The following is a 115343-nucleotide window of genomic DNA, read 5'->3' as shown; positions in this document are numbered from 1 at the left end:
GAATGGGGTTTTGATGATATCTTAAGTTTTCGTCTTCCAGCACAAATCCAACAACAGTTGCAACAAGAAAAAGTTGGGTTGTTAGCTTGGGTTAACGAAAATTTGGAAGAAACTTACAATCAGTAGTTGTTAAAGGAGCGTTTTAAACTTTTGAATAAAATAATCGGAGCAGGAGCGGTTTTGGTCGTAGCTGCTGCCACTTTCTTTGTTTTTTTTAATCACTATCAACAAAATGATACAAATCCTACGGTGGAACCCACAGCTACAGCTGTTTCCACTAAAGAAGAAACCACGACATCTTCTGTCACACGACCAAAAGAGTTACCAGAAATTAAAAGTGATGACTGGAAGCTCGTATTGGTCAGTCCAGATCATAAAATTGCAACAGAAGTATCAGAAAATCAATTGACAACTTTACCAGACGGACATATTGTGGATAAACGTATTGTGAAAAGTTATGAAGAATTAACTGCTGCAGCAAAAGCGGCTAAAATTAATCTCCACTTGGTGTCGGCATTTCGTTCTGTATCCTATCAAGAACAAGTTTTTAATGAACGTGTTAGCCTATTGGAAAGTCAAGATCAACTTACCAAAGAAGCTGCAACAGAAAAAGCTAAATTAACCATGACTGAACCCGGATACAGCGAACATCATACCGGTCTCGCTGTGGACGTCGTAGATGAAAATTGGTTGGCCTCAAATCCTAATATGGTATTGGATGAAAGCTATAGTAAGCAACCTGGTGCACAATGGTTACAAAAAAATGCTCGTCGGTTCGGTTTTATTGTTCGTTATCCAGAAGGTAAAGAAGCTATCACGAAAATAACATATGAACCTTGGCACTTGCGTTACGTTGGAGTTGAAAGTGCCGAATATATTTCCAAGCACAATTTGACACTAGAAGAATATCTTGACCAGTTAGAAAAGTGGGAGGGTTATGAGCATTAAAAGAAAGTATAGTAGACGTAAAAAAGCCAGCTTTCCTGCAATTTTAGCTGGGTTTTTACTTATTTTGGCAGCTTTTGTGTTCTCCATTCGACAGTTAAGCCAACCAGTGGAAACGACACAAGTCGCAGGCGTGACAAATGAGGAATTAAATCGCAAAGAATTTATTGAAAAATTAGTTCCACACGCCAAAGAACTTCAAAAAGGTTATGGTGTTTTACCAAGTATCATTTTAGGACAAGCGGCTTTAGAGTCGAATTTTGGCCAAAGTCAGTTAGCCAGTGAATATAAAAACTTATTTGGGATTAAAGCTTATGGGAACGTCCCTAAAGTTGCGTTAGATACGCAAGAATTTGTAAATGAACAATATATTACGATCAAAGGTGAGTTTAAAGTTTATGATTCGTGGGAGGCGTCAATGGATGATCATACGATGTTATTTGTAAATGGCGTCAATTGGGACCCGCAAAAGTATGAGCCGGTTTTATTAGCTAAAAATTATAAAGTAGCAGCAAACGCCCTGCAAGAGGCGGGATATGCGACAGATCCACAATATGCTGATAAAATTATAAGTATGATAGAAGAATATAATTTAATGCAATATGATTAAATTATCCCACTAAAAGGAGGCGTGTTTTCATGGAACAAAAGATGCCAAAAATTTCGACTGAATTACGTAAAGATATTGTGCGGGTACCAAAAATTATTCGAGAAGCAACCGGGATACAAATTTTTGGGCGTAGAATACGTTCTATTATCTTTACCACGGATATTGCTATTATTCGCAATACGGATGCAGATGCAGTAATTGCTGTCTATCCTTTTACCCCACACCCAGCAATTACTAAATCTATTATTGAAGCTGCGGATATTCCCGTTTTCTCTGGTGTTGGTGGAGGCTTAACACAAGGAGAGCGCTCAACTTATATGTCCATGTTTGCTGAGGCACAAGGTTCAATCGGTGTTGTTTTAAATGCACCAACTTCGGTGGATACAGTTCAAATGGTTTGTCGTGTGGTGGATATTCCAGTGGTGAGTACGGTAACCTCTAAATTGACACCAATTGACGAAAAATTGGCCGTAGGTGTTAAAATTATTAATATTAGTGCCGGTAAAGATACAGCAAAAACTGTTCGTTATTTCCGTGAAAACTATCCTGACTTACCCATTATTGCTACTGGTGGTCCGACTGAAGAAAGTATTTTAGAAACAATTGAAGCAGGCGCAAATGCGATTACCCATACACCGCCTTCTAACGGAGAATTGTTTAGTAGGAAAATGGAGCATTACCGTCAAATGGAAATTGATAAAAAAGACTAAGTAATTGGTGTATGTCTTATAAAATATTCAAAAAAAGCCAGTTAAAGCTTAAAAGTTACCAAGTTTTTGCTGGCTTTTTTTGATTTATCCAGCTATTCATTAACTAGTCGTGCTTTTTTAGGATATATCAATTCATTTGAATCATGGAGCTTTACAAAATAATTTTTGCTTCTTTTTCTTTTATTCCGTAAATTTTTTGTTTGTCGTTATCTTGCCAATAATAAAGTTCACGACTTTTATTTGTCATTAATGCAATAAGCAAATCTTTGATTGGTAGCGGGGCTTTATTTTTTTCGGCAATAAAAACAAAATCTCCTGCTTGATCCACTTTTAAAGTTGTGACAGCGGCCTCATTTATGTAAAGACCTTGATAAACTTCTTTTTTTGGCATAGTTGCCAAAATGGTCACAAATTCTTTTGCTTGCATGTTGTTCCCCCACGAATAAATTATTAAAAATACTATAACACAATTTTATAGTAAAGTTTCTAGCTTAGAATGGCAAAGGTGTAATCAAAATATTTCTGTGTTTGTTATTTAGAAGCTGCGGAGAGACAATGAAAAAATCTGATAAAATTTATCATTCTTTCAAGAAAATTTGTTGCCAGTTTTCAATGAAGGTGTTATACTCCATTACATAATTTATTGCGCTTAGCGCAGTAAGATACATACCTGCTTATATATCGTCGTAATCTGGTCGACAGTCTCTACCCAGTACCGTAAATACTGGACTATAAGCAAAAAACGTGCGTAAGGCGCTTTTTTTGCTTAGACTGGCAAAAAGCGTCTTTTTTTGTTAGTTTGGCAGTAAAGATGAAAAATTAAGAAGGAGCAGTGTAATTATGAAAGAATTAGTAGCAAGAATCAAAGAGGACGGACGTGTATTAGGTGACGGAGTTTTAAAGGTGGACAGTTTTGTAACCCACCAAGTTGATCCCGTTTTAATGGAGGCTATTGGCAAAGTTTTTGCTGATGTCTTTAGAGCAGCCAATATCACCAAAGTCGTTACGATTGAAGCTTCAGGCATCGCTCCAGCGCTTTATACGGCACAAAAATTAGGGGTTCCTTTAGTTTTTGCCCGTAAGTCTAAAAGTTTAACGATGAATGAAGAACTTTTGACAGCGCAAGTTTATTCCTTTACCAAACAAGTCACGAGTACTGTTTCGATTTCAAAAAAATTCTTGACTGAAGACGACAATGTATTGTTAATCGATGACTTTTTAGCAAATGGGCAGGCAGCGAAAGGCTTGATTGAACTTTGTCAACAAGCTGGTGCTCATGTTGAAGGAATCGGCATCGTGATTGAAAAATCATTTCAAGATGGCCGCGAACTTTTAGAAAATATGGGAATCAAAGTTGTCTCCTTAGCGCGAATTGCGTCATTAAAAGCAGGTGAAGTTGAATTTATCGAGGAGGATGCTTAATTGGATAAGCAGACACAAAACGGAAAAGCAGCTATATTAGGGTTGCAGCACTTACTTGCAATGTATGCCGGTGCCGTGGCGGTGCCACTTTTAATCGGAACAGGATTAGGTTTTAACGAAACACAAATGACGTATTTAATTTCAATTGATATTTTCATGTGTGGAATTGCGACGCTTTTGCAGTTAACTGTCACAAAATTTTTTGGCATTGGTTTGCCTGTAGTTTTAGGTTGTGCTATTCAGGCTGTGGCGCCATTGATTTTAATTGGGAGTAAATCAGGTGTAGGCGCTATTTATGGTTCTATTATTGCCTCAGGAATTTTTGTAGTTTTAGTGGCGGGATTCTTTTCAAAAATCAAAAAATTATTTCCGTCTCTTGTGACGGGAACCGTTATTACCGTAATTGGTTTAACTTTAATCCCAGTTGCGATTACAAAAATGGGTGGCGGCGATACTGCTGCGCCGAATTTTGGGAATCTTAATCAATTGATTTTAGCTTTTGTGACTATTTTATTAATTATTGGTGTTCAAGTTTTCGCTAAAGGATTCTTGCGCTCCATTTCAGTTTTGGTTGGTCTTGTGGGCGGAACATTACTAGCGTATGTGATGGGATTAGTTGATTTTGCAGCTATTGGTCATGCTCCAGTATTTCATATACCCCAACCTTTTTATTTTGGCAAACCAACGTTTGATATTTGGTCTATTTTACTCATGATTATTATCTCAATTGTGAGTATGGTAGAATCAACAGGAGTTTATTTTGCTCTAGGGGATATTACAGGCCAAGCAATCACAGAAGATGATCTAAAACGTGGTTATCGCGCAGAAGGTTTGGCAGTTATTTTAGGTGGTATTTTTAACACTTTTCCTTATACCGGTTTTTCACAAAATGTCGGCTTGGTACAATTATCTGGTATTAAAACGAAAAAGCCAATTTATTTTTCAGCTATTTTCTTAATTATTTTAGGGTTATTTCCTAAAATTGGCGCTATTGCTCAAATTATTCCCGAACCAGTTTTAGGTGGGGGGATGTTAGTCATGTTCGGCATGGTTGCTGTGCAAGGAATGAAGATGTTGGCGAAAGTTGATTTTAATAATGACAAGAATTTATTGATTATCGCGGTTTCACTTAGCTTTGGCTTAGGGTTTAACTTAATGCCGCAACTTTTTAGTCAATTACCTGAAACTATCCAAATGTTTACGGGTAATGGAATTGTCATGAGTAGTTTAACTGCAATTATTTTGAATCTGGTATTTAATGGTTTAAAAGATCATCAAGAAGTTAGTTTTACGGAGATTGTGCGTGAAACAAAATAAATTTTGTGCAAATGACAGAAATTTATGTCATTTGCATTTTTTTATTTCGATAAAAAACGAACGAAAATATATAAAATGATTTTAATATTCGAGTAATCATTTACACGTGCAAGTTTCCTTGTTACAATAAAGCAAAGTTTACGATAAAGGAGCAAATCATGAAACCAGAAGTTGCAATAATTATGGGAAGCATATCTGATTGGGATACTATGAAGTACGCGGTTAAACAACTAGATGAATTGGAAATACGCTATACAAAGCAAGTTATCTCAGCTCACAGAACCCCAGATGTAATGTTTGATTTTGCAGAAAATGCACGGGATAATGGCATAAAAGTAATAATTGCAGGTGCAGGTGGGGCAGCCCATTTACCTGGAATGGTGGCGGCCAAAACAACTTTACCAGTAATCGGTGTTCCCGTTAAATCACGAACATTAAACGGATTAGATTCTTTACTTTCAATAGTACAAATGCCCGCAGGAGTACCTGTGGCAACTACTGCTATTGGACAAGCTGGGGCAACGAACGCTGGACTACTTGCAGCACAGATGCTTTCCATGTATGATTTAGACATAGCGCAAAAATTAGCTGATAAGCGAGAAAAAATGCGTGAGATTGTGATGGAAAGTAGTGATCAACTTGGTTAAGCCTTTATTACCAGGATCTGTAATTGGTATCGTTGGTGGGGGACAATTGGGACGCATGATGACTCTTAGTGCTAAAAAAATGGGTTTTCGCGTCGGTGTCTTAGATCCTTCAGAAGATTGTCCGACTGCCCAAGTGGCTGATTGGCATATTGTAGCGGCTTATGACGATGTTTTTGCTTTAGAAGAAATGGCGCGGCGGTGTGATGTAATTACCTATGAGTTTGAAAATGTGAGTGTAGATGCTTTAAATACTATTATTTTTAGTGCAAATGTCCCGCAAGGAACAGATCTTTTAGCAATTACGCAAGACCGTTTAATGGAAAAGGCATTCTTGGAGGAAAATAACATTGTTATCGCTCCCTATGAGACGATTATTAGTCCCACCGATATTCAAGATGCTATTGATAGTATTGGTTACCCTTGCGTATTGAAAACGACGCGAGGAGGATATGATGGGAAAGGTCAATACGTTTTGTATAGTACGGCAGATTTAGCGCCCTCCATGAACTTATTGCGTTCAGGTACTTGTGAATTGGAAGCATGGATTCCTTTTGAAAAAGAGATTTCAGTGATGGTTGCAGGAAATGGCAGCGGCGAATTTATGGTGTTTCCAGTAGTAGAAAATATTCATCGCAATAATATTTTACATGAAACGATTGCACCGGCACGGGTTGCACCAGAAGTTTCACAAGAAGCACAAAGAATTGCAAAAGTAATAGCAAAAGCATTAGATTTACATGGTGTTTTAGCGATTGAAATGTTTTTAACAAAAACGGGTAGTATCTATGTGAATGAATTAGCACCTCGTCCCCATAATTCTGGGCATTATTCCATTGAAGCATGTAGCCAAAGCCAATTTGATGCCCATATAAGAGGAATTTGTGGTTGGCCACTAGGAGAAGTAAGTTTATTAAGTGATGCTGTGATGGTCAATATCTTAGGTGACGAGTTATTGGAAACATATGATTTGATTGCCAGAAAACCAAATTGGCAATTTCATTATTATGGAAAAGCACAAGCGAAATCCGGGCGTAAAATGGGACATATTACGATTACAACAAAAGATATTTATGGAACATTAGAGGAGATCTACCAAACCAATATTTGGGATTGAACTTCAAGTGCCTTTATAATTTTATAAAAATATAAATAAGCGAGGAGCTATGGCATGTTAGAACGTTATACACGCCCAGAGATGGGTGCAATTTGGACAGATGAAAATCGTTATAAAGCTTGGTTAGAAGTTGAAATTTTGGCTGACGAGGCTTGGGCTGAATTAGGTGAAATTCCAAAGGCAGATGTTAAAAAAATTCGGGAACGTGCAACATTTGATATTCCCCGAATTTTAGAAATTGAAGAACAAACACGCCACGATGTCGTTGCCTTTACTCGGGCAGTCTCAGAAAGTCTGGGTGAAGAACGTAAGTGGGTTCATTATGGCTTAACTAGCACGGATGTAGTAGACACAGCTTACGGTTACCTATTAAAACAGGCAAATGATATTTTGCGTAAAGACTTACAAAATTTTTTAGAAATTATTGGCAAGAAGGCCCTAGAGCATAAAAATACTGTCTGTATGGGTCGGACACACGGGGTACACGCTGAGCCAACTACTTTTGGCTTAAAACTGGCTACATGGTATTCGGAAATGAAGCGCAATATTGAACGCTTTGAACATGCCGCTAAAGCGGTTGAAGCGGGAAAAATTTCCGGTGCAGTAGGGACATTTGCTAATATTCCACCTTTTATTGAAGAATATGTCTGTGAACATTTGGGAATTCGCCCTCAAGAAATCTCTACACAAGTATTACCTCGTGATTTGCATGCGGAGTACTTTGCAGCGATGGGATTAATTGCAACGAGCATCGAGCGATTTGCCACTGAAATTCGTGGTTTGCAAAAATCCGAAACGAGAGAAGTGGAAGAGTTTTTTGCTAAAGGTCAAAAAGGTTCGTCTGCTATGCCCCATAAGCGTAACCCGATTGGTTCAGAAAATATGTGTGGCTTAGCCCGTGTAATTCGGGGTCATATGTTAACTGCTTATGAAAATGTCCCGTTGTGGCATGAACGAGATATTTCTCACTCTTCAGCAGAGCGAATTATTGTACCTGATACGACTATTTTATTGAACTACATGCTCAATCGTTTTGGCAATATCGTTAAAAATTTGACTGTCTTTCCGGAAAATATGAAACGAAACATGGATGCTACTTTTGGGTTAATCTTTAGTCAACGGGTAATGTTGCAATTAATCGATAAAGGAATGACCCGCGAGGAAGCTTATGATTTAGTGCAACCAAAAACAGCCTTTGCTTGGGATCATCAAACGGCTTTTAGACCATTATTGGAAGAAGATAGCAAAATTACTTCTATTTTGAGTAAAGAAGACTTGGATGACGCATTTGACTATCATTATCATCTTAAAAATGTAGATGTAATATTTAAACGTGTAGGTTTAGAATAAAAAAATGACGAACTCACTATCAGTGAGTTCGTCATTTTTTTATTTAAAAGATCTTGAAAATTCGTCAGTTCTTTAGCCAAACGCTACTTTAGGCTGAGTATAATGACGCAGTCTTTCATCACGCAAAACAGTAAGTATGTTTTCAATAAGTGAAAAATTGTGCTCCTCTAAATTGAAAAATACTTTAAATGTATAGTGGTTTTTAAAAAAACGTTGCTCATGAATCTGTTCAATAATTAATTCTTCATTATGACTGTTTTGATAACGAAAAATTCGTTTGCGGCAGTCAACATGACGTTTTGATGCTTGTTTTACTTTACGAAAAGTGTAAAACGAAGTATTTTTATTAATTTGATAAACTTCTTCCACTGCCAATAAGTCGTTAAACAATCGACGTTTTTCCTCAGGTGCAAGAGAATCCAAAAAGTTCACAACCAGTTGACTTTCTTCCATGCATAGGCCCCCCAAAATATTCCGATCAATAAGTCTAAAAGTACTATAACACTTTTTTTATTAACTGTAAACGCTTCATTAGAGTTCACATTGAAAGGACGTTACTAATAGAGAATAGTTGTCATTGGCACAACAAATAATAATTTCAAAACAAATAAACACGAACAATATATAAACTTTTAGCAGTTATTATCAATATAAATATTGACCCACGTTTTCGTAGTTGTTAAAATAAGCACAAGTTAAACACGAACATTCTAAGCGGTAACCAATTTAATATCAATAAAACGAGGTGCGAAATGCAAAAGAAAGATTTATGCTATGCCGGAAAAGCAAAAAAGCTTTATACAACAGATAATCCAACCGTTTTTTGGGTAGAATATCTTGATCAAGCAACCGCTCTAAATGGAGCAAAAAAAGATCAAGTAGTTGGCAAAGGTGCTTTAAATAATCAAATTACTAGCTTAATTTTTCAACAACTAAAAAGCGAAGGAATTCCTTCGCATTTTATTAGTAAAATATCAAAAACCGAACAATTAGTAGAGTGTGTAGAGATAATTCCATTGGAAGTCGTTGTTCGGAACGTTGCCGCAGGTAGTTTTTCAAAACGATTACAAGTTACAGAAGGAACTCCTCTTTGTTTTCCGGTAGTTGAATTTTATTACAAAGAAGATAAACTAGATGATCCTTTCATTAATGATGATCATGTAAAGTTGTTAAAACTAGCTACTGGTAAAGAAATTAACGATATTAAATATTTAGCCCGGGAAATAAACGTGGCGTTACAACGAATTTTTACCCAAATTGGTATTAAATTAATTGATTTTAAAATTGAAATTGGGCGTACCAAGTCTGGTCAGCTCCTCTTGGCAGACGAGATTTCACCAGATACTTGTCGACTTTGGGATTTGGCAACCGATAAACATTTAGATAAAGATATCTACCGACGTGATTTAGGAGATTTAGTTCCTGTGTATGAAGAAGTTTTAAATCGTTTAGAAAATCAATTTTTAGTGGAGGCGCAATAACATGTATTTCGTAAAAGTTTATGTAACGTATAAAGAATCGGTTTTAGATCCTCAAGGAGAAGCGGTTAAAGGCGCTGTTCACAGAATGGGTTATGAAGAAATTGAAGAAATTCGTATTGGAAAATATTTTGAAATTAAAATCGCTGAAAATGAGCGTCCAGTTGAAGAAATGATTGAAAATATTTGTGATAAGTTACTTGCTAATGTGAATATGGAAACCTATCATTATGAAATTACTGCAATGGAGGAAGTGTAATATGAAATTCGCCGTAATTGTATTTCCCGGCTCTAACTGCGATATGGATCTGCTTTGGGCGATTAAAGATGTGATGGGTGCACAGGCTGAATATGTTCGTCATGATGTAACTTCTTTAGTAGGTTTTGATGGTGTATTATTACCGGGGGGATTTTCATACGGTGATTATCTGCGTTGTGGTGCGATTGCTCGTTTTTCACCAATTATGGCAGAAGTAAAACGTTTTGCTGAAGCAGGAAAACCAGTATTTGGTACTTGTAATGGCTTTCAAGTTTTAACAGAGGCTGGTTTGTTACCTGGGGCTCTAATCCGTAACAAATCGTTACACTTTATTTGTAAAACGACACCATTGAAAGTAGTCAATAATCAAACAAAATTTACTTCTGAATACGAAAATGAAGAAGTGATTCAAATTCCTGTGGCGCATGGCGAAGGAAATTATATCTGTGATGAAAAAACATTAGCGCAATTAAAAGCGAATAATCAAATTGTCTTTACGTATGAAGAAGATATCAATGGCAGTGTGGGAAATATCGCTGGTATTTGCAATGAAGCAGGCAATGTGCTAGGAATGATGCCTCATCCAGAACGTGCAATGGAAGAGATATTAGGTTCCACTGATGGTCGGCGTTTTTTTGCTTCAATTTTGAAAAATTTCGGAAAGGTGTCAGTTAAATAATGATGAAAATAAGTGAACCAACACCACAAGAAATCAAAGAGCGTAAAATTTATGCACAGTGGGGCTTAACCGATGAAGAATATCGGTTAATTTCGGAAGATATTTTAGGACGATTACCAAATTATACCGAAACTGGTCTTTTTTCTGTAATGTGGAGTGAACATTGCTCTTATAAAAACTCAAAACCTGTTTTACGTAAATTTCCCACCAGCGGGCCGCAAGTTTTGCAAGGTCCTGGTGAAGGGGCTGGGATTGTTGATATTGGCGATGGACAAGCGGTTGTATTTAAAGCAGAAAGTCACAATCATCCTTCTGCAGTTGAACCTTATGAAGGAGCGGCTACGGGAGTCGGTGGAATTATTCGCGATATTTTTAGTATGGGTGCGCGTCCAATTGCGGTTTTAGATTCCTTACGCTTTGGAGAGTTGGATAACCCACGCACTAAGTATTTATTAGAAGAAGTTGTAGCTGGAATTTCAGGTTATGGTAATTGTATTGGTATTCCCACCGTTGGCGGTGAAGTCGCTTTTGATCCTTGTTATGAAGGGAATCCTTTGGTGAATGCCATGTGTGTTGGATTAATTGAGCACAAAGATATTCAAAAAGGTCAAGCAAAAGGCGTAGGAAATACCATTATGTATGTCGGGGCCAAAACGGGGCGTGACGGAATTCACGGGGCAACATTTGCCTCTGAAGAATTTGTTGAAGGTGAAGAACAACAACGTTCAGCAGTTCAAGTAGGCGATCCATTTATGGAAAAACTATTGTTAGAGGCGTGCTTGGAGCTGATTTTAGAACATCAAGATATTTTAATTGGAATTCAAGATATGGGTGCGGCTGGCTTAGTGTCTTCTAGTTCAGAAATGGCTTCAAAAGCCGGTTCAGGTTTAAAACTATACTTAGATGACGTGCCACAACGGGAAACTGGCATGACTCCTTATGAAATGATGTTGTCTGAATCTCAAGAAAGAATGTTGATTTGTGTGCAACAAGGCTGTGAAAAAGAAGTTGAAGAACTTTTTGCGAAATACGAGTTAGATGCAGTCACTATTGGTGAAGTAACAGATGACGGTTTGTATCGTTTGTATCACCGAGGTGTTGAAGTAGCAAATTTACCGGTCGATGCGTTAGCAGAAGATGCACCCACCTATCACAAAGCTTATACAGAGCCTGCAAGAATACAAGAATTTGCAAAAATGTCAGATTTTGTACCAGAAGTAAAAGACGCTACTGCTACTCTTTTACAACTTTTACAACAACCAACAATAGCTTCTAAAAAAATGATATACGAAACTTATGATTCATTGGTTCGTACGAATACCGTAGTAGCTCCAGGCAGTGATGCAGCAGTTTTACGTGTACGAGGAACAAGAAAAGCTTTGGCAATGACGACAGATTGTAATGCTCGCTATCTGTATTTGAATCCAGAAATTGGTGGTCAAATTGCTGTTGCAGAAGCAGCCCGAAATATTGTAGCCAGTGGTGGAAAACCACTAGCGGTTACTGATTGCTTGAATTATGGTTCACCAGATAAACCTGAAGGCTTCTGGGAATTGTGGACTTCTGCTGACGGTATTAGTGAAGCGTGTCGCACATTAGATACACCAGTTATTTCTGGTAATGTTTCCTTATACAACGAAACCAACGGCAAAGCCATTTACCCAACACCCATGATTGGAATGGTGGGTCTAATTTCTGATATTAAAAATATTACTACGCAAGATTTTAAGGCGGCTGGTGACTTAATTTATCTTATCGGTGAGACTTTTGCTGATTTCAACGGCTCAGAAATTCAGAAAATGCAAAAAGGGTTAATCGAAGGTAAACTTATGAACTTTGATCTCGCAACTGAAAAAGCAAATCAAGATTTAGTGTTAAATGCTATTCAAGCAAATCTTGTTGCGAGTGCTCATGATTGCGCGGAAGGTGGGTTAGCTGTTGCTATAGCTGAATGTGCATTCAAAAACGATTTGGGTATTTCAGTGGATGTTTCACTGCCTAAAGAAAACCTATTTTCTGAAACTCAATCTCGCTTTGTTTTATCTGTGAAAAGAACAGCACAAAAAGATTTCGAAATGCTAGCAAGAGATAGAGCTCTTTTGATTGGTGAAGTTACAGATGATGGTCAAATTAGAATGAATGCAAATGACGGCACCATTGCAGTTGCAACGCACACTGCCAAAGAACTTTGGGAGGAAGCAATTCCATGTCTTATGAAGTAAAAAGTTTAAATGAAGAATGTGGCATTTTTGGCGTCTGGGGTCACCCAGACGCTGCGCGTGTCACTTATTTTGGTCTCCATAGTTTACAACATCGCGGCCAAGAAGGAGCGGGAATTGTTTCAAACGATGGAGGAAAATTATATGGTTACCGTGAATTAGGCTTGTTATCTGAAGTTTTTAAAGATGACAGGCAATTGGCGCAATTAAAAGGTAACGCAGCAATCGGGCATGTGAGATATGCAACTGCTGGTAATGGTAGTGTGGATAATATCCAACCTTTCTTATTTAAGTTTTACGACTGTTCTGTCGGTCTCGCTCATAACGGTAATTTAACCAATGCATGCAGTTTACGTACACAACTAGAACGTGAGGGCGCTATTTTTCATTCCAATTCTGATACGGAAATTCTAATGCATTTGATTCGAAAGAGCAAAAAAGACACGTGGTTAAATCAATTAAAAGATGCTTTAAATCAGGTTAAAGGTGGTTTCGCTTATATTTTAATGCGAGAAGACTGCATGATTGCAGCGCTTGATGCAAATGGTTTTCGCCCTTTAGCAATTGGAAAGATGAAAAATGGCGCCTATGTTGTGGCTTCTGAAACTTGTGCGCTAGAAGTAAGTGGTGCAGCGTTTGTTCGTGACGTGCAACCAGGTGAAATTATCATCATTAATGATGAAGGGATTACAATTGAACATTTTACTAAAGAAACCCAACATGCAATTTGTTCGATGGAATATGTTTATTTTGCTCGACCAGACTCCAATATCGCAGGGGTGAATGTCCATACTGCGCGAAAAAATATGGGAAGAATTTTAGCTACAGAGGCACCAGTCAACGCAGACATGGTTATCGGAGTGCCCAATTCCTCACTTTCTGCTGCAAGTGGATATGCAGAAGCTTCTGGTATTCCTTATGAATTAGGTTTGGTAAAAAATCAATACGTAGCTCGCACTTTTATTCAACCAACCCAAGAATTAAGAGAACAAGGTGTGCGGATGAAATTATCGGCAGTGCGCGGAGTAGTAGCGGGTAAAAAGGTAATTATGGTAGACGACTCCATTGTAAGAGGGACTACCAGTCGGCGGATTGTGGACTTATTGAAAGAGGCAGGTGCTAAAGAAGTTCACGTTAGAATTGCGTCTCCCCCTTTAAAATATCCTTGTTTTTATGGCATCGATATTCAAACGCGCAAAGAACTAATTGCGGCAAATCATTCAGTAGAAGAAATTCGCCAAGTTATTGGGGCTGATTCATTGAGTTATTTAAGTGAAGAAGGGTTGATTGATGCTATCGGACTAGATTTTGATGCCCCTTATGGTGGATTATGTATGGCGTATTTCAATGGGGATTATCCTACACCATTATACGATTACGAAGAAAAATATCAGGCTTCATTAAAAGAACAAACTTCATTTTTCTAAATAAAAGGAGCGAAAAAAGTGGCCAATGCATATGCAAAAGCCGGTGTGGATGTCAATGCCGGATATGAGGTAGTAGAGCGAATTAAAAAACATGTGAAGAAAACGGAACGATTAGGTGTGATGGGAGCGTTAGGTGGTTTTGGCGGTTGCTTTGATTTAAGCGGCCTAAATATAAAAGAACCTGTTTTAATTTCTGGAACTGATGGTGTTGGTACCAAATTAATGGTGGCTTTTAAAGAAAATAAACATGACACAATTGGGATTGACTGTGTGGCAATGTGTGTTAATGATATTGTTGCACAAGGGGCCGAGCCATTGTACTTTTTAGATTACTTAGCGACAGGTAAAAACGATCCTGAACGCTTAGAACAAGTAGTCGCAGGCGTTGCAGCGGGATGTTTGCAAGCTGGTGCTGCTTTGATTGGCGGTGAAACAGCTGAAATGCCAGGAATGTATGCCGCAGATGAATATGACTTAGCAGGCTTTGCTGTCGGCGTGGCCGAGAAAAGTCAATTGATAACCGGAGAAAATATTAAGGTTGGAGATATTTTAATCGGTTTACCCGCATCAGGGATTCATTCAAACGGCTTTTCCTTAGTTCGAAAAATTTTCTTTACAGAGCAAAAATTAAGTGGATCAGAAAAAATTCCTATGTTAGGTGATAAAACGTTAGGAGAGTCTCTTTTAACGCCAACAAAAATTTATGTAAATGCTTTACTACCACTAATAAAAGAAAATTTGGTTAATGGTATTGCACATATTACTGGTGGTGGTTTTGTGGAAAATATTCCGCGTATGCTACCGATGAATGTTGCTGCTGAAATTACAGAAGGTACTTGGCCAGTTTTACCAATTTTTGATGTTATGCAAGAGTATGGTCAAATCGATCATGATGAAATGTTTGAAATTTTTAATATGGGAATTGGGATGGTTTTGGCGCTAAGTCCTGACAAAGTGGCGCAGGTTAAAGCAATTTTAGCTGAATTAGATGAACCTTGTTACGAAATTGGCCAAGTTGTTGTCGCTAAGCCAGATGCACCTTTAATTACAATAAGTAATGAGGGGGAAAAATGAGAATCGCAGTATTAGCCTCTGGTAATGGAAGCAATTTTGCTGCTATAGTTGATTTTTTTCAAAAAGAAAAATTATCAGTGGAAATTGCTTTGGTTTTTAGTGACAAAAAAAATGCCTTTGTTTTGGAACGAGCCAAAAAAGTTGGCGTTGCAACATATCAGTTTAGCCCGCAAGATTTTTCTGATAAGAAAATGTATGAAAAATCTTTGTTAGAATTACTCCAGCAAGAAAAGATCGACTTAGTGGTTTTAGCTGGTTATATGCGCATTATCGGTCCGCAATTGCTTGCCGCTTTTCCCAAAAAAATTATTAATATCCATCCGTCCTTGCTGCCTGCTTTTCCTGGCCTCCATGGAATTAAAGATGCTTATGACTATGGTGTAAAAGTAACTGGCGTAACGGTTCATTACATTGATGATGGAGTAGATACTGGCCCAATAATTGCTCAAGTTCCTGTTTTAATCACAACAGATGATGATTTGACCAGTTTGGAAACTAAAATTCATCAAGCTGAACATCAATTGTATCCAGCTGTCTTAAAGGAAATTGTGCTGGAAAAACAAGACAGACACTGAAATGCGGAATGTCTTAATAATGTGAATGTAACAAAAAACAAATCAGAGGAGTTTATGAAATGAAAAGAGCTTTAATCAGCGTTTCAGATAAAACTGGTGTCGTAGAATTAGCAAAAGGTTTGTATAAAGCTGGCTGGGAAATCATTTCAACTGGCGGTACCCAAAAAGTTCTTACTGAAGCTGGAATTGTGACAGTTGGAATTGAAGAAGTGACGCACTTTCCCGAAATGATGGATGGACGAGTTAAAACACTCCATCCGCTTATTCACGGAGGGCTGTTGAGTCGTCGTGATAACACCGAGCATCTCAAAGCGATGACAGCACATGATATTCAGCCAATTGATTTGGTTGTAGTCAATTTATACCCATTCAAAGAAACTATTTTAAAAAAGGATGTCACGACAAAAGAGGCAATTGAAAATATTGATATTGGCGGACCGAGCATGTTACGCTCGGCGGCTAAAAATCATGAGTTTGTAACTGTGGTAGTAGATCCTCTCGACTATGCAGCGATTTTAGCTGAAATTAATGAAAATGGCCAAACGACTGTTTCAATACGGCAAAAATTAGCAGCGAAAGCCTTTCGTCATACAGCAGCTTATGATGCATTAATTGCCGATTTCATGACAACGTTAGTGGGCGAACAGGAGCCAGAAAAATTAACGTTAACTTATGACTTAAAGCAAGACTTGCGGTATGGTGAAAATGCCCATCAAGAAGCCTCTTTTTATGCCGATGCGTTACCAGTAAGCTATTCCATTGCACAAGCCAAACAACTTCATGGAAAAGAGCTGTCTTATAACAATATCAAAGACGCCGATGCAGCGATTCGGATTGCAAGAGAATTTACTGAGCCGACAGTTGTGGCACTAAAACATATGAATCCTTGTGGAATAGGTTCAGCCACTACAATTTCAAAAGCTTATGACTTTGCCTACGATGCAGATCCTGTTTCAATCTTTGGCGGTATTATTGTCTTAAATCGGGAAGTAGATTTGTCAACAGCAGAAAAAATGCACAAATTATTCTTAGAAATCATCATCGCTCCAAGTTTTACTGCCGAAGCTTTAACTTTGTTAAGCAGTAAGAAAAATATCCGGCTATTAACTTTAAACTTCAGTGCTACAAATAAAGCTGAATTACCAGAAAAAGTTTCCGTTTTGGGTGGCTTACTGTTACAAGATCAAGATGTGATAAAAGAAGACGTTACGGATTGGAAGGTAGTGACAAAGCGGCAACCGACAACACAAGAGTTGAATGCCTTAGCTTTTGCTTGGAAAGCTGTCAAGCATGTAAAATCAAATGCAATAGTTTTAGCTAATGAACACCAAACGGTTGGGATTGGCGCAGGCCAGATGAATCGCGTTGGTTCAGTTAAAATTGCAATTGCACAAGCGGAAAACGCAGGGAAAATGGATGGGGCAGTTCTAGCCAGTGATGCGTATTTTCCAATGGGAGACTCCGTAGAATTTGCAGCGCAGCATAATATTCAAGCCATTGTGCAACCTGGTGGAAGTATTCGCGATCAAGAATCAATAGATATGGCAGATAAATACGGTATGACAATGATCTTTACTGGTGTTCGTCATTTCCGTCACTAAGAGAGGGTAGTAAAATGAGATTATTTATAATTGGTGGTGGTGGTCGTGAACATGCCATTGCTAAAAAATTATTAGCAGATGAAAAAGTTGAAACGGTTTTTTGTGCGCCGGGGAATCCTGGCATGAAACAAGACGGGATAATGACCGTTCCAATTGCAGAAGAAGATCACGAAAACTTGATCGCATTTGCTAAAAAGGAAAATATTACGTGGACTTTTGTTGGTCCTGAAGCACCGCTACAAAGAGGGATTGTTGATGACTTTCAAAAAGCAGGATTATTAATTTTTGGCCCAAATCAAAAAGCAGCGCAAATTGAAAGCTCTAAAGATTTTGCTAAACAAATTATGGTGAATAATCACATTCCGACGGCAGATTATAAAACTTTTTCTGATTATAAAGAAGCCGCAGCTTACGTTGAAGCTAAGGGAGTACCAATTGTGATTAAAGCAGACGGTTTAGCTGCAGGAAAAGGGGTAGTGGTCGCTGAAACAATGGCAGAAGCTTTAGGCGCTCTGGAAGATATGTTAGAAGAAAATCGTTTTGGTCCCAGTGGTGCTAAAGTGGTTGTTGAAGAATTTTTAGCAGGAGAAGAATTTTCGCTACTGGCATTTGTAAAAGATGAGGAAGTTTATCCGATGGTCATTGCCCAAGATCACAAACGCGCCTATGATGGGGATACAGGTCCTAATACTGGTGGCATGGGGGCATATTCGCCAGTGCCACAAATTAGTGATGAAGTGGTGCAAAAGGCAGTGAAAGAAATTTTAGAACCAGCGGCTAGTGGCATGGTAAAAAATGGTACGCCTTTTACTGGAATCTTATATGCTGGTTTAATTGCCACAAAAAATGGGGTAAAAGTGATTGAATTTAATGCGCGCTTTGGTGATCCTGAAACACAAGTTGTTTTGCCTCGCCTAAAATCCAGTTTAGCCGATATTGTGACAAATATTTTAGCAGGCAAAAAACCTGCGGTAACGTGGCATGACAATGCAGCGTTTGGGGTTGTCGTTGCAGCACAGGGGTACCCAAAAGAGTATCAAAAAGACATGTTATTGCCACAAACAACTACAAAAAATACAGTATTGTATTTTGCTGGAGCAACAGAAAAAGCGGGGAAATTGGTTGCGAATGGTGGTAGAATTTTTTTAGTAGCAGCAGAAGCTGAAAATTTGAAAACTGCACGTGATGAGGTGTACCAAGCTTTAGGTGAAATGGATTTACCGCAGATGTTTTATCGTAAAGATATTGGAGCCAAAGCACTGAATTAATTTTTTCCTTCCTAAAAAACAATCTTTCAAGATTGTTTTTTTTAAAAAGAAATTGTTAGCGTTTACGCTGTGCTATGTTAAAATTTAGTGGGAAACATTTTTTGGAATTATTTTTTAAAAATATGGAGGTTACAAGATGAAACAAGTTAATTTTGGACCAAATGAGTTGGGCGTCTCTAGTGTTGTCTTGGGTTGTATGCGAATTACAGAAGCAAAAGATCCAGTAGCGGTAATTCAAGCAGCCGTGGAAAATGGTATCAACTTTTTTGATCATGCAGATATTTACGGGCAAGGCAAATGTGAAGAAATTTTTGCAGAAGCATTTGCTAAAACGGACTATAAAAGAGAAGATATGTTTATTCAAAGTAAGTGTGGCATTGTTCCAGGTAAGATGTTTGATTTTTCGAAAGAACATATTATCACTTGCGTGGAAAAAAGTTTGAAACGATTAAATGTCGACTATTTAGATGCTCTTTTATTGCATCGTCCAGACACGTTGATGGAGCCAGAAGAAGTGGCAGCGGCTTTTGATCAATTAGAATCAGAAGGAAAAGTAAAATATTTTGGCGTTAGCAATCAGTATTCTCGGCAGATTGAATTACTTCAAAAATATGTACGCCAACCTTTAGTAGCCAATCAATTACAATTTGGGATTATGCACACAGGAATGATAGATTTTGGTCTTCACGTAAATATGACGGATTCTCGCAGTGTAGATCATGACGATGGTATTTTGGAATTCTCACGTTTGAATGACATGACAATTCAAGCATGGTCGCCTTATCAATACGGCTTTTTTGAAGGAGTCTTTATTGGAAATGAGAAATTTCCTGAATTGAACAAAAAATTAGAAGAAATGGCAGAAAAGTATCATACTACACCAACGGGCATTGCTTCAGCGTGGATTTTACGGCATCCAGCTAATATGCAGGTGATTATTGGTACGATGAATGTACAGCGAATTGAAGAAATTGCTAAAGCTAGTGATGTGGTGTTGTCCAAAGAAGATTGGTATAGCATTTATTTAGCCGCAGGGAATGATTTACCTTAAATTTATTATAGTTTCTGATAATAATTAGTGGAAAAATAATGATCGTTCGGAATTTCCGAACGATTTTTGTGTTTTAAGAAAATATTTACGATTTTTTTATTGCATTTCTAAATGAGATAGGCTAAATTACATAGGGCGCAAAAAATATGACCTAAATAAACAAATGGAGGCTATTCCTTATGTTTGATATGAAAGTTTTTGATTATGAAGATGTTCAACTGATTCCAAATAAATGTATCGTAAGTTCACGCTCAGAGTGTGATACAACGGTAACTTTAGGAAAGCATTCTTTTAAAATGCCGGTAGTTCCTGCCAATATGCAGACGATTATCGATGAAAATATTGCTGAATTTTTAGCTGAAAATGGCTATTTTTATATTATGCATCGTTTTAATGAGGATGCGCGGATTCCTTTTATTAAAAAAATGCAAAGTCGCAACTTAATTACCTCGATTAGTGTGGGTGTAAAACCACATGAATACACTTTTGTGGAAGAATTGGCGGCAGAAAATTTAGTCCCAGATTACATTACCATTGATATTGCTCATGGGCATGCGAATGCTGTAATTGAGATGATTCAACACATTAAACGTTTGTTACCAGAAACATTTGTCATTGCAGGGAATGTTGGGACTCCTGAAGCGGTTCGAGAGTTGGAAAACGCTGGAGCGGATGCAACAAAAGTCGGCATTGGTCCTGGGAAAGTGTGTATCACAAAAATCAAAACAGGTTTTGGTACTGGGGGATGGCAATTAGCTGCAGTACGCTGGTGTGCCAAAGCTGCGCGTAAACCAATTATTGCTGACGGCGGTATTCGAACTCATGGTGATATTGCCAAATCAGTTCGTTTTGGTGCAACTATGGTTATGATCGGTTCATTATTTGCCGGTCACGAAGAATCACCAGGGGAAACAAAAGTACAAGATGGTGTTGTTTTAAAAGAATACTTTGGTAGTGCTTCAGAGTTTCAAAAAGGTGAAAAGAAAAATGTTGAAGGCAAGAAAATCTGGATTCCTTATAAAGGCAAACTTTCTGATACTTTAATTGAAATGCAACAAGATTTGCAGTCTTCAATTTCTTATGCCGGTGGTAAAGATTTAGAGGCTATACGTAAAGTTGACTATGTTATTGTAAAAAATTCTATTTTTAATGGTGATACAATTTAATTTGTTTTGTAAACCACGACTGGTTTCAGTCGTGGTTTTTTCATCTTATTAGTGAATATGCTAGAATGGATGAAAGATAGTAGTTGTTTTTTATTGTCAGAAAGACTATTTTGAAAAGAGGGGATAAAGATGGCAATTAGAGTCATGTCAATTTTTGGTACACGACCTGAGGCGATTAAAATGGCACCACTTATTAAAGCTTTAGAAAATGATGAACGTTTTGAATCAATTGTAACAGTGACAGCGCAACATCGTGAAATGTTAGATCAGGTGATGCAAATTTTTGCACTAAAAGCTGATTTTGATTTGGATATCATGAGTCAAGGGCAAACATTGACTGATATTACAACTAAAGTGCTCTTGGAATTACAGCCAGTGTTAAAACAAACACAACCAGATATTGTACTCGTTCATGGAGATACTACGACGACTTTTGCTGCGGCAACAGCTGCTTTTTATCAACAAATTCCTATTGGTCACGTTGAAGCGGGGTTGCGTACTTACAATAAATATTCTCCCTATCCAGAAGAAGCCAACCGCCAGTTGACAGATGTCTTAAGCGACCTTTATTTTGCGCCTACCAAAACAAGTGCTGCTAACCTACAACAAGAGCATCATCCTTCTGATCGTATCTATGTAACGGGGAATACAGCAATTGATGCTATGAAATATACAGTACAACAAGAGTATGAGCATCCAGCACTTTCGGAGTCTAAAAAACAAATCTTAGTTACAATGCACCGTCGAGAAAATCTGGGGGAACCGATGGAATCGGTATTTCATGCGTTACGCCGCTTAGCTAAAGATTTTCCAGAAGTTTCAATTGTATTTCCGATGCATAAAAATCCATTGGTACGGGAAAATGCACAAAAACATTTAGGAGATTTGACTAATGTAGCGCTGATTGAACCGTTAGATGTTATAGATTTTCATAATCTAGCTGCTAGAAGTTACTTGATTATGACAGATTCTGGTGGTGTACAAGAAGAAGCCCCTTCACTGGGTGTGCCAGTTTTGGTTTTGCGCGATACGACAGAGCGACCTGAAGGAATTAATGCAGGAACGCTGCAGTTAGTCGGTACGGATCAAGAGGCAGTTTATGCGGCAGCTAAAAATCTTTTAACCAACCCACAGGATTATGAAAAAATGGCACAAGCGAAAAATCCTTATGGTGATGGTAAAGCCAGTGAAAGAATTTTGGCTATTATTGCTGCTTATTTCTCGAAAAAATAAATTGCAGATTTAAAGAAGTTTAGCCCAAAGACGAGGGTAATTTTTGAACTAGATTACGCTATTTTTAGGAAATATTTTTGATAAAAAAACTGACGTAAAAGCTAATATGATTTTTACGTCAGTTTTTTTATCGGATTTCGTTTAAATAGTGAGATTGTTGAGGATTTACATATAATTTATTTGACAAATCGTTACATTGTCTGTCTCATTGTCGTGATTTGTTGCAATGCTGTTTCGATTTTAAGAAAGTCGTGAAAATCAGGTATTGGTTTAATCGTTACAATAGGAAGGTGGCTAAACATTTCTTGAGGGGAAAAAGTCGAGACAATTAAATCATAAACCTCGAACTGCTCATGAATCTCATGTAGCTGTGTATTAATATTTTCTACTAATTCAAATTGCGTTTGACTGACAAAATGTTGGCACAATTTTTTGTGTAAATAATGAGGATGTGTTAAAGAAACATCCGATAAAATTAATGTTCGTGTTTTAAATTGCCAGTATTTTAAAACCTCTGGTAATAACGTGATGATTAGAAACAGTTGATGATACGTATGGTCAGGTGTAATTTGAATTTTGTTTTTTCTTCCGTAGTTGCTGATAAATTGCTTGAGTCCCGCCACGACCTGCGGAAATTTTTTTTCATAATTTAATACAAAGTCGCGTCTAGAATTGGATAGAATTGTGATGAAATCACAGTTTTCAAGGTAAATATAATTTTCATTGCAAAATTGCCAAACCAATTTTTCTTTTTTTTCAATTGATAGGACGGTTTTTGTTAAGTTTAGCAAATCGTCGAGGTAATTGCTGGTTAATTCGCTAAGTTCGAAGATACGTGGATTCGTTTGTTTTGCCTGTCTAAAATGCGCCTCAGATAGCAGCAAATAATCATAACTAAGTAGCCAAAAAGTTTCATCAAAATCAAAGTGCCAATTCATGTTTAAAAGGGCCTTTTCTAAGGTGTTTTTTGCATTTTTTAAATTCAAATTGGTTGGTTGTATAAAATCACTTTTATAATTTTTAGGCAATAACCGATTATGGCGCTGGCGCCACAAAGAAACAGCTCCTGCAAAGTAGAGTTGTTCATGTTGCCGATAGTTTTGTGTTAAGTGATGTTCCTTTAAAATGACGCTAACTAAATTGCTTAAGGCGTTATCGCTTTGTCTATCGGGAAAAAGATAAGCTGCAGCGTAACGTTTTTCGGAAAAATAGAGGATATATAGTATTCGAATAAATATTTCGTTGCCTTCGATGCGTACTGGGCGGTTTGTTATTGTAACGTCAAAAGTGGCTAAAATCTTAGCGAAATTGCGACGTAAACGGTGAAAACTTGCGTTACTCAGATAAAGAGCGTTGGCACAGTCAGAAAAAGTGAAACAGTCCTCAAAAAGCAAATGTTCTAAAAAACGCATTTCACTTGTTTCTTGCATTAAGTAATCGTAAAAACGATCTAATCCAAAATCTGCAGAGGCACGCCAATAGTAATGATTTTGGTGATAATCAATCTCAAAATCTTTGAAATAACTTTGTATCTCGGTGATAGTATTCCGAATGGTCTTGATTGAAAAAGGACATAATTTCAGTAATTCTTCTAAAGAAATGCCATTTGGATGCTGATAAAGTGCCTCGATAACGCTAAGCTGGCGCATTTCCTGGCGAGCTAAAAAAGCGCGTAAATTCATAAAATTCTCCTATCTTTTGCATGATAATGATTAAAAAGTAATAATTATGCTTTTATACTCAATGATACGGGGGAGCGTACAATTCTGCAACGAAAATTATATTTTTTTGAAACTTTCAAAAAAAGTATAAAAGCAGTATCTTTTTTTAGAAAATCTTCGTTAGTGTTGACAAACGGTCTGAGAGTCTTTAGGATAATAGGTGAAAAGAGATTGAAATTTTCATAATTAAATATTTGTTAGGTGAGGCTCCTATATGGACACAAGCTGCTGCCGCGAAAGAATCGAGAGACTCTTAGTTGGTAGAACAGGAATGATCGTGAAGGTTATTCATAACGCAGCTGATAGTATAAGCTATCTACGCCCTATAGTGCTAAAGCTCAACATGAACATATGCTTATTAAACGCGTGCTCATTGTTGAGTGCGCGTTTTTTCTTTTTCTAACAAATACTTGAAATAAAATTTAGAAAGGTTGATTAGCATGGAACACCCCAGTCCCTCGCGACAGAAACTAAATAAAAACAGCTAGGGAAGAGGGAATCTTTCCTAGTGGCAAGGAGAGAGAACATGTTATTTACAAAAAACACAAAAGAACAAGAATTGAAAAAACTAGCTTTTTTATCAGAACGAGAATTATTTATGGAACTTAGAACTTCTATTAACGGATTGTCATCTGAGGATGCCAAAGAACGGCTAGAAGAATATGGTGAAAATCGGGTAGATGCCCAAAAACCAACACCGGCTTGGCTATTATTTTTAGCGGCTTTTAAAGATCCTTTTGTATTGGTTTTAGCAGCCTTGGCCGTGGTGTCATTTGTCACTAGCGATTACGAAGCAGCTATTGTAATGTTGGTTATGATTTTGGCAAGTGTGGTCATAACTTTTGTACAAGAATACCGCTCCCAAAAAGCGAGTTTAGAATTAAAAGAGTTAATCGAAAATACTTGTGCTGTTACACGAGATGGTCGTACTAAAGAGATTCCTATGGATGAAGTTGTTCCAGGAGATATTGTAACGCTAGCTACAGGCGATATGATACCAGCTGATGCTGTTTTGATTTGGACAAAAGATCTATTTGTCAATCAATCCTCTCTAACAGGCGAATCAATGCCCGTAGAAAAATTTGTTGAAGCGGGTGTAAAAAAAGAGGCGGATATTTCTGCGTTGGATTTAGATGACTTGGTGTTCATGGGGACAGATGTGTTAAGCGGACAAGGAAAAGCTATTATTTTAAAAACAGGCCAACAAACTTTCTTTGGTGATATTGCTAAAAATGCGACAAGTAAACGTGGAAAAACAGCTTTTGATATTGGTTTAACCAGAGTGAGCAAGTTGCTGTTAAGAATGGTGATGATTTTATTTCCAATTGTTTTTTTGATTAATGGTTTGACAAAAGGGGATTGGACATCTGCTTTCTTTTTTGCCATCGCTGTAGCGGTTGGTCTGACACCAGAAATGTTGCCGATGATTGTCACAAGTAATCTGGCTAAAGGAGCGCTAGCTTTATCCAAACAAAAAGTAATCGTAAAAGAATTACCTTCTATTCAAAATTTGGGCAGTATGGATGTATTGTGTACGGATAAAACAGGGACAATTACCGAAGATCGTGTTGTGTTAGTGCAACATTTAAATCCAATGGGGAAAGAAAATCAAAATGTTCTCACAATGACCTATCTAAACTCTCATTATCAAACCGGTTGGAAAAATTTGATGGATATTGCAGTTTTAAATTATTTTGAAGCAAAAAATTTAACTCTACCTTTTAAAGATGTGGTTAAGATTGATGAGATTCCTTTTGATTTTTCTCGCCGCCGTTTAACTGTTGTAGTAAAAGCAGACAACCATCAAATTATGGTGACAAAAGGTGCTGTAGAAGAGATGGAAAAAGTTTGTAAATATGCCGAAATTGACGGCGAAGTTGTGCCGATGGATGCAGCTCTAAGAGAAAAAATGCGCAACGTAAATATGAAAATGAACGAACAAGGGATGCGTGTTTTAACTGTTGCAGTAAAAAAAGATGCACACACTACGGCAAATTACACCGTAGCTGATGAAAAAGATATGACATTGATTGGCTTTATGGGCTTTTTGGATCCGGCTAAAGAGTCAGCTACCTCGGCTATTAAATCATTACATGACCATGGTGTTGCGGTAAAAGTTTTAACGGGAGATAATGCGATTGTAGCCAAAAAAGTCTGTCAAGATGTTGGAATTCGCGTTACCAATATTTTGTTGGGGACAGATATTGAAGCTTTATCAGATGAAGAGTTGATGGCACAAGTGGACGAAACAAATTTGTTTGCTAAATTAAACCCAATGCAAAAATCTCGTTTAATTGAAGTTATTCAACGAAAAGGTCATACTGTTGGCTTTATGGGCGATGGAATTAATGATGCACCGGCATTGCGTAAAGCCGATGTCGGTATTTCAGTTGATACAGCAGCGGATATTACGAAAGACGCAAGCTCTATTATTTTGTTAGAAAAAAGTTTGAATGTATTGGAAACTGGAGTTATTGAAGGGCGTCGCGTTTTTTCTAATATGATGAAATATATTAAGTTTACAATCAGTTCAAATTTTGGGAATGTCTTTTCCATTTTAGTAGCGAGTGCTTTTCTACCTTTTCTACCGATGCTTTCTATGCAATTACTAGTACAAAATCTGATTTATGACATGGCACAATTGACAATTCCTTGGGATAATGTAGACGAAGAAGAATTGGTAAAACCTGTCCGTTGGGAAATTAGCGACTTATTCAAATTTACTGTCTCAATTGGGCCTGTTTCTAGTATCTTCGATATTTTAACATTTTTAGTAATGTGGTTTGTTTTAGGCGCTAATGCTGTAGGGGAGCAAAGTCTTTTTCAAACGGGGTGGTTTTTAGTTGGCTTAACAACGCAAACACTGGTAGTCCACATGGTTCGAACCAGAAAAGTCCCCTTTATTCAAAGTCGTGCTTCACTATCAGTCATTTTGACAAGTATTTTAGCAATTGTAACAGGTTTTGTTCTAGTTTTATCTCCTTTACGAAGTGTTTTTGATTTCGTGATGCTACCAACAGAGTATTGGGGGTGGTTTATTTTAATTATTAGTGGGTACTTGATTGTGATTGAAATTGCCAAACGACTATATATTAAATTTACTTCCGAATGGGTATGAAAGTAAAGAAATGCGACAGCTATACAGGTAGCTGTCGCATTTTTATTAGTTTGCTGTACTAACAATTATTCGAGATTTTGTCAACTAAAATCCAAATTTTTAAAAGCGCTTTATAAATGTGATGAATTTCACAAAAATAATCGGCTATCAAGCTGTTTTAACGAATTTTTATTTCGTGATTTAGTGAGCGTCTTAGTTGTATTTCTTTCGGATAAATGATAGCTTAGTGATGTAAGTTTTACGAATTACCTAATACAGAATATTATGCTGTTATACTTAGGGTCATTTATTTAGGAGAGGAATGGATAATAAAATGGCAAAGAATGTAATCGATTTCCAAAAGATTTTGGATGAGATCAATGCTGATTTTCCAACGTATCAGGCATTAGATAAGAACGGCAAGGTGGTTAATAAAGATTTAATCCCTGACTTAAGTGATGATGAATTAGTTGAATTAATGACACAAATGGTGTGGTCACGTGTTTTAGATCAACGTTCAACTGCATTAAACCGTCAAGGTCGTCTAGGATTTTACGCACCAACTGCAGGACAAGAAGCAAGTCAGTTAGCAAGTCATTTTGCTTTTGAAAAAGAAGATCGCTTGTTTCCTGGTTATCGTGACGTACCACAACTTGTTCAACATGGCTTACCATTAAAAGAAGCCTTTTTGTGGTCTCGTGGACACGTTGCAGGGAACTTATATCCAGAAGACTTACACGCAATGCCACCGCAAATTATTATTGGTGCACAATATGTGCAAGCTGCAGGTGTAGCACTAGGTCTGAAAAAACGCAACAGTAAAAATGTTACGTTTGTTTATACTGGCGATGGTGGTTCATCACAAGGGGATTTTTATGAAGCGATTAACTTTGCGGGTGCATACCACGCGAATGCGGTTTTCTATATTCAAAATAATGGGTTTGCTATTTCCACACCACGGGAAAAACAAACTGCAGCTAAAACATTGGCACAAAAAGCAGCGGCGGCTGGTATTCCAGGCATTCAAGTAGATGGTATGGACGCTCTTGCAGTATATACGGTTTCTAAAGCAGCTAGAGAATGGGCTGCTGCTGGAAACGGTCCTGTTTTAATTGAAACTTTAACGTATCGCTACGGTCCACATACACTTTCTGGTGATGACCCAACCCGTTACCGTTCAAAAGATTTAGACAACGAATGGCAACAACAAGATCCATTAATTCGCATGCGTACCTACTTAACTGAAAAAGGACTTTGGTCAGAGGCAAAAGAAGAAGAGGTCATCGAAAAGACAAAAGAAGAAATCAAAGCAGCCATTGCGGAAGCTGATCGTGTACCAAAACAAAAAGTTTCTGATTTCTTGAAGAGTATGTATGAAGTACAACCACAGAGTATTAAAGAACAAATTGCATTTTATGAAGCGAAGGAGTCGAAATAGTCATGGCGCAAAAAACAATGATCCAAGCGATCACCGACGCATTGAGTTTGGAATTAGGTGCTGACGAAAATGTCTTAGTATTTGGTGAAGATGTAGGTAAAAATGGTGGGGTATTCCGCGCAACAGAAGGTTTGCAAGAAAAATATGGTGAAGACCGCGTGTTTGACACACCATTAGCAGAATCGGGTATTGGTGGTTTAGCTTTTGGTTTAGCACTTGAAGGTTTCCGTCCAGTTCCTGAAATCCAATTCTTTGGTTTTGTTTTTGAAGTAATGGACGAAATCGTTGGTCAAATGGCACGGACACGTTACCGCATGGGCGGTACACGTAATTTACCAATTACAATTCGTTCACCATTTGGTGGTGGCGTGCATACACCAGAACTTCACTCAGATAACTTAGAAGGACTAATGGCACAATCTCCTGGTTTACGGGTAGTTATTCCTTCAAATCCTTATGATGCTAAAGGTTTATTGATTGCATCAATTCGTAGTAACGACCCGGTTGTCTTTTTGGAACATATGAAACTTTATCGTTCATTCCGTGACGAAGTGCCAGATGAAGCTTATGAAGTACCCTTGGATAAAGCTGCTGTAACCCGTGAAGGTAAAGATGTTTCAATTATCACTTACGGTGCTATGGTTCGTGAAGCGATTAAAGCTGCAGATAATTTAGCTAAAGAAAACATTGATGCTGAAATTATTGACCTTCGCACAGTTGCGCCATTAGATATCGAAACAATTATCGCATCTGTTGAAAAAACTGGTCGTGTTGTTGTTGTACAAGAAGCACAAAAACAAGCTGGTGTAGGCGCTCAAGTTGTTTCTGAAATTTCTGAACGAGCTGTTTTATCTCTTGAAGCTCCTGTTGGCCGTGTTTCAGCACCAGACACAGTCTTCCCGTTTGGTCAAGCTGAAAATATTTGGTTGCCAAATGCTGCTGATATTGAAGCAAAAGTAAAAGAAATCGTCAACTTTTAATTAGACGTAAGTTTATGGATTCTATTTTCAGGAAGGAAAGATTATAAATGGCTTTTCAATTTAAATTACCGGACATCGGCGAAGGTATTGCAGAAGGCGAAATCGTAAAATGGTTTGTCAAACCAGGCGATACAATCAACGAAGATGATACGTTATTAGAAGTACAAAATGATAAATCAGTCGAAGAAATTCCATCACCTGTTACAGGTACAGTGAAAAATATTATTGTTTCAGAAGGAACAGTAGCCAACGTAGGTGACGTGTTGGTGGAAATTGATGCTCCTGGGTATGAAGATAATGAAGGTGATAGTGGTGTAGCTGCGACTGAGCAAACACCAGCGCAACCAGCTGCAACACCTACTGAACAAGCTGCTGCTAGTGGTGGCATTTATCAATTTAAACTACCGGACATTGGCGAAGGTATTGCAGAAGGCGAAATCGTAAAATGGTTTGTCAAACCAGGCGATACAATCAACGAAGATGATACGTTATTAGAAGTACAAAATGATAAATCAGTCGAAGAAATTCCATCACCTGTTACAGGTACGGTTAAAAATATTGTTGTTCCAGAAGGGACAGTAGCCAATGTAGGCGATGTATTGGTTGAAATTGATGCACCAGGTCATAATGATGCATCAGCACAATCAGCCCCCGTAAGTGAAGAAAAAGTAGTGTCTGCTGCACCTGCTACAAGTGAAGTAGTTGAAGTGGCAAATCCTAATAAGCGTGTTTTGGCGATGCCTTCAGTTCGTCAATATGCGCGTGAAAAAGATGTTGACATCTCGCAAATAACAGCTACAGGTAAAGGTGGTCGTGTTATTAAAGAAGATATTGATAGCTTCTTAAATGGCGGCGGTGTAGTTGCAAAAGATTCAGCAACGCCTTCACAATCTGTAGATGTACAACCAAGTCAACCAGCAGCTAAAGCAGCACCAGCGCCAAAAGCCTTTACTTCAACTATGAGCGATATGGAAGAACGTGTTGCTTTAACGCCAACACGAAAAGCAATTGCCAAAGCAATGGTGACTAGCAAACAAACTGCTCCTCATGTAACGTTACATGATGAAGTTGAAGTTTCTGCTCTTTGGGATCATCGCAAAAAATTCAAAGAAGTTGCTGCTGAAAATGGCACGAAATTGACCTTCTTACCATATGTTGTCAAAGCATTAACAGCTACGGTGAAGAAATTCCCAGTTTTAAATGCTTCTATTGACGATGTGAAACAAGAAATTGTTTATAAACATTACTATAATGTAGGGATCGCCACAGATACTGACCATGGTCTATACGTACCAAATGTCAAAAATGCGGATCAAAAAGGTATGTTTGCGATTGCTGATGAAATTAATGATAAAGCACAACTAGCTCATGACGGTAAACTTGCTGCAGATGATATGCGTAATGGAACAATCACAATCAGCAATATTGGCTCAGTTGGCGGTGGATTCTTTACTCCTGTTATCAATTACCCTGAAGTTGCTATTTTAGGTGTGGGTACCATTTCACAACAACCAGTCGTTAATGCTGAAGGTGAAATCGTAGTGGGCCGCGTGATGAAGCTTTCATTAAGTTTTGATCACCGTATCGTTGATGGCGCCACTGCTCAAAAAGCAATGAATAATATTAAACGCTTGTTAGCTAACCCAGAGCTAATGTTAATGGAAGGATGATAGACTCATGGTAGTTGGAGATTTCGCTATCGAATTAGATACAGTTGTAATCGGAGCTGGACCTGGTGGCTATGTTGCTGCCATCCGTGCTGCTGAAATGGGACAAAAAGTTGCCATTGTAGAAAAAGAGTATATTGGTGGAGTTTGCTTAAATGTTGGATGTATTCCATCAAAAGCTTTAATTTCTGCTGGGCATCATTACCAAGAATCGCTTGATTCAAAATTATTTGGTGTTTCAAGTGAAAATGTAAAATTAGATTTCACTGCAACCCAAGAATGGAAACAAAATGGCGTTGTTAATAAACTAACTAGTGGCGTTGGTTTTTTACTAAAAAAACACAAAGTTGAAGTTTTAGAAGGTGAAGCCTATTTTGTTGATGATCATACTTTACGTGTGATTCATCCAGATTCTGCCCAAACTTATTCCTTCAATAATGCAATTGTTGCGACTGGTTCTCGTCCAATTGAAATTCCTGGTTTCAAATTTGGTGGACGCGTCCTAGATTCTACTGGTGGTTTAGCATTAAAAGAAGTACCTAAAAACTTTGTCATCATCGGTGGTGGGGTGATTGGTGCTGAATTAGGTGGAGCTTATGCTAACCTTGGCGCTAATGTAACTATTCTAGAAGGTTCACCACAAATCTTACCGACTTATGAAAAAGATATGGTTAAGATCGTTGAAGATGAATTTAAGAAAAAAGGCATGACGGTGATAACCAATGCTATGGCTAAAGAAGCTGTTGATAATGGTGATAGTGTTACAATCAAATATGCTGTGGATGGTAAAGAAGAAAGCATCACGGCAGATTATGTGATGGTAACAGTTGGTCGTCGTCCAAATACTGATGAATTAGGTTTGGAACAAACAGGTGTTGAAATTGGCGAACGTGGTTTAATCACCGTTGATAAACAAGGACGTACAAATGTTTCAAATATTTTTGCAATTGGTGATATTGTTCCAGGAGCAGCTTTAGCTCATAAAGCGAGCTATGAAGCAAAAATTGCTGCTGAAGCAATTAGTGGCAAAAAAGTTGCTGTTGATTACAAAGCGATGCCGGCTGTTGCATTTACTGATCCTGAACTTGCTTCAGTGGGGATGACAATTGCTGAAGCAAAAGAAGCTGGTCTAGAAGCAAAAGCTTTTAAATTCCCGTTCTCTGGTAATGGTCGGGCGTTATCATTAGGTAAAACAGAAGGCTTCATTCGATTAGTGACAACAGTTGAAGACAATGTTTTAATCGGCGCACAACTTGCAGGTGTTGGTGCTAGTGATATGGTTTCTGAACTTGCCTTGGCGATTGAATCTGGCATGAATGCAGAAGATATTGCTTTGACGATTCATCCACATCCATCACTTGGCGAAATTGTTATGGATGCGTCTGAACTTGCTTTGGGTATGCCAATCCATATTTAAAAAGCTAAAATACCTAAATTGGAGCTGTGCCATGTCTGGTGCAGCTTCTTTCTTTGGCTTGTCTCCTATGCTAAACTAACCTAGAGGTGAATTATATGCGAGAATATCAATATCCTCTTGATTTGTCTTGGTCAACAGAGGAAATGGTGATTGTCATGAAAATGTGGGAAACGCTAGAAACTGTATATGAAAAGGGCGTTGCAACAGAAAAATTTCTAGAAGTTTATCAGCAATTTAAAAAAGTTGTTCCAAGTATTGGAGAAGAACGCCGTTTGGGTAAAGAATTTGAAGTTTTATCAGGATATTCGTTATACCATGCGTTAAAAATTGCCAAAGAAAATCCAATGGGAAAGTTGAAGGTGACAAATTAAGTATGGAAGTAATGGTAAATGAAATAAAAAGCTGGATTTATGACGCGGGTGAAGTCATCAAAAAAAGTTTTCAAACAGACGACTTGGTAATTGACACCAAAAGTGGGCGGACAGATTTAGTTACTAACCTTGACAAAGCGACGCAGAAATTTTTGACACAGCGGATTATGGCTTTTGATCCTGATGCAAAAATTTTAGGAGAAGAAGACGGAAAGGATCGTTTGGAAGCTTTTAGCGGTCGTGTATTTATCATAGATCCAATTGACGGGACAATGAATTTTGTCTTAGAGCAAGAAAATTTTTGCATTATGGTAGCCGTTTACGAAGACGGTATTGGAAAATTAGGTTTTGTATATAATGTCATGAAAAATGAATTTTTGTGGGGCGGACGCGGTATCGGCGTGTATTGTAATGATGAAAAAATTGAACCGCCAAAAGATATCTCACTGTCAGAAGGTCTAATTGGTTTGAATCATGTAATGTATCAAAAAGATAGCTGGCATGTGCAAAAGATGGGAGAGATGGCTTTAGGTGTGCGTATGACAGGATGCGCAGGTTATGAGCTAATTGGTCTTTTAATGGGAAGACGAGCAGCTTACGTCTCACGCCTAGCCCCTTGGGACTATGCTCCAGGTGGGGTCTTAATTGAGGAGTTAGGACTCCGTATGTCTAATATAGAAGGTCACAAGCTTAATTTAGTTGATCGTGAGCTTTTTGTTGCTGCGACACCTAAAGCTTATGAAAATATTATGGAAATTAAAGGATAATAATCCCGGAAACTCGGCTTTTTTTAGCAGATTTAAAAAAGTTGTAGATAAGATTGCGTCTTTTTGAAAGTTTTCACTATATTTCAGAAAGATAATCTGTTATAATGAGCCGTCAGATTATACACAAGATTAAAGGAGCAAGATAAATTGAAATTAAGAAATGATATTCGCAATGTGGCCATTATCGCCCACGTTGACCATGGTAAAACGACCCTCGTAGATGAATTATTAAAACAATCCGATACCCTAGACAGCCACACACACTTAGAAGAGCGCGCCATGGACTCCAATGCCTTGGAAAAAGAACGTGGTATTACGATTTTGGCAAAGAATACTGCCGTCGAATATCAAGGTACTAAAATTAACATTATGGACACACCGGGACACGCGGACTTCGGTGGTGAAGTAGAGCGAATCATGAAAATGGTTGACGGTGTTGTTTTAGTTGTTGATGCATACGAAGGTACCATGCCCCAAACACGTTTTGTGTTGAAAAAAGCTTTAGAGCAACACTTGACACCAATTGTAGTTGTGAACAAAATTGATAAAGATTCTGCTCGTCCGGCAGAGGTTGTTGATGAAGTCTTAGAATTATTTATTGAATTAGGTGCGGATGAAGACCAATTAGAGTTTCCAGTAATCTATGCTTCTGCTGTAAATGGAACTTCTAGTTTATCTGATGATCCGAGCCAGCAAGAACATACAATGTCACCAATTTTTGACACCATTATTGAACACATTCCAGCTCCAATTGATAACAGTGATGAACCATTACAGTTCCAAGTATCGTTACTTGATTATAACGACTACGTTGGTCGTATCGGAATCGGTCGTGTCTTCCGCGGTAAAATTGCTGTAGGTGACCAAGTATCTTTAATTAAATTAGATGGTACAATTAAAAACTTCCGTGTTACCAAATTATTTGGTTTCTTCGGTTTAAAACGGTTGGAAATTAAAGAAGCAAAAGCTGGCGATTTAATTGCAGTTTCTGGTATGGAAGATATCTTCGTTGGTGAAACAGTAACACCTGTTGAACACCAAGATGCGCTACCAATCTTGCATATTGATGAACCAACTTTACAAATGACTTTCTTAGTGAATAATTCACCATTTGCTGGTCGCGAAGGAAAATGGGTAACAGCTCGTAAAATTGAAGAGCGTTTAATGTCTCAATTACAAACGGACGTTTCTTTACGGGTAGATCCAATTGCACCAGATGCTTGGACTGTTTCTGGTCGTGGGGAATTGCATTTGTCTATTTTGATAGAAAATATGCGTCGTGAAGGTTATGAGTTGCAAGTATCTCGTCCGGAAGTTATTGAACGAATTGTTGATGGAGTAAAATGTGAACCGTTTGAACGCGTACAAATTGATACGCCAGAAGAATACATGGGTTCTGTGATTGAAGCATTGGGTCAACGAAAAGCAGAAATGCAAGACATGATTCATGTCGGTAATGGTCAAATTCGTTTAGTCTTTTTAGCTCCAGCACGTGGATTGATTGGTTTTACAACGGAATTCTTGTCCATGACTCGCGGATATGGGATTATGAACCATACGTTTGATCAATATTTGCCAATGATTCAAGGGACAATCGGTGGTCGTCATCACGGTGCATTAGTTTCAATGGAAAATGGGAAAGCTACAACTTACTCTATTATGTCAGTTGAAGAACGCGGGACTGTTTTTGTTGAACCTGGTACGGAAGTATACGAAGGAATGATTGTTGGCGAAAATTCCCGAGATAATGATTTAGCGGTTAATATCGTTAAAGCAAAACAAATGACAAATGTTCGTTCTGCTACTAAAGATCAGACTTCTGTTATCAAAAAACCACGTATTTTAACATTAGAAGAGTCTTTAGAGTTTCTAAATGATGATGAATATTGTGAAGTAACCCCAGAAAGCATTCGTTTGCGTAAACAGATTTTAAATAAAAACGAACGTGAAAAAGCAGCGAAAAAGAAAAAAACTGCAGATAAATAATTTTTTTGGCCAAACCTTTTTATAAGGTTTGGTTTTTTTGTGGAAAAGTTTTTTTAACTAAAAGCTAATCTAACAATATTTTTGCGTATATTATTTTATTATCAGTTTCATTATCCTGTTTTTTGTTTCACAAGTCGCCCGTGTTTCACGGTATGTGGTTGTATAAACGGTAAAAGGTAATTTTTAATAAAATGTTCGGGTTTATTCTGACTTTCTTGAAAGTTTTACGAAGCTTTCCAGTATTTTGTCCCAATCAATAGGCGATTATGCTATAATAATGAAACTAAGAAAGAAAGGTTGGATTAGAGATGGATTCAATTTCTCATGAATTTGCTTTGGAATTATTGATGCAAGATGCCGACCGCATTAAAAAATTAATTCGCAATCAAAAAAATAGTTTATGTATTTCTCAATGTAAGGCTTTTGAGGAAGTTGTTGATACACAAATGTACGGCTTGTCTCGTCAGGTAACCTTTGCAGTGCGTCTAGGCATCATAAAAAATGATGAAGGACATCAATTGTTAAGCGATTTGGAAAGAGAATTAAACCGCTTATATTCTGAGGTTTATGAAGATCAAAAGACGAACAAGGAGGCGTAAGCCTTGCCACAAAAGATAAAAAAAAGACACCTTTTGGATTATAGTATTCTAATTCCTTATTTAATTTTATGTGTATTAGGATTGGTGATGGTATTTAGTTCAACTTCCTATCTTTTAGTTGAACAAGGTCAGAATTTTATGAGTTCAGTCATTAACCAAGCTGTTTTTTGGCTTTTAAGTTTGGTGGCTATCAGTTTTATTTATAAGATGAAAACTGATGTTATTCGCAATAAGGCTTTTGCCTCTATGGCGATGATTATTGTTATTGTATTACTTTTAGTCGTTTTGGTAATTGGTCAAGAAGTTAATGGTGCTAAAGGTTGGTTATCTTTTGGTCCGGTTAATATTCAACCTGCGGAATTTTTTAAGATTACGACGATTTGGTTTTTAGCTTTGAAACTTTCAACCCGCCAAAAAACCATACAAGGCAAACCTTTTTTTAATACGGTTTTTCGACCGTTAGTTTATGTCATCTTTGGTTTACTTTTAATTGCCTTATTGCCTGACTTTGGGAATGCGGCTGTCATTACCTTGATTGCTTTTTCTGTCATTATGGCTAGCGGAATTAACTATTTATACACGTTAGTTTTAGGGATTGCAGGTGTAGTAGGCTCTTTTGGGGTTATTCAGTTAATCAATCTGACAAAAGGGAGTTTAATTCCGGCCCATGTGTATAGTCGTTTTGCAATTTATCAAAATCCCTTTAAAGATGAGTTCAATTTGGGGCATCAAATGGTGAATGGTTATTACGCAATCTATAATGGCGGTCTTTTTGGTCGCGGTTTAGGCAATAGCATTCAGAAAAAAGGCTTTTTGAAGTTCGCCCATACCGATTACATTTTTGCAATTGTAATTGAAGAATTAGGTTTGATTGTAGCATTATTGGTTTTAGCATTATTGTTTTATATGATTGCTCGAATTTTTCTTGTGGGAATTCGCTCAACAGATGCTTTTAACTCCATGATGTGTATTGGAATTGGGTCACTATTTTTGATTCAAGTATTTGTTAATTTGGGTGGGATTACTGGAATCATTCCTTTGACTGGTATTACGTTCCCATTTTTAAGTCAAGGGGGCTCCTCGCTTTTAATGCTTTCGATTTGTATAGGTTTTGCTTTAAATATTAGCGCTGACGAAAAAAAGAAGCAGTATGGTATCTCAACAAATAATCGAACATCAAAAAGAAAGTCTATTCCAACCAAAAAATGAGTTCAGCTAATGTTTAGCTAACAATAGATTAAATCTCAAGGAGTGGTTTGATGAAAAAAATTCTCGTTGCTAACCGTGGTGAAATTGCTATTCGTGTTTTTCGTGCTTGTTCAGAGTTACAAATAGGGACGGTGGGTATTTATGCTGCCGAAGATGAATACTCTGTTCATCGATTTAAAGCTGATGAAGCTTATTTAGTTGGCAAGGGGAAAAAACCAATCGATGCGTATTTGGATATTGAGGATATTATTCGAATTGCAAAAGAATCCGGTGCGGAAGGAATTCACCCAGGTTATGGTTTTCTTTCTGAAAATTTGGCTTTTGCCAAACGTTGTGCTGAAGAAGGATTGGTGTTCATTGGGCCAAGTATTCACCATCTTGATATTTTTGGTGATAAAATTAAAGCCAAAGAAGCAGCCATTGCTGCAGGAATTCAATCAATCCCTGGGACGAATGGACCAGTAGCCACAATTAATGAAGTATTAGCCTTTGCAAATACCCATGGCTATCCGATTATGATTAAAGCCGCTTTGGGCGGTGGTGGTCGTGGTATGCGAGTAGCACATGACGAAAAAGAAGCAAAAGATGGTTATGAGCGGGCAAAGAGTGAGGCAAAAGCCGCTTTTGGCAGTGATGAAGTCTATGTAGAAAAATATATTGGTAATCCTAAACACATTGAGGTTCAAATTTTGGGTGACAGTCATGGCAATATAGTTCATTTATTTGAACGAGATTGTTCCGTTCAGCGCCGTCACCAAAAAGTAGTTGAAGTGGCCCCCTGTGTTTCTTTAAACGATGTGCAACGCAAAGAAATTTGTCAAGCAGCCGTGAAATTGATGAAACATGTTGGCTATATTAATGCTGGTACGGTGGAATTTTTGGTTGAGGAAGATCAATTTTATTTTATTGAAGTAAACCCTCGCGTTCAAGTAGAACATACAATTACGGAAATGATTACTGACATTGATATTGTTACGTCTCAGATTTTAATTGCTGAAGGTAAAGATTTGCATGCGGAAATCGGTATCCCAAAACAAGACGAAATTACTTATAAAGGTGCGGCAATCCAATGTCGAATTACTACAGAAGATCCTGTTAATAATTTTATGCCAGATACAGGTAAAATCGACACGTATCGTTCACCCGGTGGTTTTGGTGTGCGGTTGGATGTTGGAAATGCCTATGCAGGGGCTGTCGTTACTCCTTATTTTGACTCATTGTTAGTTAAAGTGTGTACTCATGCAAGTACTTTTGAACAAGCAATTCAAAAAATGCAACGTTGTCTGCGAGAATTTCGAATTCGTGGCGTGAAAACGAATATACCGTTTATGACTAATGTCATCAACCACCCTGAATTTCAAAGCGGGGATGCAAAAACAACATTCATTGACAATACTCCTACACTGTTTGTTTTCCCATCTACTAGAGATCGTGGAAATAAAACAATGAAGTATATTAGTGAAATTACCATTAATGGATTTCCCGGTATTGAGAAGAGTAAAAAGAAATATTATGGTGAAGCTAGATTACCCCATAAATTAATTGAATCTGAAAAAGACATTGTAACAGCTAAAAATATCTTAGATGATAAAGGTGCTGATGCAGTGGTAGCATGGGTTAAAGCACAAAACCAACTCTTACTAACAGATACAACATTTCGCGATGCTCACCAAAGTTTATTGGCAACACGTGTGAGAACGCATGATTTTGAAAAAATTGCTTTAAAAACCGAAAAGGCTTTGCCACAACTATTTTCTACAGAGATGTGGGGTGGCGCAACTTTTGATGTTGCTTACCGTTTCTTAAATGAAGACCCTTGGGTACGTCTACAAACGTTACGAAAATTAATGCCAAATACATTATTTCAAATGCTATTTAGAGGTTCAAACGCAGTTGGCTATTCTAACTATCCAGATAATGTTATTACAGAATTTATCAAAGAAGCTGCTACGCAAGGAATTGATATTTTTCGAATTTTTGATAGTTTAAATTGGTTACCACAAATGGAAAAAAGTATTCAAGCGGTCCGAGATAATGGAAAAATCGCTGAAGCTGCAATTTGTTACACTGGAGACTTAAATGATCCAAGTCGAGCAAAATATAACGTAGAATACTACAAAAATATGGCTAGAGAACTAGAGCAAGCTGGTGCTCATATTATTGCCATTAAAGATATGGCAGGCTTGTTGAAACCACGAGCAGCTTATCGTTTAATAAGTGAATTAAAAGATACTATTTCATTGCCTATTCATTTACACACACACGATACAAGTGGCAATGGAATTATTACGTATTCTGCTGCGACACAAGCAGGCGTTGATATCGTGGATGTTGCTACTAGCGCAATGAGCTCTTCAACTAGCCAACCAAGCATGAATAGCTTATATTTTGCTTTAGATCAAGATGAAAGACAGCCGAAAATTAATATTGATAATGCCCAACAATTAAATCATTATTGGGAAGATGTCCGTATGTTTTACAAACCTTTTGAAAATGGTCTAAACGCGCCTCAAACAGAAGTATATAAACATGAAATGCCAGGAGGACAATACTCTAACTTACAGCAACAGGCAAAAGCAGTTGGGTTGGAGGAACGTTGGGATGAAATTAAGGAAATGTATCAAACGGTTAATTTGATGTTTGGGGATATTGTCAAGGTGACGCCTTCTTCAAAAGTTGTGGGGGATATGGCCTTATTTATGGTTCAAAATAATTTAAGTGAACAAGATGTTTATGAAAAAGGCGACGAGTATAATTTTCCAGAGTCTGTAATTACTTTCTTCCAAGGAGAGCTTGGACAACCAGTTGGCGGTTTTCCAGCTGAATTACAAAAGATTATTTTAAAAGGTCGTCCCGCCTTTACAGTTCGTCCTGGATCATTAGCAGAACCAGTCAACTTTGAAAAAGTTAAACGTGAGTTAGCAGAAAAAGTTGGCTATGAACCAAAATTATCAGAAATATTGAGTTACTTAATGTATCCACAAGTTTTTCTTGATTATCGCACTGCCTATGAAAAGTTTGCTGACATTACAGTTTTAGACACACCAACTTTCTTCCAAGGTATGCGTCTTGGTGAAACAATCAATGTCGAAATTGAAAAGGGCAAAATTTTAATTATTCGACTAGATGAAATCGGGGAACCAGACATTGAAGGAAATCGTGTTTTATTCTTTAACTTAAATGGACAACGTCGTGAGGTAGTAGTAAAAGATACATCTATTATCAGTGCAGTGCAAACTAAACAAAAAGCAGAGCCGACTAACAAAGAGCAAATCGGCGCAACAATGCCAGGATCTGTCTTAGAAGTTCTCGTGGAAAAAGGCGAACAAGTTAAGCGGGGCGATACCTTATTAATTACTGAAGCCATGAAGATGGAAACAGCGATTGAGGCCAGGTTTGATGGCGTGGTTAAGCATATTTACGTGTCTAGTGGCGAATCCATCGCTCAAGATGATCTGCTAATTGAAATTACTGAAAGTTAGAAAGTAGGACTTGCTGTGAAACGTAGACTTATCTTTTTCTTGCTGCTTTTAGTGGCAATTTTTATAGTCTATCTGCAACCGGTCTTCTTTACACGTCAAGCCCCTGCCTATAATAATCAGACAAACAAAGATGTGAGTCAGACAAGTTTGAAATATGAGCCGATTAAAGTTTCCGGGTATGCGAATTTAATTGGTAAAAGTTCAAGCGAATTAACGAATATTTTAGGTAAGCCACTGGTTAGTTATGACAGTGGCTTTGGCTATCGTGTGAATACTTATGAGACTAAGAATAAGACCAGCTATGTTGCAGCTAATATCCGGGATGGTAAAATTGCGGCAGTGAAAGTTGCAGGTAACGATGACAAACACACGGTACCTTTTAAATCTGGAATGACCATGAACGATTTAACAAAGGTTACTATGCTATATCCCAATTTTTCATTGGATTACAATGGTGAAAAGATTCAATTTGAGTTAATGGAAGAAGATATGAACTATCGTCCGTTGGTAGCTTTTAATAACGATACGTTTGCAAGCCTTTTTTTCAATCAAAAAAAATCACAGTTAATGGGAATTACGTATCTTGATAAACAAATGTTATTGGAATTAGCACCTTATACTTCAATTGAAGGTCAACTACCAGAAGTTTATAAAACACAGTTAACAGATTGGGATAAAGTTAATCGTCTAAAGGAAACGTCGGCTTTTGAATTGTTGAATGTTTTGCGACAAATTGAAAATCGTGCGCCTTATACAACAAACTTTACACTACAAGGTCGAGCAGATGACATGATAGTGGATTTTTTAAAAGATCCACGAAAATATTTGAATGAGGAACGATTTAAGCAATTTGAACGAATGAAAGATGTTACAAATCCTCAACCTTTTTTAGTCGTCAGCGATGAATTCGAACAAGTATTAAAAAAAATGAAAATGCCAACTGTTACGGGGCTTTATTATCGTCCCGTGATGGACACCATGTTTCAAATTATGTCCTTTTACAGTGATCCCTACTTGCATACACGCTTTTTAAGTGAAGGACAACAAAAAGTTGGGGTTGGCATTGCCGAAGACAATATGGTAATCTTGTTAGAGGATACAGAAGAAACCGAGGATAGTGAATAACGTGATTTACGATGAAACAACGCTACATTTAGGACAGTTGTGTGAAAATCTAAGCAGTAAAATTTATCAAAGTCGTATTTTCCAGCAATACGAAAGAAGACGTAGTGATATGGAGCAAGATGAACAGGCGATTGCTTGCAAAGTAGCTTTTCAAAAAGCAAAAGAAGATTATGAAGAATTAAACCGCTTCGGTTCGTATGCTCCTGGAATTAAAGAAAAAAGAAAATTACTCTATCAAAAAAAAAGAGAATTAGACTTATGTGAGACAGTAGCGAATTTCCGTCAAGCAGAAACACAGTTGCAAGCATTACTTGATGCTATTTGTCAGCAAGTTGCCCAAATTTTTTCTGAAGATGTCAAAGTCACATACGGAAATCCTTTTTTTGAAACTAGTAAGTCTGATTGTGGAGGAAATTGTCATGCAAGTTGATACAACAGTTGAGTTTAAGCCTAAACAAAGACGTGGCCTGATTGTTTGGGTCTATAGCTTGCGTCAATTAAAAAATTTGAAACGTTATGGGTTAGTACATTATGTTTCCCGCAAACTAAAATATGTCGTCTTATATCTTGACGAAGATCTTTTTGAAGAAACAATGAATAAGATTGAACATTTACACTTTGTTCGAAATGTTGCGGCTTCTTATCGACCTGATGTTGAAATGAATTTTGCCGAAAAAATTGGTACAAAGGCAGCCTATCAAGTTGCTGATGACGACGGTTTTGATGTAGAAGAATTAAATACGACGATTCGATTAGCTGAAAACGTCTAAAAAAGTTGATGTCTTCTCAAAAGAGAGGACATCAATTTTTTTAATTGCAATATTCTTCAAATAAAGAAGAACTATGGATAAATACAATATGTATTGTTTCTAATTATCTTGATAGTATCATGAGTATGTTGGCGGATGCTTTTTTCAGAATGCTAGCAGTTCTTAAGGTCAACCCGGGGGAGTTATGGTAAAATATTGTGGATATGATTGAAGAGGTGAATTAATATGAGAGTCGTGGCAGGAGAATATGGTGGTCGAAAGCTAAAGAGTTTATCTGGCGATAATACGCGCCCTACAACTGATAAAGTGAAAGGCGCCATCTTTAATATGATCGGTCCTTACTTTGACGGTGGCATCTGTTTAGATTTATATAGTGGAAGTGGTGGCTTAGCCATTGAAGCTGTTTCAAGAGGTATGGAACATGCATATTGCGTGGAAAAGAACTTTAAAGCCATACAAATCATTAAAGAGAATGTCGCCATTACTAAAGAACCTGAAAAATTTACTCTTTTAAAAAAAGAAGCGAAGCATGCCTTAGCAGCGTTTATAGCAGAAGAAAAACAATTTGATTTAATTCTTTTAGATCCGCCGTATGCTAAGCAACAACTTATTACAGAACTTGAAACAATGGCACAAAATAATCTATTCACTAGTCAGGCAGTCATAGTTTGTGAAACTGCAAAGGAAGTTGTTTTGCCGATTAAAATTGCGAATTTAAAACAGATAAAACAACAAAATTACGGTATAACTAGCATAACAATTTATAGAAATGAGGCGTCACATGCGTAAAATAGCATTATTTCCTGGTAGTTTTGATCCTTTCACCAATGGACATTTAGATACAATTGAGCGAGGATCTGATCTTTTTGATGAAATTATCGTGGGAGTCTTTGTGAATACTAATAAAAAAAGTTTATTCACACCAACAGAGCGCAAAGCTTTAGTCGAAGCGTCAGTTAAGCATCTTCCAAATGTTCGTGTGATTGAACAAGATAGCGAACTAACTGTGACTAGTGCAAAAAAATTAGGTGCTAATTTTTTATTGCGGGGGATAAGAAGTGTAAAAGATTATGAGTATGAAAAAGAAATTATGACAATGAATCACCATTTAGACAAAAATATTGAAACGGTATTCTTATTAGCCCGCCCTGAATATACGCATATTAGCTCAAGTATCTTAAAAGAAGTCATCGCTTTTGGTGGCGATGTCAAAGATTATTTGCCAAAACCAGTATTTGAAGCATTGGTGAAAAAGAGTGATCACTATGAAGCATAAAGTACCCGTAAAACGCCTTTTACTTTTATTGTTGGCGTTAGTTTTAATGGCTTGCGTAGCGTTACCAATACCATATTATATAGAAGCGCCCGGCTCTACCATTAAGTTAGATACATTGGTGAAAGTTAATGATAAAAAAGATAAGTTTAGTGGTTCATTTTCTTTAACATCAGTTGGAATCAGGCAAGCAACTGTTGCAACTGCGCTATTTGCTAAAACGCAAGCTTTTTCTGACTTAGTAACCAAAGAAGAATTGATGGGTACTGCCAGTGATGATGACTACAATCGTATTCAAAACTTTTATATGGAAAGTTCACAGAATAATGCTATTACAGCAGCTCTCAACTTGGCCGATAAGCCATTTAAAATGGATTATCTTGGTGTTTATGTTTTAGCTGTTGAGAAAAATTCGGCTTTTTACGGCAAAATAAAAATTGGGGATACCGTCGTAAAAGTTGACTCACAGCCTTTTAAGAGTAGTGATGATTTTATGAAATATGTTCAAAGTAAAAAAGTAGGAGATCAGGTGACAATTACGTTTTTACAAGATGGAAAGGAAAAAAACGTAAGTGGCGCGCTAATGAAATTGCCAAGTAATGGAAAGGCCGGAATTGGGATTACGCTGACCGATCACACACAAGTGAACAGTCAAGAAAAAGTTCAATTTGATGTGGATAATATTGGAGGGCCATCAGCAGGATTAATGTTCACCTTAGAGATTTACCAACAACTAATAAAACAAGACATACGAAACGGTCATGAAATTGCGGGGACAGGAACTATTGATAGTCAAGGGAATGTTGGCCAAATTGGCGGAATCGATAAAAAAGTCGTTAGTGCTTCTGAAAGTGGAGCAGAAATATTTTTCGCACCGGCGGATTTAGAAAAAAAAGATACAAACACTCGCGATGCTATACGGGCTGCAAAAAAAATTGAAACAAAGATGAAAATTGTTTCGGTAAAAACTGCGCAAGAAGCTGTAGACTATTTAAAAAAATATATAGCCCAATAGCAGTTATAATTAATAACTGTCGGTTAAATAAGACTAAGTTTTGAAAAAAGCTTGTGTTATACTAGACGGCAAACAGATGTTTAAGGAGGAATAAGTTTGGAAATTAAACGCCAAAAACCAGTGGTAGCTGCCTATCACTACGATCAACCTAACCCAGAACAGAATTTTGAAACGCAATTACAAGTAGGTTTTACCCCATTAAATACGGAAGATCCAAATTACCCAAAAGAAAATTCGATTATTCGTTGTATTTTAGATTTTCGCTTGGTTTTTGCAGAATATGTGATTTCAGGACGAGTGAGCCAAATTAATCACGTTGTGGACCGTAAAATTGAAAGTCAAGCTGATGTTACAGAAGAAGAAGTAAATGAAATTGTGGCACCGTTATTTGATATTGTAAAACGCATGACGTATGAAGTAACAGAAATAGCCACTGATGAGCCGGGATTAACGCTTAATTTCCAAACAGAAGCATAGGAGAAAACGATGTTTACAGAAGATATTCAAATTATGTTGTATGTAGATGATGTCAAAAAGGCCGTAACGTTTTGGCAAGCCTTGGATTTTGTCATCATTGAAGAACAAGAAGTTGATGGGACAAGTGTAGTTGAACTTGCAATCACAACAAATGCAAAAGCTCATTTTGTTTTATATGATCGAAATTTTATTGAAAGTAATTCACCAGAAGTTGCAACCAATTCACCATCGTTAATGTTTTTTAGCCAAGACATCTTTACGCTTTATAAAAAAGTTGGTGAACTTAATGTACCTCGCGGAGAAATGATTTCATTAGGTGATCGAGAAGTATTCAACTTTGCCGATCCAGATGGTAATTATTTTGCCGTTTCCAGTATGGCATAAAAGTAAAAGTCGAAAACACTTCGTGCAGTTTGCACAATATGTTTTCGACTTTTTAGTATATTTTTTTCGATTTGTTACTTACAATAAGACTCAAAAATAAATTGTTTCTCTATCCTTTGTCGTGAGAAATTGCACCGGTATCTAGTGCTTCTTTTAAATCTTTTTTGAATTGGTGGAAGATTTTTGACAGTTTATTCATAACGTAGTGCCTCAATAGGATCGAGCCGGGCCGCCTTACGGGCAGGATATACACCAAAAAAGATACCAATCGCACTGGAAAATAGCAAAACAAAAGCAATTGAGCCTAATGAAAAGTGTGCTGTAATATTTAAAGCATGAGCAACAATTAAAGCCAATGAAGCTCCAAGTAATAAGCCAACGATCCCACCAATTAAACATAAAATGACAGATTCGGTTAAAAATTGGAATAAAATATTATTATTTGTTGCACCTAAGGCTTTTCTTGTGCCGATTTCTCTGGTTCTTTCGGTAACAGAAACTAACATAATATTCATCACACCAATCCCACCAACGAGTAATGCGATGGCGGCTACGGCTGCAATAAAGTTAATGAATAAACCTAAAACATTGTTCACTTCATCCAATGCTTGCAAGAAATTAGTGGCTGTATAGACTTTATCACCAACAACATCGTGTCGCACGGATAAAATATTTACAATTTGTTTTGAAATAGTATCAATATCATCTTTGGAATTAGCAATAACCGTGAGTTCGCTTATTTTTGTGCTATCAGGTTGTAAAGAAACAGCGGTTGTAAGTGGAAGTGCCAAATAGCCAGGCAATTTTTCGCTATCAAATGATCCCATCATTTTTTCCATTGTTCCTTTCGTAACCCCAATAATACGTAAAGTGACTTGTCCAGTTTGATTTTTGACTGAAATTTTTTCTCCAATAACATTGTCCCGTCCATTAAAAAAATAGCGCGCCGTATCGGCACTAATAATGGTTACTTTCGCATTCTCTTCATATTCGATTTGATTGAAATAACGACCAAAAAGAAGTACTTTATCCATCATTTGATTAGTATATTGCAAATCCGGCATACCGGCTATAGCAATTCCAAATTTACTTTTATCATTCGCTGTCAAACTTCCTTGAATGGTTGTGACAGGGGAGATATGATCGATTTTGGGAATACTGTGTTTTAGCGCAGTAACATCTTGAGTTGTAATTTTTTGACTATCACTGGCATCTTGACTAGTTGAAACGGAGATGGTGGAGGCACCTAAATCACTAAAAGTACCATTAATTTCTTTTGTTGCACCATTCCCAACAGCCAAAATTGCGATAACAGCGCTAATCCCAATAATAATTCCCAACATGGTCAAAAATGACCGCATTTTATTGGCTAAGATGCTATCTAATGCCATTTTAAAGCTTTCGCTAATCCCCATTTTTGACCCTCCCTATAGTTTTTTTCGTTCTTGAACTGGATTGTCACCAATAATTTCACCGTCTTTGAAGGAGACAATACGTTTGGTATACTGAGCAACTTCAGGCTCGTGGGTAACCATGACTACTGTTGTGCCGTTGTTGTTTAAATCTTGGAAAATTTTCATAATCTCTAGTGTTGTTTTAGAATCTAAATTTCCAGTTGGCTCATCGGCCATTAAAACTACAGGATCATTGACAATTGCTCGGGCGATGGCAACTCGTTGTTTTTGCCCCCCAGAAATGGCGTTGGGACGATGATGAACGCGATCTGCTAAGCCGACTTGTTCCAACGCTTTTTGTGCTCTTTTTTTTCGCTCGGATTTTGAAACGCCGGCATAGACTAATGGAAGTGCAACATTTTCTAGCAATGTCATCCGTGGCATTAAGTTAAAAGATTGAAAGACAAAACCAATCTCTTGATTGCGAACTTTGGCACTTTGAATATCAGTCAAATGGGTCACATTTTTTCCATTTAAAAGGTATGTGCCATCATCAAACCGGTCTAACAAGCCCAAAATATTCATCATGGTAGATTTTCCAGAGCCGCTAGGTCCCATGATGGATGTGAATTCTCCTTCAGCAATATGGAGATTAACATGTTTTAAGGCCATCAATTCTTCGCCACCTGTGCGATAAATTTTGACGACATTTTTTAAATCAATCATTTTATCACCTACTCTTTAGTGACGGCACTGCCGTCTTTTAAATCAGAAGTAGGAGACAAGATAACAGAATTACCATCAGTAATTCCTTTTTTAATTACAATAAATTGATCAGACTGAATACCGGTTTCAACTTTAACAATCTTTGCTTTATTGTCTTTTACTTCATAGACGATAGGCTCATTTTTTTCATTGTAGGTTAACGCTTCAATCGGGATTGCTAAAGCGTCCTTTGCAGTAGCAACACTAATAGCTACATCAGCTGAAAATCCTGCATATAATTCTTTAGGTTTGTCCGTAAAAGTTACAACCGCTCCCAAAGTGGCACCACCAGTTGCTGTCTGTGGCGATGTTGCGGTAGGGTCTTTTTGAGTTACCTGACCAGCATACTGATGGCGGCCAGAAGTAATAACAGCTTTCTGATTAACAGTCACTTGGCTAGCTTCAGAATTGGATAAAGCAAGTTGAATTTTCAAATTTGTTAAATCCGAAACAACAATTGATGCTTTTCCTTGTTGCGCAGCAGTGTCTGGCTGACCTGTATGAATGTTGACTTCAGTAACGGTACCTTTCATTCTTGCAGTCAATGTTAACCCATTATCGTAGTTGGCTAATACTTGATTTTTTTCGACTGTATCGCCAATCTGTACATTTAGGGTATTCACAGTACCAGTACCAACTAAATTTTCGATTTTATTTGGAATTAAAGTGCCACTTGTACTTAACGTTTCGGTTACGTCCATTTTTTTTGCTGTCGCACTGCGAATAGTTATACTGTCATCTTTTTTGGTACCACTATTAACCAATGCAAAACCGATCACGCCTGCAACGACTACGCCTGCAAATAGTAGCCCAATTGTTTTTTTCTGCATTATTCTCACTCTTTTCCACGTAAATTATGACATGGTGTCGTGTTTATTTTAAAGCTTTTTATAACACATGTCCAAATATAGGATTTGAAATTTTTGTGAAGATTTTTGGTATACTAATAATGAGGTGAAAGTGATGAAAGAATATGTATATGCCATTGGTGATATTCACGGAGAATATGAGTTGTTTAAAAAACTTTTAACATATTTTGATTCTGAACACCACCAACTTGTATTAATGGGTGATCTGAATGATCGTGGAAAACGTAGTAAAGAATGTTTTTTATTAGGAAAAAATCTTGTGGAAAATTTTGGTGCTATTTATTTGCGAGGCAATCACGAAGAATACTTGTTACAATTTCTAACACAGCCAGAAGACTGGTTTCCTTCCTATTTGCACAATGGTGGGAAAGAGACCATTGAAAGCCTTTTGCACAAAGGGGCGTGTGATGAATACTCACCTACAGAAATAGCGATGATGATTCGCAGTCGCTATTACGATTTAGTCGAATTTTTAACGCAACGGCCGTTATACTATGAATGGGAAGATTATCTTTTTGTTCATGCGGGTGTAGATTTAACAAAAAAGGATTGGCACGAGACCGCTTCAGCTGACTTTATTTGGATACGAGAACCATTTCACAAAGGAAAAAATAAGACAGGTAAAAAAATTGTTTTTGGTCATACGATTACACCTATGCTTCATGGTGATATGAAGACAACGGATTTGTGGCTTTCAGATAATAAAATTGGTATTGATGGTGGTGGTGTTTTTGGCGGCTCTATTCATGGTGTAGTTTTTAGTAAAACAGGTATTGTTCAAGATATTGCCTATCAAAATTTACAAGGACCTTGGCAACCGGACTTTTAAATGTCAAAGCTAAGAATGTAATTCGAATCAAAGCCTGTATATTTTTTTGAAATTTTTTAGACAAAATTCAGTTGATGTAGGCTAATGCTATAGAGACCAAGAAATATTATTTTGATAAGAAAAGAAGCTGCCCTTATTTTGGCAGCTTTTTTCTTGTCCGGATTTTTGTCAGAATGAATGGTATTTTCTATGTTAAAATAGATGAGGTCAAAAGAAAGGTGAGATGACATGACAGCTGTTAATCAAGATTTATTAACGTTATTACAAGCAGAGCTGACGAATTACTCAAAAAAACAAATGCAACAAGTTTTAGACTTGTTATTAGATGGTAATACTGTCCCTTTTATTGCACGTTATCGTAAAGAAGCAACGGGCAATTTAGATGAGGTACAAATTCGTGAGATTGAAGAACGTTACCAATATTTAGAAAATTTAGAAAAACGTAAAGGTGAAGTATTACGTTTAATTGCAGAACAGGAAAAATTAACACCAGAACTTGCTGCTAATATTCAGGCTGCTAGTAAGATGCAACAAGTGGAAGATTTGTATCGTCCTTACAAACAAAAACGTCGGACAAAGGCTACTATTGCCAAAGAACAAGGACTTGAACCTTTAGCCAATTGGTTATTAACATTTTCTAATGATGCTGTGGCGAAAAAAGCGACAGAATTTTTAACCGCAGAAGTACCAGATGTGGCAACGGCTTTAGCAGGTGCCCATGAAATTTTAGCTGAAACATTTTCAGATTCTGCCCAATTTAGAACGTGGATTCGTCAAAAAACTTTTGATAAGGGACTTTATACTAGTACTGGTAAAAAGATAGAACAAGATGAAAAAGGTGTGTATGAAATGTACTATGCCTTTGAAGAACCAGTTAAAAAAATGGTTTCCCATCGAATTTTAGCAACGAATCGGGGCGAAAAAGAAGACATTTTAAAAGTTACTATTGTGCCACCAGAAGAAGAAATTTTAAATTATTTAAATCGTCAAATCATAAAAGGACATGGTGAAGCGGTAAGTTATGTCACTGCTGCCTATGAAGATGCGTATAAACGTTTTATTGCACCTGCGATTGAGCGAGAAATTCGCAATGAATTAACCGAGAACGCAGACGAGCAAGCCATTGCCGTTTTTGGTGAAAATTTGCGCAACTTATTATTACAACCACCGTTAAAAGGAAAAGTTGTTTTAGGTTTTGATCCAGCTTATCGAACAGGCTGTAAATTAGCTGTTTTAGATGCAACAGGAAAAGTTTTGGCTATTACAGTAATCTATCCTCATAAACCAGCGCCACAAAACAAACGAGAAGCAGCAGGACCTGCTTTGCAACACTTAATTGAAAAATATGGCGTCCAAATGATTGCAATTGGAAATGGGACAGCAAGTCGGGAATCAGAACAATTTGTAGCCGAACAAATTCGTGCTTTAAATCAAGAAGTTTATTATGTAATTGTTAATGAAGCGGGGGCTTCCGTCTATTCAGCAAGTGACATTGCCAGAGGGGAATTTCCTAATTTACAAGTCGAAGAAAGAAGTGCAATTAGTATTGGACGTCGTTTGCAAGATCCTTTAGCAGAACTGGTAAAAATCGACCCGAAAGCTGTTGGAGTTGGACAATATCAACATGATGTGTCACAAAAACGTTTAGCCGAACAACTAGATTTTGTCGTTGAAACGGTAACCAATCAAGTTGGGGTAGACGTTAATACGGCCAGTCCGCAACTCCTTCAACATATTGCTGGCCTCAATAAAACGACGGCACAAAATATTTTTAATTATCGAGAAGAAAATGGCGCGTTTACTAAACGCAATCAATTGAAAAAAGTCCCACGTTTAGGACCAAAGGCATATGAACAAGCGATCGGTTTTTTACGAATTCCTGGAGGAAGTGACATTTTAGACAATACCGGTATTCATCCAGAGAGTTACCCTGTGGCAAAAGAAATCTTGACACTTGCGGATGTTAAATTGAAAGAACTTGGGACAAAAGAGGCGCAGGCTCGCTTGCAAGTCTTGAATCTAGAAAAAGTAGCTACTGATTTGCAAGCAGGTGTGGCAACAGTAAAAGATATTTTAAAGGCACTTTTGCAACCCGGACGAGATATGCGAGATGAAATGCCCGCCCCTCTTTTAAGAAAAGACGTTTTAACGATGAAGGATTTAAAAGCTGGGATGGAGTTAAAGGGGACTGTTCGCAATGTCATTGATTTTGGGGCTTTCGTCGATATTGGTGTTAAACAAGATGGTTTAGTCCATATTTCAAAATTGAGTCACCGCTTTGTCAAACAACCAAAAGATGTCGTAGCAGTAGGAGATATTGTTACGGTATGGGTAGAGCAAGTAGATGAACAAAAAGGACGCATTAGCTTAACCATGTTGAATCCAACTGGAGAATAATATGACAGAAATACAGTTACAACGACTAGTAGAAGAGATTTCGATCCAATTTTTTAATCGCCCTTTTCAGCATCGTGCCGTCTTTAATTCACGTTTGAAAACAACGGGAGGACGCTATCATTTGACTGACCATCACTTGGATTTTAATCCAACTTTATTTGCAGAAATTTCTGCAAGAGAGCAAGTGGGGATTATCAAACATGAATTATGTCACTATCATCTGCATCTATTAAAAAAAGGCTACCGTCATCAAGATCGTGATTTTAAAATTTTATTAGCACAAGTTGGAGGGAGTCGCTACGCACCTGGACTACCGCAGGAAAAAAATAGTCAAGTTAGACGACAAGTAACGTATCGTTGCAGTGGCTGTGGGCAAATTTTTAAGCGTCAAAGGAAAATTAATACACAGCGATTTGTCTGTGGTCAATGTGGCCAAAAATTGGAATTTTTAAGAATTGTTAATTAAACTTTGACAAAGAACGCGTTAACGAGGAGATGTTAGGCGCTTTTCGAATAAAACTCGTTGAATTTTTACCGTTTTTGTTAGATAATGAACCTCGTGCAAATTATTAGCTCGTTTTTTGGTAAATTAAAGATTTTGTTTAATTTGAGACAAAGACGAATTGGATTGAAAAAGCTAACAAAAACAAAAAAGAGTTTTTACATGATTGATAGGGAAGAAAAGAGGCTAAATTAGGATGAATGACAAAGATAAGCTTTATCATTTTGTTGGAATCAAAGGTTCTGGCATGAGTTCGCTAGCATTAGTTTTACACGAAAAAGGATACCATGTGCAAGGATCAGATGTTGAAAAATATTTCTTTACACAACGAGATTTAGAAAAAGCAGAGATCACAATCTTACCATTTAATGCCGATAACATTAAGGCGGATATGATTGTTATTGCTGGGAATGCATTTCCCGATACTCACGAAGAAATTGTTCGTGCCAAAGAATTAGGCTGCGAAGTAATTCGTTACCATGATTTTATCGGCCGTTTTATTAATGACTATACGAGTATTGCGGTTACGGGTTCTCATGGTAAAACAAGTACGACCGGTTTATTAGCTCATGTATTTAGTGGCGTCTCACCAACGAGTTATTTGATTGGTGATGGTACAGGACATGGGGTACCAGATGCTGACTTCTTTGCCTTTGAAGCTTGTGAGTACCGTCGTCACTTTTTAGCATATGCGCCGGATTATGCGATTATGACCAATATTGACTTTGATCATCCCGATTATTATAAGAGCATTGAAGATGTTTTTACAGCGTTTCAATCAATGGCCCATCAAGTGAAAAAAGGAATTTTTGCTTATGGTGATGATGTTTACTTGCGTAAATTAGAATCAGAAGCGCCAATTTATTATTATGGTTTAAATGATAATGACGATATTCAAGCAAAAAATATTAAACGAACAACAAAAGGTTCTGAGTTTGATGTTTTTGTTAAAGGAAAAGAAATTGGTCATTTTAGTTTACCAGCTTTTGGTAAACATAATATTTTAAACGCGCTAGGTGTCATTGGTATTGCGTATTTAGAAGGTATTGATATGACGGAAGTTGCAGAAGAAATGCAAACTTTTGCAGGTGTCAAACGTCGGTTTAGTGAGAAAAAAGTTGCCGATATGACAATCGTTGATGACTATGCGCATCATCCAGCTGAAATTAAAGCTACAATCGATGCAGCACGTCAAAAATATCCAGATAAAGAAATTATTGCCGTTTTCCAACCGCATACGTTTACGCGGACAATTGCGCTAATGGATGACTTCGCTGAAGCACTAGATTTAGCTGATAAAGTTTTCTTGTGTGATATTTTTGGCTCAGCCCGTGAAGTACAAGGAGATGTCAAAATTGAAGATCTAGGAGATAAAATCAAAAAAGGTGGTCAAGTCATTAAAGAAGACAATGTTTCGCCACTATTGGATTTTGAAAATGCTGTTATGATCTTCATGGGTGCTGGTGATGTCCAAAAATTTGAAGCTGCTTACGAAAAATTATTAAGTAATACAACACGTAATCGTTCTTAACCAATAAACACTTTACTCTACAACTCATCTTAGCGTCATAAAAAACAATTTAAACACGAAAAACTGATGCTTTTGTTGCATCAGTTTTTTTATAAAAATTGAAATTCTAATAGTTGCTGAAAAAGTAGAGAAAGTTTTAATAGTATGAATAGATTAGCTTCAAAACTTGCACTTTTAAGGCGTTCTGATACAATAGCTATGAAATCTACAAAACGATATTAAAACATGGAGGAATCAAGTTTGCAGATCAATCGCGTAAAAAAAATGGGGAAAACCATCGAAGAAATTGAGGAAGGTGATTCGTTATCTTTAACCGAATCAATTGAAGACAATCAGCTGTTATTATATTTAGGATTAACCAATGATGCTAACCCGCTTTATATCCAGCATGATTATGCGCAACAAACCACTTATCAACGTCCTATTGTACCGTCTGTTATGTTAATGGGGATTATTACTAGTGCTATTTCCAAACATTTGCCTGGTCCAGGATCACATGTGGTGAATTTTTCGGTAAACTTTATTGAACCTGTTTATCATTATGAAACATTGACTTTTGCATTTGAAGTAATTAAAGTTGATAAAATGAAGGATGTAGTGACAATTTCTGTCGAAGCAACCAATGCAGAAGAAGCTCGTGTTTTAGATGCAGTCGTAATGGTGCAACCTCCAATAATTGAAACAGAAAGTGTAGGGGATATTCATGAATAACTATCAAACACCCGTTGTAGAAAAAGATACATTAAATCGTTTTTATGCTAAAGTCTATGCTTTTTTTGCTGTAGGACTCGGGATTAGCGGTATTACTTCTTATCTTTGTGCTACGTCATTTCTACCACAAACAATTCGCTTTATAAATGGTTTTCCATTAGGATTTTTAGGTTTGTGGATTGTCCAACTAATATTAGTTTTAGTATTGGCAGCCAAGGCTAGAAAAAATCCCGCAATAACAATTGCTGGTTTTTTAGTGTATTCTTTGTTAAATGGACTAACTTTAACGGCTACGCTTTTACACTATGATATTAATACGATCTATGTAGCCTTTGGAGCTGCTACTGCAACGTTTGCTGCAACGGCACTATTCGGCGTTTTTACAAAAAGAGATTTGTCAGTTGTAGGACGTATTGGCTTCATTGCGTTAATCGGAATTGTAATCACAATGCTGTTAAATGGCTTAATTTTACACAGTGGTCCAGTAGAATATTTGATGTCAATTGTAACAGTTTTTGTCTTTGCAGGCTTGACTGCTTATGATCATCAAATGATTAAAACGTATTATGAACAAAGTCGAGGAACAGAAAATACAGGAATCGCTGTTTTTGTAGCATTGCAACTTTATTTAGACTTCATTAACTTGTTATTGGCGTTCTTACGCATCTTTGGTCGAGATTAATTTTTAAGACGCAATAACTGTTGGGAGAACTTGGGAAAAATCACCAAGTTCTCCTTTTTTATTTGAAATTTACTGATCATTAATCATCGCTAGTTTCCTAGAACTTTGTTAGAATAAAGAGGAACTTTTGTGGGATTGCAGCAAATTGTTGTTAGAAAATCAACAAGATAAGGAGAATTTCGATGACGAAGAAAAAACTTTTATTAGTAGACGGCAATAGCGTAGCTTATCGTGCTTTTTTTGCTTTGCATAATTCGCTGGAGCGCTTTAAAAACAAGAATGGTTTGCATACGAATGCAATTTATGCTTTTAATACAATGTTTGAAAATGTGATGACAAAAGAAAGACCAACCCATGTGTTGGTGGCCTTTGATGCCGGTAAGACAACTTTTCGAACAGAGATGTATCAAGACTATAAAGCCGGGCGGGCGAAAACTCCTGGTGAATTTCGGGAACAACTCCCTTACATTCGAGAACTTATCACCGCACTCGGTGTAAAACATTATGAACTTGAAAATTATGAAGCTGACGATATTATCGGTACTCTGGCAACTCAAGTGGATAAAGATGAGTTTGAAGTGGTAATCTTATCTGGAGATCGGGATTTAACGCAATTGGCCAGTGATGATGTGACCGTTGATATTACAGTAAAAGGTGTTAGTGAAATTGAGGCTTATACACCAGCGCACATTGCCGAAAAATACGATGGCTTGTCACCCCAACAAATTATCGATATGAAAGGTTTGGCTGGTGATGCCTCAGATAATATTCCCGGTGTAACTAAAATTGGTGAAAAAACAGCAATTAAGCTTTTAAAAGAGTATGGCTCTGTTGAAGGAATCTATGAAAATATTGCGCAACTGAAAAAAAGCAAAATGAAAGAAAACCTAATTAATGATCAAGCGCAAGCTTTTTTGTCAAAAAAATTAGCTACTATTAATACGGAAGCGCCGGTAACGATTAAAATTGAAGACTTGTCATATTCAGGTAAAGATTTGGATAAATTGGTGCCATTTTACAAAGAAATGGATTTTAAGCAATTTCTAAGTAAATTAAACATTACCGAGGATCCAGCTGATTTGGCAGAAATTATGTTTGAAGTAGTAGATGAATTTACTGCGGATATGTTCCAATCAGATATGGCAATATATCCTGAGATGTTAGTTGATAATTATCATCTGGCTGACGTTGTTGGTATTGCTTGGGGAAATGATAAAAAGATTTACGTAACAGATAATGTAGCTTTATTTGAGAATCAAGATTTTCAAAATTGGTTACAAGAAAAAAATAATAAAAAAACATATGATGCCAAACGTACTTACGTTGCTTTAAAACGTTATGCCAAACGACCACAAGGCATTACTTTTGATGTGTTACTTGCTGCATATTTGTTAGATACCAATGATAGCAATAACGACATTGCAGGGGTGGCAGAACATTACGGCTTTACAGATATCCAAACAGACGAAGCCGTTTATGGCAAAGGTGCAAAAAAAGGCTTGCCAGAAAACATGGAAGACTTTTATGCTCATTTAGCGCGTAAAGTGAAGGCAATTTTATTTTTAAGTGAAAAACTAGCTGAAGATTTGAAAGAAAAAAATCAGAGCGATTTGTTTTATCAAATGGAATTACCTTTATCCCAAATTCTAGCAGAGATGGAAATAGCTGGTATCACTGTTGACAGTAAACGTCTTTTGGATATGAAAGGAGAATTTGCTACGCGCTTGCATGAGATTGAAGAAAAAATTTATGCAGAAGCAGGCGAAGTGTTTAATTTGAATTCACCGAAACAATTGGGTGTTATTCTTTTTGAAAAGATGGGACTTCCTGTAATTAAAAAGACGAAAACCGGTTATTCAACGGCAGTAGATGTTTTGGAACAATTACAAGAGCAAGCACCGATCGTGGCTGATATTTTAACGTATCGTCAAATTGCCAAAATTCAGTCGACCTATGTTGAAGGTTTATTAAAAGTGATTCAACCTGATCAAAAAATCCATACCCGTTATGTCCAAACTTTAACCCAAACGGGCCGTTTAAGTTCAGTAGATCCTAACTTGCAAAATATTCCCATTCGTTTGGAAGAAGGGCGCAAAATCCGTCAAGCCTTTGTACCAAGAGCAAAAGACTGGGTCATTTACTCATCAGATTATTCTCAAATTGAATTACGCGTATTAGCCCATATTTCAGATGACAAGCACTTAAAAGAAGCGTTCTTGGAAGGACAAGATATTCACGCCAGCACTGCTATGCGAGTTTTTGGAATTGAAAATGCCGAAGATGTGACACCTAATATGCGTCGCCAAGCAAAAGCAGTGAATTTTGGGATTGTTTATGGTATATCTGATTATGGTTTATCACAAAATTTAGGAATTTCAAGAAAAGCGGCGCAACAATACATTGATACTTATTTTGAAAAGTATCCTGGGGTTAAACAATATATGGAAAATATTGTACGGGATGCAAAAGACAAAGGGTATGTCGAAACATTGTATCATCGTCGTCGGTACTTGCCAGATATTAATGCACGTAACTTTAATATCCGCTCTTTTGCTGAACGCACGGCAATTAATACGCCAATCCAAGGTAGTGCAGCAGATATTTTAAAAATTGCGATGATTGAGCTTGCAAAACGATTGCAAGAAGAAGATTTAAAAGCCGTTATGTTATTACAAGTGCATGATGAGCTGGTTTTTGAAGTACCAACTACAGAATTAGAAAAATTAGATAAACTAGTAAAAGAAGTCATGGAAAATGCTGTGGCATTACACGTCCCTCTTGTTACAGATAGTAGTTGGGGGGATACGTGGTACGATGCCAAATAAGAAGGGGAAAAGATGCCAGAATTACCTGAAGTAGAAACAGTCAGAAGAGGATTGTCACAGCTTATCTTAAATAAAGAAATTGCGACAGTGGATGTTTTCTGGTCCAAAATCATCGCACTGCCTGAAGTAGAAACCTTCAAGCAAGAATTAAGTGGTCAAAAAATTGAAACAATTAATCGTCGGGGAAAATATTTAATATTTGAACTTTCTGATTATGAATTAATCTCTCATTTACGTATGGAAGGAAAATATGAGTTTTTTTCCGCACAGACACATGCAGTAGTGACAAAACATACACACGTCATTTTTCATTTTACAGATGGTAGTCAATTGCAATATCGTGATGTACGTAAATTTGGCAGAATGGAGCTAGTATTAAAAGGGGAAGCCAAAAGATTTAAAAGTATTGCGCAATTAGGACCAGAACCAACTCCAGAAACGTTTAAATTAGCACAATTCAAACGAGATTTGGCAAAAACAAAACGGGAAATTAAACCAGCGTTATTAGATCAAAAAATGGTAACGGGTTTAGGAAATATTTATGTTGATGAAGTATTATGGTTGGCGAAAATTCATCCAATGCAACCTTGTGACACCCTCAGTGAATCAGAAATCAAGCGATTACGTTTAGCAATTATTGATGTTTTAAAAAGAGCTGTAGCGGCTGGTGGAACTACCGTACGGACTTACTTAAATGCATTAGGTGAGGCAGGAAAGTTCCAATTGTCGCTAAATGTTTACGGTAGAACCGGACAACCTTGTCCACGTTGCCAAACACCAATTGAAAAAATCAAAGTAGCACAACGTGGCACTCATTTGTGTCCTCACTGTCAAAAATTAATTGCGAGGTGCTGAGCATGAGTTTTGTGTTAGGTATTACTGGGGGAATTGCCAGTGGTAAGAGTACCGTTGTCGATGTTTTTAAAGAAAAGGGATTCCCTGTTGTTGATGGGGATGTGATAGCACGAGAAATTGTTGAACCTGGCCAAGCAGCATTGGCAGCTATTGTTGCTGTATTTGGGTCGGGAATTCTAAGTGCAACAGGTGAATTGAATCGCAAAAAATTAGGAGAGATAGTCTTTAAAGATAGCCAAAAACGGCAACAATTGAATGAATTAATGAACCCATATTTGCGTCAAAAAATTAAAGGGCAAATTATTGCTGGAAAAAAAATCAGCCCGTTAGTTGTGGCAGATATTCCTCTAATGTACGAAGGTCATTACGATCATTATATGGACGAAGTTGCTGTAGTATATGTCGACTTTTCAGAGCAAAAAAAACGATTGATGGCACGAGATCATATCGACGAAAAAACAGCAGAAATGAAGATTGCCAGTCAAATGCCATTAATAGAAAAGAAGGCTTTAGCAGATACTGTTTTTGACAATAATGGTAGTAAAGAGGCGACAGTCCAACAAGTCGTCAATTGGTTAGAAAGTCATTTTAAAAATAAAGACTAGTTGTCTTTCTGACGTAATGTTGTAAAAAAGCTTTGGAAGCTATTTTTATTCCAAGGCTTTTTATTATCTAAAAAGAAAGCTAGTTTTTTAAAATATTGCGTAAAAACGTATAACGCTGTCTTTTCTTAGATGCAAGACAATACAACACAATTTTTTTCTGTTATAATATAAGCAAAATTCCTAGAAAATAAATGAGGTGAAAAGATGCGTTGTCCAAAATGTCACCATAATAGTTCACGGGTTATTGATAGTCGTCAAACCGATGATGGACGTACGATTAGAAGAAGAAGAGAATGTGAAAATTGCGGCTTCCGTTTTACCACTTTTGAAAAAATAGAAGCGGCACCTTTACTAGTGATTAAGAAAAATGGTGAACGGGAAGAATTCAATCGAGAAAAGATTTTGCGTGGGTTAATTCGTTCTGCAGAAAAACGACCAGTTGCTATGGAACAAATGGAAGAAATTGTTGACCATGTGGAAAATCGTGTCCGTTCTTTAGGAGAAAACGAAATTTCTACAACACTTATTGGCGAGTATGTGATGGAAGACTTAGTGGATGTTGACGAAATCGCCTATATTCGCTTTGCCAGTGTCTATCGTCAATTTAAAGATATGTCGGTTTTCTTAAAAGAATTACAAGATATTGTTGCCAAAGCAAACGGCAAAAACGAATCTGAATAAATTGGAGGCTGCATTTTTTTGGAATATGCTTATGAAGCCAACCTACAACCAAAAGCAGTTTATGAAGTAAAAAAAAGTTTACCCCTCACAAGTGAGGGACAAAAAGCTTTGGTAAATTTGTATCAGCCAATTATTGGTGCGGATGCGCTAGCTTTGTACTTTTGTTTACTACAAGACTTTGAAGATACACAAGAAGAATATAACCACTTAGAATTACTTAATGCCTTAGATATCGGAATTTCGGCTTTCAAAGTGGCCAAAAAACGTTTAGAAGGAATTGGACTATTAAAAACTTATTATCAAGAACAACCAGAAATTCGGTTTTTATATGTTTTAATGGAACCTTTATCACCACAAGCCTTTTTAAAAGATGAACTAATGTCTTTTTTATTGGTTGTAAAAGTAGGGCAAAATAAATTTCGACAATTAAATCGTCGCTTTAAACCTCAAGACATTCAAACAGCTAACTACCAAGAAGTAACGACAAAATTTGGTTCTGTGTATACTTTTTCCCAAAGAGAATACCAAGCTAATCAAGCCCTAGTTGAGTCGGTCACTGAAGAGATAGCTCACGCAGATACACAGCTACCATTGGATAAAAACCAGTTAAATTGGAGTTTGTTGCGTGATTTAGCGACGAAAAAGTTTATTAATCCTATGCAGTTAACAGACTCTTTAAAAAATAGCCTTACGCTATATCATGAAATGTTTGGTTATGATGAAGTGCAATTAACTAATTTAATGGCTGAAGCAGTTTCTTTAGCAGATGGAACAATTGATGCACGAAAATTGAAAAATATTGTGTATAAACAAAGCCAAAATATCTTATCAGAAAAAAAAACAACAACGCCAAATTACGAAAGTGATCAACAGATTCGTCGTAAAAATACTTTGTTAGCTCAAGGATTTACAAAAGCAGATTGGTATCGAATTTTAGATAGCGAAGCGTTAGCGCCAATGGAGTACTTGGTTAATTTGAAAGCGGCTAAAGGTGGCTATGTCACGAAAAATGAGGAGTGGTTGTTGACGGACTTGGTGGAAAAATCCCCCTTACCGACAGCAGTCATTAATATTTTATTGAACTATTTACTAGTTGATCAAAATAAATCTCAACTACCACAGGCATTAACCAATCAAATAGCTAATGACTGGTCGCAAAATAAAATTAATACCCCAGAAGCTGCTATTAAATATGTCCAAAAAACGGTAAAAGAAAAACAAGCGGCTAAAGAGCAACGCAAAAAAAATAGCAGCCGAACACAAAATATTGTGAAAAAAGAAGATTTACCAGACTGGTCCAAAAATCAAACGACAAGTGACCCGACTCGTAAAGCAGAGATTGATAAAATGATGCGAGAGTATTTCAATGACGAAGAAGGTGAAAAATAATGGATGATGTTGGCAAAAGTGTCAATCAATTATTTGAACGGCAAAATTTTCAAAAAAAATATGAAGCGATGATGCAAGAAGTTTTAGCAGATACAGCAGTGAAAAAATTTTTAGATGAAAATAAAGACAAATTAACGGAAGCAGATATAAAAAAGAGTTACCCTAAACTATACGAATTCGTTCAAGAAAAACGCAAATTTAAGTTAAACGATCCTGCCATGATGGCGCCAGGATATGAGCCCCGCCTAGTTTTGAATTTTCATTATATTGATGTTGCCTATGTTCCAACCGAAGATTTAGTGGAGCGTCGGAAACAAGAAGAAATTAAAAATCGCGTTAGCACCATTGACATCCCCAAAGATATTCGGAATGCGAGTATGAAAAACTTTGATAAAACAGACGAACGAGAAGAAGCGTTATTTGAGACGATGAAGTTTATTAAAAACTATGCAGAAAATGCAAAGTCTTTTCATAAAGGATTGTATCTAGCTGGTGATTTTGGTGTCGGAAAAACGTATTTATTAGGTGCCATGGCAAATGAGTTAGCAAAAAGAGGCTATACTTCTATGATGGTGCATATGCCAACCTTTACCTCCATGATGAAAAGTTCAGTAGCGGATAATACTGTCGCTGAGAAATTGGAAAATGTGAAAAAGCCTAAGATACTCATTTTAGATGATGTTGGAGCAGATGCTTTAACTGCTTGGACACGAGATGAAATATTTGGTGTTATTTTGCAATATCGTATGCAAGAACAATTACCGACATTTTTTACTTCTAATTTTACAATGGATGGATTGGAAAATCATTTGCGGCTAACGAAAACTGCGGATGAGCCGTTGAAAGCCAAACGCATTATGGAACGTATCCGTTATTTGGCAAAAGAAATTGTCATGTCAGGACCTAATCGTCGTAATGATTAAAATGAATTGGCACGAATTTTCTTTTGCGAAAATTTTGTGCCAATTTTTTCGAAATAAACGGGTCAAAATGAGTTGATTTTAACCTTTAAAGGAGAACAGAATATGAATGAACAAGAACTGTCACAACGTCTGACAGTCGTTGGTAATGCTGTACCAAAGGGTGCACGTTTAGCTGATATTGGCTCAGATCACGCTTATTTGCCAGTCGCATTAATGCTTGTAGGGAAAATTTCCTATGCTGTGTGTGGCGAAGTGGTGGTAGGGCCTTTTCAATCAGCGCAAAAACAAGTTGTTAAAAGTGGTTTAGCAGACAAAATTGTAGTGCGTTTAGCTGATGGTTTAGCAGCAATAAAAAAAGAGGATGAAATTGATACAATTACCATTGCGGGGATGGGTGGTACATTAATCACAAGTATTCTGGAAAATGGAAAAACACAAGGGCAACTGTCTGGTCATGAGCGTTTGATATTACAGCCCAATGTTGGAGAAGCAAATGTTCGCCGCTGGTTACAAAAAGAAGGCTATGAGATTTTAACAGAAAGTATTCTAGCGGAAAATGATAAAATTTATGAAGTTATTGTAGCTGAAAAGACAGTTGTTAAATCCCAATTAACCGATAAAGAGATTTTCTTTGGTCCTTACTTGTTAGCTGAAAAAAATAGTGTCTTTCTAAAAAAATGGTTGCAGGAGCAATATGCTTTAGAGAAAGTTTTAATTCAATTACAAAAAGCCAAAGTGGTACCTGAAGAAAAAGTAATTGCCATTAAACAAGAATTGGCCTGGATTAAGGAGGTTTTAGAGTGATAGCCAAGGATTTTATTAAACGTTTTGAAGCGTATTGTCCGTTGTGGCTTGCTGAAAAGGGAGATCCGGTTGGTTTGCATATTGGTACATTGGATAAGCCAATCAAACGGGTTATGATGACTTTAGACGTGCGACCAGAAGTTGTACAAGAAGCAATTGAAAAGAAAATTGATTTAATCGTTGCAAAACATCCGCCAATTTTTCGACCAATTGAACGCTTAACCCAAACAGATCCTCAGACCAAAATGTATCTGGATTTGGTGAAACATGACATTGCAGTTTATGCCGCTCATACGAATATGGATATTATTTCCGATGGTTTAAATGATTGGTTTTGCGAAATGTTGGGAATTGAAGTGGAAGACTTTATGACCCAAACCCATCAAGTGAAATTCAAAAAATTGATTGTCTATGTCCCTATTGAAGCAGCAGCAAAAATGCGGCAAGCATTAGGTGAGGCAGGTGCTGGTGAACAGGGCAATTACCAATTTACTAGTTTTCAATCAGTGGGTATTGGCAGATTTACACCAATGATGGGGGCGCACCCTGCTATTGGCAGTGTTGGAGTGCCAGAAAGTGTTCAAGAAGCCAAAATAGAAGTTTTATTACCTGAAACAATTGAAGCTGAAGTTCTAAGAGCAATGTATGCGGTACATCCTTATGAAGAACCTGCCTTTGATTTACTTTCTCTAGGCAATGATCCGATAAAATACGGGATTGGTCGTGTGGGACATTTACCCCAGCCCATGTTGATTGAAGATTTCGTAACACGCGTCAAAAACGTGTTTGAACTAGATGGATTGCGTTTAGTGGAGCCTGTCGTTCACCCTAAAAAAATGGTACAAAAAATTGCCATTTGTGGTGGCTCTGGTGGTAATTTTTATCCAGATGCGCTAAAAAAAGGAGCCGATGTTTACATCACAGGAGATGTGTATTATCATACAGCCCACGATATGCAGGCAAATGGATTGACGGTAATTGATCCGGGGCATAACATAGAACGTGTCTGCATTTTACGCTTCATTGAAAAAATGAATGCATGGAAAAAAGCGGAGAAATGGGATGTAGAATTTATCCCTTCTATAACCAATACCAATCCGTTTCAATATCGTTAAAAATTAAAATGTGTTTTTAAACACTTGGGAGGAACTATTATGTACGAAAATTTATTACCCCGCTTTTTACGCTATGTTAAAACTCAAACACGTTCAGATGCTACAAGTAAAACAACGCCATCTACACAAACACAAGTAGCTTTTGCGCATGAGTTAAAAAAAGAATTAGAAGACTTAGGTTTAACAGAAGTACTTTATAACGAAAATAATGGGTATGTCATTGCGACATTACCTAGTAATAGTGATAAGCCCGTCAAAACAATTGGGTTTATTGCACATATGGATACGGCAGACTTTAACGCAGATAATGTAAATCCACAAATCATTGAAAATTATGATGGCCAGTCAACAATTAATTTAGACGCAAAAGGTAAATATACCTTAAATACAAATGACTTTCCGAATTTAAAAAATTATAGCGGGCAAACGCTCATCACGACAGATGGGACGACTTTACTAGGAGCAGATGATAAAGCTGGTATTGCTGAAATTATGACCGCTTTAGAGATTTTAATTAAAAATCCTGAAATCAAACATGGTACAATTAAAGTTGCCTTTGGTCCAGACGAAGAAATTGGCGTTGGGGCAGATAAATTTGATGTAGCACAATTTGGTGCCGATTTTGCTTATACGATGGATGGTGGACCAGTAGGTGAATTGCAATACGAAACATTCAATGCTGCCGCTGCTGAAATTACCATTCATGGCAAAAATGTTCATCCAGGAACTGCTAAAGATACCATGATTAATGCTTTACGTTTAGCAATCACATTCAATAATCAATTGCCGCAAGCTGAAATTCCAGAAAAAACGGCAGGTTATGAAGGTTTTTTCCACTTGATGGCTATTAACGGTAATGAAGAAGAAGCAAAAATGAGCTATATTATCCGTGACCACGATCGTGATAAATTTGAAGCAAGAAAAGCCTTGATTACAGAAATTGCGGATAAAATGAATGGTCAATTTGACGAAAAACGCATTGAAGTGAAGATGTATGATCAATACTACAATATGAAAGAAATTATTGAAAAAGATATGAGTATTATTGAAATTGCCAAAGAAGCGATGATGGCTTTAGATATTAAGCCTATTATTGAGCCAGTCCGTGGCGGGACAGATGGTTCGAAGATTTCACAACTTGGGCTACCAACGCCCAATATTTTTGCCGGGGGGGAAAATATGCACGGTCGTTTTGAGTTTGTTTCGTTACAAGCTATGGAAAAAGCAACCGATGTTATTGTGAAAATTGTGGAATTAAACGCACAAAATGCATAATTTATACAAAATTTTCTAGGATACTTGTTATAATAAAGCGAGAGGCCTACGCTTGGCGTAAGTGATCTCGCTTTTGTTTATTTAACGAAAATAATATTTATAATTAAAAGGAGTTTTGTCCTTGTTTAACGAAAATCCACTGTGGTTTTATCTCGTTTTAGTGAATTTGTATGTCTTTTTTTTAATGTATTACGACAAGCGCCAAGCTGTAAAAGGCGGCCAGCGAATTTCAGAAAAAAATCTCTTGTTTATGGGAATAGTCGGTGGCGGTTTAGGTGGGTTATTCGCTCAGAAAATGTTTCATCACAAAACCCGCAAGAAAAAATTTTACCTTTGCTTTTTAATCGGAATTGCTGTAGCGCTGTTGCTGATTGTCTATTATCACTAGTCGTTTAAAGGAGTTTTTTATGAAAATTAATTCAAAAACAAAATTACTCTTAAATATCTTGCTACTCGTGGTAATTTTAGGGGTCATGTTTTATCTGTTGCAAAATTCCTTTGGTGAAATTTTAGCAGAACTCAAAAGTACGAGTATTTATGCCTTAATAACTGTTTTTGCCTGTGGTACTTTCTACTTAATTGTTGAAGGTAGCAATATTAAAACTTTAGCAGAACCTTTTACCCATAAGTTTACAAGTCGTGATGGATTTTTTGCAGTCTGCTATTATACTTTTTATCGCGTAGTTACCTTTGGAGCGGGAACTTTAATTTCTGAGGTAAATTATTATCGTCGAAAAGGATTAAAAGTTTCTGATGGAGTAGGTGTGACAGCACTTCACATGGTAATGTATAAACTCGCATTGCTAGTGTTTGCGCTAATAGGATTGGGTATTCAATTTTCTTTATTTTACGACAAGGCACCCAACATGATACCTCTAATTTTAGCTGGTATGGTGGTTACATTTTTGATTATTGCAGCACTGCTTCTTCTTTCTTTGAGCTTAAATTTGCAAATCTTTTTTGTTAAAATAACCAATAAATTGTTTAAGTCACAGAAGTTGCGAGCTGTGGTGGATAAAGCCAATTTGCAAATTTATTCTCTCCGTTTGGCAGTCAATGGTATTTTACAAGAGAGACCGCGAATTTTTAAAATTTTTTTACTAAACCTATTAAAAATGGCAATTTGGTATGTATTACCGTATTTTGTCTTGGTGGAAAATCATCCGTCTTTGGACTTTTTGCTGGCATTTTCTTTAATTAGTTTTACCGTAATTTTAGCTGGTGTCATTCCAGCGCCAGCTGGAATCGGCTCATTTGAATTTGTCTACTTGTTATTGTTTAAACCTCTAGTGGGTACAGTCGATGCCGTATCCTCCATGTTATTGTATCGTTTTGCCACTTATATCTGGCCCTTTGCCTTGGGTTTTGTTTATGTTTTATGGGATAAAAGAAAAGCGATTAAAGGTGAACTGGAAGAATTAAATCAGAATTCATAGAACGAGCATAGTGGTTTTTGCCGCTGTGCTTGTTTTTATTTAAGATTAAATTTAGATTATAAAACAAAGGTGAATGGAAAGTATGATTGTGTAGCAGATATTATAAGTTTTTCTTACCGTTAATAACTGCCGTTTTATTATAATTACAATCTAAAACTATAAATTCTCAGTCAATCTTAACAATTTTTTTTTGTAATTTTAGCGAAATTTGTGATAAATAAAATTATAAAACGATAAAAAAAATGAGAACCTTTTTATATCAGTGCTTTTCATCTAAAAAATAACGGCATGTCTATTTATTTTCTGTCAAGCTGTTCTTTAGTGCTTTTTTGAACAAAGAAAAGAAGGTTGCTACAATAAATTTAGGTAGAAATCTTATGTTCAAAAACAAAGGAGGGGGCGAAAAATGAATAAACGTAAAAAGGCTATTGTGGTTATTGCGGTCTTCGCAATATTGCTGCCCATGTTAGAAGGCCTATTTTCAATATCATCATTGTGGAAGACTTCAGCAAGTGAACCAACACCAACAGCATTGATAGATACAGATTTTTTAAAGGTGAGTTACACTGTCCAAAATGATACTGAAAAAGGGGTAACAAGCTGGTTAGTTCATTATGACTACGATATGGTGAAAGCACCAAATACTATTAATGATGCCTATGAAAAAGGGAAACTCAAGATTAAGCTAATAAATGGGGATATTGTTTCGGCAGCAGATTCCAATCTTCAATTACCAGAAAATCAGTTTCAAGCTGGTAGTGTAGAGAAGGGGAGTTGGATTGAAGAGAAGTCTTTTGCCACTGACGGAAAAGGAAGTTTTAAATACACGGCAGCAATTGGCTCTGAACCCAAATTAGCATTGCAATTTGATGGTGAAAACCCAGTCGTGATTGATTCAATCAGTACGGTAGCTACTTCTGCTGAGACAAGTGAAGAAGAAACAGTACCATCGGCGACAGAAGAGTTTGAGATAGTAGAAAATATTTTAGTTGGCAAATTGGCTGATACCTACACATTAAAAGGTCCAGCAGTCGAAAATTCAGCCGAAAAACCACAAAATCAAGAAAAGAACATTGACAACACAAAAGAAGCCGGGCAACTACGAAATACTAGAGCGCTATCCGCAACAACAGTTGGTAAAGATTTGATTATTTCCCAAGATGCTATTGTGGATAAGGTTTATGTGATATCTAAATCAAGTCAAGAAGGAAAGGATGAGTACAAGCCAACAATTAAGCATAAAAATAATAACACTGCAGCTCACTCAGGTGATTATAATTCTGCAGAACTAGCATTAGGTGATAATACGTATAAACTTTTCACTGACGGAGCTGCCGGTACCACTATCGCTTATAATAAACCAAAAAATGGTACAAACCCATACTATGCAGCAATTAATGCTTCAAATAGTAAAGACAAGACTACTACGATGCAATTTAATGATGGGAAAACGATGAAAAATGAGGAAATTACCTTAATTTATGACCACGTAGGAGGTTATATTGGTGCTGATGGTGTAACTCCCAAAAAAGTCGGAGCCGTTGTTCATCTGACAAACATCATAATCGGTCCTAGTGCTACTTGGAATTCAAAAGATCTGAATCCATGGATGGAGTTTTCTCATAATCTATTTTCAGGTGTGATATATGGAAATATCCATAAATTTGATATTGAATTTAATTTTTTTGACGCTGAAAAATATCCAAATGCAAGCGATAAAAAAATTCCTGGAGATTTCATAAACTTCTCGGATGATTCTGCTGCTACGATGACTTTTGCCTCTTTAAATGGTTATGATAATATAGCTCTTCATTCTAATGTAACAGCGACAAAAGCTCACGAATTTGCAGGCAGAATTGATGGAGGAGAAGCTGGGGCTGTAGGAAGTACGCTAGAATTTAAATCAAATGGCTCTTGTGCTTACGATAAAAATACGTATTATAGCAAAGACGGAACCAATACGTTTACAGATTATCTTGGTGGAGCAACCTTCGCTACAGCTGCTGTAACTTTTCCAATGACTGGCGTATCACATAAGTATAAGTTTGGTTCAACACAAGGACGTGCGTGGAATACATTTGCCAGTTCTAGTTTGGCACAAGTCAATCAGAATCCGCCAACTAAAACTGTTCAACCACTAAAACAGTATCAGAAAGGCGATAGTTGGGACAATCCAACTGGAGCTGAGTCTGGATTTAACCAGCGCTATTACAATGATTTGGATCGATATAATGATGGCAATGATCCATGGTCTTTACCAGAAAAGTACCGAGTCAAAGGCCACGATGCAGATAAGGGTGATTTGGCAGATGGAGTTCCTGAAAAAGCTTCGCGTTTTGTAAAAACAGATCAAGAGCATTATTACTTCATTAACCAAGAAACAATTGATGTTAGTTCAAAATCGTTAATTGTGCCTAAACAATATATAATTGAAGATACGTTACCAAGTGGGGTCAAACTCTCTAATGATACCTGGAAAAATAGTATTGTGTTGTACAATCTCGATGGTTCTACAATTAATTCTCCATTTACTAATGCATCGAGTTATGATAGTGCTACGGGCGTTTTGAAATTGACTTTATCTGAAACAGCTTCTCGAAAAATAAACGAACAATCTGGTAAAGATGGCTACTACGGTAAAGATTTTAGCCTACGCTTGAAAGTTAAAGTTACCAATACTGTAGATGATAAAATTAACGATTTAATGGAAAATAAAGCGAAAGTGACCTTTGTTTATGGAACTACCACGGAACAAAAACCAGTCTTTGAGTCTAATCTGGTACACACTAAAGTTCGCGATAAGAAAACGACGATTGAATTTGAAAAGATAGACGGTCAAGGTAATCCATTATCAGGTGTTGGATTTACTTTGTATGAAAGTGGTGAGAAAACTTCTTTAGCGTCTGCAACTTCTGGTAATAATGGCAAAGTTACGTTTAACCACCCGGTTGCACCAGGTAATTATGTTATTAAAGAAACACAAACTCCTGAAGGCTATGAACCAATTGATGATTTAAAAGTGACCGTTGATCAAAACTTAAATGTAACGATAAAAGACAGTGCTAATAATCCGATAACGGATAATAAAGTTGAAAATCACTTGTATCCATTCCGATTAGAGCTACAAAAAATAGATGGATTTGGTAGTGCATTAAAGGGGGCAACCTTTACTTTAACAAAAGATAGTGAGACATATACTGCAACATCAAATCCTGAAGGGAAAATCACATTTACTGAAGATTTAAAACCAGGAACTTACACGTTAACAGAAACCAATACACCAGCTGGTTATACTAGTGCAGGATCTTGGACAATTGTGATCTCTGAAGATAAGACGGCAACGCTTGACGATAAAGCCTTAACGGTAGCATACGATGCAACTGCTCAACGATGGATGATAAGTCCTAACGAGAAGACTGGCAAGATTGTCAATCAGATAAAACCTTTTGAACTATCCATTTTGAAAGTCGCTGATTACACAGATGCGAAATTGGCTAACGCTACCTTTGAATTATTTGAAAAAACGGATGTGGCCTTTGATAACCCGCTTGCAGAAGCTACGACTGGAAATGACGGAAAAGCAATATTTAAAGATAGTAACAAAGAAGTATATAAATTAGAAGCTGGAAAATCGTATTGGGTAAAAGAAAAAGATGCGCCAGATGGTTACATTTTATTGGAACACCCGTTTGAATTAGCTGTTGGAGAAAATGGTGAAGTTACAGTGAAATATAACCAAAGCAATGTAGCTGTTAGTGACATTCATGTTAATTTAACTTCAGATAGCGCAAATAATACAATTCAATTAACCGCCAAGAATACACCAGAAGGTAGCTTGCCAACAACTGGTGGTCAAGGTATTAAGAAATTTATGACGCTGTCGATAGCGGTTCTGGCAATTGTCGGAGGATTAGGCGCCTTTTATGTTTATCGAAATAAGAAAGGGGGCGCTTAAAATGAAAAAGATTATGACAAGCATAATGGCGTTATTACTGCTATTACCTTTAGTGTTTACTTTTAATAGTATTGGGGAAACTATCGCAGAGGCCGCCGATAATCCTGAAGAAGTGACAATCTATCTACACAAACGAATTTTCCGTGATCTTCGTTGGAAAAATAATAAAGAGCTGGAAAACTGGGAATATCAAAATGACGGTCTGCAAATTGTCGGTGAGCAGTTAACGGAGCAAGATAATACGTTATTAGAAAACTCATTACCATTAAATGGAGCGATGTTTGATATTTATGATGCAACCCCTTGGTATAAAGATGTCAAAGAAAAAGGACAACTGCCAAATGGAGTTAAAGTTACTTCACAAAAAGATTTTGTCGACTATGTCGCAACTTTATCTCGAAAAGAAGCAATTAAAATGGCTGAAGAATCAAAATTAACTAAAGTAAACGCGCAAGCGATTGTTTCGCATAAAACGGAAATGCCAGATGGCCGGACGTTAGAAGGAATTGCAACATTTCCTAACTTACCAATTAAAAGTGGTAATGAAGATGCAGCTTATTTAATTCTAGAAACAGGATTGACAGAGAAAAAAGATTTAAACGTTGATATAGAAAAACTAGGGCGCCCGTTATTGATTTCTTTGCCAATTTCAGTTAATGGTGAAAACCTATCGCACATTCATCTTTATCCAAAAAACGTTGGCTATGTTCGTGATCCATACTTCTTCAAATTTGGGAAGGACGGAAATAAAGATTTAGGACCAATTGCAGGAGCAAAGTTTGCTATTTATCGAGAAGAAAATGGAAAAAAACTTTATCTTGATATGAGTGATGTCAATGACCTGAAAAATAAATGGGTAGAATCAGAAAATCCGTTATATGACGATCGCGTTAATATTTTCGAGTCAGATAAAGATGGACTAGTCAATACTGGGGCTCGCTTTTTACCATCAGGGACATTCTACTTTGAAGAGTTGCAAAGTGCAGAAGGTTTCATTATTGGCAATAATGAAAAAAGGATCAAAATCGAAGTTCCTGAGTCTTGGTACGATGCAGATGGTAATTACTTGCCGGTATTAATTGACGGTCAGCCCATGTTAGAAAATCCTGATGGCGAGGTGCCAGAAAAAGCAATGGAAGAAAAAACACCTCGTGTGTATAATTCAAAAACAACAACAACAACAACAACAACAACAACTGACTCGTCAACACCAACCGATTCATCAACACCAGCAGAAACACCACAAGATAGTACGCCAACAACTTCTTCAACTACAACAGGTACTAGCCGTGGTCGTTTGCCACAAACGTTGGGAGAACTGGTAGATACTGTTGCCACAACAGCACGTCGTATGTTGCCAAGGACAAATGAAGGAAAAGCCGCTTTCTCATTAGTCGGTGTCATCTTAGCCGGGGGCGCGGTCTTCTTGTGGAAGAAGAAAAATGATAAAGACGATAAGTAAAATACTGCAAAAAAGTCGGAAAAATTTTTCCGGCTTTTTTATTTTCTTTTGACAATTCTTTTATTTTTTTCGTTGTTACAGTGAAGAAAAGGAAGTGAACGAGATGTATTTAGTCGTGAGTCCGAATCAATTAGGCTATTTTAAACCAGAGACAACAGCAAGACGTTTAAAAGTTTTTTTACAAGAAACAAAAGATGAAAGACGTTTTTTAACGTACTTACATTTTATTGATATTTGTAGTGAATTATTCGTAAAGGTTGAACCGCTGCGTCTTGAATTATATCAAGCAGAAGTACGGGCAATTTATCAAAATAAGAAATGGGAATCCTTTATGGTTGGTTATTTGTATTACTTTCGTGAAGCTTTTTGCGGTATAAACTGGCTTCATATGCTGCAAAAATTACGTCAATTTCAGCGACTATATCTCATTGGACAAATTGGAGAAAATTTTACTCAGCACTTAACAATTCGGCTATGTGCTTTTAAGAAAGTAAACTTCTATACAGAATTGACGCAAAAAATACATGACTCCAGTTAAAGGAAGATCTTTTCGTTAGTATTTCGTAAATAATTTTCTAAATGTGCCAGCATTTTGTTTGACCAATACTGACCAAAAGTGTAAGATTAGTTTGTGAGTAAAGAAACAATACTGCGGTATTCGTGCTAAAAAGGTGGGATAGTAGTATGATGAAAATAGCTAAACTCGCAAGAATTAAGACTTTAGGAGGAATGACAAATGAATATTGAAAAAATGACGACAACTTTACAAGAAGCTATCGCGCAAGCACAGCAAATTGCGGTAACTCGTCATCATCAAGAAATCGACATTGCTCATTTATGGAAAATTTTCTTACAGCCCAATCATTTTGGACGTAATTTTTATACAGATGCTGGGGTTAATATCGCATCTTTTGAAAGAGAAGTTGATCAAGCAATTGATGAATATCCAAGTGTCGCTGGTGGTAATGTAGCTTACGGTCAAAGCATAAGCCAAAACTTATTTAATCTATTAAATGAAGCAGATCAATTACGAGAAAGTTTCGGAGACGAATTTTTAGCAACTGAAATCGTGATCTTAGCGTTAATGAAATTAAAGAATTATCGTTTGACGAAATATCTGGTGAACCAAGGAATTACAGAAAAAGAACTACGCAATAATATTGAAACAATGCGAGGTGGGGAAAAAGTGACCTCAAAAAACCAAGAAGAACAATATAAAGCACTGGAAAAATACGGTGTTGATTTAGTGCAACAAGTTAAAGCTGGCAAGATGGATCCCATTATTGGACGGGATGAAGAGATTCGTGATGTCATTCGGATTCTATCTAGAAAAACAAAGAATAACCCAGTTTTAATTGGAGAACCTGGGGTTGGTAAAACAGCTATCGTGGAAGGTTTAGCGCAACGAATTGTGCGCAAAGATGTCCCAGAAAATTTAAAAGATAAAACTATTTTCTCGCTTGACATGGGTGCGTTAATTGCCGGCGCCAAATTCCGTGGTGAATTTGAAGAACGTTTGAAAGCCGTTTTAAAAGAAGTAAAAAAAGCAGACGGACGCATTATTCTTTTTATTGATGAAATTCACAATATTGTCGGGGCCGGGAAAACTGAAGGTAGCATGGATGCTGGTAATTTATTAAAGCCAATGCTTGCTCGTGGTGAACTGCATATGATTGGTGCTACAACGCTAGATGAATATCGACAATATATGGAAAAAGATAAAGCACTAGAACGTCGTTTCCAAAAAGTTTTAGTCACAGAACCCACAGTAGAAGATACGATTTCTATTTTACGCGGTCTAAAAGAAAGATTTGAAATTCACCATAGTGTTAATATTCATGATAATGCTTTAGTTGCTGCTGCAACCCTTTCTGATCGTTATATTACTGATCGCTTTTTACCGGATAAAGCAATTGATTTAGTCGATGAAGCAAGTGCGACAATTCGGGTAGAAATGAACTCGATGCCGACAGAATTAGATCAAGTAACTCGGCGCTTGATGCAGTTAGAAATTGAAGAAGCTGCTTTGAAAAAGGAAAGTGATGATGCATCGAAAAAACGGTTAGACATCTTACAAGCAGAATTGGCAGAACTACGTGAAGAAGCCAATGCTATGAAAATGCAGTGGGAAACTGAAAAAGAAGAAGTAAATAAAATCACGACTAAACGGTCTGAAATTGATAAAGCCAAGCATGAATTAGAAGATGCTGAAAACAATTATGATTTAGAGCGTGCAGCAGTACTTCGTCATGGCACCATTCCGCAATTGGAAAAGGAATTGGAATCACTTGAGGAAAAAGGAACAGATGATCACGTGCGCTTAGTGCAAGAATCGGTTACAGAAGAAGAAATTGCCACCGTGGTTGGTCGTATGACTGGTATTCCCGTAACGAAATTAGTTGAAGGAGAACGGGAAAAATTGATGAAGTTAAACGAAACACTGCATCAACGCGTCATCGGTCAAGATGAGGCAGTCAATGCGGTAAGTGATGCTGTCATTCGCTCCCGGGCAGGGTTGCAAGATCCCAATCGTCCGCTAGGATCTTTTCTATTCTTAGGACCAACTGGGGTAGGAAAAACAGAATTAGCTAAAGCACTAGCTGAAAACTTATTTGATTCACAAGAGCACATGGTACGAATTGACATGAGTGAATACATGGAAAAACATGCGGTCTCTCGTTTAGTAGGAGCCCCTCCAGGCTATGTGGGTTATGAAGAAGGTGGGCAATTAACCGAAGCTGTGCGGCGCAATCCGTATACAATTATTCTCCTAGATGAAATCGAAAAGGCACATCCTGATGTTTTTAATATTTTACTACAAGTTTTAGATGATGGCCGCTTAACAGATTCAAAAGGTCGGGTAGTAGACTTTAAAAACACTGTTATGATTATGACCAGTAACATTGGATCACAACTTTTGTTAGAAGGTGTGACAAGCGAAGGTACAATTCCAGAAGCGGTAAAAGAACAAGTCATGAATTTATTACGTGGGCATTTTAAACCGGAGTTTTTAAATCGTATTGATGATACCATTTTATTTACACCATTAAGTCTTGAAAACGTAAAAGGTATTGTCGATAAAATAATTGCTCAATTGTCCAAACGTTTAGAAGATCAAGAAATTACTTTGAAAATCAATGAAGATGCTAAAGCTTGGATTGCAGAAAATGCTTATGAACCAGCATATGGTGCACGTCCTTTACGTCGTTTTATTACCCGTGAAGTGGAAACACCACTGGCCAAAGAAATTGTGTCAGGTAGAGTTTTACCAAAGACCAAAGTCACGATTAGTCTTTTAAATGACCAATTAGTTTTTCAAAATGAAGCAATAACAGAGTAATAATATCCTAAAGATTTTTTAACTCTGAAAATATACGAGAGTCAAATCGTTATAATAAAAAAGAACTAGACATTTTGTCTAGTTCTTTTTTATTCATTTAATAGACACACTCAAGCGTATTATGAGCTTACTTTTTAGAAGTAGTCACTAAAGTAAGCTTCCATATCTGGAATAATTTGTTCAAGCAGATGAATCGTTCTTTTGTTGTCTGTTTGTAGCCGTTCAATGCGGTACAAATAAGAAGCCCGCCGATAGTTCATTAAAAGACAGCTTAGCGTCTGAATGTCAATTTCGACTGCCGGTCCTAAGGTCGTCCCTTTTTGAATAGTGACGTCATCGTCTTTACCAATAACAGAAAAAGTATCATTGTTCCAATCTGCAATAGGATCGTTAACAACAAAATGAAAAGTACCATTAAAAGATTCAAAAGGAAATTTTTGTAAAAATTCTGCCACATCAACGATTCTAGCCATATAATAAGGTTCAATTGTTTCGGTAATTTGACTATCCTCTAGCAAAAAGGCTAATGGTTCATTTTTGTAAATGTTCCCTTTCACCCAATAGACCATTGAAAAATGGGCGGAAATAAAATTCCACAAACCATTTCGAGCCTCTTGGTTTAAATAAAACATTTCTTTAACATGAAAAATTTCCTCTGCGACCCAATAAAATAAAACGCCAGTCGGATTGCCTTGATTGTCGTAATAAATTGCGGCAGTTCGTTGTTCTTCATTTTCATAACGCCAATATTCTTCCCAGTGAAAATGACTACGCTTTAGCGCACCGTGGTTTTGTTTAGCAAATGTATCGTAGACAGTAAAGACATCAGGATGATCGACATCTTGTCTTTCCACCATCCCAGAAACATCAACTGGTTTGGGTAATTGGGTGTCACGAATTTTAAATGTTAGTTTATCCGACATGATTTCCCAGCCTTTACGTCGATAGTAGGGGATATTGTAAGGATAGAGATAGGAAATCCATTGTTCATCTTCGCGCATGGTTTCCAGTGCTTTTTTCACCAAATCTTGCATTAATCCGTGACCAGCATATTCAGGATAAGTGCCGACACCTGTAATTCCGCCCATTTTGTATGCCGCGCCATGAATATTTACTTCACAAGGATAAATGGCGATTTGTGAAATCAACTGATTTTTGTGAAACCAGCCGAATACTTTGGATAATTCTAAAATCGGTTTTTTGGATTTAATCATTTCTTTTTTGCTATCAAATCCACTTTCTTCAATATCTGATTCCGTAATTTGAAAAACATAACTTAATAATTCGTTAAATTGATCAACATCTTTTTCTTCCACTGGTAGAATTTGTAATTCGTCGCGAAAGTGTTCCTCCATAATTTCAACTCCAATTTTTATTCTTGTTTTTAGTATAACAAAAATTGCCAAAAATGTTGTTTTTGAGATGGGGAAAACTCTTTAAATATCTAAGTTTCGTTGGTATAATGAAAAGGCTGAAGTTAGCAGGCCGCAGTGATTTTGTCGCGGTAATAAAGAAATGAGGGTATATATGAATCTAGCAGAAATGAAAAAAAGACAGGAAATGATTCGGAATTTCTCCATCATTGCCCATATTGACCACGGAAAATCCACGCTGGCAGACCGTATTTTGGAACAGACCCATACGGTGACGAGTCGGGAAATGCAAGATCAATTGCTAGACTCAATGGATTTGGAACGAGAACGCGGTATTACAATTAAATTAAACGCAGTCGAATTAAATTATACAGCCAAAGATGGTCAAACGTATATTTTTCATTTGATTGATACTCCAGGACACGTCGATTTTACGTATGAAGTTTCTCGCAGTTTAGCAGCTTGTGAAGGTGCGGTTTTAGTGGTCGATGCGGCGCAAGGAATTGAAGCACAAACATTGGCCAATGTTTATTTAGCGTTAGATAATGATTTAGAAATTTTGCCAGTTATTAACAAAATCGATTTACCAGCAGCGGATCCAGAGCGTGTACGACAAGAAATAGAAGATGTTATCGGTATTGACGCGAGTGAAGCTGTCTTAGCTTCGGCAAAGGCTGGAATCGGTATTGAAGAAATTTTAGAACAAGTTGTGGAATATGTTCCATCCCCAAGCGGTGATTTGAATGCACCACTAAAAGCACTGATTTTTGATTCGATTTATGACAGTTACCGTGGTGTGGTCCTGAATGTACGGGTAATGGATGGCGTTGTGAAACCAGGAGATAAAATTCAATTAATGAGTAATGGTAAAACCTTTGATGTCACGGAAGTTGGTGTCTTTTCACCTAAAGCAATTGCCCGCGATTATTTAATGGTGGGCGACGTAGGGTATATTACAGCTGCAATTAAGACAGTTCAAGATACGCGCGTTGGTGATACTGTTACCTTAGCGAATAATCCTGCGACAGAAGCATTAGAGGGATATCGTAAAATGAACCCTATGGTATTTTGTGGGTTGTATCCTATCGACACCTCTCGTTATAATGACTTACGAGAAGCGCTAGAAAAACTACAATTGAATGATGCCGCCTTACAATTTGAACCAGAAACTTCACAAGCATTAGGTTTTGGGTTCCGATGTGGTTTTTTAGGGTTGTTACACATGGACGTTATCCAGGAACGTTTAGAAAGGGAATTCAATTTAGAGTTAATTACAACGGCTCCATCTGTTATTTATCATGTAAATAAAACAGATGGTACACAAGTCATTGTGGACAATCCGGCTGATTTTCCAGATCCTGTCTCTATTCAAGATGTAGAAGAACCTTATGTAAAAGCTCAAATTATGGTACCTAATGATTACGTGGGAGCAGTTATGGAGTTGTCTCAGCGTAAACGAGGTGATTTTGTCACGATGGATTACTTAGATGATTATCGTGTCAACGTTGTTTATGAAATTCCATTATCAGAAATTGTTTTTGACTTTTTTGATAAATTGAAATCCAGCACCAAAGGCTATGCTTCTCTTGATTATGAAATGTCTGGTTATCGTACAAGCAAGCTAGTAAAAATGGATATTTTATTGAACGCTGAAAAAGTTGACGCTCTAAGCTTTATCGTTCACCGCGACTTTGCTTTTGAACGTGGGAAAGCGATTGTTGAAAAATTGAAAAAACTAATTCCTCGCCAACAATTTGAAGTTCCTGTCCAAGCGGCAATCGGGCAAAAAATTGTTGCTCGCTCTGACATTAAGGCTTTGCGGAAAAATGTATTGGCCAAGTGTTACGGTGGAGACGTCTCTCGGAAACGTAAATTATTAGAAAAGCAAAAAGAAGGTAAAAAACGAATGAAACAAATTGGTTCTGTGGAAGTACCACAAGAAGCCTTCATGGCCGTTCTGAAAATGGACGACCAGGATAACGCGAAATAGCTTGCTTTCAACGGGGAATCCTATTAAATCAATCTTTTCGAGTAGCGCAAAATTCGTGATTTACCCGTTTAAAAAAGTTTAAACTGTCATACGGTTGTCACGGGTCGAAAAAAATTGTCAAAAACGGAATATTTTTCCTTGAAGGTTTTTAACCGTCAGCGTATGATGAAAGCATCTCATGGGAGGTGCTTTTTTCATGTCTGAAAATATAAGTGGAGAACTTCTTAAGTCTTTAAGGAAAGAGAAAAAATGTCTCAAAAGAAGCTAGCTGACTTAGCGGGGATTTCGCAAAGTGCTGAAGTATGAAAAAGGAACAAGAAAAATCTCAAAGGATATTGATATTGTTTTAAGTGAAATCTTCAATGTAGATACACTTTTAAGTGATCAAACTGACTTAGTAACAACTACAGTAAATCAATTGTCAGCTTTTAAAGAAAAGAATTGTTTAACAAGTAAACAGTTAGCGCAAGAGATTGGAATTGATGCACCTTTGATGAGTCGTATATTGAGCGGTAGTCGAAAACCATCAAAGGATGTGCAGCAAAAAATTGCTGTGTTTCTCTCTAACGATGGTAAAGAAATTTTGATGGATATAAAACAAGAGGATGGTTCGTTTAAATTACCCATCGTCGATAAAATAGCGATGGGAAAAAGAATCCAAGAGATTCGGAAAAATCGAGGTGAAACACTGGAAAAATTTGGTAAGAATTTTACCCGACCAGCAGGTAAGAATGTTGTGAATAGATGGGAAAAAGGTACGAATATTCCTGATATCGAAAGATTAATGAATGTTGCCTATCTTGGAAAAGTGACTGTCCCTTATATTTTGTATGGAGAGACTTTTAGCAAGATGTTGAAAAGGGGAAATACGATTAACCAATTTGAAAAGTTGAATCCTTTCCGAACGGGACTAAGATTCGAAGGGATTATCGTTTAGAAAGAGAAGACTTTGGAAAGTTTTTTTCACCGCTGATTACAAAATGGTCGATGGATAGATACGAGAATGGAAAAGATATCCCAAATACGGATCGCATTATTCAGTATGCCTATATCGGAAAAGTCTCTTTGGAGTTTTTGATATATGGTATCTGACAATTTTTGAAAAGAATAGTTTTAAACATTTGAGACATTCAGAGATGGATGTCTCTTTTTTATTACCCAAATGGGAAAGGAGATTAATTATATGAAAAAGCCGAGATTTAAAAATTGGCAATTATTTGCGACTTTGACTCTATTAGGTCAAACTATTGGTGGAGCGATTGGTCCTACGATTGTTTTGGCCGATGAAATTACTCATCCACAAACGGTTACCGTGCATAGTGATCAGTCCCATCTTTATTCTGTTGAGGGAACTTTTAGCGATGGTCGAACATTATCTGAGGTAACTGTTCTTCATTATGCTATATATAATGGGGAGAAACAAGATATTTTCTGTATCGAACCGGGAGTGCCAATTTACAATGAGTTCACGCCAGGTTATGAGAAAAATCCATTGCCTGATATGTCGGAGAAAGCCAAATTAGTTTCAGTGTTATGGAAAAACGCCGGTACAGATATTGATACACAAATGGTTGCTCAAAAGATGATCTGGCAGGAGGTCAATGGGTATACGCTTCACTCTATGAAGCATCCAGATGGTAGTGCTGTAAATATCGCAGCTATTGAAGCAAAAATTAATCAAGCTATTGCCGATTATCAGAAGAAACCAAGCTTCCATAATTCCACAGTAAAAACAGTGTTAGGTCAATCAACCACCGTAACAGATACGAATAATCTGAACTTGTCAGAATTCGATGAAGTTGTGGAGAATACCGCAAATATTGATTATCGTGTCAATGGCAATCAATTGGTCATCACACCGAATACCAATTAAGAAAGCGGTGTGTTGACGTTTAAGAAATCTGCTGGAACTGGAACACCGGTTGCTTATAAGGTGGCTGGACAACAGACCTTGATGGCCGGGGCAATTGATAAGCCGAATACCTACACAATCAAAATTGATGTGGAAACCAAGGGTGCTTTAAATATTAAAAAAGTCGATAAAGAATCTGGTGAAGTTGTACTTTTGGTTTTTATTGACTTGTAGTCTTGCTTTTGGAATCTACAAAAACTTCACCGCCATTGATCAACACACGACCCATGAAAAAGTGATTGTAAAAGAGAAGGTAGTGAATACTTCTGGCGTTGAAAGTTTTACGAAGGATTTTGCGAAAGAATATTTTTCATGGAAGAATAATAAAGAAGAAATTGAAAAGAGAATGAGTACTCTTGGGCAATACTTCACAGAAGAAGGACTCGCTTTGAGCCAAGATATGGTCCGAGCAGATATCCCTACTAGTTCCGAAGTTCAATCAGTAAAAATCTTAGACGTTGAGAAGAGCTCGGAGGAATTTGCCGTTTTGTTTTTAGTGGAGCAAAGAATTATGGAGGGAAAAAAGGCACAATCAATTTCTTCTGCTTATCGAATGACAATCTTTGAAGATGAAAAAGGGAATCATATTATAACGAGGTTGCCTACTATGATAGCAAAACCAGAGAAAGCGGAGTATGAGGTAAAACAAGTAGAAAGTGACTCAGAAATTGATGCCAAAACGACGGAGGGAATCACTGAGTTTTTGGAAACGTTCTTTAAATTATATCCATCAGCTTCTGAAAAAGAACTTGAATATTATGTCGAAAATGAATCTATTAGACCTATTAACCTTAACCTAAAATTTGTGGAACTAGTGAATCCAATATATAGGAAAAATTGGAAAGGGTTCCAACTGAATGTTGGAGTAAAATATTTAAATGAAGTTGAAAAGGTAACAAATATTTACCAATATCAGTTGAAATTAATTAAGGATGGGAATTGGAAAATTATTGATTCATACTGAACATTTTAAAATAGAAGTGAGAATTAATTCTACAAATTGAAATAGAAAGTCTCTTAGAGTAGAAGTTCTAGCGATTCTCACTTCTTTGACAGTTTTTGTAAGAAAGTAGTTATGATGAAATATTCTCTATTCATATGCAGATTTTCTTTTGGAATCTACAATAGCTTAGTTTTTATTTAATACATTCTTTTTAAGATAATCAATTTTCATGGCTAACAAATAATCGGATTGTTGTAATTCCTCAATGTTCCCTTGAATTGTTTTTCGATAATCTATTAAGTAGTCCACGCGTTCTTGCATACTTGTCTCTTGAATACCGATTAGACCTTTGATAGGAATGCCAATTTTTCGGATAATGAGGATAACCTTGATCAATTCAATATCATCATCAGTGTAACGACGGTAGCCATTTTTATCACGTAGAATAGGTCCAATAATTTCATTTTGCTCATAGAAGCGTAAGGCCGCTTTTGATACCCCGACTAATTGGGAAACTTGTTCTGCTGAATAAGTCTGTTTTTCCCTGAATAATTCTCCTTGCTGTAAAGTTTACTTTATACTTTATAATCGGATCAACTTAAAAGCAAGAAGAAATTCATATGGTAGATAAAATAGCAGTCATTATCGGTGGCAACTCTGGAGTAGGGAAAAAAATGGCTCAAGATTTAATTCAAAAAAACTATCGGATTATTATTGTAGGACGCAATGAAAGAAAAGGGGAAGCAGTAGTTCAACAGTTAAAGCAGCTTAATTCCACTTCACAGGGCTCTTTTTTGCAAGCAGATTTAAGCACGAAGGTTGCGATCGCTGACTTTGCCGAACAAGTCGCTGATTTGGTAGATCACATCGATGTCCTGGTTAGTACTATGGGCATTTTGCAAGAGACACAAGTGCTGACTGAAGAGGGATATGATCAAAATTTTGTTTTAAATTATTTAGCCCATTTTTGAGTAATAAACGCATTATTGTCCTTTTTAAAAAAGGCTTCTCAAGGTCGAATTTTATTGGTGGGCGCTTTGCCAATCATCGTTCGTCACCTTAAAGTGGCAGCACCACAACCAGTTCCTAGCGCTGATAATTATAGTGGAATGGGGATTACCGGCCAAGCAGTGGCTGGCAGATTATTGCTGACACAAAAACTAGCCAAAATATTATAAGAAACAAAAGTCACGGTAAATATCTTTCACCCGGGGAATGTTCCCGACTCTAGCTATGGTGCAGCCAGTAGTAGTTTCTTGCTTACTTTCATGGGTTCTTTTCTCGCTAGATTATCAAAAAAGAATCCCTCGATTGGGGCGCAACTGGCTACTAATCCGAGACTTTCTCAAACAACTGGGCAATTCTTTAATGAATCGGGCAAAGCCATATCTTTGCCCCGGCAATTTTCAGAAGAATTGGCTAATCAGTGGTGGTCTGTTAGTCAAGCTCTTTAGCTCAGCAAGAATAGGTGTTTCTTAAAATATGCAAGAGCTAGGAATCAATTCTATAATTTGTCAGCCTGAAAATAGGTAATAGGTCTGTATCATAAGTAAAAAGCTAAGAAATGCTGGTTATGTTTTCCTGCATTTCTTAGCTTTTTTAATTTGGTTAGTCTTTTATGTGAATCACGATTTTGCCTTTGACGTGGCGGCTTTCCACCAGTTCATGGGCTTTTTTGACGTTTTCCACGGATACTGGCAGGCTAGTTACCTGTAATTTGACTTTACCTTCTAGTACCATTTGAGCGAGATCGGATAAATCCGCTGAAGTTCCGTCCGTGAATTGAAAGGCAACTTGTTTTTGTTGATCTTGTAATTGTTCTGGTGTAGGTTGTGCTGCGACGGTGATTAATTTGCCATCCGCTTTCAAGACTTTTAGTCCAGTGGCAATGTCGCCGGCGGTATCAAAGACGCCATCGTAGTTTGCCAAGACATCTGCTGCATTGACCGTATTGTAATCAATAACTTCATCGACGCCCAGTTTCTTTAACAAAGTGTGATTAGCAGGACTTGCAGTCGTTGCGACATAAGCGCCTAATGCTTTGGCGATTTGAACGGCGATTAAACCGACGCCGCCAGCACCACCTTGGACTAAGATTTTTTCCTTGGGCTGAACCGCTAGATTTTTGACAATGGCACAGTAAGCGGTCAAACCGGCAATCGGAAGGGCGGCCGCTTCGTCAAAGCTCAAACCTTCTGGCAGGGGAGCGATTAAGTCCGGGGTAGTAATTACGAATTCACTGTAAGTACCATTATTTCCTGGGCGGACAGTTGGCGCATTGCCGAAGACTTTGTCTCCAACTTGATAATTTGTCACGGTATCCCCCACAGCGGCGATCGTCCCAGCAAAGTCCCAACCTAATACGATGGGAAAGGACCAAAGCTCATTAAACGGTTTGTCAAGCATACCCATGCGTCCGGCGATGTCCATGGGATTAATGCTAAAGGCATGGTTTGTGACTAGGACTTCATTAGCTTTTAAAGGAGCTTGTTCAATTTCTGTAGCTTGTAATTCTTGGGCTGACCCAAATTGATGAATGGCGATTGTTTTCATATTATTGACCTTCTTTCAAGTTTAATCATAGGATAAACTATGGGGTCAACAACATAGCAAGCGTTTTGTTTAATTTTTTGAATGATTGTTTATGAGGTAGTCGATTTTGTTTTCGATAAAGCGATCGATTTCTTTTAGTTGGGTCATTTGCTCGTGAACCGTCCTTTGGTAACTTCGCAAAACGTCCAGATGTTTTTCTAAAGAATCGCTTTCGGAAAGATCTTTCAGCATCGACAAATCCATCCCTAGATATTGAAAAACTTTGACCATTTGAAGTCGTTGCAAGTTAGTTGTGTCGTATTGACGATAGTTGACTTGGTTCCGGGCAATCGGGCCTAAAATCGCTAGTTTCTCATAATAGCGCAGAGCTTCTTTTGTAAAGCCTGTAATTTTCATGACTTCTTTAGTGGAAAAAGTATTTTGTCCTGAAGGGATTTGGAATAATTGAAATTGGGTCATAGTTTCTCCTTTCAAAGGGTAAAATTCGGGATAGTACCTGGTATCCATTTAATTCACAGCATAGATTATTTCTCAGCCTCTTTTCTTCTAGTAAAAGTTGAGGCGTATCGCATTGGAATTTATTAATTTATTGATTTAGGCAGGAACTTTGGAAAACGTATTGTGGTCCATATCTAAAAAAATTCGTCATTTCCATATAATCTGGAAATACACTTTTTGTATACCCTTTTAATTAGCCATCTTTGTAGCTCAATTATTCTTTTAGAGTCGTTCCATTATAAACCATAACTAGTTCTAGCTGTCATTAAAAATTTGGTCATAGAAAATTCTGATATTGAAAATAAGGTGTTGCCTTAGAGTGCACTCTATGAAGTATGATTATATCAGAACATGAAATGAGGTAATTGAATGGATAAAATTTTGTATTTAATGCGACATGGAGAAACCTTGTTTAATTCTCAAAATAAAATCCAAGGATGGTGCGACTCTCCACTAACATCAAAAGGAATTATGCAAGCCAGTATTGCTGGAGAGTTTTTTAGAAAAGAAAAGATCATGATTGAGTCTGCATATTGTTCAACATCGGAACGAGCGTCGGATACTTTAGAAAAGATCATTAATATTCCGTATAAACGAGTAAAAGGACTAAAGGAATGGAATTTTGGTGCTTATGAAGGGGAACCAGAGTATCTAAATCCCAGTCTTCCATATGGCGATTTCTTTTATTCATATGGAGGTGAAAAGGAATCTGATTTCAAAAAAAGAATTTCTGAAACGATAATGAATATTGTGTCTTCTGAATCGAATAAGACAATTTTGATAGTTTCTCACGGAGCGGCGTGTCGTCAATTTATGAGAAGTTGGGGGCATACTAGTAAGATTGATCAAAAAGAGAAGCTTGGAAACTGCTGTATATTAAAGTTTAGATATTCACATGAAGAGTTTGAACTGCTAGAGATTATTAACCATGATTTTTCAGAACTTTAAGTATTTTGAAATGAAGAAGTCATAGGTTCACGATACAAGACAGGTTCTAGATGTTGAATAAAAACGATTTTGAAAAAACCATAATTCTTAGTGCTTAGTAATTGAAGTAATAATTGATAGGCTTCTTGATTGTTCTATGCTTATTGACAATAGAGTTTCTAAATGACTGCATATTTTTCACGAGTACTCTCAAAAGAATAACATCAATATTAACAATTTATTCATCCTATCTTATACCTCATTGTTAGAGAAATTAGGGGCTGATGTAGCATACTTTTCTATATTTAAAAAAATACATGAGAATAACTTTTAAAACTCATGTTACATTTGTCACAAATTAATTGCAACATGAAAATCCAATAATACTGACAGAATAAGCTCTGAGGTAATTTATCAGAATTATTTAGTCATAGGAATCAAAACAATTTAGAAAGGAGTATCACATGAAAAAAAAATCAGTTGTCGTATTGCTTATTTTTGCTTTTGTACTTTCAGCGTGTGACATTTCAAATGAAAGCATGTCTGATAGTACAGAAATTTCTAGTTCTCGGGATATAACCAAATCAATTAGTAATAGAACTAGTGACAAATCAGATAAGAAAAGTCTTATTGTGTACTTTTCCATTCCTGAAACGCTTAATGCGGATGCAGTATCTGGTGCTAGTCAGGCAGAGGAAGATGGACAAAATTTAGGGAATGTTCAATTTGTTGCGGAAAAAATACAATCAGAAGTCAAAGGGGATATTCTGCGCTTAGAAGTGGAAGAGCCCTACCCTAAAGACTATGATGAGACTGTTGATCGAGCGAGAGAGGAGGAAAGAAATAATACTTTACCACGTCTTGCCACTGTGATTCCCGATCTTAACCAATATGAAGTCATTTATATCGGTTATCCTGTTTGGAATATGACTGTGCCCTCACCAATTAGAACTTTTTTAAGTCAAAGTAATATTGAAAACAAACGTGTTGCACTTTTTGCTACACATGCTGGTTATGGGTTAGGAAATAGTGATGAAAGAATAGAAGAACTAATTCCCAATAATACTTTTACTGATGTCTTGGATATTGAAGATAATGAAGTCAATGACTCAAATGGCACTATAAAAAATTGGATTACTGCTAGTAACTTATTAGAATAAAATAATTGTATCTGAAAGGAAGAGGATGATGAAAAAGAAAATATGGATTATTTCGACATGTTTAACGGCGATGTTTTTAATGAGCGCTTGTTCGAGTGATGAGCAGGAAGGGAGTGCTTCGGCACCTGATGAAAATATTTCCACTACTACGGAGAGCGGAAATTCGAATATAAATAGTATTCAGACAAGTGGAAATGTATTAGTAGCATATTTTTCTGTTCCAGAAACTGCTGGTGTGGACGCTGTATCTCGAGCTAGTCGAGTTGTAGAGGATGGTGAAGTAATAGGAAATACACAGTTTGTCGCTCAAACGATTCAACAAGAAACAAATGGCGATATTTTTAGAATTGAGACAGTTCAAGAATACCCTGGAGACCATGATGAATTGGTCGATTTTGGAGAAAACGAATTAGCTGAGGAAGCTCGGCCAGAATTAAGTAGTCAAATCGAGAATTTGGATAAATATGACACAATTTTTCTGGGCTATCCAATTTGGGCAGGAGACTTACCAATGCCGTTGTACACATTGCTAGAGTCTACTGACTTTACAGATAAAACGATTATTCCATTTTCTACACATGGAGGTAGTGGATTCTCAAACACTATTGATATACTTGAGCAGCTTCAACCTAATGCGACAATAATTAAAGATGGTATAACTATCTCTAGAGATAGTGTTCCTGATTCACGAGACGAGATTGTAAATTGGGTTTCAAATTTATCTTTATAATCCATCATAAAATATCAATAGAAGCACTCGACAAATCTTGTTGAGTGTTCTTTTTTTCAAACGAAAAATTGAGAATCTTTTTTGAAAACGCTTGATATAGAGCGGACTCTAAGGTGTATGATGAAATGGACTTAAATGACTTTATAAGGAGTTGGTATCGTGGTAAAGCCTTTTGTAACATGTCATATCCTAAGTGCACTAGATGGAAAAATTTCTGGTGATTACTTCAAAAGTAGCTTGGCTCAACATGCTAGTGAAAAGTACGGAGAAATTAGAAAGAACTTATCGGCAGATGCGTGGTTATTTGGAACTACGACTGTAAAAGAGTTTTTAAACAATAGAAAATCCTATTTAGACGATAAGGTTCCTGTTGTTTCTGAAGAAGACTTTGTAGCAAAAAACAGTTTAAATTTTTACTTTGTTTCAGTTGATACTGTAGGAGAATTAGGTTGGTCATCAGGAATCTATAGAAAAGAAGGACGCCCAGATGCGCATATAATTGTGATTTTGCTTGAAAGTACGTCGAATGAATATAAAGCATTTTTAAGAAAAATTGGAATATCTTATATTACTGCTGGAAAAAGCAAGTTGGATTGCAATCTGGCTTTGGAAAAATTAAATCAACTTTTCAATATAAAAAAACTACTGATTTGTGGGGGAGGACAGATAAATTGGACATTTTTAGAGCAGAATACAATTGATCAACTGAGTGTTGTATTGGCTCCAGTATCAGACGGAAGAATAGACACACCGAGTATTTTCGAACAATCTAACCAATATACGAGTAGGCCAACAATTAAAGAGTTTGAATTTGAAAATTTGAACGTATTAGGAGAGGGAGCAGTTCTATTAAATTACAAGGTGATCAATGAATAAAGTCCATTTATTGGAAGTAAGATGATTAAGGAGATGTTTAAATTTGAGAAAACGAAAGCTTGGGAAAAATGATTTTCTTGTCTCAGAAATTGGCTTTGGCTGTATGGGACTGAATCATGATAGAGGACCAGCTAAAGATAGATCGGACATGATACGATTGGTTCACAAAGCTACAGATCTTGGTATTAGTTTATTTGATACAGCTGAGGTATATGGTCCATATACTAATGAAGAATTAGTCGGAGAAGCTTTAGTAGGGAGACGACAGAAAATAAAATTAGCAACAAAAGGTGGCTTTGACGTGTCAACACCAGAACTTAGTTTAGATAGTCGACCAGAAAAATTAATTAATTCAATTGAAGGTTCTTTGAAACGCCTGAGGACAGATTATATTGACTTATATTATATTCACAGAGTTGATCCAAAGGTTCCAATAGAAATAGTTGCCGAAGCAATGGGAAGAATGATTAAAGAGGGTAAAATATTACATTGGGGCTTATCGGAGGCGAATGCGGAAACGATTCGAAAAGCTCATTTTGTTCAGCCTATCACAGCAATTCAAAGTGAGTACTCCATCTGGTGGCGTGAACAAGAGAAGAAAGTTCTTCCATTATTAGAAGAATTAGGAATTGGCTTTGTAGCATATAGTCCTTTAGGCAGGGGATTCTTGACGGGAAAGCTAAGTACAAAATCTGATTTCTCAACCAACGATAATCGTGGTAAGTTACCCAGGTTCCAAAAAGAAGCAATGCTAGAGAATCAAAAACTCCTTGATTTTTTGAGTGACATTGCTGAATCAAAGGGAGCGACTCTAGCGCAGGTATCTATTGCATGGGTATTAAAGCAAAATCCGTGGATAGTTCCTATTCCAGGAACCACGGAGGAATCACGTTTGAAGGAGAATATTCAAGCTTCTGAAATTACTTTTACTGATTCAGAAATGCAGATGATAAACTCTACACTAAGTAATATAGATATTATTGGTGATAGATACTAACAAAAAAGAGATAGTTAAGGCTATCTCTTTTTTGAGTATAAATTTATATTATGATAAAACACATAAAAATGACTCATAACAGATAATTTACTTGATTTAATATTTCAAAATATGAATTCCTTGCTTTGGAGTTAACTCTATAGTTTATCATGCTTTATGTATATAAGAGAGGAGATAGTCAAAGGTCAACGGAAAAGGTTTGAATAGATTGTGACCGAAGAATGGGGAATAGAAGCCCTGGAAAAAAAGTGAAAGAACATACCTCTTGACTTAGAGTGGACTTCAAGGTTTAGGATGAATCATGTATTTAATTTTAAGGAGGAAAAAACATGCAAACAATTAAACTTAATAATGGTGTAGAAATGCCACAACTTGGTTTTGGTGTATATCAAATTCCAATGGATCAAACAGCTGAAGCTGTATACCAAGCAATCAAGATTGGGTATCGTTTAATCGATACAGCTTCTATTTATGGAAACGAAAAGGAAACTGGTGATGGTATTAAAAGAGCAATTGATGAAGGTCTTGTTACTCGTAAAGATTTATTTATTACCTCAAAACTTTTCATTTTACAAGCTCCTGAGGAAAAAGCTGAGAAAACTATTGAACAATCACTTAGAGTTATGGGCCTAGATTATTTAGATTTATATCTTATTCATCAACCATATGGGGATGTCTATGGTGCATGGAGAGCAATGGTTGCTGCCCAAAAATCAGGTAAACTACGTGCGATTGGTATTTCAAACTTTAAGTCAGCAAAGATGATTGAATTTGTAGGTTTAAATGATGTTAAACCTCAGATTAATCAAATCGAGGTTAATCCATGGAATCAGCGTGTTGAAGATCAGAAGTGGCATGAAAAATATGATGTTCAAATTGAAGCTTGGGCACCATTTGCAGAAGGACATCATGAATTATTCACTAACCAAGTTTTATCAGAAATTGGGCAACAATACGGTAAGAGTGTTGGACAGGTTGTCCTTCGCTGGTTGATGCAACGAGGAATTATTGCTTTGGCAAAATCTGTTCGTCCAGAGCGAATGAAAGAAAATATTGATATTTTTGATTTTGAATTATCAAAGAAAGACTTTGAAAAAATTGAAGCATTAGACATGAAAGAATCAGCATTTTTTGATCATGACGCACCCCAACAGGTTGAATGGTTCATGAATCGGATGAAAGATACTGAAAAATAAGGGTTTGAAAAAATGCGAGTAGCATCAGACCGATATGATTGGAATTTGAATTATGGAGAGTTAGCTCAAATTTGGCGGGCTGGTTGCATTATTCGTGCAGATTTTTTACAGAATATTACTGATGCATTTAATAAAAAACCTAAGTTGAAAAACCTTTTACTTGATGATTATTTTAAAAAAATTGCAAGGGATTATCAAGAAGCAGTAAGAGATTTAATTGGCTATGCGACAAAAGTTGGTATTCCGGTACCAGGTTTTATGGCAGCAATCTCTTATTATGACTCTTATCGTAGTGAGATATTACCTGCTAATTTAATTCAAGCACAAAGAGATTATTTTGGAGCCCATACTTACCATCGAAATGATCAATCTGGAGTATTCCATTTTCCTTGGTATGAAGAGCAATAGCATTCATACTAAGAGAATTTTGTCTGATTTTCTATATCCCGACATTTAAACTTTCGGGATATTTTGCATATAGGGATTGTTTTATCAGTGTAAGGACTTGTGTAAGAATGGCCCTTACTTTGATATAATGTAAAAAAGCTATAATCAAAGAAGCAGGTGAAATGTATGGAGTTACGGGTACTGAACTATTTTTTAGCTGTCGTGAATGAAGAAAGTATTTCTAAAGCCGCAAAGTCACTTAATCTTACGCAACCAACATTAAGTCGTCAGTTAAAAGATTTAGAGGATGAATTAGGTGTCACACTCTTTCATAGAGGGAAATCTAAAATCAGTCTGACGGATGCTGGGGTACGTTTGAAAGCTAGAGCTGAAGAAATCATCACAATAGCAGACAATACTAAGAAAGAATTTGAAACTGAAGCAGGTCTGTTCGGCGGCTTATTACCTTTTGGAAGTGTAGAGTCAGCAACCTCAAAAGAATTGACAGATTTAATTTTTGAATTCCACAAAAAATATCCCAATGTTGAATACTATATTTATAGCGGAATTGTAGATGAGATAAAAGAAAAGATTGATCGAGGGATTATCGAATTTGGATTGCTACTAGAGCCGGTCAATGTGGAAAACTACAATTTCATTCGATTGCCTCAAAAAGAGCGATGGGGGGTTGTGACAAGAACTGATTCTGAATTAGCAAAAAAAGAATTTATTACACCTGAAGATCTATCAACGTTACCACTTATGCAGTCAAATAGAACAGTTCTTCAAAATGAAATCAATAGATGGTTATCTCTGAAAGATGGAGAAACAACTAATACAATTGCAACATTTAATTTAATGTTTAATGTTATGAATTTAGTAGAAAAGGAGTTAGGTTATTTACTTTGTTTGGAAGGAGTCTTCGAAAGTAAAAAAACTGAGGCTCTTTGTTTTCGACCGCTTGCTCCAGAACTAACAACGGGATACGTAATTGCGTGGAAACGAAATAGGATGCTAAGTGCTGTCGCAGAGAAATTTATTGAATTAGCTAGAGATGCTTTTGAGGCATAACCTATCTAGAAAATAGGTATTTTACATAACTTCTTAACGATGCTAAGATTTATTCAAGTAATACAAGTACTTGATTACATCGTTAAGTGGTTTTTTTGTGCATTCATTTTTTATCATAACTCTAAAGTTAACTCTACATTCAGGGGGAAATATCATGTCAAAGAAGTATGAACAACTATCAAAAGAGATTCTTGACAGTATTGGTGGAACAGAAAATATCAGTAGTATGACTCATTGTCAAACACGTCTACGGTTTGTTTTAAAAAATAATGAAATCGTTGACAAGGAAGAGGTTAAAAAGATTAATGGGGTTGTTAATGTCATCGAAAGTGGGGGACAATTTCAAGTTGTAATTGGAACACACGTTGAAGAAGTCTATGAAGAAATTGATAAATTGTCTGATTTATCCGATGAAGATGAAAGCGCTCTAAATGAAGGGGATAAGCAGCAAAGTTTTATCGGTAAATTCATTGATTTTATTTCTAGTACAATTGCACCAGTCGTCCCTGCAATTGCAGGAGCCGGAATGATTAAAGCCTTTCTAGCACTGTTGCTGCTTTTTAACCTCATTTCACGGGAGTCACAAACCTATTTCATCGTCAATTTTATGGCAGATGCAGTTTTTTATTTCTTACCCTTCTTCTTAGCCTCTACAGCAGCTCAGAAATTAAAAGCTAGCCCATTTTTAGCCATGTTTTTGGCGGGAGTTTTATTACATCCTAACCTTAGTCAACTTGTCTCCCAAGGTGACCCAGTAGCGATTTTTGGAGTTCCTATGAGACTTGTAAATTATAGCTCTTCGGTTATTCCAATTTTGATGATTGTCTTCCTTCAATCATATGTTGAACGATTTTTGAAAAAAATTATTCCTGATGCAATCAAAATCATCTTTGTTCCAATGTTGACAGTCCTTTTTGTTGGTACGATTGGACTAACTATTCTCGGACCAATTGGTGGTTACGTAGGCGATTATATTGCAATGGGATTTGAATTTTTAGCAAGCTATGGAAACTGGGCAGTCGTATTCATGGTAGCAACCTTCTGGCCATTGATGGTAATGTTTGGGATCCATTACAGTTTGGGACCAATCAGCACGATGCAACTAGCTACAACAGGTCTAGAAAATATCGTTGGGCCTGGAGCAATCATATCTAATATCTCTCAAGGCGTAGCAGCGTTTGTTGTTGGCTTTAGAACTCGAAAAACCGCAGAAAAATCAGTAGCTATTTCTACGGGTGTTACGGCTTTAATGGGCATTACCGAGCCAGCATTGTACGGTATCAACTTGCCAAAACGTTATCCTTTGATCAGTGCAATGATTGGTAGTGCTTGTGGTGGGTTGTATGCAGGCTTAACTAATGTATATCGTTACGCAACTGGTGCTTCAGGAATCCCGGCTATCCCGCTTTACATCGGAGAGGATATCTGGCACTTATATAACATTTTGATAGCATTAGTTATCACGATTGTTGTCACAGCAGCTCTAACTTGGGTCTTGTCCTTCAAATTTGAGAACAAAGACGAAACTGCTGACGAAGTAGAGAAAGAAATCTTAGAGGAAGTTTCGGAAATTAAGCTAGGTGGAGAAGTAATGTTTAGCCCACTAAAAGGCAAAGTGGTTAGTCTATCAGAAGTAGAAGACGAGGCATTTTCGAGTGAAACTTTAGGTAAAGGTGTCGCAATTTATCCTGAAGATGGCATTGTAGTCGCTCCATTTGAGGGTGAGATTTCTGCTTTATTCCCAACAAAGCATGCTATTGGAGTTGTATCTAATAATGGGATGGAAGTTCTGATTCACGTTGGTATGGATACTGTAGCTTTAAATGGCGAGCATTTTGAAGCTTTTGTGAAGAAAGGTGACAAAGTCAAAAAAGGACAAAAGCTAGTAACTTTTGATATTGATGCAATTTCTAAAGCGGGCTATTCCACGATCGTGCCGGTTGTCGTTACTAATACAAATAGTTACTCAGATATTTCAATCAAGAAAAATGATGCGATTCAATTCGAAGATGAGTTATTAGTTGCAGAAATTTAATTAGTTAGGAGGGAAAATATGAGTTTAAGAAAAGATTTTCTCTGGGGAGGAGCTACTGCTGCGAATCAGTGTGAAGGCGGCTATGATTTGGGTGGTCGAGGTTTAGCAAATGTCGACCTGATTCCTTCTGGAGAAGATAGACGAGCAGTCTTTACTGGAAAAATGAAGATGTTTGAGGTGGATCAGGAGCACCATTATCCAGCTCTAGAAGGGATAGACATGTACCATCATTATTTGGAGGATATCCGGCTTTTTGCTGAAATGGGTTTTAAAACGTATCGAATGTCCATTTCATGGTCTCGAATATTTCCAAATGGGGATGAAAAGGAAGCAAATGAAGCTGGCCTAGCATTTTATGAAAAGATTTTCAAAGAGTGTAAAAAATACAACATTGAACCTTTAGTAACTCTTTCGCATTTCGACATTCCCATGGGGTTGGTGAAAGACTATGGATCATGGCGTAATCGTAAAGTTATCGATTTTTATACAAATTATTGTAAATCAGTTTTTACACGCTATAAAGGTCTAGTTAAGTATTGGCTTACATTCAATGAAATTAATATGCTACAACATGCACCTTTTTTAGCTGCAGGTCTTTACTTTGAAACCGGTGAAAATGAAGAGCAGGTAAAATATCAAGCTGCACATCACCAATTAGTAGCGAGTGCAAGTGTCACCAAAATTGCTCACGAAATTGATCCTGAAAATAAAATTGGTTGTATGTTGGCAGGCGGCACCAACTATCCTTATTCCTGTCGACCAGAAGATTATTTTCTTGCCATTCAAAAAGATCGCGACAACTACTTTTTCATTGATGTTCAGGCACGTGGAGTCTATCCAAATTATGCCTTGAAAAAACTTCAAAAAGATGGAATAAAAGTTGAAATGGAACCAGAGGATACCTTGATATTAAAGGAAAATACTTGTGATTTTGTTTCTTTCTCGTATTATTCCTCACGAGTTGTTAGTGCTAATCCAGATGAGAATGAAGAAACTGCAGCCAATATCTATAAGTCTATTAAAAATCCTTATTTAGAGTCATCAGATTTTGGATGGCAAATTGATCCTTTGGGGTTAAGAGCATCTCTAAATGTTTTGTATGATCGCTATCAAAAACCTCTGTTCATCGTCGAAAATGGATTAGGTGCATATGATACTCCTGATCAAAATGGAAAAATAAATGATGATTATCGTATCGAATATATTCGAAAACATATTGAAGCCTTTAAAGTTGCTGTTGAAGAAGATGGGGTAGATTTACTAGGTTACACTACTTGGGGATGTATTGATCTCTTGAGTGCTACAAAAGGTGAGATGAGTAAACGCTATGGTTTCATTTATGTTGATAAAGATGATGAGGGCAACGGTACATTGAAGAGAAGTAAAAAGAAGTCATTTGATTGGTATAAAAAAGTTATTGAAAGTAACGGAGAATTATTATAGTGAAATACTGATAATGTTGATAAGGATGAGAAAATCATCCTTATTTTCAAAAATAAGATTTGACCTTGGAGTCAGATATAAGAAAGGGTCTTTCGATGTCAAAAGAAACATTAAAAAAAGTATCTATTCTTGCAATATCATTTATTGTTGTATCGGTTGGAGCAATTGGGGGAAACATTCCTGAAATTGCTAAAAGCTTTCCCGATGTACCAATGACTATGATTGAAAATTTAGTTACGATACCAGCTTTATTCATTATTCCGTCTGTTCTATTGAGCAATACAATTGCAAAACATTTGGGATATAAAAATACAGTTCTGCTAGGATTAGCATTGGTATTTTTTGCTGGTGTAGCACCAGCCTTAATTGAAAGTTTCCCAGTTATCTTTATAGCTCGATGTATTTTTGGGTTCGGAATCGGTATGTTCAACTCGCTTATTGTTGGCTTTATTAGCTATTTTTATTCAGGAAATGAGCGCGCAAAACTAATTGGATTTCAAAGTGCATTTGAAGGAATTGGCGGGATGTCTATTACTTTTTTAGTAGGGCAATTGTTGAGATTTGGTTGGCAAGCTTCATTTTGGGTTTATGCATTAGCCCTTCCTATGTTACTACTATTTGCATTATTCGTTCCAGATGTTTCTTATGATGAAAGGATTAATCGAAATAAAAAAGGTGTTTCCGGTCAGAAAATCAATGAAAATCAGAATAATACAAGTTTACTAGGTGTCATTGGATATATTGCCTTGTTGTTTGTCGGTGTGAACATTTATATGAGTACAAATGTGAAAGCAACTGCTTTAATGTCTACTTTGGGATATGGGGACGCTACAGATGGAAGTACCATTATATCTGTAGTAGGTATTGGTGCGATGTCTGCTGGTTTTCTATTTGGAAAAACTTTAAACCTATTAAAAAAATATATTGTTCCTGTATCGTTCTCATTTATGGGTTTGGCCTTACTGATTATGGGGTTATCCAATAGCGTGCTTGTAACAGCTCTAGGTGCAATTCTGTGTGGATTTTCGTTCAGAACTTTTATTCCATATCTTTTTAATAAGGTAAATAGTTCACCGTCAATTAACCCTGGCTTGGCTACTTCCTTGCTGCTAGTTGGCTTCAATTTAGGCTCTGCCTTTTCGCCATACGGTATTGCTATAATCGAAAGACTGAATATTTTTGGTTCGATTAGAGGGGTCTTTTATACGGAGGCTATTATCCTTTTTGCATTTGCAATTGTTGGACTAGTTTTTATTTCAATTAGTAGTATGAAAGATAGAGAATTAAATATTTTAAATAATGAAGAATAGATAAAATTCTAAGGGGATCCTGCTTATGAATATATCAGAAGTAAGCAAAGCTGTGGGTGTTCCGCAAGAAACATTGAGATATTACGAAAAAATCGCAATACTTCCGAAGATTGATCGGTCAAAAGGGGGCTTACGTAAATATAAGCAAAGTGATTTAGAATGGATAAGCTTTGTAAAAACCATGCGCACTGTAGGAACTCCTATCGACTCTTTAAAGGAGTACTATGATTGTTGCAATAAGGGCAATATTTCAGAATGTAAAGCATTTATTGAATTTCAGAAGAATGAATTAGAGCTTAAAAGAAATGAAATTGAAACTGCTTTAACAATTTTAAATGAAAAAATCAAAATCTATGAATAAAAAATAGCGTCACAATCTGTTGACTTAGAGTTAACTCTAAGGTGTAGACTAAAACTGTAATCTAAATTAGGGAGGAATAAATAATGGCAAAAAAACAAACAGCTGGTAGAGATAATTTGGGTGAATTTGCTCCAAAATTTGCAGAAATTAATGATGACGTTCTTTTTGGTGAAGTATGGTCTCGAGAAGATGAGTTATCACCAAAACTAAGAAGCATGATTACCATTTCTGCTTTACTATCTGGCGGAAACTTTGAGCAGCTAAGCGCGCATTTAAGACTAGGAAAAGAACATGGAATTACTAAAGATGAAGTCTCTGAAATCATTACTCATCTAGCGTTTTATTGCGGATGGCCAAAAGCATGGAGTGCTTTTAATTTAGCTAAGGAAATATATGCAGATTAGATGGGTCAGTCAATTTGGAGGGAGAGCTTATGGAATATAGAATTGGTGAATTTTCTAAGCTTACAGGTTTCTCCGAACATACATTGAGATTTTACGAAAAAAAGGGACTTGTCTCTCCACGGAGAAATGAGAGTAACTTAAGGCTGTATTCAGAAGACGATGTAATTTGGATGGAATTTTTTTCTCATATGAAAAATACGGGAATGTCTATTGAAGACTTGGTTCGATATACTCGATTACGAAAAGAACACGTTGAAGGTAATTTACAAGAATTAATGACAATTCTTGTAGAACATAGGAAAAAGGTCTTTGAACAGTACAAAATGTATGAGAATAATTTACAGTTGCTAGATAAGAAGATAGCTATTTATCAAGAACAGTTAGAAAGAAAACATGGGAAAGATTTATTTGATAGTTATTACGAAAAAGTAACTCACAATAAAATGTCTGACTAATGAGTCCCTTCATATATTTTTTAAAAATCATTTTGTAAATGACAATGAGGAAATTCATTTAAAAAGTAGCAATCAAAATAGTACGCAAAAACAAAAATTTCTGTAATGGAGGATTTAGTAATGAAAGTAATGATACTAGGGGCAGCGGGACAAATCGGTAAAATGGTCACAAATGATTTATTGACTCAGACTGATTTTGATCTAGTTTTGTATGGGCGAAATGTTTCTAAACGTTTGAGTTTTGAAGACAACAGTAGAGTTGAGTTAGTCGATGGAACATTTGAAGAACTTGATAAAATTCGTGAAAACTTGGTTGATGTGGATGCTGTGTATTTAAGTTACGTAGGTGGAGATAGCCTAGTAAAACCGTTGATTAAAGTATTTGAAGACGCAAAAATCAAGAGATTTATTGCGGCAAGTGTTCCTGATATTTATGAGGAAATTGAAGGGAAATTTCAACAATGGTATCGAGCTAATACCGGAATTATGTGGAATTCAGAATATCGTAAAGCGGCAGATGCTATTGAAAATAGTAGTTTGGATTATATTATTTTACGAATTACATGGTTATACAATGAACCAGGAAATACGAATGTACATTTGACAAAAAAAGGAGAACCTTTTACCGAAGCTCAAGTGACACGGGAAGCTGTATCTCAAGTTGTCACCGATCTGTTAACAGGCAAACTAGACTATCATCGGGAAAGTCTAGGTGTTGGAGAACCAGATACAGAATGGGCTAAACCTAGTTTTTATTAATAAACTAAAAAAATGAATATTGGAGGCTTTCATGAAAAAAACTTTAATAACTCTTTTTTTACCAACCCTGTTAATTTTAGGCGCATGCAGTAGTGATAATGAACGAGCAATTGAGGAAAATTCTTCAAATGATGCCATAGAGAGTTCGATAACTACTACTTCTGAGGTTAAAAATCCAGAAGGGGATGGAAAAGCATTAGTTGCGTATTTTTCTCTTCCGGTCGGAGATGATTTAGATGTTACTACTGGTGCAAGCGTTATGGAAGCAAATGGAGAATATCTAGGATTAACACAGCAAACGGCAAACTGGATTTCAGAAGAGTTAAAGGCTGATACTTTTCGAATTCAAGCGGACAAATCTTATCCTACAGACATTGATGATTTATTGGATGTTGCTGCAGAAGAGAAAAGCAATAATGATCGGCCAAGTTTAGCCTCTAAAATCACCAATTTGGATCAGTATGACACAATTTACCTTGGATACCCAATCTGGAACGCTGATTTTCCAATGGCTTTCTATACATTTTTAGAAAGTTATGATTTTTCAGGGAAACGCATTGTACCATTTAGTACCCATGGAGGAAGTGGACTAGCTGGAACAGTTGGTATTCTAGAAGATGAGTTATCGAATTCTGAAGTGGTCTCGAACGCCTTAAGTATTTCACGAAATAATGTTGCGGACTCTAGACAAGAAGTTATAGATTGGGTGGACGAAGTTAAATAGAAGGAGACTTTGACATGGAACTAAATACTAACGTAAAAGAGGGAATTATTTTTCCTCTTGGAGATGAAAATGAAGCGTATGCAAAATATTTTATAGGGAAAAGTTTTGTAGCTGGATTAGTAAATGACCCTGAAATTAATGTAGGTGTGGCAAATGTTTCTTTTGAACCTGGATGTCGAAACAATTGGCATAAACATTTGAATGGTTATCAAATTCTCTTAGTTACAGGCGGTGAAGGTTGGTATCAGGAAGAAGGCCAATCTCCACAGAAATTGACTCCAGGGGATGTTATTGTTACTCACGAGGGAGTGAAGCACTGGCATGGAGCAACTAAAGAGAGCTGGTTCTCGCATATTGCGATTACAGCGGGTACAGCTGAATGGCTAGAACCTGTAAGAGACGAAGTTTATAACGCCCTTTAGTAATCATGATTAATACTTTATGAATTCTGTTCTTTCTTAGAATTCATAAAGTATTTTTAGTAGATTGAAAATAATAAAAAGTTGAATAATTGGAGTGAACAGTATGTCTTTTGATAAAATTTTTGATTCTTTAACTTTACCAAATGGTGTTAAGCTTTCAAATCGTTTAATGATGGCACCAATGTGTGATGATTCAGCAAATCAAGGAAAAGTAACTGCACAACAATTGTCATATATGAAATCAAGAGCTACCAATGTTGGAATCGCCGTTACTGGTTATGCATATGTTAATGATCACGGGATTCAAGTAGAGGGACAATTAAGTGCTTCACAAGATAGTGATATTGACGGACTAAGTAAGCTTGCAAAAGCGATAAAATCTTCGGGAGCCAAGGCAATTCTACAACTGTCTCATGCGGGACGGGAATCTGGAATTTCTGCAAAAAATGGGAAGATGATCTATGGTCCATCAAAAATGGTATTTCCTTGGTTAGATTATGAGGTTCAAGAAATGTCATTGAAGGATATAGAGAATTTGATGGAAGATTTCAAACTTGCTACAAGAAGGGCGATTAAAGCTGGATTTGACGGTGTTGAGATCCATAATTGTAATCATGATTTATTACAGCAATTCTTTTCAGAATATTCAAATCATAGGGAGGACGAATGGGGAGGAAGCTTAACAAAAAGAATGCGACTTCCTCTAACAGTATTGAGAGCAGTAAAAGATGAGATTTCTTATTTCAGTGATGAGAATTTTATTTTAGGCTGGCGTATTAGTCCGGAAGAGATTCATGGAGAGAACATAGGTTATCTAGTGGGGGATATGCTCGAACAAACGAGACATGCAATTGAGATTGGGATAGATTATTTAAATGTATCGCTTTCTGGTGGATTGAATTACGATCTAGATTCTAAACCTCAGGGGTATGAAAAAAGTTTTGCTGAACTATTTAAAGAATTAACTGATGATAACTGTCTTCTTTATATTGGAGCCCATGTTCATCAACCAGAAGATATTATGAAGGTGATCAACGAGACCGACGGCGTTTATATTGGACGAGCACTATTACTTGATGCTAATTTTACAAAAAAAATTCGTGAAGATAGAACAGATGAGATTATTGCTTCCATATCACGTGAGCAACTGACGCAACTAGGCCTGCCTGATCGATTAGTAAAAAACTACTTACAACCTGACCAGTATCAAAAAGGAATACCTTTGCCTGGCTTATAAAAATGAATTTTTAGAAACTATCGGAGCTTCATAAGTCTGATGACATTATTAATTGGGAGGTTGCATGAAAAGAACTCTTGTCCCCATTTCCATATTTATTATGTTGTTTGTTGTAATTGGTATTGCTTTTTTTAATAATTTGAGCATAACGAGTAGCAAGGAACCAGTTAAGAACCAAAATCTGATAGAAGATAGATTAAATAATGCAATATCTGAAAAACATAAAAAAACATTGAGTAGAGAACGAATGGGTAGTGTCGAACAGATAACGTATCAAACTACCTTTGAAAAAAGAGAATATGAAAAAAAAGCATTGGTATACTTACCTGCGGAGTATAAAAAAACTAAAAATAAAAAAAGATATGATGTTTTGTATTTAATGCATGGTTGGAATATGGGACCGGAAGATTTTTTGGGAGATGTTGATAAAAATCAACCCATTCTTTGGTGCTCAATGATAGACAATCTGATTGATTCCGGCAAAATTGATCCTGTAATTGTTGTGGCACCAAGTTACTATCCAAATCGATCTATGATTACTGGAAACTGGAACGATGATATCCCATTAAACGAACGGTTTGCAAAGACTGAACTAATTACGGATCTTATGCCATTAATTGCAAATCGATATCACACGTACGCAAAAAACGGCAATCAGAATGAACTGAAAAGAGCTAGAAATCACCATGCATTTGGAGGCTTTTCTATGGGGAGTGCAACATCTTGGTTTGTCTTTCAACACGATTTAGAGTATTTTAGATACTTTATGCCAATGGCTGGACCAAATTATAGTGATTCTTCAGTTATGAACCATGCCGTAGAAAAATTGGGATTAGATACTCAAGATTTTCTAATCAGCGCATCAGTAGGAGAGTCTGATGGTACGAAAACTTCTATGGAAAGAACAATAGCGGAACTTAACGATGAAGCAAGTTTCAATAATACTAATCTTAAATATTTCGTAGCTAAAGGTGGCCACGATGAAGAATCATTTGTCGATCAGTCGTTTAGATCATTACAAATATTTTTTTAAAAAAAAGAATCATTTCTCTTGCCTTAGAGTTAGGTCTAGGGTGTAAGTTATCATCATATCAATAGGAAAGAGAGTGTTACTATGTCTAAAAAAGTTATCGTTATTACAGGAGCATCAAGTGGAATTGGAGAAGCGACAGCCAAGCTTCTTGCCTCACAAGGAAATCAAATTGTTCTTGGAGCCCGAAGAGAATCGCGCTTAAAAGAAATTGCAGAAGATATTAAAGCATTAGGTGGTGAAGCTGTCTATCAGGTAACAGATGTCGTGAATTTGGATTCTGTTAAAGAGTTAGCTAAAAAAGCGATGGATACTTTTGGTCGTATAGATGTTTGGATGAATAACGCTGGCTTAATGCCACAATCACTTTTGTCTGATGGAAAAGTTGAAGATTGGGATCGAATGATTGATGTTAATCAAAAAGGAGTTCTATACGGTATCAATGCTAGCCTTGACATTATGCGTAATCAAAAATCTGGTCATTATGTTAATACATCTTCAGTTGCAGGACATATTGTTGGACCAGGCTCTTCCGTTTACAGTGCAACAAAGCATGCAGTATTGGCAATTAGTGAAGGCTTAAGACAAGAAGAAGCTCAAGCTGGAAGTAACATTCGTGTTACTGTAATCTCTCCAGGAGCAATTGCAACTGAATTAACAAATTCAATTACGGATGAAGCAGTTCGAAAAGGAACAGAACAATTTTATAATGAATTTGCGATCTCACCAGATCGAGTTGCTGAATCAATTGCTTTTGCAGTTAATGCTCCTGCTGATGCAGCAATTAATGAAATCATTATTCGTCCAAGTAGACAAGTAATGTAATTGCTAAAGAATTATGAGTATGTGAACAAAAATAGTAATTTCAAAATTTTTTATCAAAAACTATTTATTTCATATAAGCTGATTGTTGTAGAAGTATATTGAGAATTCCTTTTGGTAGTAATAACTAAAAGGAACTATATTCGATAGAGATAGATAACTAGTTGAGTTGAAAGACTAGTTGTCTATCTTTTGCGATTCATATCATAGTGGCTATTAAAATTTAATAACTAAGGAGGTCTTCTTTTTGAAAGTTGCTGTTTTTGTAGAACCAGGAAAAGTGGAAATTCAAGATAGAGAGAAACCAACCATCAAGAAGCCAACAGATGCAATTATTCGAATTGTACGTGCTAGCGTTTGTGGGTCAGACTTGTGGTGGTTTCGTGGGATATCACCTCGTAAAGAAAATACTACTGTGGGACATGAGGCGATAGGAGTTGTTGAACAAGTAGGTAGTTCTGTTACAAATGTAAAGGTTGGTGATTTTGTAATTGCTCCTTTTACCCATGGATGTGGACATTGTGCAGCTTGTTTAGCTGGATTTGATGGTAATTGTATGAATAGAGAATCTGGCGAGAATGGTGGCTATCAAGGTGAATATTTGCGCTTCATCAACGCAGATTGGGCACTAGTTAAAATTCCTGGTCAACCAGAAGACTATTCAGAAGATATGCTAGATTCCTTTGTAACTTTAGCTGACGTGATGGCAACGGGGTATCATGCTGCTGCTAGTGCAGAAGTAAAAACAGGCGATGTAGTAGTAGTACTTGGCGATGGGGCAGTTGGTTTATGCGGAGTGATTGCTTCAAAACTTCTTGGTGCGAAACGAATTATTACTATGAGTAGGCACGAAGATCGAGCTCAACTAGCTCGCGAGTTTGGAGCTACAGATATTATTGCAGAACGTGGCGATAAGGCGGTTGAGAAAGTAAAGGAATTGACAAATGGTGCCAGCGCAGATGCGATACTTGAATGCGTCGGAACTGATCAGTCAGTGGATACTGCAATTAAATGTGGACGTCCGGGAACGATTGTTGGCCGTGTAGGTGTACCTCAAAAGGAAGAAATGAATACCAATAACCTGTTTTGGAGCAATATTGGATTACGAGGCGGCATAGCTAATGTTACTACGTACAACCGTGAAATACTTTTAAAGGCTGTTTTAGAAGGAAAGATTCAACCTGGAAAGGTTTTTACGAAGCACTTTAATCTAGAAAATATTCAAGATGCATACGAAGCGATGGATAAACGAAAAGCCATTAAGTCATTAGTAGTTGTTTCAAATTAAAAGAACCCAAGAAAAAATAGAATTACACGGTGTTGTAGGTTCAATATTCCAGAATTATAATTATCATATTAGATGATATCTGAAAAAAGCATTATTAAACATTGATTTATACTCATTACTTGCCTTTTAGTAAACTTCAAGGATTAGAATAGATGTGAAAGAACAGGGGGGATAAAATTGAATATTAAACAAGCAGCAGAAATGTTCGATCTCACTGTGGATACTCTGAGATATTACGAACGAGTAGGTGTTATACCACCGGTTACAAGAAACGCCGTTGGGTACCGAGATTATACTAATCGAGATTTAAATTGGATTTATTTGGCAAAAAATTTACGTTTAGCAGGTTTATCTGTAGAGTCGTTAATTGAATTTTGTGCACTCTCTCAAAAAAGAGAGACAGAGGATGTTGCCGATGCACAAAAATCAATTCTTTTTGATCAATTGAACGAACTAGATGAAAAAATATCAGAAATGGAAAAAGTTAGAAACTTACTCCAATATAAAATTGATACGTATGATGATCACTTAGCTAAATTTAAATCTGGTGAATTAAATGATAGCAATGTTGAAAAAATGTGGGAGAGAAACTACGAAAAACAATAACGTGTGTGCTGTTATTGATTTAATGAAAAAAATTGAAAAAAACTTTAAAAATAGAATAAAGGAAAAGGATAGTTACTATCAATTAAAGTAACTATCCTTTTCCTTTTTTAAAGAATTATTTTTTTTGCTTGTTTTTCATTGGTAATACACTGCTTATAATTCATATTAAAACGATCCGCAAGATGTTGAAAAACATTGATAATTGAAGGTGCCACATCTTCTGGAGGAAATGCTCCCTGAACAATCAGGTATAAGTTAGAGTCAGTGAATGGAGCACTTGGGTTTTCAGGATTTCCTTCACGGTTTCCTAACCGATCAACAAAAGCTTTTAAGTGGCCACTCATAGAATACCAATAAACAGGCGTACCAATTACTAAGTTATCCGATCCACTTAATATCTCTAATACTTTTTCAAGTTCATCATTTGTCGAAACACGTCCTAACTGATCGATTTGAAAATCTACCAAGTTAATTACTTGATAAGGTTGTTCTTTAAATATCTCCGTTGCAAGTTTTGCTGTGCGACCATGTCTATTGATACTCGCATTTATAAAAGTATTTTTCATGAAATCACTCCTAATTTTTTATAGATTTAGTTTAATCTATGGAGTCCACTCTATAGCAAGAAAAATGATTAAAGTTCTTGCCTTGGAGTTCAGTCCAAAGTATATAGTTAAAGTAGAAATCGCGTTGGATTGAATTTCTTTGGTAGGATGTGGGAGTCAATTTATAGGTTATTATGTTGTATTTTGCTTTTTCAGAGCACATTCATGTAAGCAAAATGAAATTTTAAACAAAACATACTGTTTGATATATTGAAAGGAAAACGAAATGGAAAAAATAATTATTGATCAAGATAGATTCGAACTTTTTGATTCAAATTTTAATGAACTAGAACTTGAGACTATAATAATGGATACCTCTCTTAAAAAGCAGGAATTAGATTTACATACAAAAATCTTAACGATAATTTCTGCCCTCATTTCGGCAGAAAATTTTGAAGAGCTGGAGATACAACTGATATTAGCAAAAAAGAATGGGGTACCTGTAGAGAAAGTTTTTGAAGTTATTACTCAAGTTGGTTTCTATTGTAGTTGGCCAAGTGCTTTGAAAGCCTTTAGCTTAACAAAAAAAGTCTACAAGTCATAAAAAAAACAGTTACAAAAGTAAGTGAGTATGAAAAGGTGGAAAATGGAAAATGGAAAAAGACCGTATTGCGGCATTTACAGATGCTGTTCTAGCAATTATTATGACAATCCTAATACTTGAGTTAGAAAAACCTAAAGTTCTATCCTTATCAGGAATTTGGGACTTACGGGAAAATTTTTTCTCCTATACTTTGTCATTTTTCTGGCTTGGACTAATGTGGCTGACTCACCACAATAATTGGCAATCTATAAAAAAGGTAAGTAATAGTACAGTTGTCTATACTTTAATTTTGCTATTTTTCTCCTCTTTTTTTCCATATACAACTAGTATTGTTTCATCAAATTTCTACAATAAGACGGCACAGACAATGTATGGAGTTATCGTTATAGGTGTTACCTTGAGTAATATAATGATTTCTAAGTCGTTAAATAAGGTAAATGAAAATGTCGGTTTTGGTTTACTATATGCTACCCCGAATAATATGACTATATTAGACTTGTCAATAAAAATACTAGGGCTAGTTTTAACTGTGGGTGTTTACCCACCAGCGATGATTTACGCTATCTTTATTGATATTGCCGTGATGGCCGTGGCAACATATAAAGCAAGTAGAAAGAGATACCGTACAATTTAAATATGATAAATACTATCAGAGTGGCTAGTAGTTTATATTGAAAAATAATTGATGGGTTAATAGATGAAAGGTATTAACAATTAAAAATAGTTAGGTGGTTGACTTTGTTTGTGAGGCGTATAGACAATTTTTGTCTGTATGCCTTTTTTATTTTGAAAAAATTTTAGCTTTTTCGAAAAATGCTCTCTCTCAGATTGTAGTAATAATGGAAAGGGATAGAAGTAAAACGAGTTGAATGATTTTTTTGAGGAGGAGAATTTTATGGGCGACTCAGAGGAAACCCACATTCGACACACGTTTGATAGTTTTTGTAAGAAAGTAGTTCATAATGAAGCTCTAACATTCAAAAGGAATACGTTATGTTTACCCAACGTCAAATCTCAATGGAAATATTGGAACAAAAAGGATTGGGTACAGAGCTCTATTATTTGGAACCAAATTTGAATAGTAGCGCCAGTTTTATTGTTCTAGGTATAAAAGTCTTTATTTCAAGCGACGAGTTAGCAAAGGCGATTGCAGCATTACCTCTTCTAAGACAAGAAATCATTTTGATGTCCTTTTTCATCGACCTCAATGATTGGGAAATTGATGAGGCCGATGAAGTATGGATTTGCAGTCTATGGGTAATTTCTGAGATGAATATTGATTGTAGTGGTCTTATCTAGTAACTGCTGGTTATGGAAAATTTAGCTTGGAGCCCTCGCAATTCACAAAGAACCACTATGATGCTAGGACCCATATTGATTTAAAAGATGCCAAACCAGGTGATTTGATTTTCTTTCATTCAACTTATGATGCAGGTACTTATGTGACCCATGTGGGCATTTATGCAGGAGAGAATCGTATGTATCATGCAGGAGATCCAGTGGAATGGACGAATCTAACGGAAAACTATTGGCAGCAACATCTTATCGGAGCTGGTCGATACAAATAAGAGAAAAGAGGAAAAACATGAAAATCAAAATTGAACGGAATCAAAAGCAAAAGACCTCAAAAAAGAAGAAAGAACGAGTCGTTTCCGTGGGCAAGAATCGAAAAATGGTGCTTGTCCTTTGGCTTTTATTGTCTTGTAATATTGCTTTTGGCATCTACAAAAATTTCACCGCTATTGATCAATATAGGACTCATGAAAAAGTGGTTGTGAAGGAAAAGGTAGTGAATACTTCTGGCGTTGAAAGTTTTGCGAAGGATTTTGCGAAAGAATATTTTTCATGGAAGAATAATAAAGAAGAAATTGAAAAGAGAATGAGTACTCTTGGGCAGATATTCCTACTAGTTCAGAAGTTCAATCAGTAAAAATTCTAGACGTTGAGAAGAGCTCGGAGGAATTTGTCGTTTCGTTTTTAGTGGAGCAAAAGATTATGGAGGGAAAAAAGGCCCAATCGATTTCTTCTGCATATCGAGTGACAATCTTTGAAGATGAAAATGGGAATCATATTGTAACGACTTTGCCTACCATGATTGCAAAACCAGAAAAGGCACACTATGAGGCAAAACAAGTAGAAAATGATTCAGAAATTGATGCTAAAACAACAGAAGAAATTACTGAGTTTTTAGAGGCTTTTTTCAAGTTTTATCCATCAGCATCCGAAAAAGAACTTGAATACTATATTGAAAATGATACGTTGAGACCACTTGATCCTAACTTGAAATTTATGGAATTAGTGAATCCTATTTATAAGAAAAATGGGAAAGGGTTTCAAATTAATGTTGGAATAAAGTATTTAAATGTAGTTGAAAAGGTAACAAACATTTACCAATATCAGTTGAGGTTAATTAAGAATGGAAATTGGAGGATTATTGCTTCATACTAATTTTTTTCAGCTAAAACGCTCTTTTTGATAGCAAATGAAGAGTATCGTCAATGGTATGCTGTGATTAATGTACATGGAAAGGGACTCGGTACGAACCAAAAATTAGATGAATATTGGCTAATAGGTAAACTTTCAAGATGACTATAGAGCGGGAAAAATGAAAAATTAAACAACAAGCGCCAATGAACACAAAATCTTTTATTCCAGTGGCTGTACTTTAAATGAAACTTAACTCCAATTAATTTGTGAAATAGCTTTTGATTCGTGAGGCGTTGCAGGAGGAACAATGGTTGTTGCTGATTGTCGCCATGAATTTTTTGATTCGTCTTTATTTATCCAAATGGTAAAGATGGTTGCGCAGCTGCCATCGATTACCAAACATCCGTTGATTCGTTCTGCTTTTTATGATTTGCAGTTCCATCAAGAAAATATGATCAAGCTAATTCGCCCAGTTAGTGTTATTGCCCTGCTGATTGGGAATTTTATTGCTTTATTTTTAAATACAAAAATGTTAGTAGACGGTAGAAATGACGAAAGTGCGATTTACGATTTGATTGTTAGTCTAGTTTTTGTTTTTGGTGCACCAATTTTGATTAGCTTGGCGAATATTGTCACTTCGATTAGTCTTTTCAAGATGAAAACGCAAAAAGAAGCAGATCACTACTTTTTTACCGGGTGTACGCCAAGTTGGATTTTTGAACTCAAATTGACGGAAATCGGCACGGCTGCGATTCTTTCGATTATCATTACTTTTTTAGGAACACTTTTATTTGCTATTCCGTTGTTAAGGGTTGCCTTTTTAGGTGGCGGTGATATTTTCCGAGCAAATTGGACAGTAAATATTTTATTGACGCTGGGGATATTTTCCCTGTCTTTCCTTTGTTTTGCACCGATTTATTGGTTGGAAAAGGTTAGGATAAAAGCTTATGTCAATGGATAGGAAAGTAGAGGGATCATGATGAATGAAGTTATTGTGGTAAAAAACCTAAAAAAGGAAATTGAATTGGCAAAGGGAAATTTGTTAGAGGTTTTAAGTGATATTTCTTTTGAGATAAAGCGAGGAGAATTTGTATCGATCGTGGGTCCTTCAGGTTCGGGAAAATCAACTTTACGGTATTGTATATCTAGTTTATTGCCACCTACTGAAGGGAAGTGCTAATTAAGGGAAAATCTCCTTATGAATGGAGTGCTTCAAAACTAGCAAAGTTTCGACGGTAAGAAATTGGCTTTATTTTTCAGGATTATCAATTGATACCATCGCTATCAGCCTTTGATAACTTGATGTTACCAGGTATCTTGAACGGACGAAAAATTGAAAAATCCTCCGTGGAAGCAATCGCAACACGGCTTGAGTTGAAAGCAGAACTCAATCAGCCAATTGACGCACTTTCAGGTGGTGAACAGCAACGAGTGGCTATTGCACGAACTATTTTAGCTGACCCGGAGATTATTTTTTTAGATGAACCAACCAGCGCTTTGGATACCCATTCACGTAAGTTGACAATGGATTTATTTCATGAATTGGTGGGTCAAGGAAAAACGATTATTATGGTGACTCATGATTTGGGACTTGCTGAGAAAACATCCCGAACAATTGTGATGAGAGATGGAAAAATTGAAAGAGATATCCAATTACCACAATTTAACACTGTTATAAAATAAAGGTTGTTACTTCTTTCAGTGATGAACTAGCCTTTGAATGTTGTAAAATCATTTACCGAAAAACGCACGTAAAACAGGAAGAATTTCTAAGAAAGCCTTTTTGTTTAAAACCTCACGTTTGTCTAACCAAAAAGTATTGAATATATTATAGTCATGATATTCACTTAGAAAACTTCTTTCTATCAAAAAAAGATAAGAAGTTTTCTCATGCGATGCATTATTGATTTTAAAAAATATCATAGAAATGCTTATTTTTAAATTCAGAAGGTGTTTCTTTTTCAAAACGTTTAAACACTTGAATAAAATGACTTTGATTTGAAAAATGAAGGAGCGTGGCTATTTCTTTGTAGCTTTTATCTGTGAAAAGCAAAAGAAACTTGGCCTCGGCTATTTTTTTTTGATTGATATATGCGTGAACGGTTTGTCCTAAAGCGTTTTTGAATTGGGTGTTTATATGTGTAGGATGTTTTTGAACTGATTGAGCCAAATCACTAATTGTTATACGCTCATAAATATGTGTGTCAATATAATTTAGTAGGTCTTTAACTAGGCTACTTATTTCTGAATAAGGAAAGTCATGTATAAGTTCCATAAATAAGAAAGATGTTTCTTTAATATGTGCCATACATTCCGATACGGTATGGATGTTTTGTAGTTTTTGAATTAATGAATCAGACAAACTGTATGCTTGGCTAATAGGGACACCTTCGCTGACACTTACTCTTGTTAAGATTGTAATGAGTCCAGAATATTTGTATTTCAAATTTTCAATTTTATTGAGCGAAAGCTTAGAATTATAGGTATGATTCATTTTTTTAAATAGCCATTCGATTTTTTCGGGTTCATTCCTTCTTACGGCTTCTATATATCTTCTTTCAAACTCAAACGAGTCTAAAAAAGGATCTTCAAATCGCCGATTGTATAAATTGTTCGTTAAAATTGTTTCTGTATGGATCCCGTCTCTGCGATTTCTATATATCCATTTATGCTGACGGTTAGAAGCTATCTGGCCATTTAGTAAGGCATACAATAATTCCACAAACTCAATAAAAGCTTGTTGGCTTTCTTTTGAATAATGGATACCCGCCAAATATTGATGGTCATGAAAAGTAAAAGTATCGCGTTTCGTTCCTAAAATGCCACAAGGTCCAACTAAGACTAAACAAGTTCCATAATCGGGTAAATCACAGGTAAAATTACCAAAAAAATAGTCACTATCTTCATAGAAGAAAATATTATCTTGAGGTGGAGGATTTAAGTAATCTTCATTAAGATAATCAGTTGTCCAGGTAGAATTTTGAGGGATGATTACTTGCCCGTTTTCGGTAATAAGGAACAAAGGAATCAGATATTTATGATAAAGGCGTTTCAAAACTAACGAGAGAGCTTCGAAATTCATGCGATTCTCCTTTTTTAGTATAAAATCTTTTATTTTAGTATATCTTAGTATGAAATCTCTATATAATCAACCTGAAATTTAAAACGTTTACAGGAGGGTTAGATGGAGAAAAAAAAATTAAAAGAGCTATTTAATTCACTAACTATCGACGCTAAAATCTCTCAGCTGATTCAGTTAAATGGAGATATCTTTGTTGAAAGTGGTGTAATGAACACAGGGCCAGTAAAAGACTTAGGTTTCAAAAAAGAACCAAACTTTTATGAAATAGGATCAATTTATAATGTAAATGATCATCAGAAATTATATCAGATTCAAAAAGATGTCTTAAAAAATAGCACATATAAAATACCTCTGTTGTTCATGTCAGATATTATTTATGGATTTCGAACAGTTTTTCCTATTCCTTTAGCTCAAGCTGGTTCCTATGATTTTGATTTAATCAAACAAGCAGCTGAAATCTCAGCAAAAGAAAGTTATCGAAATGGTATTCATGTTGTTTTCTCTCCAATGCTTGATTTAGTGCGTGATCCACGATGGGGAAGAGTGATGGAATCACCTGGTGAAGATGTTTATACAAGTAAACAGTTTGCTAAAAGTGTGGTAAAAGGCTATCAAGGTGAGGATGATACCTATCTGAAAGAAGACCATGTTGCAGCATGTATTAAACATTTTGCAGCCTATGGAGCTCCCGAAAGTGGTCGCGAGTACAATCAAGTGGAATTATCAAATCAAAAATTATTCAATGAATATCTGCAGCCCTATCAAGCTGCGGTAGATGCAAAATGTGAATTGGTTATGACTGCATTCAATTTATTAAATGGTGTTCCAGCAACAGGTAATCAATGGTTGAATGAGACCGTATTAAGAGAAAGATTTGGCTTTCGTGGTGTATTAGTATCCGATTATGCTGCCATTGCAGAATTGGCGCCCCATGGATATGCCAAAGATGCTAAAGATGCGGCAAAAAAAGGATTACTGGCAGGGGTGGATCTGGATATGATGACGTCGACCTACGCTAACGCATTGCCAGAGTTAGTGAAAGAAGCGGAATTTGCCCAACGATTAGATAATGCGGTGTGGCGTATTCTAGTTTTGAAAAATAAATTAGGCTTGTTCGAAAATCCCTTTAGAGGATTAAAACAGGAAAATACAGGTGAAGTTTTAACCACAGAGTCAAAGAAAATTGCAACAACACTAGTTGAAAAAAGTTGTGTCCTCTTAAAAAATAAAGCATTACTTCCATTAGATCCAGATACAAAGCAAAAAATTGCTGTTATAGGACCTTATGCGGAAAGCCACTTTACATTAGGCTTTTGGGCATCTGTCAGTGGTAGATCTTCTGATGTATACACGCTTAAATCCGGTCTTTTAGAGCAATTTGATAAGGAACAATTATATTTTTCAAGGGGGTTTAATTTATACGAAAACTACGAGCCATTCGGGCCATTGAAAGATATGTTTGAGCAATTAAACGGTCCGATTGAAGATGAAGGTTATCTTTTGGAACAGTCGCTAGAACAAGCAAAAAAATCAGACGTCATTCTTTTAACGCTTGGTGAACAATTCTTAGAAAGTGGAGAAGGGGCTTCAAAAAGCAATCTTCATTTACCTGAAAAACAAATTCGACTAATTAAGATGTTATCAAGATTGAACAAGCCCATAATTGCATTATTATATACCGGACGGCCTTTAGTATTAACAGAAGTAGAAAAATATTTTGATAGTTTGCTAGTGGTATGGTTTCCAGGGGTAATGGGAGGAAAAGGGATTACGAATCTTTTAACTGGGAAAGCGAATCCTTCAGCGAGATTATCAATGTCTTTTCCAAGAAGCGAAGGGCAAATCCCTGTGTATTATGCCCATACTTCTACCGGTCGCCCGCTAGCAAATAGTACTCATACAGAACGTTTTGTTTCAAAATATATTGACGAATCAAATGACCCACTATTTTCTTTTGGATCAGGCCTAAGCTATACAAGCGCTGAAGGTCACTGGCTATCCATTGAAGAAAGTGAAGAAAAGCTTCATTGTCATTTTGAGGTACAGAATTTAAATGATTCTGAAGGTTGGCTCACTGCGCAAATTTATTTGCTTAATTATGCTGCTGAAATTGTTCAACCTGTTAAACGGCTAGTTGCCACACAGCATTTTCTATTAAAAGCAAAAGAACAACAAGAGTTGGCAGCTGATATTTCAAAAGAAGATTTAGGTTTTTTTGATAATAATGGCGAGTTCCATCTGAATAAAGGCGAGTATGTTTTTCAACTAGATATATTGGGGCAAAAAGAAAATCATTCAATAATAATAACTAAAGGAGTATCATCATGGAAAAATTAGAATCTTTTTTAGGAAATAAACTGTTACCGCTAACACAAAAATTGCAACAAAATAAAGTCTTGAGTGCTTTGATGGAAGGATTTATTAGAACGAGTCCTTTAACATTGGGCATTGCATTGCTGACAATCATAGGAAACTTTCCTGTTCCGGGCTGGATTGATTACTTAACCAAAATTGGTATTTACCAACACGTAGAAGCTATTACTAACGGCGTAACCGGTGTGTTCTCGCTGTATGTTGTTTATAGCTTAGCATTTTCCTATGCTAAACAGTTAAAGACAAACGAACGAAATGCAGCTTTAATCTCATTAGCAAGTTTTATCATGCTTATGCCACAACAAATCATGACAACTGTGACACAAAATGGTGAGGCAACACAACAAGCAATTGGTGCTTTGAAATTAGATTATCTTGGCGGACAAGGGCTATTTATTGGCATGTTAGTTGCTCTACTGGTTACCCGTTTTTATGCCTTTTTATCAAAGAAAAATCTGATGATCAAATTACCAGACAGTGTACCACCAATGGTCACGCAATCACTTGCTCCAGTATTTGTAGTAACAATTATTTT

General features: G+C 36.6%; 101 protein-coding genes, 9 pseudogenes and 2 riboswitches (2 of these 112 cut by a window edge). Of the genes and pseudogenes, 98 read left to right on the top strand and 12 right to left on the bottom strand.

Annotated features, from left to right (window positions below):
- The 4 genes in view from EsVE80_RS07770 to EsVE80_RS07755 are tightly spaced (at most 29 nt apart) and all read left to right on the top strand, a layout consistent with a single transcriptional unit that may run on beyond the window.
- Positions 1–126 carry the final stretch of a hypothetical protein gene (locus EsVE80_RS07770; RefSeq protein ID WP_173103215.1) on the top strand. It extends 387 nt beyond the left edge of the window, so the window shows 126 of its 513 coding nt (coding positions 388–513); its start codon lies beyond the left edge, outside the window; its stop codon occupies positions 124–126.
- Positions 127–150: 24 nt separating this feature from the next.
- Entirely contained in the window at positions 151–948 is a 798-nt protein-coding gene (locus EsVE80_RS07765; protein ID WP_173103214.1) for a M15 family metallopeptidase, read from the top strand.
- Positions 938–1555: a glycoside hydrolase family 73 protein gene (locus EsVE80_RS07760; protein ID WP_173103213.1), complete on the top strand. Its 618-nt coding sequence runs from the start codon at positions 938–940 to the stop codon at positions 1553–1555. The genes EsVE80_RS07765 and EsVE80_RS07760 overlap by 11 nt, the downstream gene beginning before the upstream one ends.
- A gap of 29 nt (positions 1556–1584) precedes the next feature.
- Entirely contained in the window at positions 1585–2265 is a 681-nt protein-coding gene (locus EsVE80_RS07755) for a beta/alpha barrel domain-containing protein (RefSeq protein ID WP_173103212.1), read from the top strand.
- Between the two features lie 151 nt (positions 2266–2416).
- On the opposite strand, the gene EsVE80_RS07750 is transcribed toward EsVE80_RS07755, so the two are convergent.
- Complete coding sequence (locus EsVE80_RS07750) at positions 2417–2692, bottom strand: hypothetical protein (protein WP_173103211.1); 276 nt, start codon at positions 2690–2692, stop codon at positions 2417–2419.
- A gap of 227 nt (positions 2693–2919) precedes the next feature.
- A riboswitch (purine riboswitch) is annotated at positions 2920–3017 on the top strand.
- An 88-nt stretch (positions 3018–3105) separates the two neighbouring features.
- Here EsVE80_RS07750 and EsVE80_RS07745 point away from each other — a divergent pair.
- From EsVE80_RS07745 to purB, 5 genes are all read left to right on the top strand, one after another.
- The gene (locus EsVE80_RS07745; protein WP_173103210.1) at positions 3106–3687 is read left to right on the top strand and encodes a xanthine phosphoribosyltransferase; all 582 of its coding nucleotides are present in this window, start codon (positions 3106–3108) and stop codon (positions 3685–3687) included.
- Complete coding sequence (locus tag EsVE80_RS07740; RefSeq protein ID WP_173103209.1) at positions 3688–5004, top strand: nucleobase:cation symporter-2 family protein; 1317 nt, start codon at positions 3688–3690, stop codon at positions 5002–5004.
- A gap of 158 nt (positions 5005–5162) precedes the next feature.
- Positions 5163–5651 carry a 5-(carboxyamino)imidazole ribonucleotide mutase gene (gene purE / locus EsVE80_RS07735; RefSeq protein ID WP_173103208.1) on the top strand — a complete coding sequence of 163 codons (489 nt, stop codon included), beginning with the start codon at positions 5163–5165 and terminating at the stop codon, positions 5649–5651.
- Positions 5635–6765, top strand: coding sequence for a 5-(carboxyamino)imidazole ribonucleotide synthase (purK, locus tag EsVE80_RS07730; protein ID WP_173103207.1), 1131 nt, complete (start codon positions 5635–5637; stop codon positions 6763–6765). Before purE ends, purK begins: the two co-directional genes overlap by 17 nt.
- Before the next feature lie 54 nt (positions 6766–6819).
- Entirely contained in the window at positions 6820–8115 is a 1296-nt protein-coding gene (gene purB, locus EsVE80_RS07725; RefSeq protein ID WP_173103206.1) for an adenylosuccinate lyase, read from the top strand.
- A gap of 72 nt (positions 8116–8187) precedes the next feature.
- Here the strand turns inward: purB and EsVE80_RS07720 are convergent, their stop codons facing one another.
- Positions 8188–8568 (bottom strand): hypothetical protein, encoded by a 381-nt coding sequence (locus EsVE80_RS07720; protein ID WP_173103205.1) that lies wholly within the window; start codon positions 8566–8568, stop codon positions 8188–8190.
- A gap of 299 nt (positions 8569–8867) precedes the next feature.
- Between EsVE80_RS07720 and purC the strand changes: the two genes are divergently transcribed.
- From purC to wecB, 12 genes are all read left to right on the top strand, one after another.
- Positions 8868–9596, top strand: a complete 729-nt coding sequence (gene purC / locus EsVE80_RS07715) for a phosphoribosylaminoimidazolesuccinocarboxamide synthase (protein ID WP_173103204.1) — start codon at positions 8868–8870, stop codon at positions 9594–9596.
- Between the two features lies 1 nt (position 9597).
- Positions 9598–9852 (top strand): phosphoribosylformylglycinamidine synthase subunit PurS, encoded by a 255-nt coding sequence (gene purS, locus EsVE80_RS07710; protein ID WP_173103203.1) that lies wholly within the window; start codon positions 9598–9600, stop codon positions 9850–9852.
- A 1-nt stretch (position 9853) separates the two neighbouring features.
- Positions 9854–10531: a phosphoribosylformylglycinamidine synthase subunit PurQ gene (gene purQ, locus EsVE80_RS07705; protein ID WP_173103202.1), complete on the top strand. Its 678-nt coding sequence runs from the start codon at positions 9854–9856 to the stop codon at positions 10529–10531.
- Positions 10531–12753 carry a phosphoribosylformylglycinamidine synthase subunit PurL gene (purL, locus tag EsVE80_RS07700; protein ID WP_173103201.1) on the top strand — a complete coding sequence of 741 codons (2223 nt, stop codon included), beginning with the start codon at positions 10531–10533 and terminating at the stop codon, positions 12751–12753. Before purQ ends, purL begins: the two co-directional genes overlap by 1 nt.
- On the top strand, positions 12738–14177 hold the full coding sequence (gene purF, locus EsVE80_RS07695; protein ID WP_173103200.1) for an amidophosphoribosyltransferase: 1440 nt from the start codon (positions 12738–12740) through the stop codon (positions 14175–14177). Before purL ends, purF begins: the two co-directional genes overlap by 16 nt.
- An 18-nt stretch (positions 14178–14195) precedes the next feature.
- Positions 14196–15251, top strand: a complete 1056-nt coding sequence (gene purM / locus EsVE80_RS07690; RefSeq protein ID WP_173103199.1) for a phosphoribosylformylglycinamidine cyclo-ligase — start codon at positions 14196–14198, stop codon at positions 15249–15251.
- Positions 15248–15826 (top strand): phosphoribosylglycinamide formyltransferase, encoded by a 579-nt coding sequence (gene purN, locus EsVE80_RS07685; RefSeq protein ID WP_173103198.1) that lies wholly within the window; start codon positions 15248–15250, stop codon positions 15824–15826. Before purM ends, purN begins: the two co-directional genes overlap by 4 nt.
- Before the next feature lie 59 nt (positions 15827–15885).
- Positions 15886–17427: a bifunctional phosphoribosylaminoimidazolecarboxamide formyltransferase/IMP cyclohydrolase gene (gene purH / locus EsVE80_RS07680; protein WP_173103197.1), complete on the top strand. Its 1542-nt coding sequence runs from the start codon at positions 15886–15888 to the stop codon at positions 17425–17427.
- Positions 17428–17441: 14 nt separating this feature from the next.
- The gene (gene purD / locus EsVE80_RS07675; protein ID WP_173103196.1) at positions 17442–18695 is read left to right on the top strand and encodes a phosphoribosylamine--glycine ligase; all 1254 of its coding nucleotides are present in this window, start codon (positions 17442–17444) and stop codon (positions 18693–18695) included.
- Between the two features lie 136 nt (positions 18696–18831).
- A complete protein-coding gene (locus EsVE80_RS07670) occupies positions 18832–19746 on the top strand; it encodes an aldo/keto reductase (RefSeq protein WP_173103195.1) in 915 nt (304 codons plus the stop codon).
- 188 nt (positions 19747–19934) lie between these two features.
- Positions 19935–20912 (top strand): GMP reductase, encoded by a 978-nt coding sequence (gene guaC / locus EsVE80_RS07665; protein ID WP_173104157.1) that lies wholly within the window; start codon positions 19935–19937, stop codon positions 20910–20912.
- Positions 20913–21041: 129 nt separating this feature from the next.
- Positions 21042–22145, top strand: a complete 1104-nt coding sequence (gene wecB / locus EsVE80_RS07660) for a non-hydrolyzing UDP-N-acetylglucosamine 2-epimerase (RefSeq protein WP_173103194.1) — start codon at positions 21042–21044, stop codon at positions 22143–22145.
- A 191-nt stretch (positions 22146–22336) separates the two neighbouring features.
- On the opposite strand, the gene EsVE80_RS07655 is transcribed toward wecB, so the two are convergent.
- Complete coding sequence (locus EsVE80_RS07655; protein ID WP_173103193.1) at positions 22337–23827, bottom strand: helix-turn-helix domain-containing protein; 1491 nt, start codon at positions 23825–23827, stop codon at positions 22337–22339.
- Positions 23828–24052: 225 nt separating this feature from the next.
- Positions 24053–24223, top strand: a riboswitch (M-box (ykoK) riboswitch).
- Between the two features lie 169 nt (positions 24224–24392).
- Here EsVE80_RS07655 and mgtA point away from each other — a divergent pair.
- From mgtA to EsVE80_RS07560, 19 genes are all read left to right on the top strand, one after another.
- The gene (mgtA, locus tag EsVE80_RS07650) at positions 24393–26984 is read left to right on the top strand and encodes a magnesium-translocating P-type ATPase (RefSeq protein WP_173103192.1); all 2592 of its coding nucleotides are present in this window, start codon (positions 24393–24395) and stop codon (positions 26982–26984) included.
- A 301-nt stretch (positions 26985–27285) separates the two neighbouring features.
- Positions 27286–28401: a pyruvate dehydrogenase (acetyl-transferring) E1 component subunit alpha gene (gene pdhA, locus EsVE80_RS07645; protein WP_408639858.1), complete on the top strand. Its 1116-nt coding sequence runs from the start codon at positions 27286–27288 to the stop codon at positions 28399–28401.
- A gap of 2 nt (positions 28402–28403) precedes the next feature.
- Positions 28404–29381: an alpha-ketoacid dehydrogenase subunit beta gene (locus tag EsVE80_RS07640; protein ID WP_173103191.1), complete on the top strand. Its 978-nt coding sequence runs from the start codon at positions 28404–28406 to the stop codon at positions 29379–29381.
- Between the two features lie 47 nt (positions 29382–29428).
- Positions 29429–31051: a dihydrolipoyllysine-residue acetyltransferase gene (locus EsVE80_RS07635; RefSeq protein WP_173103190.1), complete on the top strand. Its 1623-nt coding sequence runs from the start codon at positions 29429–29431 to the stop codon at positions 31049–31051.
- 7 nt (positions 31052–31058) lie between these two features.
- Positions 31059–32465, top strand: coding sequence for a dihydrolipoyl dehydrogenase (gene lpdA / locus EsVE80_RS07630; RefSeq protein WP_173103189.1), 1407 nt, complete (start codon positions 31059–31061; stop codon positions 32463–32465).
- 95 nt (positions 32466–32560) lie between these two features.
- The gene (locus EsVE80_RS07625; protein ID WP_173103188.1) at positions 32561–32836 is read left to right on the top strand and encodes a UPF0223 family protein; all 276 of its coding nucleotides are present in this window, start codon (positions 32561–32563) and stop codon (positions 32834–32836) included.
- 2 nt (positions 32837–32838) lie between these two features.
- The gene (locus EsVE80_RS07620) at positions 32839–33603 is read left to right on the top strand and encodes an inositol monophosphatase family protein (protein WP_173103187.1); all 765 of its coding nucleotides are present in this window, start codon (positions 32839–32841) and stop codon (positions 33601–33603) included.
- A gap of 147 nt (positions 33604–33750) precedes the next feature.
- Positions 33751–35589 (top strand): translational GTPase TypA, encoded by a 1839-nt coding sequence (typA, locus tag EsVE80_RS07615; protein ID WP_173103186.1) that lies wholly within the window; start codon positions 33751–33753, stop codon positions 35587–35589.
- 308 nt (positions 35590–35897) lie between these two features.
- A complete protein-coding gene (locus EsVE80_RS07610; RefSeq protein ID WP_173103185.1) occupies positions 35898–36188 on the top strand; it encodes a YlaN family protein in 291 nt (96 codons plus the stop codon).
- 3 nt (positions 36189–36191) lie between these two features.
- Positions 36192–37397 carry an FtsW/RodA/SpoVE family cell cycle protein gene (locus EsVE80_RS07605; protein WP_173103184.1) on the top strand — a complete coding sequence of 402 codons (1206 nt, stop codon included), beginning with the start codon at positions 36192–36194 and terminating at the stop codon, positions 37395–37397.
- Positions 37398–37447: 50 nt separating this feature from the next.
- The gene (locus EsVE80_RS07600; protein WP_173103183.1) at positions 37448–40879 is read left to right on the top strand and encodes a pyruvate carboxylase; all 3432 of its coding nucleotides are present in this window, start codon (positions 37448–37450) and stop codon (positions 40877–40879) included.
- 15 nt (positions 40880–40894) lie between these two features.
- Positions 40895–42004, top strand: coding sequence for a CAP-associated domain-containing protein (locus EsVE80_RS07595; protein ID WP_173103182.1), 1110 nt, complete (start codon positions 40895–40897; stop codon positions 42002–42004).
- Positions 41997–42434: a YlbF family regulator gene (locus EsVE80_RS07590; protein WP_232061151.1), complete on the top strand. Its 438-nt coding sequence runs from the start codon at positions 41997–41999 to the stop codon at positions 42432–42434. Before EsVE80_RS07595 ends, EsVE80_RS07590 begins: the two co-directional genes overlap by 8 nt.
- The gene (locus EsVE80_RS07585; RefSeq protein WP_173103181.1) at positions 42424–42774 is read left to right on the top strand and encodes a YlbG family protein; all 351 of its coding nucleotides are present in this window, start codon (positions 42424–42426) and stop codon (positions 42772–42774) included. Before EsVE80_RS07590 ends, EsVE80_RS07585 begins: the two co-directional genes overlap by 11 nt.
- Before the next feature lie 225 nt (positions 42775–42999).
- On the top strand, positions 43000–43563 hold the full coding sequence (gene rsmD, locus EsVE80_RS07580) for a 16S rRNA (guanine(966)-N(2))-methyltransferase RsmD (RefSeq protein ID WP_173103180.1): 564 nt from the start codon (positions 43000–43002) through the stop codon (positions 43561–43563).
- Complete coding sequence (gene coaD, locus EsVE80_RS07575) at positions 43556–44050, top strand: pantetheine-phosphate adenylyltransferase (protein WP_173103179.1); 495 nt, start codon at positions 43556–43558, stop codon at positions 44048–44050. The genes rsmD and coaD overlap by 8 nt, the downstream gene beginning before the upstream one ends.
- Positions 44040–45062 (top strand): SepM family pheromone-processing serine protease, encoded by a 1023-nt coding sequence (locus EsVE80_RS07570; RefSeq protein WP_173103178.1) that lies wholly within the window; start codon positions 44040–44042, stop codon positions 45060–45062. The genes coaD and EsVE80_RS07570 overlap by 11 nt, the downstream gene beginning before the upstream one ends.
- Before the next feature lie 96 nt (positions 45063–45158).
- Positions 45159–45539, top strand: a complete 381-nt coding sequence (locus tag EsVE80_RS07565) for a DUF1149 family protein (RefSeq protein ID WP_173103177.1) — start codon at positions 45159–45161, stop codon at positions 45537–45539.
- Positions 45540–45548: 9 nt separating this feature from the next.
- Positions 45549–45923 carry a VOC family protein gene (locus EsVE80_RS07560; RefSeq protein ID WP_173103176.1) on the top strand — a complete coding sequence of 125 codons (375 nt, stop codon included), beginning with the start codon at positions 45549–45551 and terminating at the stop codon, positions 45921–45923.
- 191 nt (positions 45924–46114) lie between these two features.
- On the opposite strand, the gene EsVE80_RS07555 is transcribed toward EsVE80_RS07560, so the two are convergent.
- The 3 genes from EsVE80_RS07555 to EsVE80_RS07545 are packed head-to-tail and all read right to left on the bottom strand — an operon-like array spanning position 46115 to position 48912.
- Entirely contained in the window at positions 46115–47338 is a 1224-nt protein-coding gene (locus tag EsVE80_RS07555) for an ABC transporter permease (protein ID WP_173103175.1), read from the bottom strand.
- Positions 47339–47350: 12 nt separating this feature from the next.
- Positions 47351–48043 (bottom strand): ABC transporter ATP-binding protein, encoded by a 693-nt coding sequence (locus EsVE80_RS07550; protein ID WP_173103174.1) that lies wholly within the window; start codon positions 48041–48043, stop codon positions 47351–47353.
- Positions 48044–48051: 8 nt separating this feature from the next.
- On the bottom strand, positions 48052–48912 hold the full coding sequence (locus EsVE80_RS07545) for an efflux RND transporter periplasmic adaptor subunit (protein ID WP_173103173.1): 861 nt from the start codon (positions 48910–48912) through the stop codon (positions 48052–48054).
- A gap of 133 nt (positions 48913–49045) precedes the next feature.
- On the opposite strand from EsVE80_RS07545, the gene EsVE80_RS07540 reads away from it, so the two are divergent.
- The 21 genes from EsVE80_RS07540 to clpB all read left to right on the top strand — a co-directional run bounded on the left by EsVE80_RS07540 (position 49046) and on the right by clpB (position 76268).
- Positions 49046–49780 carry a metallophosphoesterase gene (locus EsVE80_RS07540; RefSeq protein ID WP_173103172.1) on the top strand — a complete coding sequence of 245 codons (735 nt, stop codon included), beginning with the start codon at positions 49046–49048 and terminating at the stop codon, positions 49778–49780.
- A gap of 228 nt (positions 49781–50008) precedes the next feature.
- Positions 50009–52177, top strand: a complete 2169-nt coding sequence (locus EsVE80_RS07535) for a Tex family protein (protein WP_173103171.1) — start codon at positions 50009–50011, stop codon at positions 52175–52177.
- Between the two features lies 1 nt (position 52178).
- Positions 52179–52643 carry a SprT family protein gene (locus EsVE80_RS07530; protein WP_173103170.1) on the top strand — a complete coding sequence of 155 codons (465 nt, stop codon included), beginning with the start codon at positions 52179–52181 and terminating at the stop codon, positions 52641–52643.
- A gap of 232 nt (positions 52644–52875) precedes the next feature.
- Positions 52876–54210, top strand: a complete 1335-nt coding sequence (gene murC, locus EsVE80_RS07525; RefSeq protein ID WP_173103169.1) for a UDP-N-acetylmuramate--L-alanine ligase — start codon at positions 52876–52878, stop codon at positions 54208–54210.
- Positions 54211–54435: 225 nt separating this feature from the next.
- Entirely contained in the window at positions 54436–54921 is a 486-nt protein-coding gene (locus EsVE80_RS07520; RefSeq protein ID WP_408639857.1) for a MaoC family dehydratase, read from the top strand.
- Complete coding sequence (locus tag EsVE80_RS07515) at positions 54914–55603, top strand: Bax inhibitor-1/YccA family protein (RefSeq protein WP_173103167.1); 690 nt, start codon at positions 54914–54916, stop codon at positions 55601–55603. Before EsVE80_RS07520 ends, EsVE80_RS07515 begins: the two co-directional genes overlap by 8 nt.
- A 182-nt stretch (positions 55604–55785) precedes the next feature.
- A complete protein-coding gene (gene polA, locus EsVE80_RS07510; RefSeq protein ID WP_173103166.1) occupies positions 55786–58428 on the top strand; it encodes a DNA polymerase I in 2643 nt (880 codons plus the stop codon).
- Positions 58429–58440: 12 nt separating this feature from the next.
- Positions 58441–59283 carry a DNA-formamidopyrimidine glycosylase gene (gene mutM, locus EsVE80_RS07505; RefSeq protein WP_173103165.1) on the top strand — a complete coding sequence of 281 codons (843 nt, stop codon included), beginning with the start codon at positions 58441–58443 and terminating at the stop codon, positions 59281–59283.
- Between the two features lie 2 nt (positions 59284–59285).
- Positions 59286–59888, top strand: coding sequence for a dephospho-CoA kinase (gene coaE / locus EsVE80_RS07500; RefSeq protein ID WP_173103164.1), 603 nt, complete (start codon positions 59286–59288; stop codon positions 59886–59888).
- Between the two features lie 204 nt (positions 59889–60092).
- A complete protein-coding gene (gene nrdR / locus EsVE80_RS07495; protein ID WP_173103163.1) occupies positions 60093–60569 on the top strand; it encodes a transcriptional regulator NrdR in 477 nt (158 codons plus the stop codon).
- A gap of 18 nt (positions 60570–60587) precedes the next feature.
- On the top strand, positions 60588–61958 hold the full coding sequence (locus EsVE80_RS07490) for a replication initiation and membrane attachment family protein (RefSeq protein ID WP_173103162.1): 1371 nt from the start codon (positions 60588–60590) through the stop codon (positions 61956–61958).
- Positions 61958–62881 (top strand): primosomal protein DnaI, encoded by a 924-nt coding sequence (gene dnaI / locus EsVE80_RS07485; RefSeq protein ID WP_173103161.1) that lies wholly within the window; start codon positions 61958–61960, stop codon positions 62879–62881. Before EsVE80_RS07490 ends, dnaI begins: the two co-directional genes overlap by 1 nt.
- A 102-nt stretch (positions 62882–62983) precedes the next feature.
- Complete coding sequence (locus EsVE80_RS07480; RefSeq protein ID WP_173103160.1) at positions 62984–63685, top strand: tRNA (adenine(22)-N(1))-methyltransferase; 702 nt, start codon at positions 62984–62986, stop codon at positions 63683–63685.
- Positions 63682–64800, top strand: coding sequence for a Nif3-like dinuclear metal center hexameric protein (locus EsVE80_RS07475; protein ID WP_173103159.1), 1119 nt, complete (start codon positions 63682–63684; stop codon positions 64798–64800). The genes EsVE80_RS07480 and EsVE80_RS07475 overlap by 4 nt, the downstream gene beginning before the upstream one ends.
- Positions 64801–64839: 39 nt before the next feature.
- Positions 64840–66075: a peptidase T gene (gene pepT, locus EsVE80_RS07470; protein ID WP_173103158.1), complete on the top strand. Its 1236-nt coding sequence runs from the start codon at positions 64840–64842 to the stop codon at positions 66073–66075.
- 121 nt (positions 66076–66196) lie between these two features.
- The gene (locus EsVE80_RS07465) at positions 66197–66463 is read left to right on the top strand and encodes a DUF1294 domain-containing protein (RefSeq protein ID WP_173103157.1); all 267 of its coding nucleotides are present in this window, start codon (positions 66197–66199) and stop codon (positions 66461–66463) included.
- A gap of 19 nt (positions 66464–66482) precedes the next feature.
- Complete coding sequence (locus EsVE80_RS07460; RefSeq protein ID WP_173103156.1) at positions 66483–67511, top strand: lysylphosphatidylglycerol synthase transmembrane domain-containing protein; 1029 nt, start codon at positions 66483–66485, stop codon at positions 67509–67511.
- A 406-nt stretch (positions 67512–67917) separates the two neighbouring features.
- Entirely contained in the window at positions 67918–71466 is a 3549-nt protein-coding gene (locus EsVE80_RS07455) for an MSCRAMM family protein (protein WP_173103155.1), read from the top strand.
- A gap of 1 nt (position 71467) precedes the next feature.
- Entirely contained in the window at positions 71468–72928 is a 1461-nt protein-coding gene (locus EsVE80_RS07450; RefSeq protein ID WP_173103154.1) for a pilin N-terminal domain-containing protein, read from the top strand.
- Positions 72929–73031: 103 nt separating this feature from the next.
- Positions 73032–73466 carry a hypothetical protein gene (locus EsVE80_RS07445; protein ID WP_173103153.1) on the top strand — a complete coding sequence of 145 codons (435 nt, stop codon included), beginning with the start codon at positions 73032–73034 and terminating at the stop codon, positions 73464–73466.
- A gap of 198 nt (positions 73467–73664) precedes the next feature.
- Positions 73665–76268 carry an ATP-dependent chaperone ClpB gene (clpB, locus tag EsVE80_RS07440; RefSeq protein ID WP_173103152.1) on the top strand — a complete coding sequence of 868 codons (2604 nt, stop codon included), beginning with the start codon at positions 73665–73667 and terminating at the stop codon, positions 76266–76268.
- Between the two features lie 134 nt (positions 76269–76402).
- Here the strand turns inward: clpB and EsVE80_RS07435 are convergent, their stop codons facing one another.
- Positions 76403–77623 (bottom strand): GNAT family N-acetyltransferase, encoded by a 1221-nt coding sequence (locus EsVE80_RS07435; RefSeq protein ID WP_173103151.1) that lies wholly within the window; start codon positions 77621–77623, stop codon positions 76403–76405.
- Between the two features lie 172 nt (positions 77624–77795).
- Here EsVE80_RS07435 and lepA point away from each other — a divergent pair, with 172 nt between their 5' ends.
- The 4 genes and pseudogenes from lepA (at position 77796) to EsVE80_RS07415 (ending at position 82507) form a co-directional block, all read left to right on the top strand.
- A complete protein-coding gene (gene lepA, locus EsVE80_RS07430) occupies positions 77796–79631 on the top strand; it encodes a translation elongation factor 4 (RefSeq protein WP_332107352.1) in 1836 nt (611 codons plus the stop codon).
- A gap of 196 nt (positions 79632–79827) precedes the next feature.
- Positions 79828–80723, top strand: a pseudogene (locus EsVE80_RS07425) (helix-turn-helix domain-containing protein).
- Positions 80724–80814: 91 nt separating this feature from the next.
- Positions 80815–81693: pseudogene (gene ecbA, locus EsVE80_RS07420) on the top strand (MSCRAMM family collagen-binding adhesin EcbA); the annotation flags it as partial.
- On the top strand, positions 81656–82507 hold the full coding sequence (locus EsVE80_RS07415) for a conjugal transfer protein (RefSeq protein ID WP_173104154.1): 852 nt from the start codon (positions 81656–81658) through the stop codon (positions 82505–82507). The pseudogene ecbA and the gene EsVE80_RS07415, both read left to right, overlap by 38 nt.
- 165 nt (positions 82508–82672) lie before the next feature.
- On the opposite strand, the pseudogene EsVE80_RS14000 reads toward EsVE80_RS07415, so the two are convergent.
- Positions 82673–83005: pseudogene (locus tag EsVE80_RS14000) on the bottom strand (MerR family transcriptional regulator); the annotation flags it as partial.
- Between the two features lie 101 nt (positions 83006–83106).
- On the opposite strand from EsVE80_RS14000, the gene EsVE80_RS07405 reads away from it, so the two are divergent.
- Complete coding sequence (locus tag EsVE80_RS07405) at positions 83107–83457, top strand: SDR family NAD(P)-dependent oxidoreductase (protein ID WP_173103149.1); 351 nt, start codon at positions 83107–83109, stop codon at positions 83455–83457.
- 66 nt (positions 83458–83523) lie between these two features.
- Positions 83524–83664, top strand: a complete 141-nt coding sequence (locus tag EsVE80_RS07400; protein ID WP_173103148.1) for a hypothetical protein — start codon at positions 83524–83526, stop codon at positions 83662–83664.
- Positions 83665–84094: 430 nt separating this feature from the next.
- Here EsVE80_RS07400 and EsVE80_RS07395 read toward each other — a convergent pair whose 3' ends face one another.
- Positions 84095–85039 (bottom strand): NADP-dependent oxidoreductase, encoded by a 945-nt coding sequence (locus EsVE80_RS07395; RefSeq protein WP_173103147.1) that lies wholly within the window; start codon positions 85037–85039, stop codon positions 84095–84097.
- 69 nt (positions 85040–85108) lie between these two features.
- On the bottom strand, positions 85109–85498 hold the full coding sequence (locus EsVE80_RS07390; protein ID WP_173103146.1) for a MerR family transcriptional regulator: 390 nt from the start codon (positions 85496–85498) through the stop codon (positions 85109–85111).
- A gap of 408 nt (positions 85499–85906) precedes the next feature.
- Between EsVE80_RS07390 and EsVE80_RS07385 the strand changes: the two genes are divergently transcribed.
- The 22 genes and pseudogenes from EsVE80_RS07385 (at position 85907) to EsVE80_RS07280 (ending at position 105777) form a co-directional block, all read left to right on the top strand.
- Positions 85907–86485, top strand: a complete 579-nt coding sequence (locus EsVE80_RS07385) for a histidine phosphatase family protein (RefSeq protein ID WP_173103145.1) — start codon at positions 85907–85909, stop codon at positions 86483–86485.
- A gap of 443 nt (positions 86486–86928) precedes the next feature.
- Positions 86929–87624, top strand: a complete 696-nt coding sequence (locus tag EsVE80_RS07380; protein WP_173103144.1) for a flavodoxin — start codon at positions 86929–86931, stop codon at positions 87622–87624.
- Between the two features lie 79 nt (positions 87625–87703).
- Positions 87704–88354, top strand: coding sequence for a flavodoxin (locus EsVE80_RS07375; protein WP_197745886.1), 651 nt, complete (start codon positions 87704–87706; stop codon positions 88352–88354).
- Between the two features lie 159 nt (positions 88355–88513).
- Positions 88514–89230 carry a dihydrofolate reductase family protein gene (locus EsVE80_RS07370; protein ID WP_173103142.1) on the top strand — a complete coding sequence of 239 codons (717 nt, stop codon included), beginning with the start codon at positions 88514–88516 and terminating at the stop codon, positions 89228–89230.
- Between the two features lie 43 nt (positions 89231–89273).
- Positions 89274–90227 (top strand): aldo/keto reductase, encoded by a 954-nt coding sequence (locus tag EsVE80_RS07365; RefSeq protein ID WP_173103141.1) that lies wholly within the window; start codon positions 89274–89276, stop codon positions 90225–90227.
- A gap of 329 nt (positions 90228–90556) precedes the next feature.
- Positions 90557–91423 (top strand): aldo/keto reductase, encoded by an 867-nt coding sequence (locus EsVE80_RS07360; protein ID WP_173103140.1) that lies wholly within the window; start codon positions 90557–90559, stop codon positions 91421–91423.
- Positions 91424–91831, top strand: a pseudogene (locus tag EsVE80_RS07355) (NADP-dependent phosphogluconate dehydrogenase); the annotation flags it as partial. It abuts the gene before it with no gap.
- Between the two features lie 165 nt (positions 91832–91996).
- Positions 91997–92881, top strand: a complete 885-nt coding sequence (locus tag EsVE80_RS07350; RefSeq protein WP_173103138.1) for a LysR family transcriptional regulator — start codon at positions 91997–91999, stop codon at positions 92879–92881.
- A gap of 154 nt (positions 92882–93035) precedes the next feature.
- Complete coding sequence (locus EsVE80_RS07345) at positions 93036–94916, top strand: beta-glucoside-specific PTS transporter subunit IIABC (RefSeq protein WP_173103137.1); 1881 nt, start codon at positions 93036–93038, stop codon at positions 94914–94916.
- Between the two features lie 18 nt (positions 94917–94934).
- Entirely contained in the window at positions 94935–96359 is a 1425-nt protein-coding gene (locus tag EsVE80_RS07340; RefSeq protein WP_173103136.1) for a 6-phospho-beta-glucosidase, read from the top strand.
- Positions 96360–96454: 95 nt separating this feature from the next.
- The gene (locus EsVE80_RS07335) at positions 96455–97669 is read left to right on the top strand and encodes an MFS transporter (protein ID WP_173103135.1); all 1215 of its coding nucleotides are present in this window, start codon (positions 96455–96457) and stop codon (positions 97667–97669) included.
- Positions 97670–97694: 25 nt separating this feature from the next.
- Positions 97695–98030 (top strand): MerR family transcriptional regulator, encoded by a 336-nt coding sequence (locus tag EsVE80_RS07330; protein WP_173103134.1) that lies wholly within the window; start codon positions 97695–97697, stop codon positions 98028–98030.
- A gap of 83 nt (positions 98031–98113) precedes the next feature.
- On the top strand, positions 98114–98434 hold the full coding sequence (locus tag EsVE80_RS07325) for a carboxymuconolactone decarboxylase family protein (RefSeq protein ID WP_173103133.1): 321 nt from the start codon (positions 98114–98116) through the stop codon (positions 98432–98434).
- A 29-nt stretch (positions 98435–98463) separates the two neighbouring features.
- The gene (locus EsVE80_RS07320) at positions 98464–98889 is read left to right on the top strand and encodes a MerR family transcriptional regulator (protein ID WP_173103132.1); all 426 of its coding nucleotides are present in this window, start codon (positions 98464–98466) and stop codon (positions 98887–98889) included.
- A gap of 120 nt (positions 98890–99009) precedes the next feature.
- The gene (locus EsVE80_RS07315) at positions 99010–99648 is read left to right on the top strand and encodes an NAD(P)H-binding protein (RefSeq protein WP_173103131.1); all 639 of its coding nucleotides are present in this window, start codon (positions 99010–99012) and stop codon (positions 99646–99648) included.
- Between the two features lie 31 nt (positions 99649–99679).
- A complete protein-coding gene (locus EsVE80_RS07310) occupies positions 99680–100372 on the top strand; it encodes a flavodoxin (RefSeq protein WP_173103130.1) in 693 nt (230 codons plus the stop codon).
- A 14-nt stretch (positions 100373–100386) separates the two neighbouring features.
- Complete coding sequence (locus EsVE80_RS07305) at positions 100387–100794, top strand: cupin domain-containing protein (RefSeq protein ID WP_173103129.1); 408 nt, start codon at positions 100387–100389, stop codon at positions 100792–100794.
- 103 nt (positions 100795–100897) lie between these two features.
- Entirely contained in the window at positions 100898–102031 is a 1134-nt protein-coding gene (locus EsVE80_RS07300; protein ID WP_173103128.1) for an oxidoreductase, read from the top strand.
- 64 nt (positions 102032–102095) lie between these two features.
- Positions 102096–103064 carry an alpha/beta hydrolase gene (locus tag EsVE80_RS07295; RefSeq protein WP_173103127.1) on the top strand — a complete coding sequence of 323 codons (969 nt, stop codon included), beginning with the start codon at positions 102096–102098 and terminating at the stop codon, positions 103062–103064.
- A gap of 81 nt (positions 103065–103145) precedes the next feature.
- The gene (locus tag EsVE80_RS07290) at positions 103146–103886 is read left to right on the top strand and encodes an SDR family oxidoreductase (protein WP_173103126.1); all 741 of its coding nucleotides are present in this window, start codon (positions 103146–103148) and stop codon (positions 103884–103886) included.
- 244 nt (positions 103887–104130) lie between these two features.
- Entirely contained in the window at positions 104131–105171 is a 1041-nt protein-coding gene (locus tag EsVE80_RS07285) for a zinc-dependent alcohol dehydrogenase family protein (RefSeq protein ID WP_173103125.1), read from the top strand.
- Between the two features lie 177 nt (positions 105172–105348).
- Positions 105349–105777 (top strand): MerR family transcriptional regulator, encoded by a 429-nt coding sequence (locus EsVE80_RS07280; protein ID WP_173103124.1) that lies wholly within the window; start codon positions 105349–105351, stop codon positions 105775–105777.
- A 107-nt stretch (positions 105778–105884) separates the two neighbouring features.
- On the opposite strand, the gene EsVE80_RS07275 is transcribed toward EsVE80_RS07280, so the two are convergent.
- The gene (locus EsVE80_RS07275; protein ID WP_173103123.1) at positions 105885–106343 is read right to left on the bottom strand and encodes a flavodoxin family protein; all 459 of its coding nucleotides are present in this window, start codon (positions 106341–106343) and stop codon (positions 105885–105887) included.
- A gap of 265 nt (positions 106344–106608) precedes the next feature.
- Here EsVE80_RS07275 and EsVE80_RS07270 point away from each other — a divergent pair, with 265 nt between their 5' ends.
- The 7 genes and pseudogenes from EsVE80_RS07270 to EsVE80_RS07240 all read left to right on the top strand — a co-directional run bounded on the left by EsVE80_RS07270 (position 106609) and on the right by EsVE80_RS07240 (position 111036).
- Complete coding sequence (locus tag EsVE80_RS07270; RefSeq protein ID WP_173103122.1) at positions 106609–106926, top strand: carboxymuconolactone decarboxylase family protein; 318 nt, start codon at positions 106609–106611, stop codon at positions 106924–106926.
- A gap of 49 nt (positions 106927–106975) precedes the next feature.
- Positions 106976–107560 carry a TMEM175 family protein gene (locus EsVE80_RS07265; protein WP_173103121.1) on the top strand — a complete coding sequence of 195 codons (585 nt, stop codon included), beginning with the start codon at positions 106976–106978 and terminating at the stop codon, positions 107558–107560.
- 261 nt (positions 107561–107821) lie between these two features.
- Positions 107822–108225, top strand: a pseudogene (locus tag EsVE80_RS07260) (sigma-70 family RNA polymerase sigma factor).
- 53 nt (positions 108226–108278) lie between these two features.
- A pseudogene (locus EsVE80_RS07255) lies at positions 108279–108494 on the top strand (C40 family peptidase); the annotation flags it as partial.
- 17 nt (positions 108495–108511) lie between these two features.
- Positions 108512–109374: pseudogene (locus EsVE80_RS07250) on the top strand (conjugal transfer protein).
- Positions 109375–109661: 287 nt separating this feature from the next.
- Positions 109662–110314 (top strand): annotated as a pseudogene (locus EsVE80_RS07245) (hypothetical protein); the annotation flags it as partial.
- Between the two features lie 18 nt (positions 110315–110332).
- Positions 110333–111036: pseudogene (locus EsVE80_RS07240) on the top strand (ABC transporter ATP-binding protein).
- A 226-nt stretch (positions 111037–111262) separates the two neighbouring features.
- On the opposite strand, the gene EsVE80_RS07235 reads toward EsVE80_RS07240, so the two are convergent.
- Complete coding sequence (locus EsVE80_RS07235; protein ID WP_173103120.1) at positions 111263–112435, bottom strand: helix-turn-helix transcriptional regulator; 1173 nt, start codon at positions 112433–112435, stop codon at positions 111263–111265.
- Positions 112436–112537: 102 nt separating this feature from the next.
- Here EsVE80_RS07235 and EsVE80_RS07230 point away from each other — a divergent pair, with 102 nt between their 5' ends.
- Positions 112538–114772, top strand: a complete 2235-nt coding sequence (locus EsVE80_RS07230; RefSeq protein ID WP_173103119.1) for a glycoside hydrolase family 3 N-terminal domain-containing protein — start codon at positions 112538–112540, stop codon at positions 114770–114772.
- A protein-coding gene (locus tag EsVE80_RS07225) for a PTS sugar transporter subunit IIC (protein WP_173103118.1) crosses the window boundary here: on the top strand, positions 114760–115343 show its start. It continues 751 nt past the right edge of the window; only the first 584 of its 1335 coding nucleotides appear in the window; its start codon is at positions 114760–114762; the stop codon falls past the right edge of the window. Before EsVE80_RS07230 ends, EsVE80_RS07225 begins: the two co-directional genes overlap by 13 nt.

Source organism: Enterococcus saigonensis (genome assembly GCF_011397115.1).
In the GTDB taxonomy this organism is placed as follows: Bacteria; Bacillota; Bacilli; order Lactobacillales; family Enterococcaceae; genus Enterococcus_C; species Enterococcus_C saigonensis.
This window is presented reverse-complemented; position numbering and strand designations above follow the sequence as displayed.

Bases quoted from the DNA above. Each gene is read 5' to 3' on its own strand.
- mutM (WP_173103165.1), top strand. From the start codon at position 58,441: ATGCCAGAATTACCTGAAGTAGAAACAGTCAGAAGAGGATTGTCACAG.
- EsVE80_RS07760 (WP_173103213.1), top strand. From the start codon at position 938: ATGAGCATTAAAAGAAAGTATAGTAGACGTAAAAAAGCCAGCTTTCCT.
- EsVE80_RS07340 (WP_173103136.1), top strand. From the start codon at position 94,935: ATGAGTTTAAGAAAAGATTTTCTCTGGGGAGGAGCTACTGCTGCGAAT.
- clpB (WP_173103152.1), top strand. From the start codon at position 73,665: ATGAATATTGAAAAAATGACGACAACTTTACAAGAAGCTATCGCGCAA.
- EsVE80_RS07345 (WP_173103137.1), top strand. From the start codon at position 93,036: ATGTCAAAGAAGTATGAACAACTATCAAAAGAGATTCTTGACAGTATT.
- EsVE80_RS07275 (WP_173103123.1), bottom strand. From the start codon at position 106,343: ATGAAAAATACTTTTATAAATGCGAGTATCAATAGACATGGTCGCACA.
- purD (WP_173103196.1), top strand. From the start codon at position 17,442: ATGAGATTATTTATAATTGGTGGTGGTGGTCGTGAACATGCCATTGCT.
- EsVE80_RS07450 (WP_173103154.1), top strand. From the start codon at position 71,468: ATGAAAAAGATTATGACAAGCATAATGGCGTTATTACTGCTATTACCT.
- lepA (WP_332107352.1), top strand. From the start codon at position 77,796: ATGAATCTAGCAGAAATGAAAAAAAGACAGGAAATGATTCGGAATTTC.
- purS (WP_173103203.1), top strand. From the start codon at position 9,598: ATGTATTTCGTAAAAGTTTATGTAACGTATAAAGAATCGGTTTTAGAT.
- EsVE80_RS07265 (WP_173103121.1), top strand. From the start codon at position 106,976: ATGGAAAAAGACCGTATTGCGGCATTTACAGATGCTGTTCTAGCAATT.
- EsVE80_RS07390 (WP_173103146.1), bottom strand. From the start codon at position 85,498: ATGACCCAATTTCAATTATTCCAAATCCCTTCAGGACAAAATACTTTT.
- EsVE80_RS07550 (WP_173103174.1), bottom strand. From the start codon at position 48,043: ATGATTGATTTAAAAAATGTCGTCAAAATTTATCGCACAGGTGGCGAA.
- EsVE80_RS07545 (WP_173103173.1), bottom strand. From the start codon at position 48,912: ATGCAGAAAAAAACAATTGGGCTACTATTTGCAGGCGTAGTCGTTGCA.
- EsVE80_RS07635 (WP_173103190.1), top strand. From the start codon at position 29,429: ATGGCTTTTCAATTTAAATTACCGGACATCGGCGAAGGTATTGCAGAA.
- purE (WP_173103208.1), top strand. From the start codon at position 5,163: ATGAAACCAGAAGTTGCAATAATTATGGGAAGCATATCTGATTGGGAT.
- coaE (WP_173103164.1), top strand. From the start codon at position 59,286: ATGAGTTTTGTGTTAGGTATTACTGGGGGAATTGCCAGTGGTAAGAGT.
- EsVE80_RS07535 (WP_173103171.1), top strand. From the start codon at position 50,009: ATGACAGCTGTTAATCAAGATTTATTAACGTTATTACAAGCAGAGCTG.
- polA (WP_173103166.1), top strand. From the start codon at position 55,786: ATGACGAAGAAAAAACTTTTATTAGTAGACGGCAATAGCGTAGCTTAT.
- purF (WP_173103200.1), top strand. From the start codon at position 12,738: ATGTCTTATGAAGTAAAAAGTTTAAATGAAGAATGTGGCATTTTTGGC.
- EsVE80_RS07235 (WP_173103120.1), bottom strand. From the start codon at position 112,435: ATGAATTTCGAAGCTCTCTCGTTAGTTTTGAAACGCCTTTATCATAAA.
- EsVE80_RS07655 (WP_173103193.1), bottom strand. From the start codon at position 23,827: ATGAATTTACGCGCTTTTTTAGCTCGCCAGGAAATGCGCCAGCTTAGC.
- EsVE80_RS07310 (WP_173103130.1), top strand. From the start codon at position 99,680: ATGAAAAAAACTTTAATAACTCTTTTTTTACCAACCCTGTTAATTTTA.
- EsVE80_RS07385 (WP_173103145.1), top strand. From the start codon at position 85,907: ATGGATAAAATTTTGTATTTAATGCGACATGGAGAAACCTTGTTTAAT.
- EsVE80_RS07750 (WP_173103211.1), bottom strand. From the start codon at position 2,692: ATGCAAGCAAAAGAATTTGTGACCATTTTGGCAACTATGCCAAAAAAA.
- EsVE80_RS07375 (WP_197745886.1), top strand. From the start codon at position 87,704: ATGAGCGCTTGTTCGAGTGATGAGCAGGAAGGGAGTGCTTCGGCACCT.
- EsVE80_RS07270 (WP_173103122.1), top strand. From the start codon at position 106,609: ATGGAAAAAATAATTATTGATCAAGATAGATTCGAACTTTTTGATTCA.
- purL (WP_173103201.1), top strand. From the start codon at position 10,531: ATGATGAAAATAAGTGAACCAACACCACAAGAAATCAAAGAGCGTAAA.
- EsVE80_RS07445 (WP_173103153.1), top strand. From the start codon at position 73,032: ATGTATTTAGTCGTGAGTCCGAATCAATTAGGCTATTTTAAACCAGAG.
- EsVE80_RS07530 (WP_173103170.1), top strand. From the start codon at position 52,179: ATGACAGAAATACAGTTACAACGACTAGTAGAAGAGATTTCGATCCAA.
- EsVE80_RS07435 (WP_173103151.1), bottom strand. From the start codon at position 77,623: ATGGAGGAACACTTTCGCGACGAATTACAAATTCTACCAGTGGAAGAA.
- EsVE80_RS07585 (WP_173103181.1), top strand. From the start codon at position 42,424: ATGCAAGTTGATACAACAGTTGAGTTTAAGCCTAAACAAAGACGTGGC.
- EsVE80_RS07640 (WP_173103191.1), top strand. From the start codon at position 28,404: ATGGCGCAAAAAACAATGATCCAAGCGATCACCGACGCATTGAGTTTG.
- guaC (WP_173104157.1), top strand. From the start codon at position 19,935: ATGAAAGTTTTTGATTATGAAGATGTTCAACTGATTCCAAATAAATGT.
- purQ (WP_173103202.1), top strand. From the start codon at position 9,854: ATGAAATTCGCCGTAATTGTATTTCCCGGCTCTAACTGCGATATGGAT.
- EsVE80_RS07745 (WP_173103210.1), top strand. From the start codon at position 3,106: ATGAAAGAATTAGTAGCAAGAATCAAAGAGGACGGACGTGTATTAGGT.
- pdhA (WP_408639858.1), top strand. From the start codon at position 27,286: ATGGATAATAAAATGGCAAAGAATGTAATCGATTTCCAAAAGATTTTG.
- EsVE80_RS07555 (WP_173103175.1), bottom strand. From the start codon at position 47,338: ATGGGGATTAGCGAAAGCTTTAAAATGGCATTAGATAGCATCTTAGCC.
- EsVE80_RS07515 (WP_173103167.1), top strand. From the start codon at position 54,914: ATGAATAACTATCAAACACCCGTTGTAGAAAAAGATACATTAAATCGT.
- EsVE80_RS07335 (WP_173103135.1), top strand. From the start codon at position 96,455: ATGTCAAAAGAAACATTAAAAAAAGTATCTATTCTTGCAATATCATTT.
- lpdA (WP_173103189.1), top strand. From the start codon at position 31,059: ATGGTAGTTGGAGATTTCGCTATCGAATTAGATACAGTTGTAATCGGA.
- EsVE80_RS07360 (WP_173103140.1), top strand. From the start codon at position 90,557: ATGCAAACAATTAAACTTAATAATGGTGTAGAAATGCCACAACTTGGT.
- EsVE80_RS07300 (WP_173103128.1), top strand. From the start codon at position 100,898: ATGTCTTTTGATAAAATTTTTGATTCTTTAACTTTACCAAATGGTGTT.
- rsmD (WP_173103180.1), top strand. From the start codon at position 43,000: ATGAGAGTCGTGGCAGGAGAATATGGTGGTCGAAAGCTAAAGAGTTTA.
- EsVE80_RS07295 (WP_173103127.1), top strand. From the start codon at position 102,096: ATGAAAAGAACTCTTGTCCCCATTTCCATATTTATTATGTTGTTTGTT.
- EsVE80_RS07325 (WP_173103133.1), top strand. From the start codon at position 98,114: ATGGCAAAAAAACAAACAGCTGGTAGAGATAATTTGGGTGAATTTGCT.
- purB (WP_173103206.1), top strand. From the start codon at position 6,820: ATGTTAGAACGTTATACACGCCCAGAGATGGGTGCAATTTGGACAGAT.
- EsVE80_RS07755 (WP_173103212.1), top strand. From the start codon at position 1,585: ATGGAACAAAAGATGCCAAAAATTTCGACTGAATTACGTAAAGATATT.
- EsVE80_RS07405 (WP_173103149.1), top strand. From the start codon at position 83,107: ATGGTAGATAAAATAGCAGTCATTATCGGTGGCAACTCTGGAGTAGGG.
- pepT (WP_173103158.1), top strand. From the start codon at position 64,840: ATGTACGAAAATTTATTACCCCGCTTTTTACGCTATGTTAAAACTCAA.
- mgtA (WP_173103192.1), top strand. From the start codon at position 24,393: ATGTTATTTACAAAAAACACAAAAGAACAAGAATTGAAAAAACTAGCT.
- EsVE80_RS07395 (WP_173103147.1), bottom strand. From the start codon at position 85,039: ATGAAAACAATCGCCATTCATCAATTTGGGTCAGCCCAAGAATTACAA.
- murC (WP_173103169.1), top strand. From the start codon at position 52,876: ATGAATGACAAAGATAAGCTTTATCATTTTGTTGGAATCAAAGGTTCT.
- purN (WP_173103198.1), top strand. From the start codon at position 15,248: ATGAGAATCGCAGTATTAGCCTCTGGTAATGGAAGCAATTTTGCTGCT.
- EsVE80_RS07520 (WP_408639857.1), top strand. From the start codon at position 54,436: ATGGAGGAATCAAGTTTGCAGATCAATCGCGTAAAAAAAATGGGGAAA.
- EsVE80_RS07480 (WP_173103160.1), top strand. From the start codon at position 62,984: ATGAATGAACAAGAACTGTCACAACGTCTGACAGTCGTTGGTAATGCT.
- EsVE80_RS07330 (WP_173103134.1), top strand. From the start codon at position 97,695: ATGAATATATCAGAAGTAAGCAAAGCTGTGGGTGTTCCGCAAGAAACA.
- EsVE80_RS07320 (WP_173103132.1), top strand. From the start codon at position 98,464: ATGGAATATAGAATTGGTGAATTTTCTAAGCTTACAGGTTTCTCCGAA.
- coaD (WP_173103179.1), top strand. From the start codon at position 43,556: ATGCGTAAAATAGCATTATTTCCTGGTAGTTTTGATCCTTTCACCAAT.
- EsVE80_RS07380 (WP_173103144.1), top strand. From the start codon at position 86,929: ATGAAAAAAAAATCAGTTGTCGTATTGCTTATTTTTGCTTTTGTACTT.
- EsVE80_RS07460 (WP_173103156.1), top strand. From the start codon at position 66,483: ATGAAAATTAATTCAAAAACAAAATTACTCTTAAATATCTTGCTACTC.
- EsVE80_RS07540 (WP_173103172.1), top strand. From the start codon at position 49,046: ATGAAAGAATATGTATATGCCATTGGTGATATTCACGGAGAATATGAG.
- purH (WP_173103197.1), top strand. From the start codon at position 15,886: ATGAAAAGAGCTTTAATCAGCGTTTCAGATAAAACTGGTGTCGTAGAA.
- EsVE80_RS07570 (WP_173103178.1), top strand. From the start codon at position 44,040: ATGAAGCATAAAGTACCCGTAAAACGCCTTTTACTTTTATTGTTGGCG.
- EsVE80_RS07305 (WP_173103129.1), top strand. From the start codon at position 100,387: ATGGAACTAAATACTAACGTAAAAGAGGGAATTATTTTTCCTCTTGGA.
- nrdR (WP_173103163.1), top strand. From the start codon at position 60,093: ATGCGTTGTCCAAAATGTCACCATAATAGTTCACGGGTTATTGATAGT.
- EsVE80_RS07600 (WP_173103183.1), top strand. From the start codon at position 37,448: ATGAAAAAAATTCTCGTTGCTAACCGTGGTGAAATTGCTATTCGTGTT.
- EsVE80_RS07720 (WP_173103205.1), bottom strand. From the start codon at position 8,568: ATGGAAGAAAGTCAACTGGTTGTGAACTTTTTGGATTCTCTTGCACCT.
- wecB (WP_173103194.1), top strand. From the start codon at position 21,042: ATGGCAATTAGAGTCATGTCAATTTTTGGTACACGACCTGAGGCGATT.
- EsVE80_RS07560 (WP_173103176.1), top strand. From the start codon at position 45,549: ATGTTTACAGAAGATATTCAAATTATGTTGTATGTAGATGATGTCAAA.
- EsVE80_RS07230 (WP_173103119.1), top strand. From the start codon at position 112,538: ATGGAGAAAAAAAAATTAAAAGAGCTATTTAATTCACTAACTATCGAC.
- purC (WP_173103204.1), top strand. From the start codon at position 8,868: ATGCAAAAGAAAGATTTATGCTATGCCGGAAAAGCAAAAAAGCTTTAT.
- EsVE80_RS07670 (WP_173103195.1), top strand. From the start codon at position 18,832: ATGAAACAAGTTAATTTTGGACCAAATGAGTTGGGCGTCTCTAGTGTT.
- EsVE80_RS07625 (WP_173103188.1), top strand. From the start codon at position 32,561: ATGCGAGAATATCAATATCCTCTTGATTTGTCTTGGTCAACAGAGGAA.
- EsVE80_RS07350 (WP_173103138.1), top strand. From the start codon at position 91,997: ATGGAGTTACGGGTACTGAACTATTTTTTAGCTGTCGTGAATGAAGAA.
- dnaI (WP_173103161.1), top strand. From the start codon at position 61,958: ATGGATGATGTTGGCAAAAGTGTCAATCAATTATTTGAACGGCAAAAT.
- EsVE80_RS07315 (WP_173103131.1), top strand. From the start codon at position 99,010: ATGAAAGTAATGATACTAGGGGCAGCGGGACAAATCGGTAAAATGGTC.
- EsVE80_RS07610 (WP_173103185.1), top strand. From the start codon at position 35,898: ATGGATTCAATTTCTCATGAATTTGCTTTGGAATTATTGATGCAAGAT.
- EsVE80_RS07620 (WP_173103187.1), top strand. From the start codon at position 32,839: ATGGAAGTAATGGTAAATGAAATAAAAAGCTGGATTTATGACGCGGGT.
- EsVE80_RS07290 (WP_173103126.1), top strand. From the start codon at position 103,146: ATGTCTAAAAAAGTTATCGTTATTACAGGAGCATCAAGTGGAATTGGA.
- EsVE80_RS07455 (WP_173103155.1), top strand. From the start codon at position 67,918: ATGAATAAACGTAAAAAGGCTATTGTGGTTATTGCGGTCTTCGCAATA.